Annotated in this window: 96 protein-coding genes (1 of these 96 running past the window's edge); 42 read left to right on the top strand and 54 right to left on the bottom strand. The window is 73.2% G+C overall.

The annotated features are described in order from the left end of the window. From ABD665_RS20590 to rimP, 5 genes are all read right to left on the bottom strand, one after another. On the bottom strand, positions 1-117 hold the 5' end (the start) of the coding sequence (locus ABD665_RS20590) for a hypothetical protein (protein ID WP_204913034.1). 123 nt of this gene lie to the left of the window's left edge; the window shows 117 of its 240 coding nt (coding positions 1-117); it begins with the start codon at positions 115-117; its stop codon lies off the left edge, out of view. A gap of 98 nt (positions 118-215) precedes the next feature. Then, positions 216-3245: a translation initiation factor IF-2 gene (infB, locus tag ABD665_RS20585; protein ID WP_204913035.1), complete on the bottom strand. Its 3030-nt coding sequence runs from the start codon at positions 3243-3245 to the stop codon at positions 216-218. 208 nt (positions 3246-3453) lie between these two features. Further along, complete coding sequence (locus ABD665_RS20580; RefSeq protein WP_204913036.1) at positions 3454-3744, bottom strand: DUF448 domain-containing protein; 291 nt, start codon at positions 3742-3744, stop codon at positions 3454-3456. Further along, the gene (nusA, locus tag ABD665_RS20575) at positions 3737-4720 is read right to left on the bottom strand and encodes a transcription termination factor NusA (RefSeq protein WP_204913037.1); all 984 of its coding nucleotides are present in this window, start codon (positions 4718-4720) and stop codon (positions 3737-3739) included. Before nusA ends, ABD665_RS20580 begins: the two co-directional genes overlap by 8 nt. Continuing rightward, complete coding sequence (gene rimP, locus ABD665_RS20570) at positions 4720-5253, bottom strand: ribosome maturation factor RimP (RefSeq protein ID WP_204913038.1); 534 nt, start codon at positions 5251-5253, stop codon at positions 4720-4722. Before rimP ends, nusA begins: the two co-directional genes overlap by 1 nt. Positions 5254-5413: 160 nt before the next feature. Here rimP and ABD665_RS20565 point away from each other — a divergent pair, with 160 nt between their 5' ends. Next, positions 5414-6448, top strand: coding sequence for a DUF4439 domain-containing protein (locus ABD665_RS20565; RefSeq protein ID WP_204913039.1), 1035 nt, complete (start codon positions 5414-5416; stop codon positions 6446-6448). An 18-nt stretch (positions 6449-6466) separates the two neighbouring features. On the opposite strand, the gene ABD665_RS20560 is transcribed toward ABD665_RS20565, so the two are convergent. Both ABD665_RS20560 and ABD665_RS20555 read right to left on the bottom strand, forming a co-directional pair. After that, positions 6467-7276, bottom strand: coding sequence for a TSUP family transporter (locus ABD665_RS20560; protein WP_204913040.1), 810 nt, complete (start codon positions 7274-7276; stop codon positions 6467-6469). Continuing rightward, positions 7273-7710, bottom strand: coding sequence for a MarR family transcriptional regulator (locus tag ABD665_RS20555; RefSeq protein ID WP_204913041.1), 438 nt, complete (start codon positions 7708-7710; stop codon positions 7273-7275). Before ABD665_RS20555 ends, ABD665_RS20560 begins: the two co-directional genes overlap by 4 nt. Positions 7711-7756: 46 nt before the next feature. Here ABD665_RS20555 and ABD665_RS20550 point away from each other — a divergent pair, with 46 nt between their 5' ends. Beyond that, entirely contained in the window at positions 7757-8866 is a 1110-nt protein-coding gene (locus ABD665_RS20550; RefSeq protein WP_204913042.1) for a hypothetical protein, read from the top strand. 18 nt (positions 8867-8884) lie between these two features. Here ABD665_RS20550 and ABD665_RS20545 read toward each other — a convergent pair whose 3' ends face one another. Further along, complete coding sequence (locus ABD665_RS20545; RefSeq protein ID WP_204914778.1) at positions 8885-10654, bottom strand: proline--tRNA ligase; 1770 nt, start codon at positions 10652-10654, stop codon at positions 8885-8887. Between the two features lie 147 nt (positions 10655-10801). On the opposite strand from ABD665_RS20545, the gene ABD665_RS20540 reads away from it, so the two are divergent. After that, positions 10802-11770: an alpha/beta fold hydrolase gene (locus ABD665_RS20540; protein WP_204913043.1), complete on the top strand. Its 969-nt coding sequence runs from the start codon at positions 10802-10804 to the stop codon at positions 11768-11770. Positions 11771-11780: 10 nt separating this feature from the next. Here ABD665_RS20540 and ABD665_RS20535 read toward each other — a convergent pair whose 3' ends face one another. The 8 genes from ABD665_RS20535 to dxr form a co-directional block, all read right to left on the bottom strand. After that, complete coding sequence (locus ABD665_RS20535; RefSeq protein WP_204913044.1) at positions 11781-13115, bottom strand: glycoside hydrolase family 6 protein; 1335 nt, start codon at positions 13113-13115, stop codon at positions 11781-11783. 427 nt (positions 13116-13542) lie between these two features. Then, positions 13543-14991 (bottom strand): argininosuccinate synthase, encoded by a 1449-nt coding sequence (argG, locus tag ABD665_RS20530; protein WP_204913045.1) that lies wholly within the window; start codon positions 14989-14991, stop codon positions 13543-13545. A gap of 73 nt (positions 14992-15064) precedes the next feature. After that, positions 15065-15913: a GNAT family N-acetyltransferase gene (locus tag ABD665_RS20525; RefSeq protein ID WP_344742963.1), complete on the bottom strand. Its 849-nt coding sequence runs from the start codon at positions 15911-15913 to the stop codon at positions 15065-15067. A 48-nt stretch (positions 15914-15961) separates the two neighbouring features. Continuing rightward, positions 15962-17131 carry a flavodoxin-dependent (E)-4-hydroxy-3-methylbut-2-enyl-diphosphate synthase gene (gene ispG, locus ABD665_RS20520; RefSeq protein ID WP_204913047.1) on the bottom strand — a complete coding sequence of 390 codons (1170 nt, stop codon included), beginning with the start codon at positions 17129-17131 and terminating at the stop codon, positions 15962-15964. A gap of 7 nt (positions 17132-17138) precedes the next feature. Then, positions 17139-18206, bottom strand: coding sequence for a glycosyltransferase (locus ABD665_RS20515; protein WP_204913048.1), 1068 nt, complete (start codon positions 18204-18206; stop codon positions 17139-17141). Between the two features lie 137 nt (positions 18207-18343). After that, positions 18344-19426, bottom strand: coding sequence for a right-handed parallel beta-helix repeat-containing protein (locus tag ABD665_RS20510; RefSeq protein ID WP_204913049.1), 1083 nt, complete (start codon positions 19424-19426; stop codon positions 18344-18346). Between the two features lie 191 nt (positions 19427-19617). Beyond that, positions 19618-20916, bottom strand: coding sequence for a site-2 protease family protein (locus ABD665_RS20505; protein ID WP_204913050.1), 1299 nt, complete (start codon positions 20914-20916; stop codon positions 19618-19620). Further along, complete coding sequence (dxr, locus tag ABD665_RS20500; protein ID WP_204913051.1) at positions 20916-22187, bottom strand: 1-deoxy-D-xylulose-5-phosphate reductoisomerase; 1272 nt, start codon at positions 22185-22187, stop codon at positions 20916-20918. The genes ABD665_RS20505 and dxr overlap by 1 nt, the downstream gene beginning before the upstream one ends. Before the next feature lie 124 nt (positions 22188-22311). Between dxr and ABD665_RS20495 the strand changes: the two genes are divergently transcribed. From ABD665_RS20495 to ABD665_RS20450, 10 genes are all read left to right on the top strand, one after another. Then, positions 22312-22917, top strand: a complete 606-nt coding sequence (locus ABD665_RS20495) for a hypothetical protein (RefSeq protein WP_204913052.1) — start codon at positions 22312-22314, stop codon at positions 22915-22917. Between the two features lie 317 nt (positions 22918-23234). Further along, the gene (locus tag ABD665_RS20490; RefSeq protein ID WP_204913053.1) at positions 23235-29093 is read left to right on the top strand and encodes a DUF4082 domain-containing protein; all 5859 of its coding nucleotides are present in this window, start codon (positions 23235-23237) and stop codon (positions 29091-29093) included. A 52-nt stretch (positions 29094-29145) separates the two neighbouring features. Then, positions 29146-30201, top strand: a complete 1056-nt coding sequence (locus tag ABD665_RS20485; protein WP_204913054.1) for a Gfo/Idh/MocA family oxidoreductase — start codon at positions 29146-29148, stop codon at positions 30199-30201. Then, positions 30198-31232 (top strand): NAD-dependent epimerase/dehydratase family protein, encoded by a 1035-nt coding sequence (locus ABD665_RS20480; RefSeq protein ID WP_344742958.1) that lies wholly within the window; start codon positions 30198-30200, stop codon positions 31230-31232. The genes ABD665_RS20485 and ABD665_RS20480 overlap by 4 nt, the downstream gene beginning before the upstream one ends. Then, positions 31229-32368, top strand: a complete 1140-nt coding sequence (locus ABD665_RS20475) for an aminotransferase class I/II-fold pyridoxal phosphate-dependent enzyme (RefSeq protein ID WP_204913055.1) — start codon at positions 31229-31231, stop codon at positions 32366-32368. Before ABD665_RS20480 ends, ABD665_RS20475 begins: the two co-directional genes overlap by 4 nt. Then, on the top strand, positions 32365-33027 hold the full coding sequence (locus ABD665_RS20470; protein WP_204913056.1) for a NeuD/PglB/VioB family sugar acetyltransferase: 663 nt from the start codon (positions 32365-32367) through the stop codon (positions 33025-33027). Before ABD665_RS20475 ends, ABD665_RS20470 begins: the two co-directional genes overlap by 4 nt. Further along, a complete protein-coding gene (locus ABD665_RS20465; protein ID WP_344742955.1) occupies positions 33024-34133 on the top strand; it encodes a DegT/DnrJ/EryC1/StrS family aminotransferase in 1110 nt (369 codons plus the stop codon). Before ABD665_RS20470 ends, ABD665_RS20465 begins: the two co-directional genes overlap by 4 nt. Further along, positions 34130-35575, top strand: a complete 1446-nt coding sequence (locus tag ABD665_RS20460; RefSeq protein ID WP_204913057.1) for an oligosaccharide flippase family protein — start codon at positions 34130-34132, stop codon at positions 35573-35575. The genes ABD665_RS20465 and ABD665_RS20460 overlap by 4 nt, the downstream gene beginning before the upstream one ends. Further along, a complete protein-coding gene (locus tag ABD665_RS20455; RefSeq protein WP_204913058.1) occupies positions 35572-36816 on the top strand; it encodes a glycosyltransferase family A protein in 1245 nt (414 codons plus the stop codon). The genes ABD665_RS20460 and ABD665_RS20455 overlap by 4 nt, the downstream gene beginning before the upstream one ends. Continuing rightward, positions 36813-38438, top strand: coding sequence for a glycosyltransferase family protein (locus ABD665_RS20450; protein ID WP_204913059.1), 1626 nt, complete (start codon positions 36813-36815; stop codon positions 38436-38438). The genes ABD665_RS20455 and ABD665_RS20450 overlap by 4 nt, the downstream gene beginning before the upstream one ends. Positions 38439-38454: 16 nt before the next feature. Here the strand turns inward: ABD665_RS20450 and ABD665_RS20445 are convergent, their stop codons facing one another. Genes ABD665_RS20445 through ABD665_RS20435 form a run of 3 tightly spaced genes read right to left on the bottom strand, consistent with a single transcriptional unit; the run spans position 38455 to position 41620 of the window. After that, positions 38455-39393, bottom strand: coding sequence for a glycosyltransferase (locus ABD665_RS20445; RefSeq protein ID WP_344742953.1), 939 nt, complete (start codon positions 39391-39393; stop codon positions 38455-38457). Further along, a complete protein-coding gene (locus tag ABD665_RS20440; protein ID WP_204913060.1) occupies positions 39390-40724 on the bottom strand; it encodes an O-antigen ligase family protein in 1335 nt (444 codons plus the stop codon). The genes ABD665_RS20445 and ABD665_RS20440 overlap by 4 nt, the downstream gene beginning before the upstream one ends. A 5-nt stretch (positions 40725-40729) precedes the next feature. Beyond that, positions 40730-41620 carry a hypothetical protein gene (locus tag ABD665_RS20435; RefSeq protein WP_204913061.1) on the bottom strand — a complete coding sequence of 297 codons (891 nt, stop codon included), beginning with the start codon at positions 41618-41620 and terminating at the stop codon, positions 40730-40732. A 328-nt stretch (positions 41621-41948) separates the two neighbouring features. Here ABD665_RS20435 and ABD665_RS20430 point away from each other — a divergent pair, with 328 nt between their 5' ends. After that, positions 41949-42632 carry a hypothetical protein gene (locus tag ABD665_RS20430; protein WP_204913062.1) on the top strand — a complete coding sequence of 228 codons (684 nt, stop codon included), beginning with the start codon at positions 41949-41951 and terminating at the stop codon, positions 42630-42632. A gap of 48 nt (positions 42633-42680) precedes the next feature. On the opposite strand, the gene ABD665_RS20425 is transcribed toward ABD665_RS20430, so the two are convergent. Next, complete coding sequence (locus ABD665_RS20425; RefSeq protein WP_204913063.1) at positions 42681-43352, bottom strand: hypothetical protein; 672 nt, start codon at positions 43350-43352, stop codon at positions 42681-42683. A gap of 185 nt (positions 43353-43537) precedes the next feature. Here ABD665_RS20425 and ABD665_RS20420 point away from each other — a divergent pair, with 185 nt between their 5' ends. Both ABD665_RS20420 and ABD665_RS20415 read left to right on the top strand, forming a co-directional pair. Beyond that, positions 43538-44593, top strand: a complete 1056-nt coding sequence (locus ABD665_RS20420) for a glycosyltransferase (RefSeq protein WP_344742952.1) — start codon at positions 43538-43540, stop codon at positions 44591-44593. Further along, positions 44590-45243, top strand: coding sequence for a polysaccharide deacetylase family protein (locus ABD665_RS20415; RefSeq protein WP_344742951.1), 654 nt, complete (start codon positions 44590-44592; stop codon positions 45241-45243). The genes ABD665_RS20420 and ABD665_RS20415 overlap by 4 nt, the downstream gene beginning before the upstream one ends. Before the next feature lie 58 nt (positions 45244-45301). Here ABD665_RS20415 and ABD665_RS20410 read toward each other — a convergent pair whose 3' ends face one another. Beyond that, on the bottom strand, positions 45302-46774 hold the full coding sequence (locus ABD665_RS20410) for a DUF4082 domain-containing protein (protein WP_204913065.1): 1473 nt from the start codon (positions 46772-46774) through the stop codon (positions 45302-45304). 627 nt (positions 46775-47401) lie between these two features. On the opposite strand from ABD665_RS20410, the gene ABD665_RS20405 reads away from it, so the two are divergent. Beyond that, complete coding sequence (locus tag ABD665_RS20405) at positions 47402-48346, top strand: right-handed parallel beta-helix repeat-containing protein (RefSeq protein ID WP_204913066.1); 945 nt, start codon at positions 47402-47404, stop codon at positions 48344-48346. 103 nt (positions 48347-48449) lie between these two features. Here ABD665_RS20405 and ABD665_RS20400 read toward each other — a convergent pair whose 3' ends face one another. The 9 genes from ABD665_RS20400 to ABD665_RS20360 form a co-directional block, all read right to left on the bottom strand. After that, positions 48450-49583 carry an acyltransferase family protein gene (locus ABD665_RS20400; protein ID WP_204913067.1) on the bottom strand — a complete coding sequence of 378 codons (1134 nt, stop codon included), beginning with the start codon at positions 49581-49583 and terminating at the stop codon, positions 48450-48452. A 12-nt stretch (positions 49584-49595) separates the two neighbouring features. Beyond that, the gene (locus tag ABD665_RS20395) at positions 49596-49868 is read right to left on the bottom strand and encodes a phosphopantetheine-binding protein (protein ID WP_204913068.1); all 273 of its coding nucleotides are present in this window, start codon (positions 49866-49868) and stop codon (positions 49596-49598) included. A gap of 26 nt (positions 49869-49894) precedes the next feature. After that, a complete protein-coding gene (locus ABD665_RS20390) occupies positions 49895-51121 on the bottom strand; it encodes a pyridoxal-dependent decarboxylase, exosortase A system-associated (RefSeq protein ID WP_344742949.1) in 1227 nt (408 codons plus the stop codon). Beyond that, positions 51118-52692, bottom strand: a complete 1575-nt coding sequence (locus ABD665_RS20385) for an acyl-CoA ligase (AMP-forming), exosortase A system-associated (protein WP_204913069.1) — start codon at positions 52690-52692, stop codon at positions 51118-51120. The genes ABD665_RS20390 and ABD665_RS20385 overlap by 4 nt, the downstream gene beginning before the upstream one ends. A gap of 47 nt (positions 52693-52739) precedes the next feature. Then, positions 52740-54323: a glycosyltransferase gene (locus tag ABD665_RS20380; RefSeq protein WP_204913070.1), complete on the bottom strand. Its 1584-nt coding sequence runs from the start codon at positions 54321-54323 to the stop codon at positions 52740-52742. Between the two features lie 100 nt (positions 54324-54423). Then, positions 54424-55461 (bottom strand): TolB-like translocation protein, encoded by a 1038-nt coding sequence (locus ABD665_RS20375; RefSeq protein ID WP_204913071.1) that lies wholly within the window; start codon positions 55459-55461, stop codon positions 54424-54426. Continuing rightward, entirely contained in the window at positions 55458-56795 is a 1338-nt protein-coding gene (locus ABD665_RS20370) for an MFS transporter (protein WP_204913072.1), read from the bottom strand. Before ABD665_RS20370 ends, ABD665_RS20375 begins: the two co-directional genes overlap by 4 nt. Further along, entirely contained in the window at positions 56786-57379 is a 594-nt protein-coding gene (locus ABD665_RS20365) for a DapH/DapD/GlmU-related protein (protein ID WP_204913073.1), read from the bottom strand. Before ABD665_RS20365 ends, ABD665_RS20370 begins: the two co-directional genes overlap by 10 nt. Positions 57380-57555: 176 nt before the next feature. Then, a complete protein-coding gene (locus ABD665_RS20360) occupies positions 57556-57954 on the bottom strand; it encodes a winged helix-turn-helix transcriptional regulator (RefSeq protein WP_204913074.1) in 399 nt (132 codons plus the stop codon). A gap of 99 nt (positions 57955-58053) precedes the next feature. Here ABD665_RS20360 and ABD665_RS20355 point away from each other — a divergent pair, with 99 nt between their 5' ends. Together ABD665_RS20355 and ABD665_RS20350 are read left to right on the top strand one after the other, a co-directional pair. Next, positions 58054-58710: an NAD(P)H-dependent oxidoreductase gene (locus tag ABD665_RS20355; RefSeq protein WP_204913075.1), complete on the top strand. Its 657-nt coding sequence runs from the start codon at positions 58054-58056 to the stop codon at positions 58708-58710. 29 nt (positions 58711-58739) lie between these two features. Further along, on the top strand, positions 58740-60122 hold the full coding sequence (locus ABD665_RS20350) for a serine hydrolase (RefSeq protein WP_204913076.1): 1383 nt from the start codon (positions 58740-58742) through the stop codon (positions 60120-60122). Positions 60123-60131: 9 nt separating this feature from the next. Here the strand turns inward: ABD665_RS20350 and ABD665_RS20345 are convergent, their stop codons facing one another. After that, a complete protein-coding gene (locus tag ABD665_RS20345; protein WP_204913077.1) occupies positions 60132-60614 on the bottom strand; it encodes an AsnC family transcriptional regulator in 483 nt (160 codons plus the stop codon). 105 nt (positions 60615-60719) lie between these two features. Between ABD665_RS20345 and ABD665_RS20340 the strand changes: the two genes are divergently transcribed. Continuing rightward, complete coding sequence (locus tag ABD665_RS20340) at positions 60720-61187, top strand: DUF2000 family protein (protein WP_204913078.1); 468 nt, start codon at positions 60720-60722, stop codon at positions 61185-61187. Between the two features lie 32 nt (positions 61188-61219). Here ABD665_RS20340 and ABD665_RS20335 read toward each other — a convergent pair whose 3' ends face one another. Next, on the bottom strand, positions 61220-62212 hold the full coding sequence (locus ABD665_RS20335) for an aldo/keto reductase (protein WP_204913079.1): 993 nt from the start codon (positions 62210-62212) through the stop codon (positions 61220-61222). 120 nt (positions 62213-62332) lie between these two features. Here ABD665_RS20335 and ABD665_RS20330 point away from each other — a divergent pair, with 120 nt between their 5' ends. The 3 genes from ABD665_RS20330 (at position 62333) to ABD665_RS20320 (ending at position 67784) form a co-directional block, all read left to right on the top strand. Further along, positions 62333-64039 (top strand): S8 family serine peptidase, encoded by a 1707-nt coding sequence (locus ABD665_RS20330; RefSeq protein ID WP_204913080.1) that lies wholly within the window; start codon positions 62333-62335, stop codon positions 64037-64039. Positions 64040-64119: 80 nt separating this feature from the next. Next, a complete protein-coding gene (locus ABD665_RS20325; RefSeq protein WP_204913081.1) occupies positions 64120-66630 on the top strand; it encodes a CHAT domain-containing protein in 2511 nt (836 codons plus the stop codon). A 5-nt stretch (positions 66631-66635) separates the two neighbouring features. Next, positions 66636-67784 carry an LOG family protein gene (locus ABD665_RS20320; protein ID WP_425562194.1) on the top strand — a complete coding sequence of 383 codons (1149 nt, stop codon included), beginning with the start codon at positions 66636-66638 and terminating at the stop codon, positions 67782-67784. A gap of 176 nt (positions 67785-67960) precedes the next feature. Here the strand turns inward: ABD665_RS20320 and ABD665_RS20315 are convergent, their stop codons facing one another. Beyond that, the gene (locus ABD665_RS20315; protein WP_344742940.1) at positions 67961-69004 is read right to left on the bottom strand and encodes a cation diffusion facilitator family transporter; all 1044 of its coding nucleotides are present in this window, start codon (positions 69002-69004) and stop codon (positions 67961-67963) included. A gap of 37 nt (positions 69005-69041) precedes the next feature. After that, complete coding sequence (locus ABD665_RS20310) at positions 69042-69614, bottom strand: TetR family transcriptional regulator (protein WP_204913082.1); 573 nt, start codon at positions 69612-69614, stop codon at positions 69042-69044. A gap of 143 nt (positions 69615-69757) precedes the next feature. On the opposite strand from ABD665_RS20310, the gene ABD665_RS20305 reads away from it, so the two are divergent. Beyond that, positions 69758-70654, top strand: a complete 897-nt coding sequence (locus ABD665_RS20305; RefSeq protein ID WP_204913083.1) for an NAD-dependent epimerase/dehydratase family protein — start codon at positions 69758-69760, stop codon at positions 70652-70654. Between the two features lie 173 nt (positions 70655-70827). On the opposite strand, the gene hemW is transcribed toward ABD665_RS20305, so the two are convergent. Together hemW and ABD665_RS20295 are read right to left on the bottom strand one after the other, a co-directional pair. Then, positions 70828-72057, bottom strand: a complete 1230-nt coding sequence (gene hemW / locus ABD665_RS20300) for a radical SAM family heme chaperone HemW (protein WP_204913084.1) — start codon at positions 72055-72057, stop codon at positions 70828-70830. Positions 72058-72104: 47 nt separating this feature from the next. Continuing rightward, positions 72105-73010, bottom strand: coding sequence for an alcohol dehydrogenase catalytic domain-containing protein (locus ABD665_RS20295; RefSeq protein ID WP_204913085.1), 906 nt, complete (start codon positions 73008-73010; stop codon positions 72105-72107). A 75-nt stretch (positions 73011-73085) separates the two neighbouring features. On the opposite strand from ABD665_RS20295, the gene ABD665_RS20290 reads away from it, so the two are divergent. The 3 genes from ABD665_RS20290 to ABD665_RS20280 are packed head-to-tail and all read left to right on the top strand — an operon-like array spanning position 73086 to position 76226. Beyond that, positions 73086-74381 (top strand): extracellular solute-binding protein, encoded by a 1296-nt coding sequence (locus tag ABD665_RS20290; protein ID WP_204913086.1) that lies wholly within the window; start codon positions 73086-73088, stop codon positions 74379-74381. A 7-nt stretch (positions 74382-74388) separates the two neighbouring features. Further along, on the top strand, positions 74389-75375 hold the full coding sequence (locus tag ABD665_RS20285; protein ID WP_204913087.1) for a carbohydrate ABC transporter permease: 987 nt from the start codon (positions 74389-74391) through the stop codon (positions 75373-75375). Further along, positions 75372-76226, top strand: coding sequence for an ABC transporter permease subunit (locus tag ABD665_RS20280; protein ID WP_204913088.1), 855 nt, complete (start codon positions 75372-75374; stop codon positions 76224-76226). Before ABD665_RS20285 ends, ABD665_RS20280 begins: the two co-directional genes overlap by 4 nt. A gap of 93 nt (positions 76227-76319) precedes the next feature. On the opposite strand, the gene ABD665_RS20275 is transcribed toward ABD665_RS20280, so the two are convergent. Both ABD665_RS20275 and lepA read right to left on the bottom strand, forming a co-directional pair. Next, entirely contained in the window at positions 76320-77075 is a 756-nt protein-coding gene (locus ABD665_RS20275; RefSeq protein WP_204913089.1) for a DUF1345 domain-containing protein, read from the bottom strand. Between the two features lie 13 nt (positions 77076-77088). After that, a complete protein-coding gene (lepA, locus tag ABD665_RS20270; protein WP_204914794.1) occupies positions 77089-78936 on the bottom strand; it encodes a translation elongation factor 4 in 1848 nt (615 codons plus the stop codon). Between the two features lie 229 nt (positions 78937-79165). On the opposite strand from lepA, the gene rpsT reads away from it, so the two are divergent. Further along, positions 79166-79429 (top strand): 30S ribosomal protein S20, encoded by a 264-nt coding sequence (rpsT, locus tag ABD665_RS20265; protein ID WP_204913090.1) that lies wholly within the window; start codon positions 79166-79168, stop codon positions 79427-79429. A 90-nt stretch (positions 79430-79519) separates the two neighbouring features. Here the strand turns inward: rpsT and holA are convergent, their stop codons facing one another. After that, positions 79520-80506 (bottom strand): DNA polymerase III subunit delta, encoded by a 987-nt coding sequence (gene holA / locus ABD665_RS20260; RefSeq protein ID WP_204913091.1) that lies wholly within the window; start codon positions 80504-80506, stop codon positions 79520-79522. Between the two features lie 149 nt (positions 80507-80655). Between holA and ABD665_RS20255 the strand changes: the two genes are divergently transcribed. Together ABD665_RS20255 and ABD665_RS20250 are read left to right on the top strand one after the other, a co-directional pair. After that, positions 80656-81405 carry a hypothetical protein gene (locus ABD665_RS20255; protein WP_204913092.1) on the top strand — a complete coding sequence of 250 codons (750 nt, stop codon included), beginning with the start codon at positions 80656-80658 and terminating at the stop codon, positions 81403-81405. Beyond that, complete coding sequence (locus ABD665_RS20250) at positions 81402-82823, top strand: hypothetical protein (RefSeq protein WP_204913093.1); 1422 nt, start codon at positions 81402-81404, stop codon at positions 82821-82823. Before ABD665_RS20255 ends, ABD665_RS20250 begins: the two co-directional genes overlap by 4 nt. Before the next feature lie 23 nt (positions 82824-82846). Here ABD665_RS20250 and ABD665_RS20245 read toward each other — a convergent pair whose 3' ends face one another. Beyond that, a complete protein-coding gene (locus ABD665_RS20245; RefSeq protein WP_204913094.1) occupies positions 82847-85156 on the bottom strand; it encodes a ComEC/Rec2 family competence protein in 2310 nt (769 codons plus the stop codon). Next, complete coding sequence (locus ABD665_RS20240; protein ID WP_344742931.1) at positions 85153-86094, bottom strand: helix-hairpin-helix domain-containing protein; 942 nt, start codon at positions 86092-86094, stop codon at positions 85153-85155. The genes ABD665_RS20245 and ABD665_RS20240 overlap by 4 nt, the downstream gene beginning before the upstream one ends. Before the next feature lie 208 nt (positions 86095-86302). Between ABD665_RS20240 and ABD665_RS20235 the strand changes: the two genes are divergently transcribed. Together ABD665_RS20235 and ABD665_RS20230 are read left to right on the top strand one after the other, a co-directional pair. Next, on the top strand, positions 86303-87265 hold the full coding sequence (locus ABD665_RS20235) for a GNAT family N-acetyltransferase (RefSeq protein WP_204913095.1): 963 nt from the start codon (positions 86303-86305) through the stop codon (positions 87263-87265). Next, positions 87262-88275 carry an endonuclease/exonuclease/phosphatase family protein gene (locus ABD665_RS20230; RefSeq protein ID WP_204913096.1) on the top strand — a complete coding sequence of 338 codons (1014 nt, stop codon included), beginning with the start codon at positions 87262-87264 and terminating at the stop codon, positions 88273-88275. The genes ABD665_RS20235 and ABD665_RS20230 overlap by 4 nt, the downstream gene beginning before the upstream one ends. A gap of 55 nt (positions 88276-88330) precedes the next feature. On the opposite strand, the gene ABD665_RS20225 is transcribed toward ABD665_RS20230, so the two are convergent. From ABD665_RS20225 to galE, 6 genes are all read right to left on the bottom strand, one after another. Continuing rightward, positions 88331-88489, bottom strand: coding sequence for a hypothetical protein (locus ABD665_RS20225; protein ID WP_204913097.1), 159 nt, complete (start codon positions 88487-88489; stop codon positions 88331-88333). Then, positions 88489-89136, bottom strand: coding sequence for a matrixin family metalloprotease (locus ABD665_RS20220; protein WP_204913098.1), 648 nt, complete (start codon positions 89134-89136; stop codon positions 88489-88491). Before ABD665_RS20220 ends, ABD665_RS20225 begins: the two co-directional genes overlap by 1 nt. Positions 89137-89390: 254 nt before the next feature. Beyond that, positions 89391-91895, bottom strand: coding sequence for a leucine--tRNA ligase (gene leuS, locus ABD665_RS20215; protein ID WP_204913099.1), 2505 nt, complete (start codon positions 91893-91895; stop codon positions 89391-89393). Between the two features lie 134 nt (positions 91896-92029). Further along, positions 92030-92557: a DUF2238 domain-containing protein gene (locus ABD665_RS20210; RefSeq protein WP_204913100.1), complete on the bottom strand. Its 528-nt coding sequence runs from the start codon at positions 92555-92557 to the stop codon at positions 92030-92032. 86 nt (positions 92558-92643) lie between these two features. Beyond that, positions 92644-93006, bottom strand: a complete 363-nt coding sequence (locus ABD665_RS20205; RefSeq protein ID WP_204913101.1) for a PRC-barrel domain-containing protein — start codon at positions 93004-93006, stop codon at positions 92644-92646. 94 nt (positions 93007-93100) lie between these two features. Beyond that, on the bottom strand, positions 93101-94081 hold the full coding sequence (gene galE / locus ABD665_RS20200) for a UDP-glucose 4-epimerase GalE (RefSeq protein ID WP_204913102.1): 981 nt from the start codon (positions 94079-94081) through the stop codon (positions 93101-93103). A gap of 247 nt (positions 94082-94328) precedes the next feature. On the opposite strand from galE, the gene ABD665_RS20195 reads away from it, so the two are divergent. From ABD665_RS20195 to ABD665_RS20185, 3 genes are read left to right on the top strand one after another with little or no spacing between them, the layout of a single operon-like run. Then, positions 94329-95693 carry an ammonium transporter gene (locus tag ABD665_RS20195; protein WP_204913103.1) on the top strand — a complete coding sequence of 455 codons (1365 nt, stop codon included), beginning with the start codon at positions 94329-94331 and terminating at the stop codon, positions 95691-95693. Beyond that, a complete protein-coding gene (locus ABD665_RS20190; RefSeq protein ID WP_204913104.1) occupies positions 95690-96028 on the top strand; it encodes a P-II family nitrogen regulator in 339 nt (112 codons plus the stop codon). Before ABD665_RS20195 ends, ABD665_RS20190 begins: the two co-directional genes overlap by 4 nt. Then, a complete protein-coding gene (locus ABD665_RS20185; protein ID WP_204914812.1) occupies positions 95962-98430 on the top strand; it encodes a [protein-PII] uridylyltransferase in 2469 nt (822 codons plus the stop codon). The genes ABD665_RS20190 and ABD665_RS20185 overlap by 67 nt, the downstream gene beginning before the upstream one ends. Positions 98431-98489: 59 nt before the next feature. Here the strand turns inward: ABD665_RS20185 and ABD665_RS20180 are convergent, their stop codons facing one another. After that, positions 98490-99431, bottom strand: a complete 942-nt coding sequence (locus ABD665_RS20180; RefSeq protein ID WP_204913105.1) for a PfkB family carbohydrate kinase — start codon at positions 99429-99431, stop codon at positions 98490-98492. A 27-nt stretch (positions 99432-99458) separates the two neighbouring features. After that, the gene (locus ABD665_RS20175) at positions 99459-100505 is read right to left on the bottom strand and encodes a DUF4192 family protein (RefSeq protein WP_204913106.1); all 1047 of its coding nucleotides are present in this window, start codon (positions 100503-100505) and stop codon (positions 99459-99461) included. Between the two features lie 208 nt (positions 100506-100713). Here ABD665_RS20175 and ABD665_RS20170 point away from each other — a divergent pair, with 208 nt between their 5' ends. Then, the gene (locus ABD665_RS20170; protein WP_204914821.1) at positions 100714-101274 is read left to right on the top strand and encodes a rhomboid family intramembrane serine protease; all 561 of its coding nucleotides are present in this window, start codon (positions 100714-100716) and stop codon (positions 101272-101274) included. Between the two features lie 43 nt (positions 101275-101317). On the opposite strand, the gene ABD665_RS20165 is transcribed toward ABD665_RS20170, so the two are convergent. Both ABD665_RS20165 and ABD665_RS20160 read right to left on the bottom strand, forming a co-directional pair. Next, positions 101318-101677: an Hpt domain-containing protein gene (locus tag ABD665_RS20165; RefSeq protein ID WP_204913107.1), complete on the bottom strand. Its 360-nt coding sequence runs from the start codon at positions 101675-101677 to the stop codon at positions 101318-101320. Continuing rightward, the gene (locus ABD665_RS20160) at positions 101674-102051 is read right to left on the bottom strand and encodes a response regulator (RefSeq protein ID WP_344742922.1); all 378 of its coding nucleotides are present in this window, start codon (positions 102049-102051) and stop codon (positions 101674-101676) included. The genes ABD665_RS20165 and ABD665_RS20160 overlap by 4 nt, the downstream gene beginning before the upstream one ends. Before the next feature lie 100 nt (positions 102052-102151). Here ABD665_RS20160 and ABD665_RS20155 point away from each other — a divergent pair, with 100 nt between their 5' ends. Together ABD665_RS20155 and ABD665_RS20150 are read left to right on the top strand one after the other, a co-directional pair. Further along, on the top strand, positions 102152-104290 hold the full coding sequence (locus ABD665_RS20155; RefSeq protein ID WP_204913108.1) for an ATP-binding protein: 2139 nt from the start codon (positions 102152-102154) through the stop codon (positions 104288-104290). Positions 104291-104381: 91 nt separating this feature from the next. Continuing rightward, on the top strand, positions 104382-105191 hold the full coding sequence (locus ABD665_RS20150) for a response regulator (RefSeq protein ID WP_204913109.1): 810 nt from the start codon (positions 104382-104384) through the stop codon (positions 105189-105191). A gap of 46 nt (positions 105192-105237) precedes the next feature. Here the strand turns inward: ABD665_RS20150 and ABD665_RS20145 are convergent, their stop codons facing one another. Next, positions 105238-105561 (bottom strand): hypothetical protein, encoded by a 324-nt coding sequence (locus ABD665_RS20145; RefSeq protein ID WP_204913110.1) that lies wholly within the window; start codon positions 105559-105561, stop codon positions 105238-105240. A gap of 686 nt (positions 105562-106247) precedes the next feature. Next, positions 106248-109592: a DEAD/DEAH box helicase gene (locus tag ABD665_RS20140; protein WP_344742918.1), complete on the bottom strand. Its 3345-nt coding sequence runs from the start codon at positions 109590-109592 to the stop codon at positions 106248-106250. A gap of 221 nt (positions 109593-109813) precedes the next feature. Between ABD665_RS20140 and ABD665_RS20135 the strand changes: the two genes are divergently transcribed. Then, a complete protein-coding gene (locus tag ABD665_RS20135) occupies positions 109814-110044 on the top strand; it encodes a hypothetical protein (RefSeq protein ID WP_344742917.1) in 231 nt (76 codons plus the stop codon). Positions 110045-110216: 172 nt separating this feature from the next. Then, positions 110217-111422, top strand: coding sequence for a JmjC domain-containing protein (locus ABD665_RS20130; protein ID WP_204913111.1), 1206 nt, complete (start codon positions 110217-110219; stop codon positions 111420-111422). A 168-nt stretch (positions 111423-111590) separates the two neighbouring features. On the opposite strand, the gene ABD665_RS20125 is transcribed toward ABD665_RS20130, so the two are convergent. Next, complete coding sequence (locus ABD665_RS20125; RefSeq protein WP_204913112.1) at positions 111591-112802, bottom strand: PQQ-dependent sugar dehydrogenase; 1212 nt, start codon at positions 112800-112802, stop codon at positions 111591-111593. 139 nt (positions 112803-112941) lie between these two features. Here ABD665_RS20125 and ABD665_RS20120 point away from each other — a divergent pair, with 139 nt between their 5' ends. Together ABD665_RS20120 and ABD665_RS20115 are read left to right on the top strand one after the other, a co-directional pair. Next, positions 112942-113541 (top strand): hypothetical protein, encoded by a 600-nt coding sequence (locus ABD665_RS20120; protein WP_204913113.1) that lies wholly within the window; start codon positions 112942-112944, stop codon positions 113539-113541. A 1-nt stretch (position 113542) separates the two neighbouring features. Next, complete coding sequence (locus tag ABD665_RS20115; protein WP_204913114.1) at positions 113543-115021, top strand: LamG-like jellyroll fold domain-containing protein; 1479 nt, start codon at positions 113543-113545, stop codon at positions 115019-115021. Positions 115022-115343: the final 322 nt, after the last annotated feature.

The raw sequence follows: 115343 nt of genomic DNA, 5'->3' as shown, positions 1-115343 counted from the left end.
CAGCAGCGCACCCAGGGCCTCCTCGAGCACCGACGAGTCCGTCGCCCCGGGGCGACGCTCGCGCACCGCGGTGAGCAGGTCCCCGTCCACGGTCGTGCTGATACGTGTGCGGCTCATGCCACGATCGTGCCACGCGCGCGCACGTCGAGAAAGCAGAACGGGGAGGATCGCGCACCGTGGTGGTGCGCGATCCTCCCCGTTACTGGGTCAAGCGACTACGAGCGGGCGATCTCGCGCATCTCGAAGGTCTCGATGACGTCGCCGGTCCGGATGTCGGAGTAGTTCGACAGCGTGATGCCGCACTCGAACCCTTCGCGCACCTCGGTGGCGTCGTCCTTCTCACGCCGCAGCGACCCGATGCTCGTCTCGGCGACGACGACGCCCTCGCGGAGCAGCCGGGCCTTGGAGTTGCGCCGGATGCTGCCGCTCGTGACCATGCAACCCGCGATGATGCCGGCCCGCGAGCTGCGGAAGATCTCGCGGATCTCCGCCTGCCCGAGGGTGGCCTCCTCGTAGATCGGCTTGAGGAGACCCTTCAGGGCCGCCTCGATCTCGTCGATCGCGGCGTAGATCACCGAGTAGTACCGGATGTCGACGCCCTCGCGGTCCGCCATCTCCGTCGCCTTGCCCTGGGGCCGGACGTTGAAGCCGACGATGACCGCGTCCGACGCCGCCGCGAGGCTGACGTTGGTCTCGGTGATCGCACCGACACCGCGGTCGATGACCCGCAGGCTGACCTCGTCGCCCACGTCGATCTTGGACAGCGCGTCCTCGAGCGCCTCGACCGAACCGGCACCGTCGCCCTTGAGGATGAGGCGCAGCTCCTGCTCCTCGCCCTTCTCGAGCTGGTCGAACAGCTGGTCCAGGGTCTTGCGCCGGGTGCCGGCCGCCTGGGCCGCCATCCGGAGCCGCGACGCACGCCGCTCGGCGATCTGACGGGCCATGCGGTCGTCGTCGACGACGATGAAGCTGTCGCCGGCGCCGGGCACGGCCGTGAGGCCGAGGACCTGGACCGGGAACGACGGCGGGGCCTCGTCCACGTTGTGCCCGTGGTCGTCGAGCAGCGCCCGGACCCGGCCGTAGCCGGTGCCGGCGACGATCGAGTCGCCGACGTGCAGGGTGCCGCGCTGGACCAGGACGGTCGCGACGGGGCCGCGGCCCTTGTCGAGGTGGGCCTCGATGGCCACACCCTGACCGTCCATGTCCGGGTTGGCGCGCAGGTCGAGGGCCGCGTCCGCGGTCAGGACGACCGCCTCGAGCAGCTCGTCGAGGCCGACGCCGGTGATCGCGGAGACGTCGACGAACATCGTCTCGCCGCCGTACTCCTCGGGCACCAGGCCGTACTCGGTGAGCTGGCCGCGCACCTTGGTCGGGTCCGCGCCCTCACGGTCGATCTTGTTGACCGCGACCACGATCGGGACGTCCGCAGCGAGGGCGTGGTTGAGCGCCTCGATGGTCTGCGGCATCACGCCGTCGTCCGCCGCCACGACGAGCACGGCGATGTCGGTCGACTTCGCACCACGGGCACGCATGGCGGTGAACGCCTCGTGACCCGGGGTGTCGATGAAGGTGATCTTGCGCTCCTGGCCGTCCACCTCGGTGGCGACCTGGTACGCACCGATGGCCTGCGTGATGCCACCGGCCTCGCCGGCGACCACGTTGGTCTTGCGGATGGCGTCGAGGAGCTTCGTCTTGCCGTGGTCGACGTGACCCATGACGGTGACGACCGGCGGACGCGCCGCGAGGTCCTCCTCGCCGCCCTCGTTCTCGCCGAACTCGATGTCGAAGCTCTCGAGGAGCTCGCGGTCCTCGTCCTCGGGAGAGACGATCTCGATCTTGTAGTTGAGCTCGGTCGCCAGGATCGCCAGCGTGTCCTCGGCCACCGTCTGCGTGGCGGTGACCATCTCGCCCAGGTTGAACAGCACCTGGACCAGGTTCGACACGTCGACGTTGATCTTCTCGGACAGGTCCGTCAGCGAGGCGCCGCGGGCGAGCCGCACCGTGGAGCCGTCGCCCTGACGGACGCGGACGCCACCGATCTCCGGCGCCTGCATCTGGTCGAACTCTTGACGACGCTGACGCTTCGACTTACGACCGCGACGGACGGGACCGCCCGCGCGCCCGAAGGCACCCTGCGTGCCACCGCGACCACCGCGACCACCGCGACCCGCGGGGGGACCGCCGGGACCGCCGCCACCGGGACGACCCGGGGCGCCGCCGCCACCGGGGCGACCGCGACCGGCGGGTGCACCGCGACCACGGGCGCCGGGGCCGGCGGGAGCGCCGAGCTGGCCGGAGGCCTGGCGCGGCATCATCGCCGGGTTCGGGCGGGGCATGCCGGGGACGCCCGGACGGGCACCCGGAGCACCGGGCGCACGGCTGGCCGGCGGCCGGGGACCACCCGGACGGGCAGCGTCGGCCGGGGCCGCGGGAGCGCCGGGACGGGGCGGACGGGCCGCGCCCATGCCCTGCGAGGGGGCGAACGGGTTGTTGCCGGGACGCGGCGTACCGGTCCGACGGTCACGAGGAGCAGCGCCACCGGGCGTGCCGGTGCCGGCGCCGGGCGTGCCCGGACGGGCCTGCGGGCGGCTCGGCGTGGGGCCCGAGGGCGTCCCGCCCGGTCGCGGTGCGGAGGTCGAGGGACGCTCGTCCTGCCGGGCCACGGGAGCGGGCGTCGGAGCGGCCGGACGCGGTGCGCCGGGACGTGCCGAGGCCGGGGTCGCGCTGCGCGTGATCGGGCCGGGCATGCCGGGCGACGACGGCGTCGGGGCGTTGCGGGTGGAGGGTGCCGTGCTCGGGGCCGGGGGCGTCCGGGTCGACGGGGCCGAGGACTCGGCGGCCGGGCGCGGCGTCGGGGCGCTGGGCGCCGCCGGCGTACGCGTGGACGGGGCCGACGACTCGGCGGGCGTACGGGGGCCGGGGGCACCCGGGCGCGGGCCGGAGGTCTCCGGGCGCGAGGGGACGGCCGGGCGCGGGGCGCTCGGCGTGGCGGTGGTGGGGCTGGGGGCCGCCGTGGTGCTGGGGGCGGCCGGGACGGCGCTGCGGGCGGCGGGTGCTGCCGGGGCGGGACGCTGCGCGGGCGCCTCGGCGGGCGCGAGCTTCTCGCGGAGGCGACGGATCACCGGCGCCTCGAGGGTGGACGAGGGGGACTTGACGAACTCCCCCATGTCCTTGGCCATCGAAAGGACGGCCTTGCTGTCGACTCCGAGCTCCTTGGCGAGCTCGTAGACACGGGTCTTGGGCACGAATCTCCTACGTAGACGGCCCGCCACCCTTGTTGGCGCGGACCAGTTAGCCGAAAATGCTCATCGAGCAATCTTCATCGCGAGTTCATGAGCAAACGCTCACTTCCTGGTGTCTGCGGACCTCGAACGAGGCCCGGGCGCGGACCGGAGACATCCCGATCACAGGGACCAACTCTAGCCGGTGCGGACGGCTCTGCCCAACGGGGCTTCAGCGTGCGTCCGCCGCGGGTCCGTCGAGGTGCGCGACCAGCGCCGCCCCGGCCGCCGCGGCCTCCACCGGTGCCCGCAGCGTCCGCCCGAAGGCCCGCTTCTTCACGGCCAGCGCGACGCAGGCGACGTCGGGGTGGACGTACGCCCCCCGCCCCGGCGCACGGCGGCGGGGGTCGACGCGGACCGTGGTCCCGTCGGCGACCACGCGCAGCAGCCGGGCCACCTCGTCGCGGCGCCGGCAGCCGACGCAGGTCCGGACGGGCCCGACGGACGTGGGCCCCTCAGGCACCCGTGGGCTGCGGCTCGGTGTCCGGCCGGATGTCGATGCGCCAGCCGGTGAGCCGGGCGGCGAGCCGGGCGTTCTGGCCCTCGCGGCCGATGGCCAGGGAGAGCTGGTAGTCGGGAACGACGACCCGCGCGGAGCGGAGCGCCTCGTCGACGACGGTGACCGAAGTGACCTTGGCCGGCGAGAGCGCCTGCCCGACGAACGTCGCCGAGTCCGGCGACCAGTCGATGATGTCGATCTTCTCGTCGTTCAGCTCGTGCATGATCGCCCGGACCCGCGAACCCATCGGCCCGATGCAGGCGCCCTTGGCGCTGACGTCGGGGTTGTGGCTCGTGACCGCGATCTTGCTGCGGTGCCCGGCCTCGCGGGCCGTGGCCTTGATCTCCACGGTGCCGTCGGCGATCTCGGGCACCTCGAGCGCGAAGAGCCGCTCGACCAGGGCCGGGTGCGTCCGGCTGACCACGACCTGCAGCCCGCGCAGCTCGCGGCGGACCGCGACCACGTAGACCCGCAACCGGGTGCCGTGCGTGTAGCGCTCGCCGGGCACCTGCTCGGCCAGCGGCATGATCGCCTCGGTCTTGCCGAGGTCGACCAGCACGGTGCGCGAGTCGCGCCCCTGCTGGACGACGCCGGTGAGGATGTCGCCCTCGCTGGCCGAGAAGTGGCCGTACTTCTGCTCGTCCTCGGCGTCGCGCAGCCGCTGGAAGATCACCTGGCGCGCCGTGGCGGCCGCGACCCGGCCGAAGCCGTCGGGCGTCCCGTCGTACTCGCCGACGGTCGTGCCCTCCTCGTCGCGCTCGGGGACCATGACCGCGACGTGGCCGTTGCGGCGGTTCAGCTCGACCCGCGCGCCGGCGACCGGGTTGTCGGTCTTCTCGTACGCGGAGAGCAGCGCCTCCTCGATCGCGCCGGCCAGGAGCTCGAAGGGGATGTCCTTCTCGCGCTCCATCAGCCGCAGCACGGAGATGTCGATGTCCATCAGTGGTCGTCCTCGTCCTCGTCGTCCGTGTCGAGCTCGACGTCGTCGTCCTCGTCGTCCTCGTCGTCGTCCTGCCTGCGGTTCAGCTCGACCTGCACGAGGGCCTTGGTCAGGTCGGCGTAGCGGACCTCGCGGGGGCTCCCGTCGACGTCCAGCACGACCGCGTCCTCGCCCGCCTCGGTGATCCGCCCCGTGACCTGTAACCCGCCGACCAGGTCCACCCGGACCAGCCGGGTGACGTTGCGACGCCAGTGCTTCGGCTCGGTCAGGGGGCGGCCGACGCCGCGCGAGGAGACCTCGAGCGTGTAGGCGGCCTGGCCCATGGCGTCGGAGCCGTCCAGGGCGTCCGACACCGCGCGGCTCGCCGAGGCGATGTCGTCGAGCAGGGGTCCGCGGCCCTTGGGTCCGTCGCCGTCGACGACGATGCGCACCACGCGGCGCTTGCCGGCCGGCACCACCTCGAGGGCGTCCAGCTCCAGGCCGAAGCCCGCCAGGACCGGGTTGACCACGGCTTCGACCGCTTCGTCCCTCATGCCGTCGCGCCGCCCCTCATCCGGTTGTGTCCCGCAGTTGTCGTGACGCGGCCGTGTGCGCCGCGTCGTGGTCCCGTCGCCCGCACCCCGTCCGGGGCGCACGTCGTCAGGACCTACCGAGCATAGCGAGGCCACGGAGGTGCTCGGGTACCTTCGGCCCGTGGTCGATGCGACGACGCCCCCGGCGACCCGCTGGGGACGACGAGACGTGCTCGGGCTCGGGCTCGCCGTCCCGGTGCTGGCGGCCTGCTCGGTCTCCCCCGCGGTCGCCCCCCGCCCGGGCACCTCGGGCGCCAGCGCGCCCGCCGTCACCCCGGGTGCCGCCTCGCCCGCCCCGGCTCCCTCCGTCCCCGCCGCGGCCACCGCGGAGCAGGCGCTCTCGGTCCTCGCGGCCGCCGTCCTGACGGGCCCGCGGCGCGGCGACCTGAGCGGCGACCAGCGTCGCCTCCTGACCTTCCTGCGCGACGTGCACGCCGACCACGCGGTCGCCCTGGCCGGCGCGGACCCCACCACGCGGCCGACGACCGCGGCCCCGTCGCCCTCCGCCGCCCCTCCGAACCTCGGGAAGGCCAGCCTCGCCGACGTGTTGAAGCGGCTGGCCCGGCAGGAGGCCGCGCAGGCCGCGGCGCACCGCCGGGCGGCGACCGCGGCGACGGGGCTGGCCGCCCTCGTGTCCGGCTCCCTCGCCGTCGCGGCCGACTCCTACGCCGCGGCGCTCGGCGCCTCCGACACCCCTCCGGTGAGCGCGAAGAAGGCCCGCAGGCCGGCCGCCCTGCTCAGCGACGTCGCCGCCGACCAGGAGCTCGTGGCCCAGCTGCACGCGGTCGTCTTCGGCTACCAGCTCGCGATCGGCAAGCTGAAGTTCACGAGCGGCGCCCGGCGACGGGCGGTCTCCGAGCTGGCCGCGACGCGCCGGCTGCTCGACACCCGGATCGCCTTCCTGCTCGGGCGCAAGGCGGAGGTGCCGGCGGCCGAGCCGGCCTACGCCCCCGCCTCCCCCGTCCGGTCCGCGGGTGACGCGTCCCGGCTGGTGCGGGGCATGCAGGCGCGGCTGGAGCCGTACGTCGGGCTGGTCCTGGCCGCCGCGGGTGATGCGGGGGCACGCAGGGAGGCCCTGACCCTGCTGACCAGCACGAGCCGGACCGCCCGCGCCTGGGGTGCGCCGCTGCAGGCCTGGCCCGGCTGGCCCGACTAGGACGTCCGGCCGGCGGCGTCAGGCGAGCAGCCCGCGGACGATGTCGTACGCGAGCTTGAGGGCCAGCGCGGCCACCACGGCCAGGAAGACCCGCCGCACGAAGCTGTTGCCCCGGGCGATGGCGGTGCGGGCGCCGACGTAGCCGCCGACGAGGTTGGCGGCGCCCATGGACAGCCCCAGCCCCCAGAGCACCGTCCCGTGCACGGCGAACACGCCGAGCGCGGCCAGGTTCGTCACGAGGTTGGCGATCTTGGCCTTGGCGCTCGCCTCGAGGAAGCCGTAGCCGAGCACGCCGACCAGCGCGATGACGAAGAAGGAGCCCGTCCCCGGGCCGAGGAAGCCGTCGTACGCGCCGATGACCACGCCGATCAGCGCCGTCCGGCCGTAGTGCGCGCCGCCGGAGTGGCGCACCGCGCTCACCAGCCCCAGCTGCGGGCGGCGCCACGTGTAGAGGCCCACGCCGATCAGCGCGGCGAGCACGATGGGGGTGAAGGCGTCCGCGGGCAGGAGCTTGGCCAGCTGTGCCCCACCCGCCGACCCGAGCGCCGCGCTCACGGCCAGCGGCAGGATGGTGCGCCAGTCGGGCCGGACCCGGCGGGCGTACGTGATCGAGCTCGTGGCCGTGCCCCACACCGAGGACAGCTTGTTGGTGCCGAGCACCGCGGCGGGCTCCGTGCCCGGCGGCAGGCCGATGAGCAGGGCCGGGAGCTGGACCAGCCCGCCGCCGCCGACCACCGCGTCGACCCAGCCGGCCGCGAAGGCCACGGCGACCAGCAGGACCAGGGTCAGCAGCGGGAGGTCGAGCCCGGACGCGAGAAGAGGGTTCATGCGCCGTCGACCCCGCGCTCGGCGATGGCCAGCAGCACCCGGCGGAACGTCGCGTACTCCGCCGCCCCCACCTCGTCCGCCCAGCCCTCCTCGATGGCGGCGAGCCGGACCTCCAGCGCGCCGCGCAGCTCGCCCCCCTCGTCGGTGAGGACGAGGAGCCGCGCGCGACGGTCGGCGGGGTCCGGCACCTGGTCGACCAGGCCCAGCCGCAGGAGCGTCGCCACGAGCTGGCCCGCGCCCTGCTTCGTCATCCGCAGCCGGCGGGCCAGGTCGACCGCGCGCGAGCCCTCCGGCTCGATCGTGTCGAGGATGCGCAGGTGGGACTGGCGTAGCCCCCGCCACCGGGGGCCCTCCGTCGCGCGCCGGACCCGTTCGAACGCCTCACCGAGGAGCAGGGCGACGTGCGGGCCCTGGACCTTGACGGAGTCAGTCAAGTCTCGTTACCTTTCTGGTCAAGGCACTTTACCAAAGGGGGACGACGTGACCGACGTCGGCGTGACGGACCCCGTGCGGCTCGACGACGCGGCCCTCGCCAGCCTGCTGGGTGCCGACCGGGTCGTGGAGAGGCGCACCGAGGAGGTCGCCTACGACCTCGAGACGATCACGACCCAGGCGCGGTGGTGGGTGTCCGGCCGGGTCGAGCGTGACGGGGTGACCGAGGACTTCCGGGTGGTCGCCAAGGTCCTGCGTTCCGCGGACCGCTCGCCGGTGTGGGCCTTCGTCCCGCCCGAGGGCCACGCCGACCTGCTGGAGATGCTCGACTGGCGCGTGGAGCCCCGGGTCTACGCCTCCGACCTGGCCGCCCACCTGCCCCCGGACCTCGCGATGCCGCGCTGCCTCGGCGTCACCCCGCTGGACGAGGGCTCGGCGGTCGTCTGGCTGGAGGCGGTCACCGGCGTCCTGGCGACCTGGACCGACGACGACCTCGCCCGGTCGGCACGGGCGCTGGGCCGGCTGGCGGGCTCGTCGGCGGTGGCCGCCGTCGCCGACCGGGTCGGGCACCCGTACGGGCCGGTGATGGCCCGGCGCTACTGGCAGGGACGGCTGTCGATGCAGTTCGGCACCGCCTACCGCGACGCGGCGCTCTGGCACCACCCGGTGCTCGCCGCGGAGGTCGACGACGCCGCCCGCCGCCGGCTCCTGGGCCTGCTCGACGCGGCCCCCGGGCTGGTCGCGGAGATCGAGGCGCTGCCGCTGCTCAGCGCCCACGGCGACGCCTGCCCGAACAACCTGCTCCTCACCCCGGCGTCCGTCGTGGCCATCGACTGGGCGTTCTTCGCACGGCTGCCGCTGGGCTTCGACCTCACACAGCTGGTGGTCAGCGAGATCGAGCTGGGCCGCACGCCCGCCGCGACCCTCGCCCGCCGGCAGGCCGTGGCGCTGCCGGCGTACGCCGACGGGCTCGCGGCGGAAGGGCTGACGGTGGACGCCGACGCGCTCCTGCGCGCCCACCGCGTCCTGGCCGCGCTGACCGCCGGGGTCGCGGCCGTGCCCCTCGAGCGGCTGGACGAGGACCCGCGCACCCTCGCCCCCGTCGTGCGCGAGCGCCTCGTCCTGCTCGACGGGCTCCTCACGCCGCTCGGACTCTGAGCCCGGAAGCCCGACCGCTCAGCCGCGGACCGACACCTCGAGGTCCAGGCGCCCGTGGGCGTGCGCGACGACCTCGGCCAGCGCGTCGTCCACACCCACGTCACGGCGCTCGCCGCTACGGCGGTCCCGGACCTCGACCAGGCCGTCGGCGAAGCCGCGACCCACCACGACGATCGTCGGCATGCCGAGGATCTCCGCGTCCGCGAACTTCACGCCCGGGCTGGCCTTGCGGTCGTCCAGGAGGACGGTGACGCCGGCCTCGTCGAGCGAGGTCGCCAGCTCCGTCGCCCAGGCCAGGGCCGCCGCGTCCTTGCCCGCGACGACGACGTGCACCTTGTAGGGCGCGAGCTCGCGCGGCCAGGCCAGGCCCTTCTCGTCGCAGGTGTTGTCGGCGACGGCGGCCACCGCACGGGAGACGCCGAGTCCGTAGGAGCCCATGGTCACCGTGACGAGCTTGCCGTTCTGGTCGAGCACCCGCAGCCCGAGCGCCTCCGCGTAGCGGGTGCCGAGCTGGAAGATGTGGCCCATCTCGATGCCGCGCGCAAGCTCCAGCGGACCGGAACCGTCCGGAGCCGGGTCGCCCTCGCGCAGCTCGGCCGCCTCGAGGTAGCCGTCCGGGGTGAAGTCGCGCCCCGCGACGAGGTCGAAGACGTGCTGACCGTTGACGTTGGCGCCGGTGATCCAGCGCGTGCCCTCGCCCACGCGCGGGTCGACGAGGTAGCGGATGCCGCTGCCCGACTCCTCACCGAGGACCTGCGGGCCGATGTAGCCCTTGACCAGCATCGGGTAGTCGTCGAAGGCGTCGAAGACCTCGACCTCGGCCGGCTCGAGCTGCGCCTGCACGCGCTTGAGGTCGACCTCGCGGTCGCCGGGGAGCCCGAGCACCAGCGGGGCGCTCTTGCCACCCGGCTCGGAGACCATCAGCACGACGTTCTTGAGCGTGTCGGCGCCGGTCCAGGGGCGGTCGTCGCGCGGGAAACGCTCGTTGGCCAGGGCGACCAGGCTCGCGATCGTCGGGGTGTCGGGGGTGTCCTCGACGTGCGCGGCCGGGACGTCGTCGTAGGGCACCGGGTCTGGCGTCGGCGTCCGGACGGCCTCGACGTTCGCCGCGTAGCCGCCCGGCGAGCGGACGAAGGTGTCCTCCCCGGTCTCGGACAGCGCGAGGAACTCCTCGCTCGCCGAGCCGCCCATCGCGCCGGACATGGCGGAGACGATCACGTACTCGAAGCCGAGCCGGTCGAAGATCTTGATGTACGCCGCCCGGTGGAGCGCGTACTGCTCCCGGAACGAGTCGACGTCGATGTCGAAGGTGTAGGAGTCCTTCATGATGAACTCGCGCCCGCGCAGGATCCCCGCGCGGGGACGCGGCTCGTCGCGGTACTTCGTCTGGATCTGGTAGATCGTCAGCGGCAGGTCCTTGTACGAGGAGTACAGGTCCTTCACCGCGAGGGCGAACATCTCCTCGTGCGTCGGCCCGAGCAGGTAGTCGGCGCCCTTGCGGTCCTTGAGCCGGAAGATGTTGGGCCCGTAGTCGGTCCAGCGCCCGGTCGCGTCGTACGGCTCGCGCGGCAGCAGCGCGGGGAACCGGACCTCCTGGCCGCCGATGGCGTCCATCTCCTCGCGGACGATGCGCTCGACGTTCTGCAGGACCTTCAGCCCGAGCGGGAGCCACGAGTAGATCCCGGGGGCCGCGCGCCGGATGTAGCCGGCGCGGACGAGCCACGCGTGGCTCGGCACCTCGGCGTCGGCGGGGTCCTCCCGCAGGGTGCGGACGAACAGCTGGGACATCCTGGCGATCACCGGTTCACCCTAGGCGACGGAGCGCCCACCCCTCGCCCCGGTTTCGGGCCGGCGCCGGGCTGCGGGAGGCCCGGGGCCGGGCGCTACGGTCGGCCCTGAGCCCGGCGCCGGAGCCGGAGGAGGAAGGCGGTCCCCGTGGCCCTGCAGGAGATCACGTTCACCTCGGCGAACGGCCGGGACACCGTCCAGGGCTGGCTCTACGAGCCCGTCGGCACCCCGACCGCGGTCGTCCAGCTCGTGCACGGCCTGGGCGAGCACTCCCGGCGCTACCTCCACCTGGTCTCGACGCTGCTCGACGCCGGGTTCGTCGTCGTGGCCGGCGACCACGCCGGGCACGGCCGGACCGCGACGGGCTCCGGGGTGTGGGCCGACGCCGGGGACGACGCGGCCCGCGTGGTCGTCGACGACGCCCTGCGGCTGCGTACCGAGGCGCTGGGGCGGCTCGGTCAGCGGTCCGCGACGGCCGGGCTGCCCTGGGTGGTCTACGGCCACAGCTGGGGGTCGATGATCGCGCGGGCGATGGTGCCCGAGGTGTCGTCGGACCTGGCCGGGCTGGTGCTCGGCGGGGTCGCCGCGCAGATGCGGGGCATCGAGCGCGTGGTCGACCGGCCGGCGCTCGCCGCGCTCGCGGCCGGGGACCGGGCCGCCGAACCCGCGCCGGACCACCTGGTCGGGCAGCTGTTCGACGGGTTCCTCGAGCGGTTCGGGCCCGACGCCGGTCCCACCGCCTGGGTCGCGCTCGACGCCGACGTCGTGGCCGACCACGGGCGCGACCCCTTCAACAACTTCGGCGCCCCGCTGAGCGCCCGCTTCCTGCAGGGGTTCGTCGACCTCTACGACCAGGTCAACGGCGACGCCTGGTACCCGACCGTCCCGAGCGCGCTCCCCGTGCTCGTGCTGGCCGGCGACCAGGACCCCGTCGCGAACTACGGCGAGGGCGCCTACCACGTCGCCAACCGGCTGGTGGCGTCCGGGCACCCGGACGTCCGGACCCGCGTGTTCCCCGGGGTGCGGCACGAGGTGCACAACGAGCCCACCACCCGGGCGGAGGCGGAGCGCGAGATCACCACGTTCGTGACCCGCGTCTCCGCCTCCGCCGGGTAGGGGCGAGCCCCTACTTCTTCGGGAGCAGCCTCGGCTCGGCGAGCCGCGCGAGCTGCAGCGCCTGCCGACCGAACCAGGCCCCCGCGGCCGGGTCCGTCCGGCCGCCCCACTCCGGGTCGGTGGTGCTGCCCGTGATCCCGCGGTTGCACTGGCCGTCGGACTGCCCCGGCGTCTTGATCCACAGGTAGGCGTCGAGCTGCGGGTAGGCCTTGGCGGGGTGGGCCTTCGGTCGCTCCCCCAGCCCGCGCCCCGGCGGGTTGCACCAGACCTGCGGGTCGCCCGCGTACGTGCCGGCGGCCGGGAGCCAGGGGCCCTGCCCGTTCCGGCTGGTGTCGAGGACGAAATGGGCCTTCGGCATCACCCCGGCCGTCGCCAGCTGCGCGGCGTAGCGCGCGTCGACCTCGGCCGTGCTCGCGGTCGGGTCGGACGCCGTCCGGCTCCAGGACTTCTGCGGGTCGAGCGCGACGGCCGTCCCGCCGGCCGGACCGGCGTTGTTCTGGTCGGCGCAGTCGGTCGGCGTGGTCGTGGCCGCGTCGGGGTGCAGCGCCAGGCAGCTGGAGATCCACGTGCCGTACGCGGAGAGGTTCGGGGTCCACTGGTAGTTCGAGACGTTCAGCGAGAAGCCCTGGTCCTTGTCGACCCCGGCGGCCCGGAGGCGGGCCGTCGCGTCCCCGACGCTCTTCCAGCCGCTGTGGCCCGAGTCGAGGTAGACGAGCGCCTTCTCGTTAGCCTTGCGGATCACCTTGCCGGCGTACGCGATGTCGGCGATCCGGCCCGCGGTGAGCGTGCCGGGCGCGGGGTGCGGGAAGGTCCCGACGTCCTGGCCGGGGTAGGCCCCCGGGCAGTCGGCCGGCAGGTTCGTGAGGCCGTCGGGCTCCACGACCACGACGACCCGCTGGTTCTTCCTCAGACCGCGGGCGAACCCGTCGACCCAGTCCCGGTACGCGGCGTCGGAGCCGGCGCCGCCGGAGGAGTACTGCGAGCAGTCCCGGCCGGGGACGTTGTAGACGACCAGGGTCGGGACGGCCTTCTTGTCCGCGGCGCGGTCGGTGGTCTTCCGCACCGCCTTGCGGACCTGCTTCGGGGTGCCGCTGGTGAACCACACCGCCTGCGGCGTGGTGGTCTCGGCCTTGACCAGCCGAGCCGCGCGGTCGCGGCCGGCGTCGTCCAGCCGGTCGATCTGCTCCTTCGCGCCGTCCGGCGCCGGCGGGACGTAGAAGTAGGTGCGGCCCGGCAGGGGCTTGGCGACGACCGCTTCGGCGGAGGTCGTGGCCAGGGGGGCGGCGGCCAGCAGGGCGGCGCCGGCGAGGGCGGCAGCGCTGCGGCGCAGCACTCGGTTCGTCATCGTGCTCCCGGGGGTGAGGGACAGGGCCGCACCGTGCGGCCCGTCGGCCGACGCCTCCCCTCACGGGTCCGGCAGCGTCGCCGATCGTCGGGTCGACGTTAACCGTGCGGGAACGTTCCCAAACATGCGGGGGCTATGTTGATCGGTCAACTGGACGCGTCACTGAGCAGACCGGGACCGTCGTGCGCGCGGGCAGGACACCGACCCGTCCCGGGCCCTTCGGCGGGCTCAGGGGGCGTTCCTCGGTTGCGCGAGAACGCTCCCGGAGCCTGTCGAAGGGCCTCGAAGAGGTCAGCGCCTCTCGACCCGCCCGCGAGGCCACGACCACCAGCCGTGCCGGAACCCTCGGCGAGCTCGAGGGGCGTTCCCCGGGTTGCCCGAGAACGCACCCCGAGCCTGTCGAAGGACCTCGAGGAGGTCAGTGCCCTCAGTCGGTGCCCGACTCCAGCGCGGCGCGGTCCAGGGTCTCGGGCTCGCCGGTGCTGCCGCTCTCGAGCTCGCGGTTGCTGGCGTACGCGGTGAGGTTGTCCGTGACGTCGCCGAGGTCGAGGTGGAGGGTGATGTCGGAGCGCAGGTGGTCCTCGGCGACGAGCTGGCCGCGGCTCGCGTAGCCCTGGAGGCGGGTGCGCGTGTCGGCGATGTCGAGGTTGCGCATCGTCAGCTGTCCGATCCGGTCCGTCGGGCCGAAGGCGGCGTTCGCGTTCCGCTCCATCGACAGCCGCTCCGGCTGGTAGGACAGGCCCGGGCCCGTCGTGTCGAGGATCGTGTAGTCGTTGCCGCGGCGCAGCCGCAGCGTGACCGTGCCGGTGACCGGGGAGGCGATCCAGCGCTGCAGGCCCTCGCGGATCATCAGCGCCTGCGGGTCGAACCACCGGCCCTCGTAGAGGAACCGCCCGAGCTTGCGGCCCTGGCTGAAGTACGCGTCGAGCGTGTCCTCGTTGTGGATCGCCGACAGCAGCCGCTCGTAGCCGAGGACCAGCAGCGCCATGCCGGGCGCCTCGTACACGCCGCGGCTCTTGGCCTCGATGATGCGGTTCTCGATCTGGTCGGACATGCCGAGCCCGTGGCGGCCGCCGACCGTGTTCGCGGCGATGACGAGGTCGACGTCGGAGGCGAAGGTCTCCCCGTTGATCGCGACCGGCTGGCCGCCCTCGAACGTGAGCGTCACGTCCTCGGTCTCGATCTCCACGGACGGGTCCCAGAACCGCACGCCCATGATCGGGTCGACGATCTCCATCGAGGTGTCGAGCTGCTCGAGCTGCTTGGCCTCGTGGGTGGCGCCCCAGATGTTGGCGTCGGTCGAGTAGGCCTTCTCGGTGGGGTCGCGGTAGGGCAGGTCGTGGGAGATGAGCCACTCCGACATCTCCTTGCGCCCGCCGAGCTCGGTGACGAAGCGCTCGTCCAGCCACGGCTTGTAGATGCGCAGCCCCGGGTTGGCCAGCAGGCCGTAGCGGTAGAACCGCTCGATGTCGTTGCCCTTGAAGGTCGAGCCGTCGCCCCAGATGGACACGCCGTCCTCGTGCATGGCCCGCACCAGGAGGGTTCCGGTGACGGCCCGGCCGAGCGGGGTGGTGTTGAAGTACGTCTGCGCGCCCGAGCGGATGTGGAACGCGCCGCAGGTCATGGCGGCCAGGCCCTCGTTCACCAGGGCCGCGCGGCAGTCGACCAGTCGGGCCTCCTCCGCGCCGTAGACCTTGGCGCGACCGGGGACGCCGACCAGGTCGTCCTCGTCGTACTGGCCGAGGTCGGCGGTGTAGGTGAAGGGGACGGCGCCCGCGTCGCGCATCCACGCCACGGCGCAGGAGGTGTCGAGGCCGCCGGAGAAGGCGATCCCGACCCGTTGACCGACGGGCAGGCTGGTGAGGACCTTGGACATCCCCCCACGCTATCGGCCCGACGCGGTCCGACCGCGAGACGACCACGTCGCCAGGGCCCGGCGACGAGGCGGCCTAGTAGTGGATCGTCGCGAACTCGCCGACCTGGGTGAAGCCGACCCGGTCGTACGTCGCCCGCGCGGCGTGGTTGTAGTCGTTGACGTAGAGCGACACCGTCGGCACGACGGTCCGGGCGAGCGTGACCACGGCGGCCATCGCGGCCGGGGCCAGCCCGCGGCCGCGCAGCGCGGGGTCCAGCCAGACGCCCTGCACCTGGCAGACCGAGCCCGAGACGGAGCCGAGGTCGGCCTTGAAGAGCACCCGCCCGTCGTCGCCGAACATCGCGAACGCGCGCCCGCTGCTGATGAGCTGGCGGACGTAGAACCGGTAGCCGGCCGAGTTGCCGGAGACGGGCGAGACGCCGATCTCCTCGGTGTACATCTTGATCGCGGCGTCGGTGTAGGCGTCCCAGTGCTCCAGGGTCACCCGGCGCACGCGCGGGTCGGGGGCGACCAGCGGCTCGCCGACGATCGTCATGACCGGCTGGTGCGGACGCACGTCGCGGACCTCCGACCAGCTCGGTCCCCAGCGGTCGCCCAGCATCTTCCAGAACCGCGTCGCCGTCTCCGCCGGACCGATGATCGAGGCGCACATCCGCTGCCGCCCGGCGTACTCGGTCCACGCGGCCAGCGCCTCGTCGTCGGCGTTCACCGGGACGAGGTTGGAGCCGGCGTGGCACAGCGCGGCCAGCGCACCGTCGCGCTCGTAGCCCCAGACCTGGCAGCCCAGCGTCGCCGGGTCCAGCCCGGCCGCCCGTACGCGGGCCGCGACGAAGACGTTCTCGACGGGGCGGGCCGAGAGCACCCGCACCGCGTCGGGCACGTCCTCGCGCCCGAGCACCCGCACCGAGCCGCGGTCGCGCACGCCGTTCCCCTCCCGGGTCCGGGTCGAGGTCACCGCGTGCTCACGTCCTCAGACCCGGGCCGGCGCGCTGCCCGCGACCAGGACCTCGGGGCTGCCCGACTCGCTCGGCGGCATCTCGTCCGCCAGGCGCATGGCCTCCTCGATGAGGGTCTCGACGATGTCGGCCTCCGGCACCGTCTTGATCACCTCGCCGCGCACGAAGATCTGGCCCTTGCCGTTGCCCGACGCGACGCCCAGGTCGGCCTCGCGGGCCTCGCCGGGACCGTTCACGACGCAGCCCATGACCGCGACGCGCAGCGGGACCGTCATGCCCTCGAGGCCGGCGGTCACGGCGTCGGCGAGCTTGTAGACGTCGACCTGCGCACGCCCGCAGGACGGGCAGGAGACGATCTCGAGCTTGCGGGGGCGCAGGTTCAGCGACTGCAGGATCTGCAGCCCGACCTTGACCTCCTCGACCGGCGGCGCGGACAGGGAGACGCGGATCGTGTCCCCGATCCCCCGGCTGAGCAGCGAGCCGAAGGCCACGGCCGACTTGATCGTGCCCTGGAACGCGGGACCCGCCTCGGTCACGCCGAGGTGCAGCGGGTAGTCGCAGGACTCGCTCAGCAGCTCGTACGCGCGGACCATGATCACCGGGTCGTTGTGCTTGACGCTGATCTTGAACTCGCGGAAGTCGTGCTCCTCGAAGAGGCTCGCCTCCCACAGCGCCGACTCGACGAGCGCCTCGGGCGTCGCCTTGCCGTACTTGGCCAGCAGCCGCTTGTCGAGCGAACCGGCGTTCACGCCGATCCGGATCGAGGTGCCGTGGTCCTTCGCGGCCCTCGCGATCTCCTTGACCTGGTCGTCGAAGGCGCGGATGTTGCCCGGGTTGACCCGGACGGCCGCGCAGCCCGCCTCGATGGCGGCGAAGACGTACTTCGGCTGGAAGTGGATGTCGGCGATGACCGGGATCTGCGACTTGTGCGCGATCGCGGGCAGCGCGTCGGCGTCGTCCTGGCTGGGCACGGCGACGCGCACGATGTCGCAGCCCGTCGCGGTCAGCTCGGCGATCTGCTGAAGGGTGGCGTTGATGTTCGAGGTCAGGGTCGTGGTCATGGACTGCACGCTGACGGGGGCGTCCCCGCCGACGTCGACCTTGCCGACCTTGATCTTGCGCGTCTTGCGCCGCGGAGCGAGGGTGGGCGGCGGCAGGGCCGGCAGCCCGAGATTGATAGTCATGGCGCTTTCAGCGTAGCCGCGGCACCGCCGGCCGGAGCCGCCGGACGCTGTGGGCGGCCAGCCGGATGCGCTGCCCCCCGTACGGCACCCCGCCCCGGGCGCGGTGCAGGAGCGCGAGCCAGATGCAGACGGCCCGTTCACCGAGCCACAGCGGGGCCCACAGGGCGGCGTCGCGGGGGTAGACTTCGGCGCCCCCGGCCCGGCGCCGGCCGACCTCCGCGAGCCCGACGGACGCCGCCGCGAGCAGGGCGAGACTGCACCGGGCCGAGCGCCGCGTGGCCGGCCGCCGGGCGAGGGCGGCGAGCGCCAGCACGGCGGGAGCGAGGGCCGCCTCGGTCGCCAGCCGGGCCGGCTGGGCCAGGTCGTCGTACGCCTGCCGCACGCGCTGGCCGAGGAAGTGGTCGGTCGTCGGCGGCAGCCGCGGGACGTAGAGGTCGGGCACGACCCGCTCCCGGCCGCCCGCCGCACGCAGCGTGCGCGACAGCTCCAGGTTCTCGAACAGCACGTCCCCGTCGTAGCCGCCGGCCGCCAGGAAGGCGCTGCGGCGCACGCCGTACGTGCCGGGGTAGTCCGCGCCCACCGCCCGGTTCAGCAGCGAGCGGGCGGTGTCCCAGCGCGCGTGCCACGGCAGCTCGACGAAGACGTTCTGGGGCCGCACGAGGGCGACGCCCTCCATCAGCCCGACGAGCCGCTCCAGGCCCGCCCGCTCCCAGCGGACGTCGTCGTCGGCGATGACGACCAGCTCCTCGCGAGCGAGCGCCAGCCCCGTCACCACCCCGGCGACCTTGCCGTTGCGACCCGGCCACGGCTGCGGGACGACGTGGCGGGCGTACGGAGTGAACAGCGTGTGGTGCCGCTCCCAGACGTCGGGCGCGCTGCCGTCCACCACCGTCACGGGCAGCCAGGCCGACAGCCGCTCCAGGTAGGAGGCGAGCTCGACGGCGTCCCGGGGGTCGACGTCACGTCCCCACCTCAGCGGGAGCACGTACTCCAGCGGCAGGGTCTCGCCGCGGCGCGAGGGCGCCGGAGCGTCGGCAGCGACGTCGCTGGCGGTGGCGGTGGGAGCGGCCGGCATGGCCCGCCCCTACCCAGGGCGGAGGCCGCTAGAACAGCCGGATCGGGTCGATCACGTCGAACCGTGGCGACATCGGCCGGTCGGTGCCGTGGCCACGCGCCCGAGGAGCGCGAGGCCACGGCACGACCGGGCTGGGTTCAGGAGACCGCGGTGCCCTTGCCCGGGCCGTCAGCCCAGACGTTGCCAGCGACGGCGTAGGACTGGAGCGTGTCCGTGAGGGGACCGAACGCGCCGCCCTTCGAGAAGTAGCGCGTCGAGAACTGGTTGTTCTTGACGGTCACGCCGGTCGCAGGTCCGTCACCGCCGTTGCCCTCCTCGGAGCCGGCGTACAGGGTCCAGGCGCCACCGGCCAGGAGGTTCCGCTCGATGACGAGGTCGCTGATCGCACCGAAGTCGGCCTTCACGAGGATGCCCGAGGTCGCCGACTTCAGCCCGATGAGGATCGAGTTGTGCTGGATCTTGATGTGCTTGCCCGCGAGGACCTGGATGCCGTCGTTGTGCGAGTCGCTCGTCCCGACGAGGTCGTGGATGTAGGAGTCCTGGATGACGACGTTGCTGCCGACCTTGAAGCCGTCGATCGTCCCGTGCACGTCACAGCGGAGGCAGGTGTAGCCCGCGCCGTTGACCGCGGAGTCTCCGCTGCCGTTGCCCTGGCCGTCGATCTCGACGTCGACGAGCTGAAGACCCGTGCTCCCGTTCTCGGAGAGGACGTTGAAGAAGCAGCCCTTCGACTGGATCAGGCTGTTGCGGATCGTCACGTCGTCGGCCTTCACGACGATGCACGAGGTGATGCGCTTCCCGTCGATCACGGTGCCGGGAGTCGTGATGGTCGCGGGCCCCGAGTACGCCGTGAGGGTGGTCCCGGACGGTACGCCCGTCGACCCCGCCGTCGGCATGTCACCGGAACCGGTCGGCCCCGGAGAGGTCGTGGACGGCGGGCTGGTGGGGGTCGGTGTGGCCGAGGGCTTCGGCTCGCTCGACGGGACGGGCGGGTTCGGCGCGGGCGGGTTGCCGACAGGTGCGAGAGCGGCGACCCGGGCGTCGAGCATGTCGAAGCGGCAGGCTGAGTACTTCAGAAGATCCGCCTGGCTCGGGCTCTTGGTGCTCTTCACGACCTTCCGGCACGTGGTGTCGTTCGGCGTGGCAGCCCCCGCGGCGAGGCTCCCGCCGAGCAGAGCGGCCAGGACGAGGAAGACGAAGATGGTGAGCGATCGACGCACGGCGAGGTTCCTTCGAGTCGGAGAGCCTCTCGGCTCAGATGAGTCCCCCGACCTGTCCCCGCACGTTCATCGCTCGAGCGCGGCCTCCATTACGGCGAGCGCACGAATAGCCTCGCGTCGATGATGCTTCCCTGGGCCCTCTCGGCCCCGATGCGCGTCATCAGGGGCGGAAGGTTCCCGGTCCGGACGACTCAGAAGAGCCGGATCGGGTCGATCACGTCGGCGAGGATCAGCACCGCGCCGGCGACGGCGATGAGCGAGCCGACGACGTACGCGACCGGGAGCATCCGGGCCGTGTCGACGAAGCCCGGGTCCGGGCGGTTGCGCAGGGCGGCGAGGCGGCGGCGCACCGCCTCGTAGATCGCCCCGGCGATGTGGCCGCCGTCGAGCGGCAGCAGCGGCACGAAGTTGAAGAGCGCGACGAAGAGGTTCACGGAGCCGAGCACCGAGAAGAGTGCCGCGGCCTTGTCGGCGCTGCCGATCTGATGGGTCGAGGCGATCTCCCCCGCGGCGCGGCTCGCGCCGAGGATGCTCATCGGGCCGTACAGGTCGCGCGGCTTGCCCGTCACGAGGTTGTACGCCGTGTAGAAGACCTTCGCGGGGAAGTGCACGAGCGCCACCGCGGTCTGCTCGGTCATCGTCCACATGTCCTGCACGACCGCGACCGGTCCGCCGCGCACCCGCTCGACCGTCGGCACGACGCCGAGGAAGCCGGCGGCCACGCGCTTCGAGGGGTCGAGCGCGTCGGGCACGCCCTGGACGACGGTGCTCACGGTCGGCAGCTCGACCCGCTGGCCGTCGCGGACCACGGTCAGCTGCGCGGGGCGGTCGAGGTTGCCGCGGATCAGCGTGGAGACGTCGCCCCACGAGTCGACGGCCCGCCCGTTGAACCCCACGACCCGGTCTCCCGGACGGAGGCCCATCTGGGCGGCCGGAGTCGGCGCCTTGCCGTTGCAGCTCGTGTCCGTCGCGTCGCCGGGGACGATGCAGGGCTGGACCTCGGCCACGGTCAGCTGCGGTCGCGAGACCCCGTACGTCGCCGTCACGCCGAGCAGCAGGCCGAAGGCGAGCAGGATGTTCATGGTCGGCCCGCCGGCCATGATGATCATCTTCTGCCAGGAGCGCTTCTGGTAGAACAACCGGCCCTCGTCGGCCGGGGTGATGTCCTCCCACTCGACCGCGCGCGCCTGGTCGGCCATGGTCTGGAACAGCCCGGTCCGCGTCGAGCGGACCTGGCCCGGGTGCTCCTTCGTCGGGGGGTACATGCCGACGAAGCGGACGTAGCCGCCGAGCGGGATGGCCTTGACGCCGTACTCGGTCTCGCCGCGGCGCGTCGACCAGAGCGTCTTGCCGAAGCCGACGAAGTACTGCGTCGTCTTGACGCCGAAGATCTTGCCCGGCACGAGGTGGCCGATCTCGTGCAGCCCGATCGAGGCCATCACGAGGGCGAAGAAGACGACCGCTCCGACGACGTAGACGAGGATGTCCATCAGACGCGTGCGACCTCTTCCCTGCCGGATCCACCGCCGAGACCCTGCGCCACGAGTTGCGTGGCGCGCGCCCGGGCCCAGGCGTCCGCCGCCAGCACCGTCTCGAGCGTGAGGTCGGCGCCCGCGACCAGCGACGAGCCTACGTCGCCGTCGGTCCGCCCGCCCGGCTTCGCGACGTGCTCCTCCAGCACCCGCCCGACCACGTCGACGATGCCGAGGAACGGCAGCCGGAGCTCGTGGAAGGCGTCGACGCAGACCTCGTTCGCCGCGTTGTAGACCGCGGGCGCGCTGCCGCCGTGCCGGCCCGCCGTACGGGCCAGGTCGACCGCCGGGAACGCCTCGTCGTCGAGCGGCTCGAACGTCCACTCCTGCGCCCGGGTCCAGTCGCAGGCCGCGGCCGCGCCGGGCACCCGGTCGGGCCAGCCCAGCGCCAGCGCGATCGGCAGCCGCATGTCCGGCGGGGAGCACTGCGCGAGCGTCGACCCGTCCACGAACTGCACCATCGAGTGCACGAGCGACTGCGGGTGCACGACGACGTCGATCCGGTCGAGCGGGACGCCGTAGAGCAGGTGCGCCTCGAGCAGCTCCAGTCCCTTGTTGACCAGGGTGGCCGAGTTCGTGGTGATGACGCGGCCCATGTCCCAGGTCGGGTGGGCGAGCGCCTGCGCCGGCGTCACGTCCGCCAGCTGCTCCCGCGTGCGCCCGCGGAACGGTCCCCCGCTCGCCGTCAGCACGAGACGGTCGACCTCGCTGGCCCGGCCGCCGCGCAGGCACTGGGCGATGGCCGAGTGCTCCGAGTCGACCGCGACGATCTGGCCGGGAGCGGCCGCCGCGAGCACGAGCGGTCCTCCGACGACCAGGGACTCCTTGTTCGCCAGCGCGAGGGTGGTGCCGGCCTTCAGCGCCGCGAGCGTGGGCCCCAGCGCCGTCGAGCCCGTGATGCCGTTGAGGACGACGTCGCACGGGTACGCGGCCAGCTCGGTCGCGGCGTCCGGCCCCGCGATGATCCGCGGCAGCCGGGCGTCCCCCGTCGACCACCCGAGGCGCTGCGCCTCCGCGTAGAAGGCCAGCTGGAGGTCCTGCACGGTGGTGGCGCGGGCGACGGCCACCACCTGCGCCCCCGTCTCGAGGGCCTGGCGGGCCAGCAGGGCGACCGACGCTCCGCCGGCCGCGAGCCCGACCACCCGGAACTCCTCCGGCCGGCGGGCCATCACCTCCAGCGCCTGGGTCCCGATCGACCCGGTGCTGCCCAGGACCACGACGTCACGCACGGGTTCAGTGTGGCAGGGGTGCCGAGGTGACGCTCCCGGACGACTTCGTCGAAGTGGCAGCCGGGACTCCAGGGGGTCACTACGTTTTGCATCTCACGCGATCGAAGATCTTCTTGGGGGACCCATGGCTCGACGACACCTCGCTGCGACGGCTGCGCTGGCGGCAGCAGGACTGCTCGCCGGCTGCGCGGGCAGCGGACCGCAGGTCGTCCCGCTGCCCGACATCACGACGGCGCCGCCCGCCGAGCAGGCGCCCTCGACGGCGCCGAGCGACACGCCGAGCGTCCAGACGACGGACGAGCTGGCCAACGGCACCGCCCGACACGTGGTCCGCTCCGGCGGGCTCACCATCGCCGTCGACTACTCGGTGGCCGTGCCGACGCGCTGGACCTCTGACGGCGGGACGCCCGTCCAGGTGGAGGTCAGCGTGCGTGACCGGTCACGCAAGATCTACCTGACGAGGACGACGATGCGCTTCGTCGTGAACGACGGCAGCTCGTCGCTGCCCGGACCGGACCCGATCGTCGACACGACGAACCTGACACCCGGGTACCTCGTGACGACGCCCTACACCTACGTGCAGTCCTTCTCGGTCCCGCCGGTGGACCGCACCGCCCGAGCCATGACGCTGAACGTCAAGCTGGAGCTGGTGTCGCTCGTGGACAAGAAGGCCAAGGACTACAGCAAGCAGACCGTCACCGACTCGCTCAGCACGGTGGTGAGCTCCTGACCTCGATGTCCGGCGCGAGGTCGGGCTGGGTCAATTAGCACCACGTTAAGGCAACAGTCAGGTAATTCTTGTAATCGTCACACCGCTCCCGGGACAGCAAATACGCTCGCGGAGGCCGTGCCCGATGCGCCGGAGGAGTCCGTCCTCTGACGCCCGTCTCGACGAGACGCGTGCGTGGCCTCCTTGCCGGGGGGCAGGGATCACCTTCGCGGGGGGCGAAGGTGGAGCTGGGGGGCAGCATGTCGACGATCGGTCTTCTTCCGCAGACTTCGACCGGGTCGGGAGCCAAGGGCTTCTGGCGATTTCCCGTGCTGGCCGTGACGGCTGTCCTCGCCCTGGTCGCTTCCGTCCTCGTGGTACCCGTGCAGACGGCCCAGGCCGCCTGCACCGGTAACGCGGTCGTGTGCGAGAACCAGCTTCCGGGAGTCGCCGGTGCGGAGTGGAACATCTTCGGCGCCGGCGACGACACGATCCAGGGGTTCGCCACCGCGACGAGCGTCAACGTCGGCTCGGCGATCAGCTTCAAGATCAAGACCGACGCCCCTGCGTACTCCATCAAGATCTACCGGCTCGGCTGGTACCAGGGCTCCGGTGCGCGGGAGATCGCCACCATCGCCCCCTCGGCTCCCCTTCCCCAGGTGCAGCCCCCCTGTGCGACCGACGCGAGCACCGAGCTCACCGACTGCGGCACGTGGGGGGTGTCGGCCTCGTGGAACGTCCCGGCGACCGCCGTCTCCGGCGTCTACATCGCCCGTCTGATCCGCACCGACACCGGCGGCGACTCCCACATCCCGTTCGTGGTCCGCAAGGACGGCAACGCCTCCGCTGCCCTCTTCCAGACTTCGGACTCGACGTGGCAGGCCTACAACACCTACGGCGGGTCCGACTTCTACGAGGGCAAGGCGAACGGCCGGGCGTACAAGGTCAGCTACAACCGGCCCTACCTCACGCGGGGCACGTCGTACGGGCGTGACTTCCTGTTCTCGAACGAGTACCCGATGCTCCGCTTCCTCGAGCAGAACGGTGTCGACGTCTCCTACGTCTCAGGTCTGGACGTCGCCACCGATCCCGCGCTGGTCAAGAAGCACAAGGTGTTCCTCTCGGTCGGCCATGACGAGTACTGGAGCGCCAACCAGCGCAAGAACGTCACCGATGCGCGTGACGCCGGGGTGAACCTCGCCTTCTTCGGCGGTAACGACGTGTACTGGAAGACCCGGCTCGAGCCGTCGCAGGACGGCACGAACACCCCCAACCGCACCATCGTCGACTACAAGAACACCTGGGCCAACGCTGCGATCGACCCCGTCGAGCCGACCGCCACTTGGCGCGACCCCCGGTTCGGCGACCTCGGCTACGGGTTCGGCCCGGAGAACGCCCTGATCGGCACCCAGTTCCAGGCGAACTCCGACGACCTGGCCATGCAGGTGAGCTCTTCCGAGGGCAAGCTGCGGGTCTGGCGTGGCACGTCGCTGGCCACGATGGCCGACGGCGCGAAGGCGACGCTGAGCGACCACACGGTCGGCTACGAGTCGAACGAGGACGTGGACAACGGATACCGCCCAGCTGGGTTGATCGACATGTCCACCACGGTCGGGCCGACGCCCGAGTACCTGCAGGACTTCGGCAACCAGGTAAGCCCCGGGACCACGACGCACCACATCACCCTGTACCGGGCCAGCAGCGGGGCGCTCGTCTTCTCCGCCGGCACGATCCAGTGGTCGTGGGGGCTCGACCCGATGCACGACGGGGCCGACACGCCCGCCGATCCTCGGATGCAGCAGGCGACCATCAACATCCTCACGGACATGGCGGCCCCGGCCACCACGCTCGCCCCCGGGCTGAGCCCCGTCACGGCATCCACCGACACCGTCGCACCCTCCGTGACGGTGACGACACCGACCGCAGGCCAGTCTCTGACGCAGGGATCGCTGCTGACGGTCTCCGGAACCGCCACCGACGCGGGTGGCCGGGTCGCCGGCGTGGAGGTCTCCGTGGACGGCGGCGCCACCTTCCACCCGGCCGACGGCACCACGAGCTGGACCTACTCAGGGATCCTGACCGGCAACGGACCGTCGGCGGTCCAGGTCCGCGCCAGCGACGACTCCGCGCGGACGTCGGCCCCGGTCAGCGTGGCCGTCACCTCCACCTGCCCCTGCACGGTCTTCGGCGTCGCCACACCGAGGACCGTCGACGCGGCCGACGGCACGGCGGTGACGCTCGGCACCAAGTTCACGTCCTCCCGTGACGGGTACATCAGCGGGATCCGCTTCTACAAGGCAGCCGCGAACACGGGCGTGCACACCGGCACGTTGTACTCCTCGTCCGGAACCGCTCTCGCCACCGGCACCTTCAGCAACGAGAGCGCGACGGGCTGGCAGACCCTGCAGTTCGCACGCGCGGTGGCCATCAACGCGGGCACGACCTACGTCGCGGCCTACTACGCACCGAGCGGCCACTACTCGGCCGACTCCTACTACTTCGGCAAGCCGTACAACGCGGGCGTGCTTACCGCAGCGGGCGGGAACGGGGTGACGAACGGCGTCTACGCCGAGCGTTCCGCCTTCCCGAACAACAGCATCCGGCAGACGAACTACTACGTCGACGCCGTGTTCTCACCGGACGACACGATCCCGGCGAGCGTCACGACGCTGAGCCCGAAGGCCGGCGCGAGCTCTGTCGCGACCACCGCCACCGCGGCCGCCACGTTCTCGAAGGCCGTCGACCCGGCCTCGATCTCGATGCAGGTCATGGACTCCTCCCAGAACGTCATCCCGGGCACGGTGAGCTGGGACGCCACGAGCAGGACGGCGACGTTCAACCCGCTGCAGGGCCTGGCGAACAGCACCACCTACACGGTCACGGTCAACGCCGCCACCCTCGCAGCACCGGTCCAGTGGAACTTCACGACGGTCGACCCGGACGCGACACCGAACCAGTGCCCGTGCACGCTCTTCGACGACTCCGACCAGCCCGCCTCGGGACCCGCCGACGACTCCGGGGGCGTCAAGCTCGGCGTCGCCTTCCAGCCGTCGCAGGACGGTCAGGTGACGGGTGTCCGGTTCTGGAAGAGGCCTGAGGACGGGGCTCCGCACACCGTGAACCTCTGGGCGGGCAACAACAAGGTCGCGGAGGCCACCACCGCCGACGAGTCGACCTCGGGCTGGCAGGAGGCGACGTTCGCCTCGCCGCAGAAGGTCACCAAGGGCACGTCCTACGTCGTCTCCTACACCTCGTCGACGGGCAAGTACGGCTACACCTCGAACGGGCTCTCGGACCCGATCACCCGCGGCCCTCTCTCGACGCCGTCCGGCGCCGGGCGCTACACGTACTCGGCGGGCGACGCCCCGACGAACACGTCCAACGCGAACTACTTCGTCGACCCGGTCTTCACCCCGAGCGCGACGGCCCGGCCGTCGGTCACGTCGACCTCGCCCGGCGACGGTGCTCGCTCGGTCCCGGTGGACGACCACCTGCAGGTGCGGTTCAGCACGGCCATCCAGCCAGGGTCGGCGACCATCAAGGTCGTCCGTACATCCGACGGCGAGGCCGTTCCGGGGACGGCAGGAACCGAGTCCCAGGGGACGACCGCGACCTTCGTGCCGTCGGCCAACCTGGCTCCGGGCACGAAGTACACGATGACGGTGAGCGACGCCATCGCCACCGACGGCCCCAAGATGTCGGGCTCGGTCAGCGTGAGCTTCACGACCTCGGGCGCCGCGGCGTGCCCGTGCTCCCTGATGGAGACCACCACGCGACCGGTCCAGTCCGACGGTGGCGACGGCGACCCGGTGACGTTGGGCATGAAGTTCACGCCGACGACCAGCGGTTTCGTCAAGGGTCTGCGCTACTGGCGCGACGCCAGCAACACCGGTACCCACACCGGCACCCTCTACTCCGCCTCCGGGCAGAAGCTCGCCACCCTCACCTTCGACGACTCGGGAACCGGCTGGCAGACGGCGGACTTCAGTGCGAACGTCCCGGTGACGGCGGGCACGACCTACGTGGCGGCCTACTTCGCACCGAAGGGTCACTACGCCGCCGACCTGAACTACTTCGCGAACCCGGTGGTGAACACACCGCTCGCCAGCGTCGACCCGGGCAGCGTGTACGTCTACGGCGACGGCTTCCCCGACCACTCGTACGCCAACTCGAACTACTACGTCGATGTCGTCTTCGACACCAACGACGACGCGCCGCTCCAGGTGTCGTCGACGACCCCGGCCAGCGCGGCCACCGGGGTCGCCACCACGACGGTGGTGTCAGCCAGCTTCAGCCGTGACATCGACCCGGCGTCGCTGCAGCTCACGGTGAGCGATGCGACCGGCAACCTGGTGGGCGGCCAGCTCGCGTACGACGCAGCCTCCAGGACGGGGGAGTTCACCACCGCGGCGCCGTTGGCCGGGGCGACGACCTACACAGCGACGGCCAGCGCGGCCAGCGCGGCCGGGGTGGCCATGTCGGCCCCGAAGACCTGGACCTTCACGACGGCCGACACGCAGGCGCCGACCGTCACGACGGTGAGTCCGGCGGACGCGGCCGCCGGGGTCTCCACGTCGGCCAAGGTGGTCGCCAGCTTCGCGTCGCCGATCGACCCGACCTCCGCCCTCTTCACCGTGGCCGCCTCGGGCACGGGAGCTGTCGTCTCCGGCTCGACCGCCTACGACACGGCAACGAGGACCGCGACCTTCACCCCGGCGAGCGCGCTCGCCGACGACACCGGCTACACGGCCTCGGTGTCGGCCCGCAACACGTCCGGCATCAGCATGCCGGCACCGAAGACCTGGACCTTCTCCACGGCCGACACCCAGCCGCCCAGCGTCTCGACGACGAGCCCCGCCCCGGCCGCGACCGGTGTCAGCCGCACCACGAAGGTCACCGCCACCTTCACGCGGGCAGTCGACGCGACCACGGTGGTGGCGACGCTCAAGAACACGAGCACCTCGGCCGCCGTGGCGGGCACGACGGCGTACGACCCCGCCTCGAAGACCGTCACCTTCACCCCGTCGGCGGCCTTGACCGATCTCACCGGCTACACCGCCTCGGTCACCGCGAAGAACGTGTCGGGCGTCGCCATGGCGGCACCCCAGACCTGGTCCTTCACGACTGCCGACTCGGTGGCTCCCACCGTGTCGGCCGTCAGCCCGGCCTCCGGCGCGAACGGCGTGAACGCTGCCACCAAGGTGACCGCGACCTTCGCCCGGGCGGTCGACCCGACCTCCGTGGCCCTGTCGTTGAGGACGAGCGGCGGCACCGCGGTGGCGGGCACGGTGGCGTACGACGCGACCAGCCGGACGGCCACGTTCACCCCGGGAGCTGCCCTGGGCAGCTTCGGCACCTACACGGCGACGGCATCGGCCAAGAACCCGTCGGGGCTGCCGATGAGCAGCCCGCGGACCTGGTCCTTCACCACGGCAGACACGGACGCCCCGAGCGTGACGACGAAGACGCCCGAGGCCGGTGGGACAGACGTCGCGGCGGGCTCGAACGTCACCGCCACCTTCGCCCGGGCGGTCTCCACGACCGGCCTGACGTTGACGCTCAGGAACGCCGCAGGAACGGTTGCGGGGTCGACCAGCTACAACGCCACCACGCGTACGGTGACCTTCAACCCGACGGCAGACCTCACGAGCTCGACCGCTTACACCGTCTCGGTGAGCGCCAGCAGCACGACCGGGGTCGCGATGGCCTCACCGACGACCTGGTCCTTCACCACGGCGGCCCAGGCCTACAGCCTGTACGCCACCACCCGTACGCCGTCGACGTCGGCGGTCAGCACGACCTCGCCGACGACGGTCGGGGTGCAGTTCCGGTCCTCGCGGGCCGGGTCGGTCACCTCGATCCGCTACTACGCCGCGTCGACGAACACGGGTAGCACGGTCAAGCTCTGGGCGCCGGACGGCACCCAGCTCGCGACGGCCACCACCACGCAGACCGGGACGGGGTGGCGCACCGCCACCTTCACGACCCCGGTCGCCATCACGGCCGGCACGACGTACACGGCCTCCTACTACGCACCCGTCGGCCGGTGGGCGACCACCGGCCTCAGCTACCTGGGCGCGTACACGGCGGGTCCGCTGACGGTGCCGGCGCTCGGCGGCGTCTCGGGCGCGGGCAACGTGCGCCCGACCACGCCGAGCAGCACCAACTACTGGGTCGACGTCGTCGTCTCCGTCTGAACCACGCTCTGAACCACTTCCGCACCATCCACCGAACACCTCTGGGGGAGAGATGTACTCGATAGCCGTCATCGGCGCTGGTTACTGGGGTCCGAACCTCATCCGCAACTTCCGGGCCAACCCGGCCTGGGACCTGGTCGCGGTCTGCGACCTGGACGAGAACCGGGCCCGCAAGGTCGTGGGCGCCCGTTCCACCGTCGAGGTCGAGACCTCGGTCGAGCGGCTGCTCGCCCGTGACGACATCGACGCCGTCGCCATCGCGACGCCCGCCAAGACCCACGCGCCGCTCGCGCTCGCCGCCTTCCAGGCCGGCAAGCACGTCCTCGTCGAGAAGCCGCTCGCCGACAACGCCGAGACGGCGGCCGTGATGGTCAGCGCGGCCGAGGCGGCCGGCAAGGTGCTGATGATCGACCACACCTTCTGCTACACCCCTGCGGTCCAGTACATCCGCGACACGATCTCCTCCGGCGAGCTGGGCGACGTGCTCTACATCGACTCGACGCGCATCAACCTCGGGCTCGTGCAGCCCGACGTCGACGTCTTCTGGGACCTCGCTCCCCACGACCTGTCGATCCTCGACTTCATCCTGCCGGGCGGCCTGGCGCCGACCGACGTCACGGCCCACGGGGCGGACCCGCTCGGCGCCGGCAAGGCCTGCGTCGGCTACCTGAACCTGCCCCTCGCCAACGGGGCGATCGCGCACGTCAACGTCAACTGGCTCTCCCCCACCAAGATCCGCCAGATGGTCATCGGCGGCAGCCGCCGGACCCTCGTGTGGGACGACATGAACCCCGCGCAGCGGATCTCGATCCACGACCGCGGCGTCGACCTGCGCACCCAGGCGGCCGACGCCGTCCAGCGGGAGGCCGTCACCGTCTCCTACCGGATGGGCGACGTCGTCGTCCCGGCGCTCAAGGAGGGCGAGGCCCTGGCCGGCGTCGCCACCGAGTTCGCCGCGGCCATCGAGGCCGGTCGCGCCCCGCAGACGGACGGCCGTTCGGGCCTCCGGGTCCTGTCCGTGCTGGAGGCCGCCAGCGCGAGCCTCGCCAGCGGCGGCCCGGTCCGCACGGTCGAGCAGCACGTCGCGCAGGCGGAGCTCGTCGCGTGAGCGGCCTCGACCTGAAGGGCGCCACGACGCTCGTGACCGGCGGCGCCGGCACCATCGGCTCGACCATCGTCGACCAGCTGCTCGAGGCGGGGGCCGGCGAGGTCCGCATCCTCGACAACCTCGTCCGCGGCCGTCGCGGCAACCTGCGCGGTCCGCTGGAGGACCCGCGGGTCCGGCTCGTCGTCGGCGACCTGCGGGACCGCGACCTGGTGCACGACCTCACGGCCGGCACCGACGTCGTCTTCCACCAGGCGGCGATCCGCATCACGCAGTGCGCCGAGGAGCCCCGGCTCGCGCTCGAGGTCCTGGTCGACGGCACGTTCAACGTGATCGAGGCCGCGGCGCAGGCCAAGGTCGGCAAGCTCGTCGCCGCCTCGTCGGCCTCGGTCTACGGCCTGGCCGAGGAGTTCCCGACCACCGAGCACCAGCACCCGTACGACAACGACACGTTCTACGGCGCGGCGAAGACGTTCAACGAGGGCATGCTCCGCAGCTTCCGGGCCATGTCGGGCCTGGACTACGTGGCGCTGCGCTACTTCAACGTCTACGGGCCCCGGATGGACATCCACGGTCTCTACACCGAGGTGCTCATCCGCTGGATGGAGCGCATCGTGGCCGGGAAGCCGCCGCTGATCTTCGGCAGCGGCGCCCAGACGATGGACTTCGTGTTCACGACGGACATCGCCCGGGCGAACCTGCTGGCGGCGACGAGCCCCGTCGTCGAGGGCGTCTACAACGTCGCCCGCGGCGAGGAGACCTCGCTGCTGCAGCTGGCCGAGCGCCTGCTGTCGGTGATGGGGTCCGACCTCGGCGTGGAGCACGGGCCCGACCGGCCCGTCAACGGCGTCACCCGCCGGCTCGCGAGCACGGAGGCCGCGCGCCGCGACCTCGGCTTCACCGCCGAGATCGGCCTCGACGAGGGGCTCCGCCAGCTCGTCGACTGGTGGCGCAGCGAGAAGGCCCTCGGGTTCGACCCGGGCAAGGACGAGCAGGACGACGAGAAGACCGAGCCGGCAGGAGCCATGGCATGAGCCGCGTCAACGTGATGCTGCCCTACCTGGGCGAGGAGGAGGTCGAGGCGGTCGCCGAGGTCCTCCGCTCCGGCTGGGTGGCCCAGGGTCCGCGGGTCGCCGCGTTCGAGGCCGCGTTCGCCACCGCGATGCAGGCCGAGCACGCCGTCGCCGTCTCCTCGTGCACCACCGGCCTGCACCTGGCCATGGTCGTGGTCGGGGTCGGTGCGGGCGACGAGGTCGTGGTCCCGTCGTTCTCCTTCATCGCCACGACCAACGCCGTGCGCTACGTCGGTGCGACGCCGGTCTTCGCCGACGTCGACGTGACCACGGGCAACCTCACGCCGGAGACGGTCGAGGCCGCGCTCACCGAGCGCACCCGCGCCGTCGTCGTCGTGGACCAGGGCGGCGTCCCGGTCGACCTGGACGCCATCCGGGCCGTCTGCGACCCCCGCGGCGTCGCCGTGGTCGAGGACGCCGCGTGCGGGGCCGGCTCCACCTACCGCGGCCGGCCCGTCGGCGCGGGCGCGGAGATCTCGGCGTGGTCCTTCCACCCGCGCAAGATCCTCACCACCGGTGAGGGCGGGATGGTCACGACGTCGCGCCAGGACTGGGCCGACCGTGTCCGGAAGCTTCGTGAGCACGCGATGAGCGTGTCCGCGGCCGACCGGCACGCGTCGGTCCTCGCCCCGCCCGAGACGTACGACGAGGTCGGCTACAACTTCCGGATGACCGACCTGCAGGCCGCCGTCGGCATCGTGCAGCTCGGCCGTCTGCCCGAGGTCGTGGCCCGCCGGCGCGAGATCGCGGCGTCGTACCAGAAGTTCCTCGGCGAGGTCCCCGGGCTCCGCACGGTCACCGACCCCGCCTGGGGCGAGAGCAACTTCCAGTCCTTCTGGGTCGAGGTCGGCGAGGCCTACCCGATCGACCGCGAGGCCCTGCTGGAGCGGCTGGCGCACGCCGACATCTCCGCCCGGCGCGGCATCATGTCGACCCACCGGCAGCCCCCGTACGTCGGCGTCGCCGCCCCGGGGTCCCTCCCGGTCACCGAGCACCTGACCGACTCGACCCTGATCCTGCCGCTCTTCCACCAGATGGACGAGACCCAGCAGGCGCGGGTGGTCGACGTCCTCACCGAGGCCGGCAACCCGGCGTGAGCGTCCCCCTGGTCCTGGTGGCCGCGAGCGGCCTCGCCCGCGAGGTGCTCGGCGCCCTCGCGGACGAACCCTCCGGCCTCGAGGTCCGGGGGCTCCTCGACGACGCCGCGAACCTGCGGGGGACGAGCGTCGGCGGCGTCCCCGTGCTGGGCAGCACCGACGCCGCGGTCGAGCACCCGGACGCGTCGTTCCTGGTCTGCGCCGGCCGCGGCTCGAGCCGCGCGGCGATCGTCGCCCGCCTGACCGCCCTCGGCGTGACGGAGGACCGCTACGCGACCTTCGTGCACCCCTCCGCGTCGGTCCCGCGGAACTCCCGGATCGGCTGCGGGAGCGTGCTCCTCGCCGGTACCGTCCTCACGACGGACGTGAGCGTCGGGAGGCACGTGGTCGTGATGCCGAACGTCACCCTCACGCACGACGACCTCGTCGCCGACTTCGCCACGATCTGTGCCGGGGTCAGCCTCGGCGGGCACGTGGTCGTGGAGCAGCAGGCCTACCTCGGCATGAACAGCAGCGTCCGTGAGCACACCACGGTCGGCGCGCGGTCCGTGCTGGGGATGGGCGCCGTGCTCCTCTCCGACCTCCCCGCCGACCAGACCTGGACGGGAGTGCCCGCCCGTCCCCGCCGCACCACCACTTCGATCGGGAGCACCTCGTGAACGCCATTCCGCTGGTCGACCTCGCCGCGCAGCAGGCCGAGATCTCCGAGGAGGTGATGGCCGGTCTGAGCGAGGTGTTCGCGACGACGTCCTTCATCGGCGGCAAGCCGGTCGGCGAGTTCGAGCTCGCCTACGCCGAGGCCACGGGCGCCGCGCACTGCGTCGGGGTGGCCAACGGCACGGACGCCGTCGAGCTCGCGCTCCGCGGGGTCGGCGTGACCGCCGGGGGCGAGGTGATCCTGCCCGCCAACACCTTCATCGCGACGGCCGAGGCGGTCTCCCGCATCGGCGCCGTCCCGGTCCTGGTGGACGTGGACGACGAGCACCTGCTCATCGACCCTGACCTCATCGCCGCGGCGATCACCGACAAGACCCAGGCCGTCGTCCCTGTGCACCTCTTCGGCCAGGTCGCGCCGGTCGAGCGCGTGCTCGCGGTCGTCGGGGACGTCCCCGTCGTCGAGGACGCCGCCCAGTCGCAGGGCGCCACCCGCTTCGGCCGGTTCGCGGGCAGCCTGGCCGCGGCGGCCGGCACGAGCTTCTACCCCGGCAAGAACCTGGGGGCCGCGGGCGACGCCGGTGCCGTCACCACGCAGGACGCCGACCTCGCCGCGCGCGTCCGCCTGATCGCCAACCACGGCTCGGCACGCAAGTACGACCACGAGGTCGTGGGCATGAACTCGCGCCTCGACACCGTCCAGGCGGTCGTCCTGAACGCCAAGCTCAAGCGGCTGGCCACCTGGAACACGTGGCGCCGCGAGGCGGCCGACCGCTACTCCGCGCTGCTCGCCGACGTCGAGGGCGTCCGCGTCCCCCGTTCCGCCGAGGGCAACGTGGACGTCTGGCACCTCTACGTCGTGCGCGTCCAGGACCGCGACGCCGTCCTCCGCCGTCTCAACGAGGCCGGCGTCGGGGCGGGCATCCACTACCCGGTGCCGCTGCACCTCACCCGCGCGTACGCCTCTCTCGGCCTGGGCCCGGGGTCGTTCCCGGTGGCCGAGCGGTCGGCGAGCGAGATCCTGTCGCTCCCGCTCTACCCGCACATCACCGAGGCCCAGCAGGTCCAGGTGGTCGAGGCGCTGCGCGCGGCCCTCGACGCCACCCCGTGACCACCACCGCACACACGCCGACCGGTCTGTCGGCGGTAGCCTCGCGCGCCCTCCGGTGGAGCTTCCTCAACACGCTGATGTCGAAGCTCGGGACGATGGCTGTCGGCATCGTCCTGGCCCGGCTCCTCGGACCCGCCGAGTTCGGCACCTTCGCCGTGGCGACCGTGGCGCTGACCGCCGTCCTCAGCTTCAACGAGCTGGGGGTGAGCCTGGCGATCGTGCGCTGGGCGGAGGACCCGAAGCGCATCGCGCCGACGGTGGCGACCCTGTCCATGGTGATGAGCACGCTGATGACCGGGGCGCTCGTGCTGATCGCGCCGTGGTTCTGCTCGGTGATGGGCTCCCCCGCAGCCACACCGGTCGTGCGCGTCATGGCACTCTCGGTGCTGCTCAGCGGGCTCGTGGCGACCCCGGCCGCACTCATGCAGCGCGAGTTCCGGCAGCGGGAGCGCGTGGTCGTCGACCAGATCGGGATCTGGCTCGGCGCCGCCTGCTCCCTCGGGCTCGCTCTCGGGGGTCTCGGTGCCATGAGCCTGGCGGTGGGTCGGGTGGTGGGCGCCGCGGCAACTGCGGGCGCTTTCGCGCGCCTCTGTCCGGAAGGCTTCCGCTTCGGCCTGCGTCGCGACGTGCTTCCCAGCCTGCTGTCGTTCGGCCTTCCGCTCGCGGGGACGAGCATCCTCGTCTTCGCCGTCGGCTACGTCGACCAGCTCGTGGCTGGCAGCAGGCTCGGCGCGACGACCCTCGGGTTCTACGTCCTGGCCTTCAACCTGTCCAGCTGGCCCGTCTTCATCTTCTCGTTGCCGATGCGCGCGGTCGGTCCGGCCATCTTCGCCAGGTTGCGCGGCGACGCGGCTGCCACGCGGGCGGAGTTCAGTCGGCTGCTCGCACTCCTCGCGTCGGCGAGCCTGCCGGTCTGCGCCCTGCTCGCAGGAGCTTCGGACCCGATCATCCGCCTCGTGTACGGAGACGTCTGGCACCCGGCGGCCCTGGCCCTGCAGCTGCTGGGGCTCGGCGCGGCCGCGCGGATCTTCAGCGAGCTCGCCTACGACTACCTCGTGATCAACGGCCGCTCCCGCTCCCTGCTCGCCGTTCAGGGCGTGTGGCTCGCCGTCCTCGTACCCGCGCTGCTGCTCGGCAGCCAGGCGGGACTGCGTGGGGTCGCGGGTGCGCAGCTGTCCGTGATGGCTGTCGTTCTGCCGATCTACGTCGCGCTGCTTCGCCGCAACGGTCTCGAGGTGCGCGACATCCTCGCGCCGGTGGCGGTGCCGCTCGCCGTCGGCGCCGCCGTCCTGGTCGGCACCTGGCTGCTCTCGTCGATCATCGACACGCCGCTGCTCGCCTGCCTGGCCTGCGGCACGCTGTCCCTGGCCGCTACCGCCGGGCTGCTCTGGCGCCGGCGCTCCACCCTTGCCGGACTCGTCGACGTCAGGAGGACCGCATGACGACCTCACCCGATGGCCGCTCTGCGGAGCGGCGTGCGCCCGTCACGCTCGTGTGCGTCTACAACGACGAGCGGGTGCTCGAGGACTGCCTGCTCCGGTCGGTGCGTGAGAACGCCCACGAGGCACCCGACACCGAGGTCATCGCGGTCGACAACCGCAGGGGCGCTTTCGCGAGTGCCGGCGCAGCGCTCAACCACGGAGCACGGCGGGCACGTCATCCCGTGGTCGCCTTCGTCCACCAGGACGTCTACCTGCACTCGCTGGCGAGCCTGGAACGCGTGGCGGGACAGGTGCTCGACGGGCAGGTCGACGTCGCCGGCGCCGCCGGGATCACGAGCACGGGGCGCCTCGCGGGGCGCGTCCGCGACCGCGTCGTCATGGCGGGCGACACCGCGATCGACCCCATCGACGTCGACACCCTGGACGAGGTCCTGTTCCTCGCTTCGCGCGATCTCCTGATCGAGGAGCCGTTGGCGGAGGACCCGGAGCTTGCGTGGCACGCGTACGCGGTCGAGTACAGCCTCCGGCTCCGCCTCCGAGGAGGTCGGGTCGCCGCGGTCGACGTCCCGCTCACGCACAACAGCCTGTCCACGAACCTCGCCAAGCTGGACCTCGCGCACGCGACCGTCGGGGCCCGGTACCCCGAGCAGGTGCCGATCCGGACGACCTGCGGTGTGGTGGGCGGGCCGCCCAAGCGGGTGCTGCCCGGTCCGCTCGACGCCCGTCGCTGGCGGTACCGGTGGGTGAAGGACTCGCTCACGACGGCTTCCTGGCATGGTCTTCGTGGCAGCCGGGAGGTGGTCCTCAGTGACATCCGCGAGAGCGTCGACCAGCTGCTCGCGTTCACGGTGGACGCCCGTCCGGTCGTCATCCTCAACGTCGTCTCCGAGCAGGACCGTCTGACGCCTTGGCCCGTGGGCCAGCACGTCCCGCTCCTGCGCCGGGACCGACCCATCACGGTCGGTCTCGTCGAGCCGGCCGACGTCCTCCGTCAGGTCCGCTCGGCGCCCGAAAAGTCCTTCCTCGTCGCCAACGTCGACCTCGACACCGCTCGGCAGTGGTGCGACGACGCGCCCGGGTCCTCGTTCGTGGGCTACAGCCAGGGCTCAGGTGCCTGGTGCGTGCTCGGTCCGCTCGCCGAGGCAGGGTCGCGCGCTTACGGGGAGGCGCGTGATCGGCCTCTAGACCTGCGGCTGCGACTACCCACGGGTGCGAGAGCAGCCTCCGGCGCACCGGCATGACGACCGAGGTCGTGGACGGCACCGCCCGTCCCCGTACAGGCTCGCGACTCGCGACCAACTTCGCCGAGTTCGAGATGCTGCGAGACCGGGCCGGGTCAGAGCTCGATGCGGGCCGATCCGCCGGGGCGGCGGCCTGGGTGCAGGTTGCGGCCGACCACGCCTGGTTCAATCCCGGCGGCCAGTTCGCCGACGCCGACCTCGAGAACATGCTCGTCCGGCTCGCTACGGTGGTCCCCCTGGCTCGGAGCTCGAGCGCGGAGGGAGCCCGCGGCCGCGTCCTGCACGTCGTCACGCAGGCTTACCAGACAGGCGGGTCGACCCAGTTCGTGGCCTCCTGGGTCGATCAGGACGTGTCCCGCCAGCATCTCGTGTGCCTGACGCGCCAAGGGCCCGTCGTGCTGCCGACCAAGCTCGAGGCCCGCCGCTCGCGCCAGCTCGACATCACCCGGGTCGATCTGACTCGCGGACTGCTGCAACGGGCAGCCGAGGTTCGCGAGCTCGCGCGTCGGAGCGACCTCGTCCTCGTGCATGCCCATCCGCACGACGTGGTCCCGGGACTTGCGTTCTCCGGCGTGCCCGACCTGCCCCCGGTCGTCTACGTCAACCACGCCGACCACGTCTTCTGGTTGGGGACGCAGATGACCTCCCTCCTCCTGAACATGCGTGACAGCGGAGCAGACCTCGCCGTGCGCCGACGGGGCGTCACGTCCGAGCGGTGCACGACGCTGGCCCGGCCGTTGAACCCCCGTGGCCGCGAGGTGAGCAGGGAGGACGCGAAGCGCCGCCTCGGCCTCAGACCCGAGCAGGTGGTGATCCTCACCGCTGCCGACGGCTCGAAGTACCGTCCGGTGTCCGGCCCGAGCCTCCTGCAGCTCGTGCTACCGACGATCGCCTCGCACCCGAAGGCCGTGTTCCTCGCAGCGGGGCCGAGCCCCCAAGGCGAATGGGCCGAGGCTTCTGACGCCACCGACGGTCGCGTCCGTGCCCTCGGGCTCCTGGACGACCCGTTCCTGGTGCAGCAAGCGGCCGACATCTATCTCGACTCGTTCCCCTTCAGCTCCCTGACGTCGCTCCTCGAGGTCGGCAGCCTTCAGACACCCGTCGTCACGTACGCGGGCCATCCCGAGGGGTGCGAGGTCTTCGGAGCTGATACCCCGGAGGTCGACGCGCACATCCACCGTCCGTCGTCACCGCACGAGCTCTCGACGACGCTCTGCGAGCTGCTCGACGACGCATCTCTCCGCGAGACGTCCGGGGACGCCGTCCGGTCCAGCATCGCGGCCTCCCACACCGGCAGCGGCTGGAAGGCGGGTGTCGAACGCCTGGTCGACGACGCCAGCCGCTCGTCGGCCCCGGCGCGCCCGCAGCCTGTCGAACGACGCGAGGAAGCCGTGGACCGCCTCGTCCTCGCCGTCATGGAGCAGACGAGCTGGAGCCGAGGGCGTGACGGCTCGGTGCGCTCGACGCTGCCGCTCTTCCCCACATCAGCGCGGCTCCCGCTCGCGGCCGGCCTCCTGCGTACCGGGGCCGACCTCGGGCTGAAGGATCTCCTGCCCGACCATCTCGTGCCTGCCGTCTCCCGACTGGCGGCCGCGGTCCGGTCTCGGACCGCAGCGCGCTGACCCGGGCGCCGGACCCTCAACGAGCGACGACGCCTCCGCGAAGCCGACGGACGTCGAGCAGACCACGCACCGCCGCCCGGTTCTTGCTGCGACCCAGCATGGCCCGGCTGATCTCCCGGCCCAGCGTCACCGCCCAGAAGAGCGTGGTCGACGCGCGGCCGTGCGTGCGCCGGAAGAGCCTCACCCGGTTCGTCACCTGGAGGCTCCACAACCAGTCGACCGACACCGAGGATCCACCCTCGAGGTGCACGGCCTTGGCCGTCGGCACGAAGAGGACGCCGAGACCCGCGTCGCGGGCCCGCAAGTTGTACTCGGTCTCCTCGCAGTAGAGGAAGAACGACTCGTCCCAAGGTCCACACACGTCCCAGCAACGGCGGCTGATCAGCTGCGTCGACCCCTCCGCCCAGTCCACCCGCTGCTCCTTCTCGTACGCGCGTGGGTCGGTCACGACCTCACCGAGGCGCCCGATCCGGCCTGCTACCCGGGCGCTGAGGACGGCCTCCCACAACGCGTGGCCCACGGTCGGCTCACGCCGGATGGACTCGATGAGCCGCCCGTCGGCGTCCGTCAGTCGTGGTACGACGATGCCGGCCCCTGTCGCCCGCAGGCGCTGCAGCAGCGTGGGCACGCAACCCGGCAGCAGCCGCACGTCGGAGTTCAGCACGAGCACGGCGGTGTGCGGGCCGGCAGCTGCGACCCCAGCGTTGATGCCCGCCGCGTACCCGCCGTTGCGTCCGGTGCGCACCACGGTGGCGTCAGGAGCCAACGACTCGAGAAGCTCGGCGCCACCGTCGGTCGAGGCGTTGTCGACGGCGATCAGCTCGTGGTCGACCCCGCCGAGCCCGACCGGCAGCGAAGTCACGAACTCGGAGAGGTGCTCGGCGCTGTTGTAGAGGACCACGACGACCGCGACCTTCTCGCGGACAGCCGACCCCTGCTCGATCCCGCTGCTCACGAGGTCGTGGCTCTGGGGTCGAGCGGAGAGACCGGGGCCAACCGCCTCAGCGCACCCGCGATGCCCAGCACGAGGAAGAAGCACCCCGCCGACTGCGGGAAGCCGAAGCTGTCGAAGAACGCCAGCCCGGCGGCCCCGCTGGCGATCGCGGCCAGGACACCCTGGGCCAGCCGCCGGTCCAGCTCGTCGGGCAGCGACACCGAGGCCCGCTGCGCCGCCCGGGCCGCGACGAGGATCAGCACGACGAACCCGCCCAGCCCGAGGATGCCTCCCTCCACGAGCAGACCGAGGTAGGCGTTGTCGAAGATCCAGTACTTCGGGAGGAAGGTCCCGAAGCCTCGGCCCAGCCACGGGCTCTGGCTGAAGAAGAACCAGGCAAGGTCGTAGCTCCCGGTCCGCGAGGTGATGCTCGGGTCGTTGCCGGCGAGCGTGAAGAGCTTGGTCGTCGCTCCGAGAGACCCAGGGACCACCACGTAGACCGCCGCCGTGGCGACCACCGCCGCGACGACGGCTTTGATCCGGAGGGCGGCGGGCCAGCACACGGCCAGCACGAGGAGCGACAGACCGGCGCAGACCAGCGCCGAGCGGGAGCTCGAGATGAACACGTCGAGGGCGATGACGGCGAGCAACGCACGGTAGAGCCACCGACGACGCGGGGACCACAGCGCGTGCACAACCGCGAGGGGAAATCCCATCGACAGGACGACCCCGTACTCGATGGGGTGCGTGGAGGTCCCGTTCGGCCTCGGCAGTCCGTTGCGCTCGGTCAGCCCCGTGTGCGGGACCGACGTGAGCCCGGGGACGGACAGACGGTCGATGAGAAGTTCTTGGGTCAGGAACTGCACGAGCCCGAGGACGGCGACGAGGCCCACCGCGATGACCAGGCGGGAGGTGAAGATCCGCAGCCGCCCCAGGTCGCGGATCCCGTCGCTGGTGACCAGCAGCACGCCGCAGAAGCCGGCCAGCTTCAGCATCCCGAAATCTCCTGGGCTCACCTCGTCCGCGGGCAGAGGTCCAGACATCGAGTGGGCGTAGACGGCAAGCATCAGGACCAACCACATCAGGGTGGCCCGGCGCAGCTCGCGACCGCGTCGAGGTCGCCGGGACAGCTGGTGCACCTGGAACCACAGCCAGAGGAGGAACAGCCCCACCGCGACCACGGTGGAAGGCGAACCCGCGCTGCCCAGGGGGGACATCACCATGACCGAGGGGACGGCCAGCAGCAGCACGAGGTAGACGGTCAGCGCCGACACACCGTCGAGGCGGGCGAGCGGTCGCGGGCGCGACGGCGCGGGCCTTGCTGCCCGGAAGCCGGCGAGGGTCTGCGTCACCGGGCTCAGTCCCAGCGCGGGGCGGAGCGGTCTGCGCCGACGCCCGTCAGCTCCTGCTCGGCCGACTGACCCCAGTCGGGCACCGACGTCTGCTTCCCCGGCCGCGAGCGCTTCCGGGACGGCTTCTCCCCGCCCGGTCGCCCACGGTCCCCCGCTCCCTGTCCGTCGTCGACACCGTCGCTGGGCGGGTCCGCGTGCTCGTCCTCCGGCGCTTCGTCGAGCTCCTCGTCCGTGTCGAGATCCGGAAGGGCCGCTCGTCGGCGAGGCAGGAACAGCCCGTCGACCATGCCGGTCACCAGGAGCCCCAGCGCGAACGTGCCGCCGCCGACCAGCACCGCGGCCCGGATCTGATCCTTGTGGACGACGTCGGGAATGGTGTCGGCGACGACGGGTGCGGACGTGATGGCGGCGTTCGCACGGAGGTTGAGATCGCTCTGCAGCTGCTGAAGCGTCGTCGGCACGCGGTTCATGACGGTGTTCAGGGTCGTGATCGCGTCCTGGCGCGAGGCCGCGTCGACGGTCACGAGGATCACCGGAGCGTTGCTCTCGTCATCCTTCGCGACCTCGAAGCTGATGCTCGGGTGCGCGCTGCACAGGTTGCGTCTCATCGACTCGTAGCCCGGGTCGCCCGAGGTCTCGCACAGCTCGATGTAGGTCGACTTCGCGCTCATCGACCGGATGACGATGTCACGCGCCTCCGTGAGGCCCGTCAGCTGGAGATAGGGGTTCCCGGCCGAGGAGGTCGTTCCCGGGCGCTGCTCCAGCGACGCGCCCGGAGGCACCAGCAGCACGGCGCCCTCCGCCCGGTAGGTCGTGCCGACGAGGGTGACGGTGAGCAGCGTGCCGGCGACCGCGAGCACGAGCGTGGCCACGACGAGGTACCACCGGCGTCGCACCGCCAGCAGGATGTCTTGGACCCTCAACCTCGCGCCTTCCCCCTGGGGCCGCCCGCCGGCCCCTTCGCACAGCGGATGACGCCCGCGCGCCCACCGCCGTTCGGCATCGATGCTTCGATGCCCGGCCGTCGTCGTGGTCTGCTGGATCGTCCCCCGCACAACAGCGCCTCTTCAGGCGCACGATGCAGATCCTAGATCGATCGGACCTCGCCCGCTGAGTTCGTGGGAACTTCCCCAGGGTGGCCTGAGCGAGGTCCCGCACTCGGTCGAACCCGAGCGGGCCGGGCCAGGCCGTGGGAGAATCGTCCGAGGAAGGGGGGCTCCGGGGATGCCGCTGACCGCGTACCTGCGCGTCTGCCTGCGACGGTGGTACGTCGTGCTGGTGGGCTTGGCGCTGACGCTCGCGACGACGTACGCGGTCCTCGAGCGTGAGGGCGTGTACTACAGCGAGGTCCAGGTCGTCCTTGTGGGTCCTCCGCAGATCTCCTACCCCAACACCGTCGCCGTCCAGCCCTTCTCGCTGGCGCCGATGGCGAGCCTGCTGGTCAGCGACTGGAACGGCACCCGCAGACCGTTGTTGACCTCGGCTTCGGACACCACCCTGTACGGGGAGGGCGTGAGGGACGGGACGCAGGTCCGGCTGCCGAACCAGGGCTCGCAGTTCAAGCCGTCGTTCGACGCCCCGTATGTCGACGTCCAGGTCGTGGGTCCGTCAGAGGCCGAGGTGACCGCAGAGGCCAAGCGCGTGGTCGACCAGCTGCGGTTCATGCTCCAACGGCGTCAGGAGTTCGCCGGCGTGCCGACCTCGTCGCAGATCACCACGCTGCTCGCCCCCGAGGACGTGAGTGCGACCCACGTCGCCGCCAGGAGCACGCGGGCCGGCGCCGTGACGTTCGCGCTGGGACTGGTGGGCACGGCGCTGCTGGCTGCCGGGGCCGAACGGCTGCTCTCCCGGTCGCGCGAGCGGCGCGCCCGGCCTGCCGAGATGCTCCAGGCCTCGCCCTCTGCCTGACCCCGGTGGGCACGGAGACAGCAGCGGAGCCGACCTGCGCCGGACAGCTCACCAGGCGACGCAGGTGAGCTCGCTGTAGAGGTCGTCGATGTCGACGGCGTCGAGCTCGTCGCTCTTGAACATCTTCGGCCGGGGTTGAGCGAGCGTTCGGCTCAGCGGTGCAGAGACGACGGCCACCCGCTCCTCCACCAGGGTGAAGACGGCACGGTGCCTCAGGAGAAGGTGGCTCGTCACGGCACTCAGCCCCGCCGAGAAGAGGTCGCGGTTGCTGACGTGCAGGATCGTCGCGAAGAGCGGCAGTCCCCGCCTGCGGTCCTTGCGGAAGATGACGTAGCAGGACTCGTCACCACGGGTGATCACCAGGTGCCGCGCGGCGGCCGCGGACCGATGATCGTCGTAGAGATTCGCCTCGTCCCCGACGAGGAGGGCGGCGATCGCAGCCGGCCGCGTGACCAGCCGGTAGCGGAGGTGAGGTCGCGGGACGTTGACCAGGAGGGTGGTGCTGGTCGGCAGCGGCCGGAACCCGAGACGGCGGTCGAGCTCGACCACGCTCCCGCTGGGAGACAGGTCGGTGAAGTGGTAGCCGGGTTGTTTGAGGATCGACCGGACCAGACGGACCGCGTGCGGCCGAACCGCCTCGTCCACGCAGAGCGCAGCGACGTTGCAGAACTCGCGACGCTCACCCCGGACGACTCGCGAGGAGTAGATCGCGGCGTTCACGCCCACCACCTCGCCACCATCGCCCAACAGCATGAATCCGTGGTTGGGGGAGTCGATTTTCCAGGGTGGGGTCAAGGCCTCGGCCCAGGCGGAAGGCGACAGGCGGTCGTTGAGGCTGCGGTGCAGGTAGACCCCGACCCGGTCGAGGTCATGGGGCTCGATCGGCCGGACCCTGAGACCGGGCTGTGCGGGCACGGCAACAGGTTACGGCTCCCGGAGCCCGTCGGACCAAAGTCGCACGCACATCCACCACGACCGCTATCTTCGTGCCCGTTCCGGCGGCCTGGTTCTCCTGCGGTGCTGCGGCGTGGTCGGGGCGAGAACGGGGGACGGACATGGTGAGCGTGGTGATCGCCGCTCACGACGAGGCGGCCGTGATCGAGCGTTGCCTCTCGGCCCTGTGGGCGCAGGAAGGTGTGGCCGACCTCCAGGTCGTCGTCGTCGCCAACGGCTGCCACGACGACACCGCCGCCGTCGCCGGACGGGCGGGGGCGACCGTGATCGACCTGCCCGAGCCTGGCAAGTCGGCCGCCCTCGTCGTGGGTGATGCCGCCGCCAGGGGCTTCCCGCGGATCTACCTGGATGCCGACATCGTGCTGCCACCGAACGCCCTCGCCGCGGCCGAGCAGGTCTTCGCCGACGATCCCGGCGTCCTGGCCGCCGCCCCGCGCCGCCACGTCGTGACTGCGGGCAGCAGCACGCTCGTGCGGGCGTACATGGCCGTCAGCAGCCGGTTGCCTGCCTACCGCAACAGCCTCTTCGGGCGCGGCATGATCGTGCTGAGCGAGAACGGGCGAAGGCGCTTCGACCGGTTCCCGGGTGTGGTCGCCGACGACCTCTTCCTCGACTCGCTCTACTCCTTCGAGGAGAAGCGGCCGATCGACTCCGTCGACGTCGGTATCGTCGCTCCGGCGACCACGTCAGCCCTGTTGCGGAGGCTCGTGCGCGTCCGGCGCGGCAACGCCGATCTGCGTGGCTCCAGCCGCTCGCCAAGACCCGGCCCCGACACCGTCGGGACCACGAGCCAGGTGCGCGGCTCCGATCGACTGGCCTGGTTGACCGAGGTGGTCGCACCTGAGCCTCGGCTCGTGCCGGCCGGCATCGTCTACGTGTGCCTGACCACGCTCGCTGCCGTGCTCGCCCGGCTCGGCGCACGAAGGGCAGTCCGGTGGGGGCAGGACACGACCGCTCGGCACACGAGCGACGCCACCTCGACCTCGGGACCCGGGACGTCCTCGTGATCAACATCTGCTTCCACGGGATCGGGACGCCTCAGCGGGAGCTCGAGCCCGGCGAGGCGGGCTACTGGATCTCCGAGGACCTCTTCGACACTGTGCTCGAGGAGGTGTCGGGCCGCGACGACGTGCGCCTCAGCTTCGACGACAGCAACGTCTCGGACGTGGAGATCGGGCTCGAGGGCCTGCTGCGGCACGACCTCTCGGCCACCTTCTTCGTCATCGCGGGTCGCCTCGACCAGCCGGGAAGCCTCTCCGCCGAGCAGGTCCGTCAGCTCCGGTCGCAGGGGATGACGATCGGTAGCCACGGGATGGACCACGTGCCGTGGCGATCCTTGTCCGAAGCAGCGCAGCGCCGCGAGCTCGTGGACGCCCGGACGATCTTGTCCGAGGTCGTCGGGGAGCCGGTGGACGAGGCGGCGCTACCCCTGGGACGTTACGAACGCCGCACCCTCGGACGCCTCCGCGAGCTGGGCTACGCCCACGTCCACACGAGCGACCGCCTGCCCTCCAAGTCGTCGGCCTGGCTCCAGCACCGCTTCAGCCTGCGGTCGGACGACACCGCCGACAGCGTCCGGAACGATCTCTTGACGCCCGGTCCGTGGGCGCGGCGCCTTCTGGGTCGGGCGAAGAGCGGCGTCAAGCAGCTGAGATGAGACACCGGCAGCACCGGACCTCGTGGCCGGTGCTGCCGGTGCTGGCAGGGCTCGCGCGTCAGCGAACCGTCTGACCCGCGTTCGGGCCGTCGTACCAGGTGTTGCCGGAGACCACGACCGGCGAGTCAGCCGACGTCAGGGGTCCGAAAGCCCCAGACTTGGCGAAGATCGCGGTGGTGAACCGGTTGTTGGTGATGGCGATGTTCGAGACCTTCCCCGCCACCGAGGGGCTGTCGTAGCCGCCGTAGACGGTGTACGCGCCCCCACCCAGCAGGTTGCCGTCGATCTGCACGTTCCGGATCTGGTCCGCCGCGTTGGTCGACAGGATGATCGCCGACGTGGCACTCCCCCCGATGACGATCCTGTTGTGCAGGATCTTCAGGCTCGTGGTGCCCAGCGTCTGGATCCCGTCGTTGTGCGAGTCCCGGCTCTGCGCGAGGTCGTGGATGAAGGAGTCGCGCACGACCACGCCCGACTGCGCCTTGAGACCATCGACCGTGCCGTGGATGTCGCACCGGAGGCAGGTGTAGCCGCCGCCGTTGATGGCGGAGTCACCGCCCGTGTTGCCCTGACCGTCGATCTCGACGTCGGTGAGCGTGAGCCCGGTGTTGCCCTCGTCAGACAGGACGTTGAAGAAGCACTGGCCGGACTGCAGCAGGGAGTTCTTGATCGTCACGTCGTCGGCCTTGATCACCAGGCAGCTCGTGATCTTCTTCCCGTCGATGACCGTCCCGTCGCGGGTGATCGTCGAGGGGCCCGTGTAGGCGCTCAGCGAAACTCCCGTGGGAACACCGGTGCTGCCTGCGTCGGGGAACCCGTTCGAAGGCGCCGGCGCCGGGGCGGGGGTCGTGGTCGGCTGCGTGGTCGGCTGCGTCGGGGCGGGCTGCGGAGCCGTTGCCGGCTGCCCCGCCTGGAACGTCACGTCGACGAAGTAGTTGGACCTGCCGTAGGTCGACGCCGGGAACTCGAGCCCACGGCCGTAGTTGTAGGTGCCGGCGAGCCCGACCATGTCGGGCCCGTCGTCCGGCCAGCCCCAGCCACTGGTCAGGGCGTAGTGCCCGTCCGGCAGGAAGGTGGCCGCGGTGTAGGTGCTGCCCGCACGCACGGCCACAGGGGTGTCGAAGGTGACCGACTGCCACCCTCCAGACGTCTCCGCGTCGAAGCTGGCCTGCCGGAGCAGCTGGCCGGTCGAGGAGTAGAGCGCGCCGACGTGCCGGCCGGTGTTGCCCGAGCCCTTGTAGAAGCGGACCCCGGTCACGGCGCCCGAGGCCTTGGGGGTGAACTTCACGCCGACCGTCAGCGAGGCGTCGTCGTCGAAGGAGCTGATGGCCGGCGTCGCCGTGCCCAGCACGGTGGTCTTTGCCTGCGCGGGCTGGCTGGTCCAGGGCGACAGCGCCACCATCGAACCGAGCAGAAGGGCGAGAGCCGCGAAGGCCAGCGCACGGAACCCGGCCTGACGGGACCTCGAGACCGTTGGTCGGCGGTCGGCCGACAGGTCGGCCGTGCGCCACGAGGGCGTGGGAATGATCATTGTGTTCATTTCTGTCGAGACCGGGTTGGTGACGGTCGTGGGGGGATCGACGTTGGGAACATGCCGATGTACATCCACGAGCCACGAGGATGCGGCGCGAGGACGAATTCATTTTGTGATTCAGAATTAATAGATCCCGGGAACTGCGCCGACTATAACAGTCTCATAACGGACTGTCACATCGCTCTCAGACTAATGATCAACGTCAATTTCTCCGGAGTTCGGAGAAGCGCAATCGGCGTTATTGCGAACGGCGCAGCAACACATCCCAATGGCGCATCTGGCCTAGTCACAGGCGCAGAGGAACAACGCGCAGGAGGCCGCGTGGACACGTGCCGGAACCGCGGCCAGATTGACGGCGACAGCAGATGAACCATCTGCTTCCTCCCCGAATAGCGCCTGTTCAGCCGATGGGAACGTGTTCGACGTCACTCCACCCACGAGCCGTCCTGGGCGGTCGGACGACGGCGGGAAGGAGGAGCCGGTCGGTTCAGAACGAGGACCCCGAGGAGGCGACCGAGGGAACGGGAGCCGTGTTGTGCGTCGTCGACCCCCCGAGAGGGCCCTGACCTTAAGATGAGGAAGCGGCACGGAGGCGTTCGCGTGGGCGGGCCGAGGGGAGCTGGGATGGCGCGAGTGGCTCGTCGAAAGCTGATCAGGCTCGTCGCCGCGCTGGTCGCGCTCCTGGTGGTGGGCATCGTCGTGGTGCTGGTCGCCACCAGGGACGAGGCCGGTCCTGGTGCCGGTCCGTCGACCGGGCCGGTTCCCGCTCCGCAACCGCCGTCCGTGCCGAGAGACGCACCAGGGACGACGCCGCCTGACGCCTCGAGCACCGGCGTCCCGGAAGGGACCTCGCTCAGCGACTACACCGGCCCCTACACCATCTCCACGGCCGGTACCGTCATCGACGCCAAGAGGATCACCGGCTGCCTGGTGATCAAGGCCGACGACGTCACGATCAAGAACTCGTTGATCTCCTCCGGAGGCTGCTTCTTCAACGTCCTCTCCGACCAGGGCAACACCGGGCTGACGCTCACCGACGTCGAGATCGACGGTCAGGGCAACACGGGCGGCGACTCCGCCGTCAACGGCGGCGGCTACACCTGCCTCCGGTGCAACGTCCACGGAACGGTTGACGGCTTCAAGGCCGGGTCGGGAGTGGTCATCCGTGACACGTTCATCCACGATCTCGCCGAGAGCGCGGACTCCCACAACGACGGGATCCAGACGCTCGGCACCACGGACCTGAAGATCCTGCACAACACGATCGTGGTCGTGGGACGAGCAACGTCGGCGATCATCCTCTCGACCAACGCGGCGGACCAGATCCGGAACGTGCAGATCGACGGCAACCTGCTCGGTGGAGGCGCCTACACCGTCTACGGGGGCTACGACTCCACGACGGACGACAAGTCCAAGGTCTCCGACATCGTCATCACCGACAACCAGTTCACCACGAGCATCTTTCCCAAGGGCGGCGCTTACGGACCCCTGACGTCGACCGCTCCTCCGGTGCGCGTGAGTGGGAACACCTGGTACGACGGGCCAGAGAAGGGCAAGGCGGTCTCCTGACCACCTTCACGAATCTTCTTCCGCCCCGCGCGCCTCGAGGATCGGTCAGTGGATCCGCGGGCCACCCGCGCCCGTAGGTCGACCTAGAGGGCAGCAGGCGTGCTCAGCTGCGCCGGGCGCGGTCCTTGAGGCGAAGGAAGGGTTGCTCGACGAACCGGTAGGAGAGCGGCACGATGACGGCGGTCACCGCGATGCCGAGCAGTCGAGGAGGCCAGGTGCCGAGGCCCAACGTGCTGTCGACGACGACGAAGACCGGGAAGTGCCACAGGTAGGCGCCGTAGGAGACCTTGCCGATGACCACCAACGGCCGGACCGCCAGCAGCCTCGCGGTCAGGTTCGGCCCGGCGACGGCAGCGAGGATCAGCAGGACGGTCAGGGCGACGACCAACGGCCACTGCACGAGCATCTCGACCCAGGGGTTCGATGGGTCGTGGCTGCTGACCAGCACCAGTGCGACGAGCGCCACGAGCGCGACGGGGCCCGTCGCCCCTCTCCCGACCTTGAGCACCGGCTCATCAGCAAGGCGGCGCCGTTGGAGGACGACAGCCAGCAGGCACCCGGCCAACAGCTCGACGGCGCGCGACGTGGTGGCGTTCCACGCCAGCTCGACCGACGCCCCGAGCAGGTAGCAGGCCACGATGGTGAGGTAGGACGCCAGTCCCAGAGCGACGACGACGCGGGCCACACGGACCAGATCGCCCCGCGCCCGGACCAGCACCGTGACCAGGACCAGAGGCCAGAGCAGGTAGAACTGCTCTTCGATGGACAGGGACCAGGTGTGGGCGAGCAGGCCGGTGCCGACACCCGCCGCCGCGGCCCAGTTCGACACGTAGAAGAACGAGGTGGCTGCGCCCTTGAGCGTTCCCCCCGAGTTGTGCACGAGATCGGTCACCACGCACACCACGAGGACCGTGAGGTACGCCGGAAGCAGCCGAAGAGCACGACGACGGTAGAAGTCGAGGAAGCTCACGCGACCTCGGTCAGCCGAGCGGAGCAGGATCCCGGTGATCAGGAAGCCGCTCAGGACGAAGAACACGTCGACGCCGAGGTCGCCGTTCGAGAAACCCGGGATCCGTGCGTGGAAGAGGACCACCAGGAGCAGCGCTACCGCCCTCAGACCGTCGAGCGCGGGGACGTGAACCGGAGCCGAGACCGGCACCCCGTTCGCCGGCGCCTGCTCAGCGTTCGGCGGACGGGTGCGGAACGTGACTCCGCGCAGCACGGACGGAAGGGCCATGGTGGTCGAACCTCAGCCGCGCTTGCCGTCGACGAAGGTGGCGAGGGAGCCGAGGGTCTCGAAGATCTCCCCGCCGAACTCCTCGTCCTCGACGACGATGCCGAAGCGGTCCTCGAGGGCGGACACGAGCTCGAGCACGGCGAGCGAGTCGAGCTCGGGCATCGCGCCGAAGAGCTCGGTGCTGGCGTCGAGCGTGGACGCACGGTCCTGGATGCCGAGGGTCTCGACGAGGGTCTCGGCGACCTCGGGGAGGGAGCCGGTGGCGGGGCCTGTGGCGGCGGTCATGAAGGAGCCTTTCGGAGGACGGGGAGCTAGACCAGCACCTCGGCCGGAGCCGGGTGCCCGAGGAACTGGGTGGGACTGGCGGTGAGGCCGTAGGCCCCCGCCTGGAACAGCACGACGAGGTCGCCGACCTCGGTGCGGGGCAGCTCGACGTCGGAGCCGAGCAGGTCGAGCGGCGTGCACAGGCAACCGACGACCGACACGGTCTCGACCGCCTCCTCCTCGGCCCGGCTGCCGACGACGAGCGGGTAGTTGCGCCGGATCACCTGACCGAGGTTGCCGGACGCCGCGAGCTGGTGGTGCATGCCACCGTCCACGACGAGGTACGTCTTGCCGCGGGAGACCTTGCGGTCGACGACCTCGGTCACGTAGACGCCGCACTCGCCGACGATGTAGCGACCGAGCTCGATCACCGTGCGCGCCTCCGGGAGGTGCGCCGCGATCGGGCCGTCGACGAGTGCGGCCAGGTTGTCCGCGACCACCCCCAGGTCGAGCGGGGTGTCGGCGGCGAAGTACGGGATCCCGAAGCCGCCGCCGAGGTTGAGGTAGCGGACCGGTGTCGGCAGCAGGTCGGCGAGGCCGACGACGAGGTCGACGGTGCGCCGCTGGGCCTCGGCGATGATCTCCGCGCGCAGGTTCTGGGAGCCGGCGAACACGTGGAACCCCAGCACGTCGACGTCGGCGCCCACGAGCTCGGCGACGAGGTCGGGCACCTGCTCGGCGTCCGTCCCGAACTGCTGCGGTCCCCCGCCCATCCGCATGCCCGAGCCCTTGACGGCGAAGTCCGGGTTGACGCGCAGCGCCACCCGCGGGCGCACACCCAGCTCGTTGCCGGCGGCGAGGACGCGGCGCGCCTCGGTCACCGACTCCAGCTCCACCACGATGCCGGCGGCCACCGCGCGACGCAGCTCGGCGGCCGTCTTGCCCGGGCCGGCGAAGCTGATCCGGTCGGCGGGCATCCCGGTGTCCAGCGCGACCGCCATCTCCCCCGCCGACGCGACGTCGATCGAGTCCACGAGGCCGGCGAGGTGCTGCACCACGGCGGGCATCGGGTTGGCCTTCATCGCGTACGTGAGGTCGAGCGCGTCGGGCAGGACGGACCGGAGCATGGCGACACGCTCGGTCAGCAGCCGGCGGTCGTAGGCGAAGAACGGCGTCGAGCCGACGCGGGCGGCGAGCAGGCTGAGCGGCGTCCCGCCCACGGCGAGCTCGCCCTTGACGGTGCCGAAGTCGGCCACGAGGTCCGCGGCGCTCACGCGAGCAGCTCCTCACGCACGAGGGGACGGTCGTACTTGCCGTTGGGCGAGCGCGGCATGCTCGCCCGTACGACGACCTTCGACGGGACCATGTAGAGCGGAAGCTCCTTGCGCAGCGCCGCCACGAGGGCCTTCGGCTCCAGCTCGGTGCCGTCGGCCGGCGTGACCACCAGCGCGATCGCGTCGCCGAGCCGCTCGTCGGGCACGCCGAGCGCCACCGCGTCGGCGACCAGCCCGGTCCCGTACGCCGCCTCCTCGACCTCGGTCGGGCTGACCCGGTAGCCGGAGGTCTTGATCATCTCGTCGCTGCGCCCGACGAAGTAGAGGAACCCCTCGTCGTCGGCGACGACCGTGTCGCCGGAGTAGACGGCGAGCTCGGGTGCGCGCCAGGCGGGACGACCCCCGGGGACCGGCTTGAACCGCTCCGCCGTCTTGGCCTCGTCCTCCCAGTAGCCGAGCGCGACCAGGGCTCCCCGGTGCACCAGCTCGCCGGGCTCGCCCGGGTCGCAGAGGCTCCCGTCCGGGCGCACGACGAGGATCTCCGCGTCCGGGATCGCCTTGCCGATCGAGTCCGGACGGCGGTCGACCTCCGCGGGATCGAGGTAGGTCGACCGGAAGGACTCGGTGAGGCCGTACATGAGGTAGGGCAGGGCGTCCGGGAACAGCGCCCGCAGCCGGTCGAGGGTGGTCCGCGGCATCCGGCCGCCGGTGTTCGCGAAGTAGCGCAGCGTGCTCGCGGCCCCCTCGGGCCAGGTCGTGCCGATGATCTGCAGCCACAGCGGCGGCACGGCCGTCAGGCCGGTGACCCCGTGACGCGCGACGAGCTTCGGGATGTCCGTCGCCACGAGGTGGTTGTGCAGCACGACGTGGGCCCCGACGGCGAAGGCGGTGGTGACCTGGCTGAAGCCCGCGTCGAAGCTCAGCGGCAGCGCCGAGAGGATGACGTCGTCGGCCGTGTTGCGGAGGTAGGAGCTGACGCTCTCCGCCCCGACCACGAGGTTGCGGTGGCTGAGCACCACGCCCTTCGGACGGCCCGTGCTGCCGGACGTGTAGAAGATCGCGGCCACGTCCAGGTCGAGCGGGCGCGGCCCGGTCGGCCCCACGCCCGGCACGAGCAGCTTCTCCCAGCGGGTCAGGGTCACGCCCGCCCCGACGGCCGGCAGCTCCCGCTCCGGGTCCCCGACGACGACCACGTGCTCCAGCGCCGGCAGGGCCGGCAGCTCCGAGGCGACCGCAGCCAGCCGGTCGGCGCTCGTGACGAGCACGCGCACGTCGCAGTTGCCGAGGATGTAGGAGACCTGGGCGGCCTTGAGCACCGGGTTGACGGGAACGAAGACCGCGCCCGCGGCGGAGGTCGCGAAGAACGCGGCCACCGTCTCGATGCGCTTGTCGAGGAACACCGCGACCCGCTCGCCGCGCCGCAGGCCGAGCGCGGCCAGACCGCCGGCAGCGGCCTCGCAGGTCCGCCACAGCTCGCCGTAGCTGACCGTCGCGTCCTTGAAGCTCAGCGCCGGGGCGGCCGGGCGCGCGCCGGCCGCCTCCTCGAGGAGGTGGTGCAGGTTCGTCCTCATGGTGCGTCTTCCTTGGTCTCGGCGGTCGGCTCGGCTCGGACGAGCCCTCAGTTGACCAGGTTGAACGAGTCGCGGAGCTCGAGGTTGCCGGAACCCTGCACCCGGGCGGGTGCACCGACGTCGACCGGGTCGACCTCGTCCACGTGCACGGATTCGATCACGTTCCGGCCGAGCATGAAGGCCGTCAGCTCGATGTCGTCGAGGTTCACGAACCGGCGGCCCCGGTGGTCGCACTCCGGGTCGGTCAGCGAGTCGGGGATCGTGTCGACGCCGGCGAGGTGCGCGGTGAAGGCGTCCTCCTCCGTCCAGCCGGTCAGCCGGGCGAAGACGGAGCGGTAGCTGATGGCCTGCTGCTTCCAGTCCAGCTCCTCCGTCACCCGGCGACGGGCGGCCCGGCCCATCTCGCAGCGCAGGTCGTCGTCGTCGAGCAGCCGCTCGACCTGGTCGGCGAAGGCCTTCGTGTCGCCGGACGGGACGTAGAGCACGGTGTCGCCGCCCGAGACGCGGGTCTCGACGAGGTCGAACGCCACCGACGGGAGGGCGTACGCCATGTACTCCATCGTCTTGTTCATCGTGGAGACGTCGTTCAGCGGCGACTTGAGGTCCGGGCACAGCCCGACCGACGCCTGGCTCAGCTCGTCGGCGATCGTGTCGAGGTTCGCGCGGCCGGTGAAGGTCACGCAGTCCTCGAGCCCGAGCTCCGTGGTCATCGCCTGCAGGTCCTCGTAGCAGTCGCCGAACCCCATCAGGACGGCGCGCACGTCGGTGCGGCCGCGGGTGTGCACGAGGTCGTGCATGACGACGAGCACCTGCTCGACGCCGTCCTGCGGACCCATGATCCCGAGGTAGGCCAGCACCTTGCGCGGGTCGGCCCCGGCGTCGGTGTCCTCCGGGTGCACGGGGCGCATGCGCTCCGTCTCCGGCCCGCTGCGGACGACGACGACGTCCTCCCCCGCCCGCTGCCCGCGACCCATGGCGATGGCGCGGTAGGACTCGTTCGTCGAGATGACCATGTCCGCCGTGCGGTAGGTCATCTGCTCCAGCCAGCGCAGCGCGTAGTACTGGAAGCGCCCGCCGAACGTCGTCGGCTTGCCGAAGCGGGACTCGAACAGCTCCGGGTTGAGGTCGTGCTGGTCGAAGACGAAGCTCACGCCCGCACGCCGCCACAGGCGGGCGAGCAGCCAGTACGTGTCCGGCGGGTTGCAGGCCTGCATGACGTCGAACGGCTTGTTCGCCCAGACCCGCCGCGAGAGCAGCGCGGTCCGCAGCCACGAGTAGCCGAACTCGTACACGTAGCTGGCGAACCCGGTGGTCTTGGGCGCCGGACGGTACTTGTGGATGGTGATGCCGTCGATGACCTGGTAGCTGGGGTCGCCGGGGCCCTTCGGGCAGATCACGGTGACCTCGTAGCCGGCCTTGGACAGGGTGCGGCACTCGAGCCAGACCCGCCGGTCGAGTGGCACGGGGAGGTTCTGCACGATCATCAGCAGGTGCGGGCGGCGGCCGTCGAGGCGCGGCTGCTCGACCGGCTGGCGACGGGCACCGAACCGTCCGAGGAGGCCGCGGCTCTCGGCGCCGAGCGTGGGGCGGCGGGCGGACCCGCGTCGCGGGGTCAGCTTGAACAGGGACATGTCAGCTCTCGGTCCGGGTCGGAGGCAGCTGGCTCGAGCAAGTCGTCATCGGTGACTACTCCTTGGTGAGGTGGCCGTGCAGGACATGGGGGTCTGAGGGTCATGAGCGCGTCGCCGAGGAGGCGGCGGTCACGACCGCGGGCGAGGAGGCGAAGGGGACGAGCACCGAAGGCGTGCCGGAACCGTCGGACGGCACCTGCCAGACGTCGGACGTGGTGGCCTCGGTGCCGCTGCGGGGCAGGGCGTAGAGGAGGGAGGAGTCGTCGCGCCACTCGACCTGGTCGTCGACGTTGCGGGTCTCGGCGAGCAGCGTCTCGGCCCCGGTCGTGAGGTCGAGCGACGCGAGGCGCCAGACGCCCGGCGTGGGGTTGCCCAGCCGCTTCTTGTACGCGACGTGGCGCCCGTCGGGCGACAGCGAGGGGCACTCGGCGTCGGTGCGCAGCGCGCGCATCGTGCGGTCCTTGATGCTCCCCCGGACCAGCCAGGTGGTCTCGCCGGAGGCGGCGGTCGCGTAGAACGTGTCGTCGTCCGCGCCGAAGGTGACGCCCCAGAAGTTCCGGTTCGCGGCGACGAGGCGCTGGCCGTCGGGCAGGTAGGTCGTCCAGGTCTCGAGGTTGGGCAGCGCCCGGCCGGCGACGCGGATGACGGTCGCCGTCGAGAACGAGGACGCGGCGTACGAGTGGCCGCTGATGAAGGTCGTGGTCGAGACGAGCCGGCCGTCGACCGACATCCGGGCCCGGCTCGGCAGGCCGGCGAGCGGCGCCGACGAGGTCGGCGCCAGGTCGGCGCCGAGGGACGACACCGCGTAGGTCGGCGCGATGCCGCCGGAGGCGGTCACGCAGACGCCGGCGTCCCTGGTGGCGTACACGCGCTCGCAGCTCACGGTGCCGAGCGCCCGTGCGCCGCCCGGGTCGCCGAGCGTGACCGCGGCGAGCTTGCCGTAGTCGCTGCCGAGGGCGGCGTTGCGGAAGACGAGGTGCGGGCCGGCGAGGACCGTGGCCATCGGCACGGTGGCGACGGTCGGCGCGGCGGCCGCGCTCACGTCCCCGGCGTGGCGGACCTGCAGGACGTAGACGACGACGAGCGCGAAGCAGACGGCGACGATGCCGCCGAGGGCGACGAGCCGGACGCGGGTCATGCGGCACCCGCCGGGGCCGGGGCGACCGGGGTCGCCCGGAGCAGGCGGGCGGCGACCGGGATGGCGACGGCGAGCGCGAGGCCGACGGCCAGCAGCGCCACGGAACGCCCGGTGAGCTGCCAGAGCACCCCGAAGCAGACCGACGAGGCGAAGCGGCTCAGCCCGACGGCGGTCTGCACCGCGGCGATGCCGGTGGCCCGGCTCCCCTCGGGCACGGCCTGGCTGGCGAGCGCGCTGACCACGCCGTCGGTGGCGGCGTAGAAGCAGCCGAGCAGGACCAGGACGGCGACGACCCCGGCGACGTGGCCGCCGGTGGTGGCGGCGACGGCGTACGCGGCCACGAGCAGGACGTGCCCGCCCAGCAGCACGCGGGTCCGCCCGACCCGGTCCGCCAACCGTCCGACCGGGATGGCGAGCGACATGTAGGCGGCGTTGGTGCCGACCATGAGGAGCGGGAACCAGGAGAGGCCGATGCCCCCGGCGTCCGCGAGCACGAGGTAGAGGAAGCCGTCGCCCACGGTCAGCAGGCCGAGCAGGCCGGCGGCGAGCATCAGCGAGCGCACGCGGCGGTCGCTCAGGTCGCGCCAGCGCAGCCGACGGGCCGGCGTGGCCGGGTCGACGACGGCGCGGGCCCGGTGCGGCACGGCGAGCAGCAGGAAGGCGAGCCCGACCACCGCGGCCGCGATGCTCAGCACGAAGACGGCGCGGTAGCCCGCGAGGCCGGCCGGGACGACCGCCAGGACACCGAAGGCCAGCAGCGGGCCGGCCATCGCGCCCGCGGTGTCGAGCGCCCGGTGCACGCCGAAGTTGCGCCCGAGCCGCTCCGGGGTGCTGGCGCCGGCGATCATCGCGTCGCGGGGACCCGTGCGCAGGCCCTTGCCGACCCGGTCCAGCGCGACGACGCCGGTCAGGGCGGCGACGCCGGTGACCGGGAGCAGCAGCACGCGGGAGACGGCCGAGATGCCGTAGCCGAGCCCGGCGACGAGCTTGGGCCGGCCGGTGCGGTCGGACCACCAGCCGCCGAGCACCCGCACGAGCGAGGCGGCGCCCTGGTAGATCCCGTCCACGAACCCGTACGCCACCGGCCCGAGGCCCAGCACGGCGGTGAGGTAGAGCGGCAGCACGGCCGTGACGGCCTCGGAGGAGATGTCGGTGAACAGGCTCGTCAGGCCGAGGGCCAGGACGACGCCCGGGACCCGACCGCCGGCGCGGCGACGGCGGTCGGGCGTCTCGGACGCCGCGAGGGCGTTCGTGTCGGCGCGGGCGGTCTCGTCCGTGCCGGTGGTCTGGTCGGTCGGCGCGGCCGCCGGGCTGTTGCGCAGGCTCACGTACACGGGACCACCACGCTCTCGTGGAGGCCGTCGGCGTCGAGCGTGTACGCCCGTCCGCAGGAGCAGACCAGGCTGTCGTCGAGGCGGCGCCCGCAGCGGCAGGCCCAGCCGATCTGGCGGGCGGGGTTGCCGACGACGAAGCCGTGGGGGGACACGTCGCGGGTGACGACCGCGCCGGCGCCGACGAAGGCGTTGGCGCCGATCGTGACGCCGCAGACCACCGTGACGCGGGCGCCGAGCGTGGCGCCCTCCTCGACCCAGGTGGGGTCGAGCTCGCCGGGTCCCTTGCGGACGTGGGCGCGGGGCGTGAAGTCGTTGGTGAAGGTGACGCCCGGGCCGAGGAACACGTCGTCGGCCACGGTGACGCCGGCGAAGACCATGACCTGGTTCTTGACCGTGACGCGGTCGCCCAGCACCGCGCCGCCCTCGACGTACGCACCGTCGCAGACGTTGCAGTCGGTCCCGACGCGCGCTCCCTCGAGCACGTGGGCGAAGGCCCAGACGCGTGTGCCCGCACCGACGTCGGTCGACTCGCACAGCCCCTGCGGGTGCACGAAGACGTCAGGCAGCAGCCCTTGAGCGCGCATGACCCATCCCCCCCGAGTGCGACGAGCGCGTGCTCGGAAGAGTTGGGCGATCGTGCCCCTTGGCAGCCCCCCCGAGCCACGCTCAGTCTGGGGGTCCGGCGACCCGCGGGTCAGACGAACTGAGAAAGAAACTCAGAATCGCTGAGAAGGTAAATCCTTGACGCGCGGGCGCTCCGTCAGGTGAGCGGCAGGTGCTCGTGGGCCCAGAGCTTGAGCTCGTCCATCGCCGGCAGCAGCGCCCGCCCGGCCTCGGTCAGGGCGTACGTCACGGCGACCGGCGGACCGCTGTCGACCAGCCGCGTCACGATCCCGGCGGCGGCCAGGCCGGAGAGCCGCTCGGACAGGACCGAGTCGCTGATGCCGGTCACCCCCCGGCCGAGCTGGGAGAACGAGGCCGGTCCGTTCGAGAGCGCGCCGATGATGATGCCGTTCCAGCGCTTGCCGAGGATCGCGAACACCTGGGACAGGCCCGCGTCGCAGCGCACGATGCCGGGCTCGACCTGCTCGCACGTCAGCCCGTCCTCGTGCCCACCCGCCGGGTCCTGCACGTCCGCCCGGTCCACGGTCTCCGTCATCGCTCTCACGCTCCTTGCGTCCGAGTCTACCCGTGCTAGCATCGGGCTACCTGCTAGGAAATTCCTAGTTGCTAAGTTCGAAGTAGTGGAGCACGCACCATGACTCTCTTCCGACTCGACGCCAGCTTCCGTGTGGAGGGCTCGCACAGCCGCGCGATCGGCGACATCGTCGAGCAGGCCTGGACCGAGGCCAACCCGGGTGAGGACGTCGTCCGCCGTCACATCGGCACCGACGTCATCCCCGCCACGGCTTGGGGGGACGCGGTCACCGCCGCCTTCGTGCCGGAGGACCAGCGCACCCAGGCCCAGCGCGACGCGGGCGCCCTCGCCGCCACGCTGGTCGACGAGCTCGTCGAGGCCGACGCCCTGCTGTTCGCCGTCCCGCTGTTCAACTACGGCGTCTCGCAGCACTTCAAGTCCTGGGTCGACCTCGTCATCACCGACCCGCGGATGGCCCCGGGCACCACGACGCTCGCCGGCAAGCCGGCCGAGCTCGTCGTCGTGCGCGGCGGCAACTACCAGGCCGGCACCCCCCGCGAGGGCTGGGACCACGCCACCCCGTGGATGCGCCGCATCCTCGCCGACCTGTGGGGCCTCGACCTCACGGTCACCGAGGCGGAGTTCACCCTCGTGGGCGTGAACCCGGCGATGGACCAGTTCAAGGAGCTCGCCGCCGAGCTGCGGACCGAGGCCGAGGAGCTCGCCCGCCGGCACGGGGCCGAGCTCGGCCGCCGGCGCAGCCAGGTCGCGGCCTGACGCAGCCCGGGGCCTCCTAGGGTCGAGGGGTGAGCACCTCTCCCCTCGACCTTCCCCAGGCCACGCCGAGCGAGGTGGGCGTGGACGCCGCCGGCGTCCTGGCCTTCCTCGACGCCGTGCAGACCGCCGGCGACCAGGAGCTGCACAGCGTCGCGCTGCTGCGCCACGGCCGGGTCTTCGCCCGGGGGTGGTGGGAGCCGTACGGCCCCGACGACGCGACGCTGATGTACTCGCTCAGCAAGAGCTTCACCTCCACCGCGCTCGGCTTCGCAGTGGCCGAGGGCCTCGTGACCCTCGACGACAAGGTCGTGGACCGGCTCCGGCCGGACGGCGAGGTCGGGCCCCGCACGGCGGCCATGACCCTGCGGGACCTCGCGGCCATGGCCAGCGGGCACCACGCGGACACGCTCGACGACCCGCGGGTGCGCGACGCCGCAGACCCGGCGCTCGGCTTCCTGTCGATCGAGCCGGAGTCCGACCCGGGCACGGTCTTCGCCTACAACAACCCCGCGACCTACACGCTCGGAGCGGTGCTGCAGAGCGTCACCGGCACGACGCTCACCGCGTACCTCCGGCCCCGGCTGTTCGAGCCGCTCGGCATCACGCCCGGCTGGTGGGACCAGCGCCCTGCGGGCCGCGACATCGCCTTCACCGGCCTGCACCTGACCACGGAGGCGCTGGTGCGCTTCGGCCAGCTCTACCTGGACGGCGGCGTCTACGCCGGGCGTCAGGTCCTCCCGGAGGGGTGGACGGCCACGGCGCTCGCCCTGCACACGCCGAACCCCGCCGAGCCCAACCCCGACTGGAGCCAGGGCTACAGCTTCCAGTTCTGGCGCGGCCGCCACGGCACGGTCCGCGGCGACGGCGCGTACGGGCAGTTCGTCGTGCTGCTGCCCGAGCAGGACGCCGTCCTCGTGGCCACGGGCGGGACGGAGAACATGCAGGGCGTGCTCGACGCGGCCTGGGCGCACCTGCTGCCGGCCTTCGACGCACCCACGTCGACCGAGGCCGACGCCGCGCTGGCCGAGCGGCTCGAGCACCTCGAGATCGCGACCGACCGTCCGGACCCGCTGGCGGACCGGGCCGCCGACGAGCTCCGGGTCGTGGACGTGCGCGAGGCGGACGGCGGCTGGACGCTCACCCTCGAGGAGGCCGGGCGGACCTACACGGTCGCGGTCGGCCGGCAGGGCTGGCCGCGCACGGACCTCGCGGTCGCCGACGGCTGGGGCGTCCTGGTCGCGGCGCACGGGACCGACGCCGGCGACGGGGCGGCGCTCGACGTGGTCCTCGTCGAGTCGCCGCACCGGCTGCGCGTGCTCACGGGCCCGGCGGGCTCGAGCGTCACCTGGCACACCACCCCGCTCTGGCGTCCGACGATCGCCAGCCTGGCCACCCCGCGCCCACGGGCTTGAGCGGCAGGGTCAGCCCCGCCCGACCCGGCCGCGGGCGGGCGGCAGCACGTTGCTGCGCAGGTGCTCGTAGACGACCGAGGTGCGCACGTCGCTGACCTCCGGACGGGTCGTCAGCCGGTCGACGACGAAGGCGTACAGGCTGTCGGTGTCCGGCACGGCGAGGTGCAGCAGGAAGTCCTCCGTGCCGCTGGTGACGAACACGCCCAGGGTGTCGGGCAGCGCGACGGCCCAGCTCCGGAACCGTTCGATGTTCGTCCGCGTGGGCGGGCGGACCCGGATCGCCACGAGGGCCTGGACCGGCCGGCCGATCGCGGTGAGGTCGACCTCGAGCCGCGCCCCGGTGATCACCCCGCGGTCGCGCAGCGCCCGGGTGCGGTCGAGCGCGGTGGTCGGAGCGACCCCCACCGCGGCTGCGACGTCGCGGTTCGTCCGCCGTGCGTCGACCTGCAGCGCGGCCAGGATCGCCGTGTCGAGTACGTCGAAGTCCGCCATGGGTGGACCTTAGCCGGACGTCGTACGGCGCAGGTGGACGAAGACCCGTCGGCAGGAGAGGTTGTCGGCGTTGTCCCCGCACCTTCGACGGCCAGGAGTCCCGACATGACCGAACGCATCGGCTTCACCCCGGACGAGGTCCGGACCGACGCCCCGACCCGGGCCGCCCGGCTGAAGTGGGTCGTGGTCGTGGACGCCTCGCTCCCGCCCGGGCGCGCGGTGAACGCGGCCGTCTGCGTGGCGGCCGCCACGGCGACCGCCGTCGACGGCCTGCTCGGTCCCGACGCGGTCGACGCCGACGGTTCCGTCCACCCCGGGCTGCCGTGGGCCGGCTGCTCCGTGCTCGCCGCCACGACCGAGCAGCTGGCGGGCATCCGGGCCCGGGCCGTCGAGAAGCCCGACGTGCACGTCGCCGACATGCCGGCGTACGGCCAGCTCACCCGCGTCTACGACGGCTACCTGGAGCAGGTCGCCGAGCACCGCACGGCCGACCTGGACCTGCTCGCCGTCAGCCTGGTCGGCCCCCGGAACCGGGTCGACAAGGTCGTCGGCCGCCTGCCGCTGCTGGCCTGAGACCGGCAGCGGCAGGGTTCAGCCGACGCGGCTCACCAGCGGTCGGCGACCAGCGGGGCGATCTCGGTGTCGTAGAGGTCCTTCACCGCGGCCATGAAGTCGTCGCCGAGCGGCGGCAGCTCGCCGGCGGCGGCGTTCGCCCGGGCCTGCTCCGGGTTGCGCGCCCCCGGGATCACGGTGGTGACGCCCGGCTGCTGCACGACCCACGCGAGCGCGGCCTGCGCCGGCGTGGCCTCGAAGGGCAGCCCGGAGACCAGCCGCGAGAACGCCTGGGCCGCGCGCACGCCGGTCGCGTAGTCGACGCCGGAGAAGGTCTCGCCGACGTCGAAGGCCTCGCCGTGGCGGTTGTAGCTGCGGTGGTCGTTCTCGGCGAAGGTCGTCTGCTCGTCGTAGCGCCCGCTCAGCAGGCCGCTGGCCAGCGGCACACGGGCGATGATCCCGACGCCGGCCGCCTCGGCCGCGGGCAGCACGAACTCCAGCGGCTTGCGCCGGAACACGTTGAGGATGATCTGCACCGAGGCGGTCCCCCGCCGGCTGATCGCCGTGAGCGCCTCGTCGGCGGTCTCCACGCTGACCCCGTACGCGGCGATCGCCTGCTCGTCGACGAGGGTGTCGAGCGCGTCGTAGACGGCGTCCTGGGAGTAGACGGCCGTGGGCGGGCAGTGCAGCTGGACGAGGTCCAGCCGGTCCACCTCGAGGGTGCGCCGCGACCGGTCGACCCAGCCGCGGAAGTTCTCCAGGACGTAGTTCTCGGGGACCTGGTCGACCCGGCGACCCATCTTGGTCGCCACGACGAGCTCGAGGTCCTCGTGCTCGCCGAGGTAGCTGCCGATCAGGCGCTCGCTGCGCCCGTCGCCGTAGACGTCGGCGGTGTCGAAGAAGGACACCCCGGCCTCGACCGCGCCGTCGAGGACGGCCATCGCGTCCCGCTCGTCGACCTCGCCCCAGTCGGCGCCCAGCTGCCAGGTCCCCAGCCCGACGACGGAGACGGGACGTTCGGTCTTGCCCAGCACTCGTTCTTCCATCCGCCCGACGCTACCCGGACGGGTCCGGGTCGTTCCTCCACCCCTGGGGAGGTATCAACCATCGCCCTTTCGCCTCCGGACCGGTAGAAAGGTCCTGTCTCCTCGTCCGAAGGCCCGCCCATGCCGTACGACCCCGCCGACACCCAGCCCCCGGCCGCGCACCCGCCCCTCGCACCCACGCCGCGCCGTCACGGCCCCCGGCGGGACCACCTGGACCCGCGCGGCGCGAGGTTCCTCGACCCGGGCCGGGCGGACCGCTTCGCTGGCGAGACCCTGCAGCCCACGGCGTACGCCGGCGACCAGCTGCTGGTCCGCCCCGGCCGTGACGGCCGCATCGACGACGAGGTCCACGCCGCGCTCGCGCGGGCCGCGCAGCCCGAGCACGCGCTCGAGGTGGAGGAGGTCGACGCCGACCTCGCCGGGCTGGCGGCACGGGCCGGCCTGCTGGACTCCGACGAGCACCCGCTGGTGCTCCGGGTGCACCTGCGCCGCCGGTCCGACGACGACGAGCCGCGCGGGGCGGTCGACGCGTGGCCGGTGCTCCAGCGGTTCCGCCGCCTGATGCGCGGCAGGCCGGGCGCCGGGTCGGTCTCCCTGATGCACCTCCTGACCACCGGGGGCCTGGATCCCGCCCCGTACGTGCCCTGGGGGATCACGCCCAAGCCGCACGTGGCCTTCGGGGTCGGGGGCAACCCGCACGTGGCGTTCGGCGCCACCCCCTTCCCGCACGTCGCCTTCTCCGCGGGCGGGGACTCGGCGTCCCCGCTGCCGCACGTGGCCTTCTCCCAGGCGACGGCCGAGTACGCCCAGCCCGGGTCGGGCGGCCGCATGCCCGTGACCTGGATGGGCCCACCCCCGGCGCGCCGTGCCGAGGCCGACCTCGAGGGCGCGCGGCGCCCCGTCGTGGCCGTGCTCGACACCGGGACCGGCACCCACCCCTGGCTCGACGCGGTCGTCGAGCGGGACCCGCGGTGCGGCGGCCTGCCGATCGGGCTCACCGAACCCTCCACCGACGTCGAGCGGCTCGGGGTCCTGAGCGGGGCGCTGACGGGCTCGCTCGACGTCGAGGCCGGTCACGGGACGTTCATCGCCGGGCTCGTGCACCAGCGCTGCCCGGACGCCCGGATCCTGTCGGTCCGCGTCGTGCAGCCCGACGGGGTGATCAACGAGTACGACCTCCTGACCGCGCTGAACATGCTGTGGGTGCGCCAGGCGCTGGCGCGCCGGGAGGGACGGACCGCGGACCTCGTGGACGTGGTCTCGCTGTCCCTCGGCTACTACCACGAGCAGCCGACCGACGCCGACTTCGACCCGGTCATGCGGACCTCGCTGCGGGCGCTCGCCCGGCTCGGGGTCGCGGTGGTGACGTCGGCGGGCAACGACGCGACCTCCCGCCCGGCCTACCCGGCGGCGTTCGCGCCGTGGTCGCCGCTGCCGGACGAGGTGCCCGACGAGATCCCGCTGGTCGCCGTCGGCGCCACGAACCCGGACGGCACGGTCGCCCTGTTCTCGAACGCCGGCGCGTGGGTCCGGACCTGGCGGCCCGGGGCCGCCCTGGTGAGCACGGTGCCGACCTCCTTCGACGGCGGCAGCAGCCCGAGCGTCCAGCTGGTCGTCGACGGTGAGGTGCGGGCGACCATCGACCCCGACGACTTCCGCTCCGGGTTCGCCACCTGGAGCGGCACCTCCTTCGCGGCCCCGCTGCTGGCCGGCGACGTCGCCCAGTGCCTCAACGCCTCCCGCCGGCTACGGCGGGACGCCGACGACCAGGAGGACCCGCTGGAGGTCTGCTGGAGCGCCCTGCGGCTCGCCGCCCCGCAGGCCTGAGCGGCGGAGACCCCCTGACCACGCACCCCCGCGGGCCCGGACGGCTGCTCGTCCGGGTCGAGACGCTCCACGCACGCGCCGTGGGGTCGGCGAACCGCGGCCGCTACGACGTCAGCCGCCGCCAGGCCACGTCCGGGCTCCGCCTCCTCCGGCTCGGCGAGCCCGCGGGCGGGGCGGACCCGGCGGGCGCCCGGCTGGAGGTCCGGCTGCTCACCCTGCTCGGGGCGATGGAGCAGGAGATCCTGGGCCAGGGCGCCGGCCTGCGGCACCTGGAGGCGGCCACGGACCGCGCCGTCGCCCTGGGCGCGGACGACCTGACCTTCGCCGTACGGCAGGCCCGGGCGCTGCGGGCCCTGCGGATGGGGGCGCGCGACGAGGCCCTGGAGCAGTTCGCCCTGGCCGACCCGCTCGCCGGCCGGGCCGCGGACCTCGACGTCTGCCGGATGCTGGTCAACCGGGGCGTCGTCCGGCTCGAGCGGCTCGACCTCGAGGGTGCGCGCGAGGACTTCGCCGGGTGCCTGGTGCGCGCCGGCGACGACCCGGACCTGCGCAAGTTCGCGGCGATGGCACGGCACAACCTCGGGTACACCGCGTTCCTCGCCGGCGACCTGCCCGCCGCGCTCCGCCTGATGCACGAGGCGCTGCTGGGCAGCGAGGAGACGACCCTCGCGACGTCGCTCCTCGACCTGGCCCGGGTGCTGACCGAGGCGGGGCTGATCGACGAGGCGGACGCGGCGCTGCGGCGCGGGGCGGAGGCCGCCCGCCGGGGCCGGGCCTGGGCCTGGCTCGCCGAGACCGAGCTCTCGGGCGCGCAGCTCGCGCTGCTCGACGGGCGCTTCGACCTCGCGCGCCGCCTCGCCGGCGCGGCGCGGGTCCGTTTCCTGCGGCGCGGTAACGAGGCGTGGCGACGCCGGGCCGAGCTGGTCCTCCTCGCGGGCGACCTCGCGGCGGGCCGGCCGCCGCGGCTGCTCGCGGGCCCCGCCCTGCGCCTGGCCGACGAGTTCGCCGCCGAGCGCCTGACCCCCTACGCCACGACGGCACGCCTGATCGCCGCCGAGGCCCTGCTGCTCGCGGGGCGGCCGGACGAGGCCGCGGCGGCGTACGCCGAGCTCGCGCCGCCCCACCGGACCGACCTGGTCGAGGTGCGGCTGCAGCGGCGGACCGTCGCCGCCCGGCTCGCCCGCGGACGGGGCGACCACGTCACGGCCGCGCGCGAGGTCCGTCGCGGGCTCGACGACCTCGCGCGCTACCAGGCGCGCTTCGGCAGCGTCGACCTGCAGACCGCCAGCGCGCTGCACGGTCGCCGGCTGGCCGCGCTGGACCTCGACCTCGCGCTCACCTCGGGACGTCCGGCCGCCGTGGTCGCCGCGCTGGAGCGCGGACGCGAACGCTCGCGCCGGCTCGTGCCCGTCACCCCGCCCACGGGCACCTCGGCGCCCCTGCTCGTGGAGCTGCGCCAGCTGACGGTCACGCTGCACGAGATCGGCGCCGACCCGGCCCGCCGCGGCGAGGCGCAGGGGCTCCGGGAGCGCGTCGCGCAGCTGCAGGGCGAGCTCCGCGGCCTCTCCTGGCAGGTCGGCGGGATCGGGTGGGCGACGGCGATCACTCCGATGGCCGACGTGCGCGAACGACTGACCGCCCGAGGGCGGCGGATGCTCCTGCTGGGCCGGCAGGGCGACGACCTCGTCGCCGTGGGCCTCGGCCGCTCGCGCCCGCGGCTGCTGCGCCTCGCCGGTGCCGCGGCCCGGGCGGCTGCGCTCACCCGTACGGTCCGCGCCGACCTCGACGTCGTCGCCCGGTCCCGGGTGCCCGAGCGGCTCCGGGCCGGCGCGCTCGCGTCGGCGACGCACAAGCTCGCGGCGCTCGACGCGCTGCTGCTCGCCCCGCTCGGCCTCGGCGACGAGCCGCTGGTCGTCGTGCCGACCGCTGACCTGAGCACGCTGCCGTGGGGTTGCCTGCCGTCGCTGCGCGGCCGTCCGGTCGAGGTCGCGCCCACAGCGGGGGCCTGGTTCCGCCGGGCCGCCGACGCCGGACCGCTCCCCGCCCGCGTCCTGGCCCTCGCCGGGCCGGAGGTGCCCGCTGCCGTCGCGGAGGTCGACGAGGTCGCCCGGACCTGGCCGGGCACGCGCGTCCTCACCGGGGACGAGGCGACAGGGCGGGCGTTCGCGGAGCACGGGCCGGCGGCGACGATCGCCCACCTGGCCGCCCACGGCCACCACGTCGCGCAGAACCCGCTCTTCTCCTCCCTCGACCTCGCCGACGGTCCCCTGCTCGCGTACGAGCTGCGGGCCGGCCAGGTCCCGGGCCACGTCGTGCTGTCGGCGTGCGAGCTGGGCCAGGCGACCGTGCGGCCGGGCGACGAGTCGCTCGGGCTGACCAGCGTGCTGCTGCAGCTCGGCGCCCGCTGCGTCGTCTCCGGCGTCGCCGAGGTGGCCGACGACCTCGCCGCCGAGGTGATGGTGAGCTACCACCGACGGCTCGCCGCCGGGGCCGACAGCGCGACTGCCCTCGCCGACGCGGCCGCGGCCGTCGACCGCCCGGTGCCGTTCGTCTGCTTCGGCGCGGCGGTGCGGTTCAGTCCTGCGGGCTGAGCAGGATGGCCGGCGTGAGCAGCCGGAGCGTGGAGATCGACAGCCTGGCGGACTTCGACACCCGGCTCGCGGACGACGGGGCCCGGCTCGCGGGCCGCCGCCGGCTGACCGGGTGGTTCGTCTCCTCGGTGGACCTGCGGGACCGTACCGACGCGCTGCTCGCCGCCGACCCGCGCGGGGCCGTGTTCCTGGGGTGCCTCTTCGCCGGGTCGCCCGTCGACGTCGCCGAGCGGCTGCGCTCCGGCGGCGCGCTGCTCTTCCCCGAGCTGCCCGACCTGCCCTTCGACCCGTACCGGCCGCGGCTCTACTCCCCCGAGGAGCTCTACGGCGTCGTCGACGGGCAGCGGCCGCCGTACGCCCTCAGCCCGGACTCGACGACCTACGCCTGGAGCCGCGCGCCGCACGGCCGGTCCCTCACGGCGGACCTCGCCGCCACCCTGCACGACCACAGCATCGGCGGGGCGCTCGACGACGCCACCGAGGGGCTCGACCCCACCCGCGTGGTCGGCGTGATGGGCGGCCACGCGGTCCGCCGGTCGGACCCCGCGTACGCGGCCACGGCCCGCCTGGGCGCAGGGCTGACCCGGGCCGGGCGCACGGTGCTGACGGGCGGCGGACCGGGCGCGATGGAGGCGGCGAACCTCGGGGCCTACCTCAGCGGGTGGGACGACGCCCTGCCCGAGGCGCTCGCGCAGCTCGCCGGCGCGCCGGGCTGGGCCGACGGGGTCGACGCCTGGGCCGACGCGGCCCTCGCCGTCCGGGCCCGCTGGTCCGGCGACCAGGCGGGCCGGAGCATCAGCATCCCGACCTGGTTCTACGGCCACGAGCCCACGAACGTCTTCGGCACGGCCATCGCCAAGTACTTCGCCAACGCGCTGCGCGAGGACACGCTGCTGCACCGCTGCCGCGGCGGGATCGTCTTCGCCCCGGGTTCCGCGGGCACGGTGCAGGAGATCTTCCAGGCCGCGAACGACCGCTTCTACGCCGTCCCGGGCTCGGCCAAGGCACCGCTCGTGCTGCTCGGGAGCGAGCACTGGCAGAGCACGCTGCCGGCCTGGCCGCTGCTGGAGGCGCTTTCCCGCGACTCCCCGATGGCCGGGGCGGTCCACGTCGTCGACGACCCCGAGGAGGCCCTCGCGCTGGTCACCGGCTGAGTCCGCACAGGCTTCCTGATCGGCACCACCTCGTGCCGTCGGCACACCGTTCTCGCACCGGCACACCCTGCAGGGTGTGCCGTCGGGAGCACGGTGTGCCGGTGCGAGCAGGGTGTGCCTACGAGAGCAGGGTGTGCCGAGGGGATCGGCGACGACCGGCAGACGTCCGGATCGCCTCAGCGGGTGATCGACGCCTCCTCGGGCGTGCTGAGCGTGATCACGGCCTCCTCGATGACGTCCTCGGCCTCCAGCTCGCGCTCGACCTCACGCAGCCGGTGCGCGACCGTCGTCTCCTTCGCCTCACCGACGATGTCGACCGCGGCGACGAGGTAGTAGCGCGACGGCCCGACGAACTCGAGGTGCAGGTAGGTGACCCGCTCGACCTCGGGCTGGTCGAGCAGGAAGCCCAGGACCAGCGCGCGGGCGTCGTCCGGCACGGCCTCACCGACCAGGAACCGGCGATTCCGGTCGATGAGGATGACCGCCACGACGCCGAGCAGGACGCCGACGCCGATGGAGCCGATCGCGTCGGGGATCGGCGAACCGGTCACCTCGTGCAGCACGATGCCGGTCGCCGCGATGAGGATGCCGACCAGCGCCGCCGAGTCCTCGAAGAACACCGCGCGGAGCGTCGTGTTCGACGTGTTCAGCACGAACTTCAGCGTCCCCCGCCCGTACGCCCGGGCGTCCTTGCGCGACTGCCGGAACGCCTGCAGGAAGCTCGTGCCCTCGAGGACGAACGAGATGGCGAGCACGATGTAGGCGACGAGGAAGTCCGAGCCGGGCTCGGGGTTGCGCAGCTCGCTGATGCCGTGGCTGATCGAGACGACGGCCCCGGCCGTGAACAGCCCGAACGCTGCGAACATCGACCAGACGAACGCCTCGCGGCCGTAGCCCAGCGGGTGTCGTTCGTCGCGGCCGCGCGCCGAACGCTTCTGCGCGATGAGCAGGAAGATCTCGTTCCCGGTGTCCGCCCACGAGTGCGCGGCCTCGGCCACCATCGACGCCGAGCCGGTCATGATCGCCGCGACGGACTTCGCGATGGCGATCAGCAGGTTCGCGGCGAAGGCGAGGATGACGGTGAAGAGGCTCTCGCCGCCCCCCTTGCCCTCGTCGTCCGGGCGCGACGACGCCGGGGTGAGCGCGACCAGGTCCTCGGAGGTCCCGGGGTCGGTCTGCGTCAGTCCGGCGGTGACGGAGGGATGCTCGGCGGCAGGCACGGAGGTGACGGTAGTCCCCGGGACCGCGCCGCTCCGGTCAGCGCACGCTGGGCGAGAGCGCCTGCAGGTCGCGCAGCACGTCGGCCTCGATCGCGCCCAGCGGACGTTCCTCGTGCTCGCCGACCCAGAGGCGGAAGGCGACGCCGAAGACGGTGACCCCGGTGTGGGCCGCGAGCGTCGCCTGCGGCTCGGGGACGCCACGGTCGCGCAGCGCCGCGGCCATGCCCTCCGTGAGCCTGGCCAGCTTGAGCAGCTCACGCTCGTGCAGCCCCGGGTTGGCGTCGATGATCGACTGCCGCAGCCGCGAGTGGGGCCGGCGCTCGTCGGGGAAGAAGACCGCCGCGGCGTCGAGCGCGAAGGACACGGCCTCCATCGCGGACGCCTCGGGCGGTGCGGCCGCGACGTTCGCGACGAAGAGCTGCTGGAAGTGGTCCTGCCCGGCGAACAGCACCTCGCGCTTGTCGGCGAAGTAGCGGAAGAAGGTCCGCTCGGTCAGCCCGACGGACTGGGCGACGTCGGCGGCCGTCGTCTGCTCGAAGCCCCGGCTCGCGTAGAGCTCCAGCGCGGCGGCCGCGAGCCGTTCCTGAGCGCCGGGCTCCCAACGGACCATGTCCGCAGTCTAGTGATGACAGCGACCGACGTCAGAGTGATGACAGTCGCTGAACGTGCGCGTACGCTGACGACAGTCACCGACATCAGTGACTGACATCATCGGGTGGCGCCCCTTCGGCCCGCCCACGAAGGAGCACAGAGATGCGTGTATTCGTCACCGGCGCGTCCGGCTGGATCGGTTCGGCCAGCGTCGACGAGCTGCTCGGCGCGGGCCACGAGGTCGTCGGCCTCGCCCGGTCCGACGCGGCCGCGGCCCGCCTGGAAGCCAAGGGAGCGACCGTCCTGCGCGGCGACCTCGACGACCTCGACAGCCTGCGCAAGGGCTCGGACGGTGCCGACGCCGTGGTCCACCTGGCCAACAAGCACGACTGGTCCGACCAGGCCGCCACGAACCGCGCCGAGCGCACCGCGGTGCAGACCATCGGCGACGTGCTCGCCGCCTCGGACCGCCCGTTCCTCGTGGCCGCGGGCGTCGCCGGCCTCACCCCCGGACGCCCCGTCACCGAGCGCGACCGCTCCCCGTTCGTGGGCCCGGACGCCCCGCGTGGTGGTGCGGAGAACCTGGCCCTCGACTACGTCGAGAAGGGCGTCCGCTCGATCAGCCTGCGCTTCGCCCCGACCGTCCACGGCGACGGCGACCACGGCTTCGTCGCCATCCTGGTGGCCGCGGCCCGCGCGCAGGGCCGCTCCGGCTACGTCGGCGACGGCACCACCGGCTGGTCCGCCGTGCACCGCTCCGACGCCGCCCGCCTCGTCCGCCTCGGCCTCGAGCAGGCGCCCGCGGGCACCCTGCTGCACGTCGTGGCCGAGAGCAGCTTGCCCAGCCGCGCGATCGCCGAGGCGATCGGGCACGGGCTCGACCTTCCCGTCGTCGACGTCGCCCCCGAGGACGCGGTGGAGCACTTCGGCTTCCTCGGCGCCTTCTTCGGCATGGACCTCTCGGCCTCCAGCACCCTCACGCGTGAGCTCCTGGGCTGGACCCCGACCGGCCCGACCCTGCTCGAGGACCTCGAGAGCGGGGTCTACTTCCGCAGCTGAGCGCCGACGCCCCCTGAGCCTGTCGAAGGGCCGGAACGCCCCCTGAGCCTGCAAGGGCCTCGAAGAGGTCGGCTCTCCCGTTTCACCAAGGCAGAACGCCAACCCCTGCGGGGCCCTTCGACAGGCTCAGGGGGCGTTCTTCGCGCCCTTCGACAGGCTCAGGGCGTTCTCCGTCAGTCGAGCAGGTCGCGGACCACGCCGTCGGCGAGGAGGCGGCCGGCGGACGTGAGGACGACGCGGCCCTCGGGCCCGGCGTGCTCCGGCGCTATCAGGCCCCGCACGGCCAGGTCGGGCAGGCGTCGCCGCTCGGTGGCGGTGAGCACGTCGACGGGCAGGCCCTCGGCGAGGCGGACCTCGAGCAGCACGCGCTCGACCCGGCGCTGCTCGGGGTCCAGCAGCTCGCGGCCCGCCGCCGGCGACCGGCCCGCGGCGAGCCGGGCGGCGTACGGGGCGGGGTGCTTGACGTTCCACCAGCGCAGGCCGGCGACGTGGCTGTGGGCGCCGGGGCCGATGCCCCACCAGTCGTCGCCGCGCCAGTAGCCGAGGTTGTGGCGGCAGCGGGCGGCGTCGTCGCGGGACCAGTTGCTGACCTCGTACGCCCCCAGGCCGGCCTCGACGAACCGCGCGTCCGCGGCCACGTAGTCGTCGGCCAGGGTGTCGTCGTCGGGCATCGGCAGCTCACCGCGGCGGACCCGGGCGGCGAGGCGGGTGCCCTCCTCGACGATGAGGGCGTACGCGCTGACGTGGTCGGGCCCGGCCGCGAGGGCCGCCTCGACGCTGGTCGCCCAGTCCGGGGCGGACTCCCCCGGCGTGCCGTAGATCAGGTCCAGGCTCACGTGGTCGAAGCCGGCGGCCCACGCGTCGGCGACGGCCTGCTGCGCCCGGCCGGGCGTGTGCGCGCGGTCGAGCGTGGCGAGGACGTGCGGGACGGCGGACTGCATGCCGAAGGAGACGCGGGTGAAGCCCGCCTCGCGCAGCGTCGCCAGCCCCGCCGCGTCGATCGAGTCCGGGTTGGACTCGGTCGTGACCTCCGCGTCGGGCGCGAGGCCGAAGCGGTCGTCGACGGCCGCGAGGAACCGGGCCAGGTCCGCGGGCGGGAGCAGCGTCGGCGTCCCGCCCCCGACGAAGACGGTGGAGACGCTCGGCACGTCGGCGCCGAGCGTGGCGACGGCGAGGTCCAGCTCGGTGATCGCGCGGTCGACGTAGCCGAGCCGGCTCGCACCGGGGTCGGGCCCGAGCTCGGTCGCGGTGTAGGTGTTGAAGTCGCAGTATCCGCAGCGGGTCGTGCAGAACGGCACGTGGAGATAGATCCCGAAGGGTCGCCGGCCCACCTGGGCCACGACCTCGTCCGGCAGCCGGCCGTCGTCGGGAGCGGGATCCCCCTCGGGCAACGCGGACGGCACCGGGCGAGGTTAGTCGCCCGGCCCCAGCCCGTGACCCCGGACGCGGCTCAGGGCAGCAGCACGAGCTTGCCCCGCACGTGGCCGGACAGGCTGGTCGCGTAGGCCTCCGCCGCCCGGTCGAGCGGGAAGGTCTGGACCTTGATCACGATCCTGCTCTCCCGCAGCAGCTCCGCACCCTCGCCGAGCGCCTCGACCGGGCGCGACTCCCCTGGGCCGCCGCCCGTCACCAGCGCGCCCTCGGCGGCCAGGTCGAAGTTGGCGATGGAGATGACCTTGTCGTGGCTGGGCGCGAGCGCGAACAGCTCGGCCGCGGCCGTCCTGCCCGCCACGTCGGCGACGGCGTCGACCCCGCCCGGGGCCGCCGCCCGCACCGCCTCGACCAGGCCGTCGCCGTAGGTCACCGGCACCGCACCGATCTCGCGGAGGTAGCCCTGGTTGTCGGCGCCGGCGGAGGCGACGACGGTGATGCCGCGCGCGACCGCGGTCTGGACGAGGACCGCGCCCACGCCGCCCGCACCGCCCGCGACGAAGAGGGTCTGTCCGGGCTCCACCCCGACGAGGCGCAGGACGCGCTCGCTGACCTCCAGCGCGCTCGGCGCCGCCGCCGCGACGCTCCAGTCGAGCGAGGCGGGCTTCGGCGCCCACGCCGTGAGGACGGCGAGCTCCGCCTGGGTGCCGGTGCCGAGGCCGAAGACGTCGTCGCCGACGGACACCCCGGTCACGCCCTCGCCCACCTCGTCGACCACGCCGGCGGCGTCGAAGCCCGGGACGACGGGCGCCTCGGGCGTCTCGCTGCCTCCCATGAACCCGCCGAGCAGCTTCCAGTCGATCGGGTTCACGCCGGCCGCGGCGACCCGGACGCGCACCTGCCCGGGCCCGGCGTGGGGCTCCGGGACGGCCGCCACGTGCAGGACCTCGGGGCCGCCGTGCTCGGTGTAGGTGAGGGCTCGCATGGCGTTCTCCGTCTCGTCGTCCGGCCCGGGCGGTGCCCCGCTCCGGTGTCTGCGCTCACAACTAGAGTCCCGCGCATGGGTATTCCCCCCGCACTGCCCCGTCGCCGCTTCCTGTCCGGGCTGGGCGCCTCGGCCCTCGCCGTCGGCCTGGCCGGGTGCGGCAGCAACACCGGACGCGCGCCCGAGGCCTCGGCCCCCGCGAGCGGCTCCACGGGCCCGAGGCCGGCGCTGTCGCAGTGGTACCACGAGTACGGCGAGGACGGCGTCGAGGCGGCGGTCAAGCGCTACGCGGCGGCGTACGAGCAGGCCAGCGTCACCGTCCGGTGGAACCCGGGTGACTACGACAAGCTCGCATCGGCCTCGCTACTCACCGCGGACGTGCCCGACGTCTTCGAGTACGGCAACGGCCCGACGCTCGACATGATCCGGGCCGGCCAGGTCGTCGACCTGACCGACACCCTCGGCGACGCGGCGAGCCAGTTCTCCAAGCCCGTGCTCGACGCGATGACCTGGGAGGGCAAGGTCTACGCGATCCCGCAGACCGTCGACATGCAGATGCTCTTCTACCGCAAGTCCGTGCTGGAGAAGGCGGGCGCCGCCCCGCCGACGACCCTGGCCGAGCTCACCGCGGCGGCCAAGGCGGTCACGACCAAGGACATGGGCGGCTTCTTCGCCGGCAACGACGGTGGCGTGGGCACGCTGGCCCAGATGCTGGTGTGGTCCTCCGGCCACGAGCAGCTGAACGCCGACAGCACCGGCATCGGCTTCGACGACGCCGAGGGCTGGGCGGCCTTCGCCGCCTACCGCGACCTCGCCACGTCCGGCGGGCTCGTGCGCAGCGCGTCGGCCGACTGGTTCGACGCCGGGCCGCTGACCAACGGCGAGACGGCGATGCAGTGGACCGGGCTGTGGACGCTGCCCGACGTCCAGAAGGCCCTCGGCGACGACTTCGGCGTGCTGCCGTTCCCGTCGGTCGGCGCGAGCGGCCGGCCCGCCGTGCCCTTCGGCTCGTACGGCTCGATCGTCGCCGCCAAGGGCAAGGACCCGGAGGCGGCCAAGGCCTTCGTGCGCTGGCTCTGGGTCGACCAGGAGGCCGACCAGGTCGACTTCTCCAACTCCTACGGCGTGCACATCCCGGCCAAGCCGGCCCTGGTCCCGCAGGCGACCAAGATCGCCACGGGGGCGGGGGCCGAGGCCGCCAGGTTCGTGGACGAGCTCGGGCACGCGCCGAGCAAGCTCTGGACGCCCGCGACCTCGAACGCCCTGAGCGCGGCCCTCACCCGGGTGATCACCAAGAACGCCGACCCGAAGACCGAGATCGGCCAGGTCGCGGCGACGGCCAGGACCGAGATCGCCCGCGCACGGGGGTGAGCCCGGCGTGAGCACCGCAGCGCCGGTCCGCGACGGTACGGACGACACGAGCGGCACCGGCGGGCCCGTCGCCCCGGTCGTCCCGCGGACCCGGCCCGGGGCCCGGCGGCGTTCCGACCTCGCCTGGTTCTGGGTCTTCTGCGGCCCGTTCGTCGCGGGCCTCGTGGTCTTCGTCTACGTGCCGGTGCTGTGGAGCGTCTACCTGTCCTTCTTCGACGCCCGGAACACGGTCACGCCGACGACGTTCGTGGGGCTCGGCAACTACGCCTACCTCCTGACGAACCGCTCGTTCCTGGTCAGCATTGGCACGTTCGTGGTGTTCGCGGTGCTGATCGTCCCGACGACCTTCGCCCTCGCGCTCGCCCTGGCGCTGCTGGTGGCCCGGGCTCGGTACGCGCAGGCCTTCTTTCGGTCGGCCTTCTTCCTGCCCACCGCCTGCTCGTACGTCGTCGCCGCCCTGGTCTGGCGGCTGTCGATCTTCAACGGCGCCCGCTTCGGGCTGGTGAACTCCGCCCTCCGCGCCGTCGGCCTCGACCCCGTCGCCTGGCTCAGCGGCGAGCACTACCTCTACTGGGTCGTGCTTGTCACGCTCCGGCTGTGGCTGCAGGCCGGCTTCTACATGGTGCTGTTCCTCGCGGGCCTGCAGCGGATCCCGACCGACACGTACGAGGCCGCCGCGCTGGACGGGGCGACCGGCTGGCGCACGGTCCGCTGGATCACGCTCCCGCAGCTGCGGGCCACCTCGGTGGCCGTGCTGCTGCTGCTGACCATCGGCGCCTTCCAGGCGTTCGACGAGTTCTACAACACCCTCGTCTCGGTCGGGAGCTACCCGCCGTACGCCCGTCCCCCGCTGGTCTACCTCTACCTGGTCTCGCTCGGGCAGGGCACGCAGGACCTCGGGGTCGGCAGCGCGGGCACGGTGATCCTGACGATCGTGGTCGCGCTGCTCGGGCTCGGTCAGCTCCGGCTGCTGCGGGAACGTCGCGAGCCGTGAGCCGCCCGACGACCGGACCGCGGGGCGTACGCCGGCGGGGCCCCGAGGTCGCGACGCACGGGCTGCTCGCCGTGCTGGCGCTCGTGTTCCTGCTGCCGTTCTACGTCGTCGTGCGCAACGCCCTGGCCTCGCCGTCCGAGCTGGTGTCGGCGTCCTGGGTGTGGTGGCCGGCCCACCCGTCGCTGGAGAACCTGCGGCGGCTGTTCGCGGACGAGAACGTGCAGTTCGCCCGGAGCCTCGCCAACTCCGCGGTCGTCTCGGTCCTGCAGACCGTCCTCACCGTCGCGATCTCGGCGATGGCCGGCTACGGCCTGGCCCGGATCCCGTCGCGGGCGAGCCGCCTCGTGCTCGGCATGACGGTGCTGACGCTGATGGTCCCGACCACGGTCACGTTCGTGCCGACCTTCGTCATGGTCTCCAGCCTCGGCTGGATCTCCAGCCTGCGGGGGCTCGTCGTGCCGGTGCTGTTCTCGGCGTTCGCGACGTTCCTGTTCCGCCAGTTCTTCTCCGGCTTCCCGGTCGAGCTCGAGGAGGCCGCGGCCATCGACGGCGCGGGCCGCTGGCGGACGTTCACGAGGATCGTCCTGCCCAACGCCTGGGGCATCTGCGCCGCCGTCGGCACGATCACGTTCCTCAACGCCTGGAACGCGTTCCTCTGGCCGCTGCTCATCGGCCAGGACCCCGCCTACCGGACGGTCCAGGTCGCGCTCAGCGCGTACACGTCCTCGCAGCGGGTGGACACGGCCCAGGTCTTCATGGGCTCCGCCGTCGCGATCCTGCCGGTGCTGATCGTGTTCGTCGTCCTCCAGCGCCAGCTCGTGCAGGGCGTGGAACGTTCCGGCATCGACTAGAAAGCAGCACCCTCTCCCCCGGAAGTGGTCGCTCCGGAGCTGTTCCCGGCCCGGTCCGGGCCTCGGACCGACCACTTTCGGAGCAAAGCAGGGTCAGCCGACCAGGCCGATCACCAGGTTGATCACGGTGGCCGTGATGGCGGTGGCGAAGAAGTAGGACAGCAGGGAGTGGCCGAGCACGAGCCGGCGGATCGCCGGGCTCTTCACGGCGGTGTCGGAGACCTGGAAGGTCATGCCCAGGTTGAACGCGAAGTAGGTGAAGTCGGCGTACATGGGCCAGTAGCCGTCGACGTTGAAGTCGATGCCGCCGGCGACGGTGACCTCCTCGCCCGTGAGGGGCTCGTGCAGCACCAGGGGGGGCACGCCCTCGTCGGGCCGGCCGTAGAAGAGCCGTGCGTAGTGCGGCGCGTAGAGCGTGTGCAGCAGGAACCACGAGAGCAGCACGCTGCCGACCGCGAAGGCGGCGTCCACGTCGTTGCCCTGGCTGCGCCCCTGGTCGAGCACGAGCAGCGCGACGACCGCGCCCAGGTTGCCGACGATCACCATCGTGATGCCGACGTCGCGGACGAGGATGTTCGGGTCCTCGCGGCCCGCGTGGGCGTACGTCCCCTGCCCCTTGAAGCGGCGGACGGCGAGGTAGGTCCAGACGACGTACGCGGCGGCGACGGCCATCAGGCCGCTGAGCACCCCGTAGCGGAGAGCCGTCGTGAGCGCCACGACGACGCCCACGACCAGCCCGACGCCGACGGACACGACGAAGCGGAACGTGCCCCGGCTGGACGGGCGCGCGAGCAGCGCCGCGACCCGGGCGCGCCGGGCCTCGACCTCGGCGCCGCCCGACGACGTCACCGCCGGCCCCGGGTCACTTCTTGGCCGGCTCCGTGGTGGAGAGCGCGGCGACGAACGCCTCCTGGGGGACCTCGACGCGGCCGACCATCTTCATCCGCTTCTTGCCCTCCTTCTGCTTCTCCAGCAGCTTGCGCTTGCGGGTGATGTCGCCGCCGTAGCACTTGGCGAGGACGTCCTTACGGATGGCGCTGATCGTCTCGCGCGCGATCACCCGGGCGCCGATGGCGGCCTGGATCGGCACCTCGAACTGCTGGCGCGGGATGAGCTCCTTGAGCTTGCCGGCCATCATCAGCCCGTACGAGTACGCCTTGTCCTTGTGCACGATGGCGGAGAAGGCGTCGACCGGCTCGCCCTGCAGCAGCACGTCGACCTTGACCAGGTCGGACTCCTGCTCGCCGTTCGGCTCGTAGTCGAGGCTCGCGTAGCCCTTGGTCCGCGACTTCAGCGCGTCGAAGAAGTCGAAGATGATCTCGGCCAGCGGCAGGGTGTAGCGGATCTCGACCCGGTCGGCCGAGAGGTACTCCATGCCGTGCTGCACGCCGCGACGGGCCTGGCAGAGCTCGAGGATCGTGCCGATGTAGTCGACCGGGGTGAGGATCGCCGCCTTGACCACGGGCTCGTAGACCTCGGCGATCTTGCCGCCCGTCGGGTACTCCGACGGGTTGGTCACGGTGACCTCGGAACCGTCCTCCATGACCACGCGGTAGACCACGCTCGGGGCGGTGGAGATGAGGTCCAGGTTGAACTCGCGCTCCAGCCGCTCGCGGACGATCTCCATGTGGAGCAGGCCGAGGAAGCCGATCCGGAAGCCGAACCCGAGCGCGCCGGAGGTCTCCGGCTCGTAGACCAGCGCGGCGTCGTTGAGCTGCAACTTGTCGAGGGCCTCGCGGAGCTCGGGGTAGTCGGCGCCGTCGATCGGGTAGAGCCCGGCGTAGACCATCGGGTTCGGCGTCTTGTAGCCGCCGAGGTCCTGGGTCGCCGGCCGCGCCAGCGTCGTGACCGTGTCACCGACGCGCGACTGGCGGACGTCCTTGACCCCGGTGATGAGGTAGCCCACCTCGCCCACGCCGAGCGACCGCGACTTCACCGGGTCGGGCGAGATGACGCCGACCTCGAGGGCCTCGTGGGTGGAGCGGGTCGACATCATCTGCACCTGCTCGCGGTGCTGGAGCTCGCCGTCGACGACGCGGACGTACGTCACGACGCCGCGGTAGGTGTCGTAGACGGAGTCGAAGATCAGCGCCCGCGCCGGGGCCGTCGGGTCGCCCACGGGGTGCGGGACCTGCGCGACGATCGCGTCGAGCAGGGCGTCGACGCCCATGCCCGTCTTGGCCGACACCCGCAGGACGTCGCCCGGGTCGCACCCGATGATCCCGGCCAGCTCCGCGGCGTACTTGTCCGGCTGCGCGCTCGGCAGGTCGATCTTGTTGAGCACCGGGATGATGTGGAGGTCGGCCTCGAGGGCCAGGTAGAGGTTCGCCAGCGTCTGCGCCTCGATGCCCTGCGCGGCGTCGACGAGCAGCACGGCCCCCTCGCAGGCGGCAAGCGACCGGGAGACCTCGTACGTGAAGTCGACGTGCCCAGGGGTGTCGATCATGTTCAGGATGTAGGTGGGGTCCGTGTCGGACCCGTGCGAGTCGCGCCAGGGCAGCCGGACCGCCTGGGACTTGATGGTGATGCCGCGCTCGCGCTCGATGTCCATCCGGTCGAGGTACTGCGCGCGGGCCGAGCGCGCGTCCACCACGCCCGTCAGCCCGAGCATCCGGTCCGCCAGCGTCGACTTGCCGTGGTCGATGTGGGCGATGATGCAGAAGTTCCGGATGAGCGCGGGATCGGTGCGGCCGGGAGTCGGGGCAGGGATCACAACGAGCCATCATTCCATGCGGCCCCAGCACCTCCCGCCCGCGAAAGCCGGTGGGGAGCGGGGTGGCGGCCCGGTGACCGGCGCCGGGTAGGAGGCCCGGACCCGGGGGCCGACGCCGCCGAGTTGAGGGGTGGTGCCGGGCGCTGGTAGTCTGACAGATCGTGCCTGGGAACAGGCGCCCCAGTTCCTGTTCATTCTCGCCAGCCTCGCAAGGATCAAATACCCCGTGGCCAACATCAAGTCCCAGATCAAGCGCATCAAGACGAACGAGAAGTCGCGTCAGCGCAACAAGGCCGTCAAGTCGGCGCTGCGTACCCAGGTGCGCAAGTTCCGCGAGGCCGCGGAGTCCGGCGACGCCGAGAAGGCGACTCTCGCCGCTCGCGCCGCGGGCCGTGCGCTCGACAAGGCGGCGTCGCGCGGCGTGATCCACGCCAACCAGGCGGCGAACCGCAAGTCGGCCATCGCCAGCAAGGCCGCCAGCATCGTCTGAGCACCACCCGCACGTCTCTCGACGTCCCGGTCACCGCACGGTGGCCGGGACGTCGTGCGTTCCACGGCGGGAGCGACGCTGCGGTCAGGCTCAGGAGCGGCGGGCCGCCGCCACGGCGAGGACGGCCCGTTCCAGGGAGAAGGACGCGTCCTCCGCGGCGCCCTTGACGTCGGCGTCGGCGACGGCGACGGCCTTGAGCGCGGTGGCCAGACCACGGGCGTCCCAGCCCCGGGCCTGGGACCTCATCGACTTGAGCTTCCAGGGCGGCACGCCCACCTCGCGGGCGAGGTCGACGTCGCGCTGGCCCGGGGCCGCCCCGACCAGCTTGCCGAGGCCGCGGACGCCGGAGGCGAGCGCGCTCGTCACCAGCACGGGGGCGACGCCGGTCGTGAGGGCCCAGCGCAGCTGCTCCATCGCCGCGCCCGTACGCCCGGAGAGGACGGCGTCGGCCACAGCGAAGCTCGTCACGTCGGCCCGCCCGCCGAAGTAGCGGCGCACGTCCTCGGTCTCGACGTGGCCCTCGGTGTCGGACACCAGCTGGGCCGCCCCGGCCGCGAGCGCCCGCAGGTCGTTGCCGACCGCGTCGACGAGCGCCTGCGCGGCGCCGGCCTCGACCGTGCCGCCCGCGCGCCGGACCTCCGCCGCCACGAACTGCGGTAGCTCCCAGGTCTTCACCGGCGGGCAGTCGACCACGGTGACGTCGAGCGCCTTGAGCTTGTCGAGGACGGCCTTGCCCTTCTGCCCGCCGCCGTGCACGAGCACGAGGGCGACGTCGGGCAGCCGGCTCCCGGCGACCTCGAGCAGGGCGGGTGCGACCTCGGGCGGCAGGTTGGCCAGGTCGGTGACGACGACGGCCTTGCGGGTGGCGAAGAGCGAGGACCCGCTCAGCTCGGTCAGCCGGCCCGCGTCGAGGACCACGGCCTCCGTCCGGCTGATCTCGACCTCGGGCGACTCCTTGGTCGCGCGGGACAGCAGGTCCGCCACGGCCCGGTCGGCGAGCAGCCCCTCCGGGCCGCTGACGAGGGTCGTCCGCCCGAACGGGGACGGGACGGAACGCGTCCTGGTCGCTGCGGCCACGGCGTCAGCATGCCAGGCCCCTCCGACACCACCCGGGCCTCGCCGCCTGTCGGCTCCACGGTCCTCCCGCCGGTGCGTCCCGGGCCCCGGGCGCGCTCGGGTCGATAACCTGCGTCCAGGTCGGGTCCGTCTCGGCGAGGGGGTTCGTCGTGGTCGCGCCGGTGGTCGAGGCCCTGCTGCTGCACGTGATGCGGCGCCGGGCCGCCGTCGCCGCGAAGCCGGTCCCCCGCCCCACCCGGCTGGTCAGCCGCAGCCGCACCGTGAGCAGCGTCGGCTACGTCGCCGAGCGCACGTCCGTGCTGCTGCTGCCGCCCGGCGGCGACCTGCAGGTGCTCCCCGCCGGCAGCCTGGTCCTGCCCGCCCTCCTCGGGCGGCACGGGTCCACGTACGTGGTCGTCAGCCACGACCCGGTCGACGTCTGGCTGCGCGTGGGACCCTTCGAGACCCTCGACGACCGGCAGGTGCACCAGGTCGAGCTGCGCCTGCGCGTGACGCTCGGGTCCTCCCCCTCCGGCCTGCGCGAGCTCACCGACGGCGCCCTGCCGGACGTCGCCGACCCGGAGGACGGGAGCGAGGACGGAGGCTCCGCCGCCGGGGCGGTCCCGCACCGACCCGGGCGGCTCGACGGCGTGGGCGAGGCCGTCCTCGACCGGCTCGCAAGCGCGGTCTCGGACCGCACCACGGAGGCCGTCCGACGTCGGACGCTGGCCGAGCTGACCGGGCTCAGCCTCGCCGTGGTGCTGGACGGGGCGCTGCCGCCGACGTTCCTGGGCGGGCTGGTCGAGCGCACGGAGCTGGAGGTGCTCGACGTGGACTGGCCCACGGAGGGCCGCGGCCTGCCCGTGCTCGTGCCCCCGGCACCGGGTGCTGCCCCCGACCCGGGACCCGTGCCGCGATGACGCTCGCCCACGGCTACGTCGCCACCCACGAGGTGGAGCCCGAGCTCGGCTCCCCCTGGCCCGGGCGCGAGCTCGGGCTGCTGCGGCGGACCGTCCGGCACGCCGCCACCCTCCCGCTCGCGCTGCTGCTGGCCGTGCAGTGGCTGTTCATGGTCGCCGGCGGGCTGCCCGAGACCAGCGTGCTGCCCGCCCGCACCTGGTGGCTGGCCCAGCTGGGCGGGCTCTCCCTGCTGCGCCACCCCGTCGAGATCGGCCTGCTGCTGGTCTGCAGCGCCGCCTCGAGCGTGCTGGTCCGCCGCGGCCAGCGGCTCGGACGGGCCTGGCTCGTCCTGCCCGCCGCCGTCGGCACCCTGGTCGCCCTGGTCGTCCTGGTCGAGGAGGCCGCGGGCGGGCTCACCGCCGGCGCCCTGGCCGTCATCGTCCTGCTCGTCTGGCTCGCCTCGACCCTGTGGGCGGCCACCCACGCCGTGCTCGCCGGACTCGCCCCCCGTGCGCCGGTGACGCCCCGCACCGGCGCGCTGCTCGTCGCCGCCTGGGTCGTGCTGCTGCCCGGACCGCTGGCCCTCGGCCGGTGGCTGCTCGCCCCCGGCCTCCGGGCCGAGGCCGCCGTCCTCGCCGGCAACTCCGTCGCCCTCCGCTTCAGCGCGCTGCTCACCTCGGCCTCGGTCCGGCTCTACCTCTTCGGGGCCCTGCTGGGCCTCGCCGCCTGGCTCGGCCACCAGTGCTGGCCCCGGCCGGGCGGCCGGCGGTCCTGGCGCTGGTACGCCGCCCTCGCCGTGGCCCTGGTCGCCCTGCTCGAGCTGTGGTGGACGGCCCAGAGCGCGGCCGACCGCCGGGTCACCGAGCTGCGCTACGGCAGCCCGGCGGCGGAGCTGCACTTCACCTGCGCGACCTGGGTCTACCCGCCCGGCCCCGACACCCCCGCGGACACCCCGACCCAGACCATCGCGGTCAGCGGGTCCGGCTGCACGAAGGTCACCGCGTACGCCGGCTTCCGCCAGACCGGCACCTCCCCCGCCGGGGTCTCCGTCTCCCCCGTCGCCCTGCGCGGGCCCGTCGTCGGCGCACCCGAGGATCCCGACGACGGCGGGCTCCTGACCCGCCCCGCGACGGGTCCGGCCGGGGAGCCCCGCCCGCTCGTCGGCGCCCGCTACGGCGACGTCGTGGTGCTCGCCGGGTCGAACCGTTACGACCGGACCGCCGACCAGGTCGTGGCGGTGTCGCTGAAGGGCGGTCCGGCGCTGTGGCGCTTCGTCTGCGCCGAGAAGCGCGAGGTCCGCGCCCGCTTCGCCGGCGGGCAGCGCGATCCCGCCTCGACCGCGACCGTCGCGGGCGACCCCGGCGACGTCGTCGTCCTGACCTGCGGCAGCCGTCGGCTGCGCCTCGACCCGGTCACCGGGCTCACCGCACCCCGCTGACCCCGCCCGCCTCTCGGCGGGCATCACCGCTCGGTCGCCACGGTCAGCCGACCGCTGCGCTCCTCGATCGCCACGCCGCCGTGCTCGTTGGTCGCCAGCACCTGCATGCCGAGCGCGCGCAGGCGCGCCACCGTCCCGGGCGCCGGGTGGCCGTAGTCGTTGTCCACCCCGGCGCTGGCCACCGCCAGCCGGGCGTGCGTCGCGGCGAGGAACGCCTGGTCCTGCCGCGACGACCCGTGGTGGGGCACCTTCAGGACGTCGGCGTGCAGGTCGGCACCCGCCGCCACGATCGCCTCCTGCCCGGCCGGCTCGACGTCGCCGGTCAGCAGCACCCGCAACCCCGACACCGTCACCATGAGCACCAGGCTGGCGTCGTTCTCCCGGCCCGACTCGTCCTCGCCCGCCACCTCCGCCGCCGGCCCGGCCCGCGGCCCCAGCACCTCCCACCCCACCGCACCCACCGACCCCGTCGCCCCCACCGCCGGCGTCAGGACCGGGACGCCCTGGGCCGCCGCCGCGGCCCGCACCCGCTCGACGCCCGACGTCGGGTACGGCAGCGGGCAGACCCAGACCTGCCCGACCGGCCGCGCCCCCAGCACCGCGCCGAGCCCGCCGACGTGGTCGTCGTGGAAGTGCGTCAGCACCAGCAGCGGCACCCGGCGCACCCCGAGCTCGGCCAGGCACCGCCGCATCGGCCCCTCCTCCGGCCCGGTGTCGACCACCACCGCGTCGTGCGGCCCCGCCCGCAGCACCAGCCCGTCGCCCTGCCCGACGTCGCACGCGACCACCACCCAGCCCGACGGCGGCCAGCCGGGACGGCGCGGCGCCCCGACCAGCGCCAGGACCATGGCGACCGCCAGGGCGAGGGTGAGCCAGCGCCGGACGAGGACGAGGGGCAGCAGGAACGCCGCCGCCAGGCACGCTCCACCGAGCCAGACCAGGGCGAACGGCGTCGCGGGCCACGGTCGCGACGAACCCGGCAGCGCGGCCCCGGCGTGCGCGACCCACAGGATCGGCTGGGCCGACCACGCCGCACCGAACCCGAGCAGCGCGGCGAGGTGCCCGCTGAGCAGCGAGGCGGCCGCCGCCGCGAACCCGAGCACGGTGGCCGGCCCGACGAACGGTCCCGCGACGGCGTTGGTCAGCAGCCCGGACACGCTCACCCGGCCGGAGATCGCCGCGACGACCGGCAGGGTCGCCAGGTGCGCGGCGAGCGGCACGGCGACCGACTCTGCGACGACCCGCGGGAGCCACCGCTGCAGCAGCAGCGTCCACGGCCGCGCCCACCAGACGATCCCGCCGCTCGCGAGCACCGACAGGACGAACCCCACGGAGCGGGCCAGGAAGGGGTCGAGCAGCAGCAGCCCGGTCGCCGCGACCGACAGGTGCCGCATCCCGGCCTGCCGCCCGCCCGCCCCGAGCGCCGCGAGCGCCACCAGCCCCATCGCGGCCGCCCGCAGCACGCTCGGCTCCGTGCGGCACAGCGCCACGAACACCACGACCGTGGCCAGGCCGACGACCCGCAGCGCCCGGCCGCGGACGCCGACCCAGCGCGCGAGCACGAGGCAGAAGGCCAGCAGCAGGGTCAGGTTGGCCCCCGAGACGGCCGTGAGGTGCGACAGGCCGGTGGTCCGGAAGTCCTCGACCACCTCGGGGGTCAGCGCCGACGTGTCGCCGAGGACGAGCGCCGGCACGAGCGCGCGGGGCTCCGGACGACGGTGCGCCACGGACGCGCGCAGCCCGGCCCGGACCCGTTCGACCAGCCGGAGCGACGCCGACGGGGGCCGGACCAGCGTTCCGGCCGTCCGTACGCGCACGACCGCCGCGAAGGCGTCGCCGCCGCCGGCCGCCTCGAGCCGCCCGTCGACCCGCACCCGGCTGCCCACGGGCCAGTGGCTCCACACCCCGACCGCGTCCCCGGTCACCACCAGCAGCACCGGCGTCCGGGTACGCCAGGCCCGGCCGCGCCCGTCGACCTCGACGGCGAGGGCGTCGAGGCTCGCGTACGCCGGCCGCACGCCCGAGGCCGGGTGGACGCGGGCGTCGCCCCGGACCTCGACGACGAGCTCCGCCACGGCCCGCTCGCCCGCCAGCGTCGCGACGGGCCCGGCCGCCAGCGCCTCCGCCCGCAGGCCGCCGGAGGTCGCCGCCACGAGCAGGACGCAGGCGACGGCGACCAGCACCGCGGAGCCCCGGCGCCAGGCCAGCAGCGCGGCGCCGAGGGCCACGAGCACCGCCGCGCCCCAGCTGGGCCCCGCGCCCGCCGTCCCGAGCCACGCCCCGGCCCAGGCGGCGAGCGCCACCCCGACCATCCGGAGGTCGCGCGACCTCACACGCGTACATGGGGCGCGAGCCGGGCGTACGTCTTGGGCCCGATCCCGTCGACCTCCTGCAGCTCGTCGGCCGCGCTGAACCGTCCGTGCTGCTCGCGCCAGTCCACGATCTTCTGCGCCGTCACCGGCCCGACCCCGGGCAGCGTGTCCAGCTGGTCGACGCTCGCCCGGTTGAGGTCGACGACCGCACCCGACCCCGCCGTGGACGCCGACCCCCCGGTCGAACCACCCCCCGAACCCCCGCCACCGGCTGCCGCGCCCACCGCGCGCACCTCCCCCAGCGGGTGCCTGCGGGTGCCGACGACGACCTGCACGCCGTCCTCGAGGGGCTGCGCGAGGTTGAGCTGGGCGGGGTCGGCGTCGTCCCGCAGGCCGCCGGCGGCCTTGATCGCGTCCTGCACCCGGGCGCCGGCGGGCAGCCGGACGAGCCCGGGGTGCCGCACCGCGCCCAGCACGTGCACGACGAGGCCACTGGCCGAGGGGTCCGCCGAGGCGGACGCCCCACCGGCCGCTCCCCCGGGAGCCGTGCCGGACGAGGGCTGACCGGGCACCGGCTGCGCGGGTGCCGTCGGCACGCCCGGCCCGGCGCTCGACTGCACCGTCGGTGCGGCGACGGCCTCGGGACGGCTACGGACCCACGACCAGCCGCCCCAGACGAGCCCCACGAGCAGGACGGCGGCCACGACGCCGAGGTGCCACCGGGTGAACCGCCGCGGCACCTCGAGGTCGTCCAGACCCACGGCGGGCGGCTCGGCCTCGCGAACCCCCGGCCACGCCGCCCCGCGCCCGCCCCGGACCACGCCGTCCTCCTCGTCCTCGCCGGGCAGCAGCCGGGCCGCCCGCCGGGGCCGGTCGGTGGTGCCGCCGAGCAGCCGGGCCAGCCGGTCCCGCGCGAGCGCGGTGAGCTCGGGGTCGGGCGGAGCAGGTCGACGGGCCACACCCTCCTTGTACGGACGCCCCGGCGGACGTGCCGCCGGAGAGCCGCCCTGGGGACGGGCGGGACGCGCAGGAACCCACCCTGGGGACGAACGGCACACGTCCGCCGGAGGACCCTCCGGTGTCCGGGACGCGTACGGACGACCCGCCGGCACCCGCCCACGACGTAGAGTCCGCCCCGACGGCGGGTGGCGAGGGAGAGTCGGACCGGTGACGGATGGGTCGAGGCGCGTCTGGCGCGCGGCGCCCGCCACCCTTGTCGTGGTCGTGGTGTTCACGGTGCTGGCCGCCGCGGCGGTCGGCGGGCTGGCCTACCTCGTGCACCAGCGCGACGGCTCGGTGTGGGTGCCGGCCGCGCTCGCGGCCCTCGCGCTGATCGCCCTGGGCTACGCCTGGCGCTTCGGCCTCCACCCGCGCCTGGTCGCCGACGACGACGGGGTGCACGTGCGCAACCCGTTCTCCCGGCGCTCCTTCGCCTGGTCCGAGATCACGCTGATCGCGCCGGGCGAGAACGGGCTGGTCGTCGCCTCCGACGACGAGACCGCCGAGGCGTGGTGCATCCAGAAGTCGAACTTCGCGCTGCGGCGCGGCCGCTTCACCCGGGCCGACGCCGTCGCGCACGAGCTCATCGACCTGCTCGAGCTGCGCGACCCGCCCCTCGAGGACACCGGGACGGGCCTGCGGATCCGCCGCGCCCGGCCCGACGAGGCCCGCCTCCTGACCCGCATCGAGCGGGCGGCGAGCGAGGAGAACCTCGAGCACCTCTTCCCGCCGGAGGAGTTCCCCTACCCCGTGGGCGAGGTGACCGCCCGCTGGCGCCGGGTGCTGCACGACCCGGCCTCGCGCGTGTTCGTGCTCGACAAGGACGACGACGCGCTCGGTCTCGTGGCCTTCTCCTCGGCCGGGGAGGTGCTGCACCTCGCCGTCGTGCCGCACCGCGTGCGGCTCGGCTACGGCTCGGCACTTCTGGAGTTCGCCGTTCGTCACCTGCGTGAGAGCGGCGAGCCCGAGGCCGGCCTCTGGGTGCTCACGGGCAACGCCGGGGCGCGGGCCTTCTACCGCCGGCACGGCTGGACCGAGACCGGGCAGCGGCGCGACTGCCGCTACCCGCCGCACCCCGAGGAGCTCCGGATGGTCAAGCAGGTCCGCAGCAGGCCGCGCCGCGCCGCGTGAGCGCCTCGACCAGCGCCCGGACGGCCTGGGACAGCACCCCGTCGCGGCGCCGGCGGCCCCCGGTCGTCGTCGTGGTGGCCCTGGTCCTGCTCGTGCCCTCGGTCGCGGCGACGCTGCTGCGCGTGCTCGCCCCCAGCGACGACACCGGCGCGATGCTCGCGTCCTTCGTCCCGTACGGCCTCGTCACCTACGCACTGGCGCTCGTCCTGCTGCTGCTCGGCCTCCTGGTGGCCCGGCGCCGCCGCCCCCTGGTGGTGCTGACCGTCGTCGTCGCCCTCCTGACGGGGCTGCACCTGAGCTGGCTCGCGCCGTTCTTCGTGCCCGACCACCGACCGGTCGTCGGCCCGTCCTTCACGGTCCTGGCGCAGAACGTCTACCTCGGCCAGGCGGACACCGGGCGCCTCAGCCAGGTCGCCCAGGGCGCCGACGTCGTGGTGCTGAGCGAGACGACGCGGCTGTTCCTGCGGAACCTCCAGACCCCGGCCTGGGACGAGCGCTACCCGTACGCGGTCGGCGACCTCTCGGGGCCGCCCAGCGACACGACGATCTTCTCCCGCTTCCCGCTCACCGACGCCCAGCTGCTGGCCCGGTCGGTCTCGACGCAGTGGATCATGACCGTCGAGGTGCCGGGGCGGGAGCCGGTGCGCCTGCTGGGCGTCCACCCGTGCAACCCCTACTGCGGCGGCGGGGCCTTCGCCCGCGACCACGCGGTGCTCGAGGCGGCCGTGCTGGCGAACCTCTCCCGGCCGCTGGTCGTGGCCGGCGACCTCAACGCCATCGACGACCACGCTCCCCTGCAGCGGCTGCGCGCCGACGGGATGCGCAGCGCCGCCGACCTGGTGGGCGCCGGCTGGGTGCCGACCTACCCCGCGAACCGGGCGTTCCCGCCGCTGCTGCCGATCGACCACGTCCTCGTCGACGACCGGCTCACCGCCACCTCGCTGCGGTCGGTCCGGATGCCCGGCAGCGACCACCTCGGACTGCTCGCCACGCTCGCCGGCACCGACTGAGCCGGGCGCTCCCCCGTACGGTCCCCGGGCCCACCCGGTGAGCGGCCCGCGACCCTCAGCGACGCCGCCGGGGTCCCGCGCAGGTGCAGACCCGCAGGCCGCGACCGACGAGGTAGTCGCAGGTGACGGCGTGGCTGGTCGACTTGCGGGGGTCGAGCAGCGGGCGCGGCACGCGCGGGCGGGAGGCGGCCGCGAACATCGACAGGTCGCTCATCAGTACCGCTCCTTCAGGGCGCGCAGGTCGCCGGCGTCCGGCGTGGTCCGGCCGTGGGCGACCGCGTTCATGATGCTGGACTTGCGCTTGACGTGCGGCAGGCCGACGCCGTGGCCGAGCTCGTGCTCGGCGATGTTCAGGCGGTCGGCGGCCGAGGCGTGCTTGGCCCAGCGGTCGTTGTAGACCACGGTGGCCGAGGTCAGCTTGTTCGTGCTCTTGGCGAAGGTCCACTTCGTGTTGCCGGCCAGGGTGCCGCCACCGAGGTCCGCGGAGCTCACGGTGATGCACTGCACGGCCGGCTGGGCGGCCGACGTCCGCACCGGGCACGACGCGACGAGGACCAGCTTGAGGTGCGTCCCCTTGCTCAGGCGCTCGGTCGCGGCCTTCACCGGCCAGCGGTTCGAAGCGGTGCTCTGGACGTAGACCGTGTCCTGCGCCCAGCCGAGGTCGTTCCCGACGTTCTCGGTGCTCGTCCCCGTGCTCGTCGCGCTGGGGGTCGTGGACGCGGGGGTCGTGGCCCCCGCCGGCAGGCTGTGGCCGAGGAGCAGCACGAGCAGGGCCGACGCGAGCAGCGCCAGGGCCAGGCGTGCGACGGGGTGGAGGCGGTTCCGGTCGGTGGTGGCGAGGTGCGCGGGGGTGACGCTCATCGGGTTCTCCTGGGGGTCGGAGAGCCCGGACGGGCTCTCCCCAGAAGATTGACCTTTCAACCATCAGAGGAGGTTGGGGTCTGCTCCACACCTTGGCAACGTTGTCACAGTTCTCGCCAGTGCCACTTGGGAGGATATTTGGTTGACGCTTCAATCCCTCAGGACCGCCTCAAGGGCGGCGCAACCTCAGGGCCGGGGCTGTCCCGACCCTAAGGTTCGCGGGAGGACGCGCGCCGCCGCGCTCCTCCCGCGCTCTAGCGACCGGGGACGATGCTGACGAGCTTGGGTGCGCGCACGATGACCTTGGCCACCTCGCGCCCGGCCAGGGCCCGCAGCACGCCCTCGTCGGCGAGCGCCGCCTCGCGCAGCTCGTCCTCGGTGACGTCGGGCGCCACCTCGATCCGCCCACGCACCTTGCCCTGCACCTGGAACACGCACGTCACGGTCTCCGCGACGAGCAGCGCCGGGTCGACCTGCGGCCAGGCGGCGTGCGCGACCGACGGCTCGCGGCCGAGGCGCTCCCACATCTCCTCGGCGACGTACGGCGCGACCACGCCGAGCGCGACGGTGACGACCTCGGCGGCCTCGCGGACCGCCGGGTCCCCCGCGCCGGGGCCGGAGTCGACAGCCCGCCGGGCCGCGTTGACCAGCTCCATGACGCGGGCCACGGCCACGTTGAACCGCTGGGACTCCAGCGCCGCCGTCACGTCGGCCAGCAGGCGGTGCGTCTCGCGCCGCAGCGCCCGGTCCCCGGTCGCCGGGTCGGTGCCCACGGCGCTCGTCACGTCGGCGGCCAGGCGGTAGGCCCGCTGCAGGAACTTCAGCGAACCCGCCGGCGACACGTCGGCCCAGTCGATGTCCTCCTCCGGCGGCCCGGCGAAGACGACGGTGAGGCGGATGGCGTCCACCCCGAAGGCGTCGATCTGCGCGCCGAGGTCGACGCCGTTGCCCAGCGACTTGCTCATCGCGCGGCCCTGGTTGATGACCTGGCCCTGGTTGAGCAGCTTGCGCATCGGCTCGACGAAGTCGACCAGCCCCATGTCGAACAGCACCTTGGTGAAGAAGCGCATGTAGAGCAGGTGCAGGATCGCGTGCTCGACGCCGCCGACGTACTGCGCGACCGGCATCCAGCGGCGCACGTCGTCCGGGTCGAACGGCGCGGTCGTGTCGCCGGGGCTGCAGTATCGGAAGAAGTACCACGACGAGTCCACGAACGTGTCCATCGTGTCGGTGTCCCGCTTGGCCGGGCCGCCGCACTGCGGGCAGGCCACGTTCACCCAGTCGGTGGCGCTGGCCAGGGGCGACGTGCCCTTGGGCGCCAGCGCGGCACCCGTCAGGTGCGGCAGCTCGACGGGCAGCTGGTCGTCGGGCACGGCGACCTCGCCGCAGCCCGGGCAGTGGATGATCGGGATCGGCGCGCCCCAGTAGCGCTGCCGGCTCAGCAGCCAGTCGCGCAGCCGGAAGGTCACCGCCGACTCGCCGACGCCGTCGTCCTGCAGCTGCTCGACGATCCGGGCGATGCCCGCGGTCTTGTCCGTCAGCCCGTCCAGGGGGCCCGAGGCCACGTACGCGCCGTCACCCGAGGTCGCGACCCCGGTCTCGGCGGGGTCGGGCTGCCCGGTGTCGACGACGACGCGGACGTCCAGGCCGTGCGCCCGGGCGAAGTCGAGGTCGCGCTGGTCGTGCGCGGGCACGGCCATCACGGCGCCGGTGCCGTACTCGGCCAGCACGTAGTCCGCGGCGAAGACGGGGATCTGCTCGCCGTCGACCGGGTTGGTCGCGTGCACGCCCAGGAACACGCCGGTCTTGGGCCGGTCGGTCGACTGCCGCTCGATCTCGGTGATCCGCTTGGTCTGCTCGAGGTAGGCCTCGAAGGCGGGGCGGTGCTCGTCGGTGACGATCTCGGCGGCCAGCGGCGCCTCGGGCGCGACGACGAAGAAGGTGGCGCCGTACAGGGTGTCGGGCCGGGTCGTGAACACCCGGACCGGCTCGGTGCGGCCCTCGACGGCGAAGTCGACGTACGCCCCCTCGGAGCGGCCGATCCAGTTGCGCTGCATGGCCAGCACGCGGTCGGGCCAGCCGCCCTCCAGCTCGGACATGTCGTCCAGCAGGCGCTGCGCGTACTCGGTCACCCGGAAGTACCACTGGGTCAGCTGGCGCTTGGTCACCGTCGTGCCGCAGCGCTCGCAGGTGCCCTGGACGACCTGCTCGTTGGCCAGCACGGTCTGGTCCTTGGGGCACCAGTTCACGAAGCTCGCCTTGCGGTAGGCCAGCCCCCGCTCCCGGAACCGCAGGAACAGCCACTGCGTCCACCGGTAGTACTCGGGGTCGGACGTGTGCAGCCGCCGCGTCCAGTCCAGGCTCAGGCCGTAGCGCCGGAACGACGTCGCCTGGGTGTCGATGTTCGCGTACGTCCACTCGGCCGGGTGGGTGCCCCGCTGGATGGCCGCGTTCTCGGCGGGCAGCCCGAAGGAGTCCCAGCCGATCGGGTGCAGGACGTCGTAGCCCTTCAGCCGCAGGTAGCGCGAGGCGATGTCGCCCATCACGAACGCCTCGGCGTGGCCCATGTGCAGGTCGCCGGAGGGATACGGGAACATGTCGAGGACGTACGCGCGCTCGGCGGAGTCGTCGTCGCGCGGCACGAACGTCCGGTGCGTCTCCCAGTACTCCTGCCAGCGCAGCTGGGCGGCGGCCGCGTCGTAGCGGTCGGGCGCGTCCTCGGGCTCGGCGGCGGCAGCAGCAGCCTCGACGGCGGTCATCGGTGTCTCCTCGTCCTCATCTCCGGGCATGGAAAAGCCCCCGTGCCGGCAGGCACCAGGGGCAGCCGCGCAGCGATCGCCGCGCGGCTAGATAAGCAGAGAGATCCCGGACACGGGGTTGAGTCTAATCCCCCTCAGGGGTGGGCCGGCGGACGTGACCGGCGCCCGAGCGCGACCAGGACCCCGGCGAGCAGCGAGCCGCTCGTACCCAGCGTCAGGTCGCCCAGGGTGTCGGGGTAGACGTAGGCGTAGGTGGGCAGGTCGCGCAGGAAGGCCTCGTACTCCCCCAGCTCCCAGACCAGCGCCGCGGTAGCGCCGAACCCGAGGGCGACCATGACCACGACGCCCGCGCCGATGCGTCGTCCGGGGTGCCAGGCGAGCAGCACCCCCGCGGTCAGCAGCAGCCAGTGGGCGAAGTGGCTGACGTCGTCCCACCAGGTGACGGTGTCGAAGAAGTTCAGCCGGTTGCCGGTCAGGTCCGACAGCCACGGCAGCGTCACGAGCAGGTCGGCCGCCCAGGGGAAGCCGCGCGCCTGGCGCCGGCGCCCGCGCAGCCACCACCAGACGGGCACGGCCAGCGCGCCGAGCGGGTAGACGACGAGGCGGAGCCCCGCACCCTTGGCCTTGAGGTTGGACAGGTCCGGGTACGCCAGCGCGACCACGAGCAGGACGACCAGCGCGAGCTTGGCCGCGACGTCGAGGGCGACCAGGACCCGGGCGCCCGTCGACGGGCCCGCGACGGGGGTGGTCAGCGGCGGCCGAGGCGGCGCTCGCCGCTGGCGCCGCGCTCGTAGCCGAGGCCGTAGTGCGCGTAGAGCTGGGGCTCCAGCTCGGAGGTGAGCTCGCCGTCGGTCTCGATGGCGGGCGCGTCCTTGGCCGTCTTCTTGTCGGTCGTCACGCGGACCTGCTTGGGGCTCACCGTCGCGCCGGTCAGCGGGACGAAGACGAGCTTGGCGGGGACGCCGCGCTTGACGCTGGCGAAGGCCGGCTGGTCGGTGGAGGTGTCGAAGTAGACGCCCTCGAGCGAGCCGATCTTCGAACCCGTCGGGTCGACCACGTTCAGACCCTGCCAGTCCCGGATGTCGCCGACCTCGACCACGTTGACGCTCACTGTTCCTCCTCGCACCGACGGCCCCGTGGCCGCCGCCGCCGAGCCTAGTCTTCGGACCCCCCGTCCACCGGGAGCACGCCCGAGCGGTCGGGCGTCAGCCGGCGTGCGCCTGCTGCGCCTCCCAGGCGCTGGCGATCATGTCGCGCAGCGAGTGCCGCATCTTCCAGCCCAGGTCGCGGGCGGCCAGCTCGCCGGACGCGACGATCCGGGCGGGGTCGCCGGGGCGCCGCGGCGCGACGTCGGGCGTGAAGTCCACTCCGGTGACCTCGGCGGCCACGTCCATGATCTGGCGCACCGAGACGCCGTCGCCGCTGCCCAGGTTGTAGACGGGCTCGAGCGGGGTCCCCGCCTCGAGCGCGTGCGCCGCCACGACGTGGCTGTGCGCGAGGTCGGCGACGTGCACGTAGTCGCGCACGCAGGTGCCGTCGGGGGTGGCGTAGTCGTCGCCGTTGATCCGCGGGGTCTCGCCGCGGGCCAGCATGCCGAGGACCAGCGGGAACAGGTTGTGCGGGCTGGTGTCGTAGAGGTCGGGCGTCGCCGAGCCCACCACGTTGAAGTAGCGCAGCGACGTGTGCGCGAGCTCCGAGCCCGCGAGCTCCGCGGCCCGGGCCTGGTCGGCGATCAGCCACTCGCCGATCAGCTTGCTCTCGCCGTACGGGGACTCCGGGCGGGTCGGGGTCTGCTCGGTGACGAGGTCGACGTCGGGCGTGCCGTAGGTGGCGGCGGAGCTGGAGAAGACCAGGCGGCGCACGTCGGCCGCGGCCATCTGCTCCAGCAGGGTCGCGGTACCGGTGACGTTCTGCTGGTAGGTCAGCAGCGGCCTGCTCACCGAGACCCCCGCGTACTTGAAGCCCGCCAGGTGCACCACGCCGGTCACGTCGTGCTCGACCAGCGTGTGGCGGACGAGGTCGCCGTCGAGCAGCGTCCCCCGCACGAACGGCACCTCGGCCGGCACGAACGAGGGGTGCCCGCTGGTCAGCGAGTCGATCACGACGACCGGCTCCCCCGCCTCGCGGAACGCCCGTACGACGTGGGCCCCGATGTAGCCCGCTCCTCCGGTGACCAGCCAGGTCATGCCTGCGTCCTTCCTCCGGGCCGACCCTGTCGACCGATCGTCCTCGCCTGCGCGACGCAGGCAACTTCCTCACACGCGAAACCTGCGCGTCACCCACGCGTGAGAACTGTCATGCCGCCGTAACCAGCCGCACGTCTGGCGCAACACGAGTCCAGCAGAGTGCTGCCCATCCTCGCGCGCCACCTCGGCCCCGGTGCGGGCAGGTCCCCCGGGCAGCTCGTCTCGTCCACCTGAAGGAAGAAGCAGCATGACTCCACTCGACGTGAACTCAGGCGACACCGCCTGGATCCTCACCTCCGCCGCGCTCGTGCTCTTGATGACGCCCGGCCTCGCCCTGTTCTACGGCGGCATGGTGCGGGCCAAGACCGTGCTCAACATGATGATGATGAGCTTCGGGGCGCTGGCCTCGATCTCCGTCGTCTGGGTGCTGTGGGGCTACTCCATGGCGTTCGGCGACGACGTCGGCGCCGGCCTCCTGGGCAACCCGTTCCAGTACTTCGGCCTCGCCGGGCTGATGGAGGACACCGGGGCGAGCCTGCCGACGATGGCCTTCGTCGGGTTCCAGGCCGTGTTCGCGATCATCACCGTCGCCCTGATCTCGGGCGCGATCGCCGACCGCGCCAAGTGGGGCACCTGGATGATCTTCACGGTCGTCTGGGCGACCATCGTCTACTTCCCGGTCGCGCACTGGGTCTTCGACTTCTCGGTGACCGGTGACGACGGCGTGACCACGCACGTCGGCGGCTGGATCGCCAACAACCTCAAGGCGATCGACTTCGCCGGTGGCACCGCGGTGCACATCAACGCCGGTGTCGCCGGCCTCGCGCTGGCGATCGTCCTCGGCCGCCGCGCCGGCTGGAAGCGCGACCCGATGCGTCCGCACAACCTGACGCTGGTCATGCTCGGCGCCGGGCTGCTGTGGTTCGGGTGGTTCGGGTTCAACGCCGGCTCGGCGCTGACCGCGGGCAACTCCGCCTCGGTCGTCTGGGTCAACACGATGGTCGCCACCGGCGCCGCCGCCCTCGCCTGGCTCATCACCGAGCGCATCCGCGACGGCCACGCCACCTCCCTGGGCGCCGCCTCCGGCGTCGTCGCGGGCCTGGTCGCCATCACCCCGTCCTGCTCCTCGGTGAGCCCGGTCGGCGCGATCCTGCTCGGCGCCATCGCCGGTGCGCTGTGCGCCCTGGCGGTCGGCCTCAAGTACAAGCTCAACGTCGACGACTCGCTCGACGTGGTCGGCGTGCACCTCGTCGGCGGCCTCTGGGGCACCATCGCCGTGGGCTTCTTCGCCACGGCGGCCGCCCCGGCGGGCGTGGACGGCCTGTTCTACGGTGGCGGCTTCGACCAGCTCTGGCGCCAGGTCGTCGGCGCGCTGGCCGTGCTGGTCTACAGCTTCGTGCTGACCCTGGTCATCGGCTTCGTCCTGCAGAAGACGGTCGGCTTCCGGGTCCCGCAGGACCAGGAGCTCGAGGGGGTCGACAGCGTCGAGCACGCCGAGACCGCGTACGACCTGGGCAACCTGGCCGGCACGCTCCGTTCCACCGGTGCGCTCGGTGCCGCCGTCGCCCACCGCAACGATTCCGACAACGCAGAGAAGGGGGTCAACGCGTGAAGCTCGTGACCGCGATCATCAAGCCGCACATGCTGGACGAGGTGAAGAGCGCGCTGGAGTCGTTCGGCGTGGAGGGCATGACCGTCAGCGAGGCCAGCGGCTTCGGCCGCCAGCGCGGCCACACCGAGGTCTACCGGGGCGCGGAGTACACCGTCGACCTGGTGCCGAAGGTCCGCCTGGAGGTCCTCGTGTCCGACGACGACGCGTCCGACATCATCGACGTCCTCGTCAAGAGCGCCCGCACCGGCCGCATCGGTGACGGCAAGGTCTGGTCCGTCCCCGTCGACGACGTCGTGCGGGTCCGGACCGGGGAGCGCGGGGCGGAAGCCCTCTGACCCCGGTCGAGGCGGGCGACCTCGCCCGCCGGCTCGGCGCCCGGCTCACCACGGCTCGGCTCGACGTCGCGGTCCGGTCCTCCTGGGAACCCCAGGCAGGGCCGGACCGTCGGCGTTCCCTGACCGCCACCGTCGAGGCGGGCCTGGTCGAGCTGTGGGAGGAGGCCGGACCGCCGCCCGCCGGTGCGGCCCTCGCCTGCGTGGGCAGCCTGGCCCGGCGCGAGCTCGGGCCCCGGTCCGACCTGGACCTCGTGCTCCTGCACGACGGCCGCCAGCCGGCCGGCAGCCTCGACGGGCTCAGCGAACGCCTCTGGTACCCGCTGTGGGACGCGCGGGTCAAGATGGACCACTCCGTACGGACGCCCGCCGAGTGCACCGCCGTCGCTGCGCGCGAGGTCAGCGCCGGCGTCGGGCTGCTCGACCTCCGGGTGCTCGCCGGAGACGCCGCCCTGGTCAGCGGCACGCGGACCGCGCTGCTCACGGCCTGGCGCACGAACGCCCGCCGCCGCCTCCCCGAGCTCCTCGACTCCCTCGACGAGCGGCTCGCCACCGCGGGCGACGCCGCGTACCTGCTCGAGCCCGACCTCAAGGAGGCCCGGGGCGGCCTGCGCGACATGACGATGCTGCGCGCCCTCGCCGCCACCTGGCTGACCGACCGGCCGCACGCCGGGGTCGAGGCGCCGTACGAGCGCCTGCTCGACGTGCGCGACGCGCTGCACGTGACCTCCGGCCGCGCCCTGGACCGGCTCCTCGCCGCCGAGGTGGACGAGGTGGCCCGGCTGCTGGGGTTCGGGGAGCCGGACGACCTGCGCCGCGAGGTCAGCCTCGGCGCCCGCCGCATCGCGCACGCCGTGGACCTGACCGTGCGCGCGGCCCGCCAGTCGGTCCCCCAGCGCCGCGTCCTCAGCTTCGCCCGCCGGGAGCGCCGCCCGGAGTACCGGACCGCCGACCACGGCCTCATCGTGTCCGGCAGCCAGGGCGCGGCCGAGGTCGGGCTGGCCCGCGTCGAGACCGCCGAGAACCCGTTGGCCGGGCTGTGGGTCGGGGCGCTCGCCGCGCGCGAGGGCCTGACCATCTCCCCCGTGACCGCGGAGAACCTCGGCGCCCGGGTGAGCCCGCTGCCCGACCCGTGGCCGGAGGCCGCCCGCGACGCCTTCGTCACGATGCTGGCGTCGGGGCCGAACCTGCTGCCCGTGTGGGAGGCGCTCGACCTCGCCGGCTGCATCACCTGCTGGCTGCCCGAGTGGACCCCCGTGCGCGCACGGCCGCAGCACAACCCGGTGCACCGGCACACGGTCGACCGGCACTCCGTGCAGACGGTCGTGGAGGCCCACCGCCACCTGACCCAGGTCGACCGCCCGGACCTGCTGCTGCTGGCGGCGCTGCTGCACGACATCGGCAAGCTGCCCGGCGCCGGGGCGCAGCACCCGGCCGTCGGTGCACCGATCGCCCGGGCGGCCGTGGACCGGATCGGGCTGACGAGCGAGGACGCCGACCTCGTCGCGCTGCTGGTCCGCGAGCACCTGACCCTCGCCGAGCTGGCCACCCGCCGCGACCACGCCGACCCCAAGACCCAGGACGCGCTGGTGGCCGCCGTCGACGGACGCAGCGACGTGCTCGCCCTGCTGCGCTCCCTGACCGAGGCCGACGCCCGCGCCGCCGGCCCGGCCGCCTGGTCGCCGTGGCGGGCCTCGCTCATCGGCTCCCTCGCCGACCAGGTGGAGGGGATGCTCGTGGACGGCGGCCCCGACGACCACACGGTCGACCTGTCCCGCCTGGTCGACCTCGGGCTGGCCCGGTCGGTCGCCCTGGACGGACGGGCCCGGGTGCGGGTCGAGCCCCGCGCGGGCGGCGCCGAGCTGCTGATCGCCGCGCCGGACCGGCTCGGGCTGTTCAGCGACACGGCGGGGCTGCTGGCCTCCGCCGGCGTCCAGGTGCGGGCCGCCGTGCTCCACACCGTCGACGGCGTGGCCGTCAACACCTGGCGGGTCGACAAGGAACGCGTCTCCGACGTCCCCGACGCCGCCTTCCTGACCCAGCAGCTCGAACGCCTGGCCGGCGGCGACCGGGCCGCGCTCGAGCCCGTACGCCGCCGCGAGTCACGCGCCCGGCCCGAGCCCGCGCAGGTGCACGTGGAGGCGGTCGGGGGCGCCAGCGAGTCGGCCAGCGTGCTCGAGGTCCGTACGGGCGACCGGTCCGGGCTGCTCTGGGCGCTCGGGGCCTCGCTCAGCAGCGTCGGCCTGTCGATCCGCTCGGCGCACGTCTCCACGCTCGCCGGCCAGGCCATCGACACCTTCTACGTCACCGAGCCGGACGGCGCGCGTCCGGACGCGCGGCGCGACGCCGAGGCCCTGGCCGCGCTGGACGCCGCCGCGCGGGCCGAGGACGTCCCGGCGGCCTGACCGCCGGGCCCACCCGCTCCGAGCCGCTCGGAGCCGCCCGGAGCGGCCCGGCCGGCCCGTCAGGCGCGGGCGACGAGCGCGTCGACCTCGGCCGCCGTCGGCGGCTGCGCGCCCTGGCGCCCGCAGACGATCGCCGCGGCGGCGGCCCCGCGAAGCAGGCTCTCCTCGAGGTCGAGGCCCTGCTCGACCCTGGCCTCGAGGAACCCGGCCATGAACGTGTCCCCGGCCCCCACGGTGTCCACCACGTCGACGGTGAACCCGGGCACCTTCGTCACCGCGCCGCCCGGCTCGACGGCGACCGCCCCGTCCGCGCCGAGCGTGACGACCGCCAGCCCGAGCCCGTAGCGCTCGACCCAGCCCGTCACGATCTCGAGCGGGTCGGAGCCGCCGGCCGCCCGGGACAGGAACTCGATGTCGACGTCGCTGGCCTTGAGGATGCCGTCACGACGTCCCACGACCTCGAGCCACGGCTCGACCCGGGCCCAGTAGACGGCCGGGTCCTTGATCACCGTCGGACGGACGTTGATGTCGTACGAGACCCCGCTGCGGACCGTCTCCATCCAGTCCAGCAGGACCTCGTTGCCCGGGCTGACGACGCAGGAGAGGGACGCGATGTGGAGCCAGTCGTCGTCGCCCAGGGAGGGCAGCTCGTCGGGCTGCCAGCCGAAGTTGGCGGTGTCGTCGAAGTGGAACGTGTAGGTCGCCACGCCCTGCTCGTCGAGGCTGACCACCGCGAGCGAGGTGGCCTGCGACGACTCCGTCGACAGCGCGAGGCCGACGTCGGCCGCCTCGATGTGCGCACGCAGCTGGCCGCCGAAGGCGTCGTCGGACAGCCGTCCCAGGTACTGCACGTCCGCGCCGAGGGTGCCGAGCGCGACGGCCGAGTTCATCGGGCCACCCGCGGACAGCGCCTCCCACGCGGACCGGAACGACGTCGGCGTGTCCGACGCCGACCTGACCAGGTCGATCAGGGTCTCTCCGCACACCACGAACCGCGTCATGGCAGGCAATGTAGTGGACCCGGCTCCTCACCCCTGGAGCCCCAGGTCGCGTCTCAGCCCGTCGGCCAGGGCGTCCCACCAGGCCGGCGGCAGGGCCCGGCGGCTCACGTCGGTCAGCAGCCGTCCCATGGGGTAGGTGGGGTCCAGCTCGCCCAGCCGCTCGCAGCACGCGTTCAGCAGCGTCCCGTTGCCGCCCGCCCACGCCGACACCCCGACCAGGCAGAGCGGCGCGGCCGCGAGCTCGGGCGGCGTACGGGCGAGCACCTCCTGCCACAGCGCCAGGTGGCGCCGGGCGTCCTCCCGGGTGACCAGCGCGCAGGCGACGTCGCGCACCAGCGTGTCGCGCACCAGCAGCGCGAGCTCTAGGCAGGCGTCGTCGCCCGGGCCCGCCGCACGCGCGCCGTCCGCCGCGTCCAGCCGCGGCAGCGCCGCCACCACCGCGCGGCCCAGCGCGTCCTGCCGGTCCGTGCGGGTCCTCCGGTCAAGGCCGGCCGCGATCCGCCGGACCCTGCGACGCAGGTCCGGCCAGTCCTCCTCCGCCGGCCCGGCCACGGTCGCCACGACCGCCGCCCGGTCCGGCCGGGCGACCAGGCCGGCCCACACGGCCTCCGCGCTCAACGGGTGCTCCCCCGGCTCGTAGGGGCTGCCCTCGGACGGGCAGCAGCCGCTCGTGCAGGCCAGCGACCACCAGCGCCGCCCGTCGACCAGCAGCACGTCGACGAGCTCGACGCCGGCGTCGAGCGCGGACCGGTCCAGCCGGTCGACCTCCTCCTGCAGCGCGGCCCGACCGCGCACGGCGTCGGCGCAGTAGGCGACCAGCACCACGCCCGACGGCGCGTGCTGCTCGACCAGGTCGGCGACGCCGGCCTCCGCGTGGTCGCCGAGGTCGTAGCGGGCGGTCAGCAGCACCCGCCCGGCCTGCAGCAGCAGCGCGACCAGCGACTCCTCGGGGTGGAAGCCGAGCAGGAACGGCACGGCCGCGAGCAGGTCGGCCGGCCGGCGGGCCGTCAGCCGGACGGGGGCGCCGGGGCCGGGGTCGGACGGAGGGACGGGCGGCAGGTACGAGGTGGTCACGTCGGCACTGTGATGACGGGGAGCCGTTCGTGCCGGTCCGGCGGAACGACCTGTGGACGACGGGCGGGTCGGGTCCGACGCTGTGGACGGGCGGCACGGGCCAGGCGGGGCGGCGCTTGCGGGGCCCGGGCACCCTGGAGGCAACGACCTTCGACGGAGGAGCCCCATGAGGAGCCAGCCGGTCCGCCCCCTGCACGCCGTGGTGGTGATGGCCGTGCTGCTCGCCGGCCTCTGGGTCCTCGAGGGCCTCGACCAGCTCAGCGGGAACGCGCTCGACTCGTACGGCATCCACGCCCGCGAGGTCGACGGGCTGCCCGAGATCTTCACCGCCCCGCTGCTGCACGCGGGCTGGGAGCACCTGGCCGGCAACTCGGTCCCGTTCTTCGCCTTCGGCCTGCTCGTGCTGCTCGGCGGCGTCGCGCGCTGGGCCGTTTCGACGCTGGTCAGCGTGGTGTCGTCGGGGCTGACCGCCTGGCTGCTGACGCCGGCGGGGACCATCGTGCTGGGCGCGAGCGGGCTGATCTTCGGGTGGCTGACCTACCTGCTCGTGCGCGGTCTGTGGTCGCGGCGCCCCGGCCAGGTGGTCCTGGCCCTTGTCATCCTCTTCCTCTACGGCGGCCTGCTCTGGGGCGTGCTGCCGGGCGCCGCGGGGATCAGCTGGCAGGCCCACCTCGGCGGTGCCGTCGGCGGGGTGGTGGCCGCCTGGCTCCTGCACCGCGACGACGCGACCCGTCGCCGGGCCGAGCAGCTCCCCGCTTTCTACCGCTGACCCGGAGCCCGTCGACCCCGAGCCCCGGGTCGGACCCGGGCCCTCAGCCCTCGAACTCCAGGCGGAGCCGCTCCAGGGTGGCGCGCACCGGGCCCGTGCCCGCACCGGCGCCAGAGGGCCAGGTGGCGAAGTAGTCCTCGATGGAGACCGCCTCGACGGAGGCCGCGGGGAAGCCGAACGTCCCCGCCGAGCCGACGACCTGGTGGGCCAGGTTCTCCGCCTCGCCGCGGCCCGCCTCGTCCAACGTGCCGGCGTCGGAGGCGTCGAGCAGCTCGAGCAGGCGCACCACCCGGGCGAGGTTCACGGTCTGCGCCTGCCGTCCCAGGCTGGACAGCAGGCGCTTCTCGGCCACCGTGTCCGGCCCGTCGACCGGGATGTCGCCCTCCTCGTACGGCGCGCTCACTCCTGCCACCCGAGCAGCTCGCTGACCTGGGCCGCGAGCCGCATCGCGTCGAACGGCTTCGCGATCACCCCCGCCAGCCCGCTGTCGGTCCAGCCCAGGGTGTTGTTCTTCGCGGTCAGGAAGATCACGGGGATGTCGTGGGTGGCCGCGTCGCGGCGGAGCGCGGTCAGCGTCGTCGGCCCGTCCTGCCCCGGCATCATCACGTCCAGCATGATCGCGTCGGGGTGCTCGACCCGCGCCAGCTCGTGGGCCTCGACCCCGGAGGCGGCGGTGCTCACCGACCAGCCGGCCACGAGCTCGAGCGACGCCTTGGCCACCTCGCGCAGCAGCTCGTCGTCGTCGACGACCAGCACGCGCCGCACCTGCCCCGTCACGCGGACATCGTAGGGGGCCGCTCGTCCGTGATGACCGGGACCGCCCACCGACCCCGTCGCAGGAGCCTCCGGGAACGGCGCCGGATGCTATTTTTACGGCATGGAGGGGCTGCTGGACCCCCGGCGCAGGGCGGTTCGTCGGCTCCGGCTCATGGCCCTGCTCGTCGCCGTCGTGCTGGCCGTGCTGGTCGTGGTCCTCGTCAGCGACCTGCCGCACCGCGTCCGGCAGACCGTCACCCTCACCACCCTGGCCGGCAGCGGCGTGGTCGCCGCGTTCGGCTTCCGTCGCCGGATCCTCTCCAGCACCGGTCGACGCCGCCGCTCCTACCTGCTGTTCGCGGGCGCGTGCCTGCTCGCCACCACCTCCAACCTGCTGCAGCTCGTGCTGCCCCGCGCCAGCGCGCCCGGGCAGGTGATGCCCGGTGACGTGGTCCTGACCCTGGCCCTCGCGGTCGGCGTGGCGGGCATGGTGCAGTTCCCGAGCAGCCCGCGGCGCACGACCGACCTGGGCCGGATGGTCCTCGACGGGATCGTCATCGGCGGGTCGATCCTGCTGGTCGCCGACGTGACCCTCTTTCCGGACCTGCTCGTCGACAACCCGGGCGGCTGGCCGCTGCTGGTCGTGCCGGTCACCGACGTCGTCCTCGCGACCCTCGCCACGCTGCTCTACGTCCGCTCGCGCCGCGACCACCTCATGCTGGGCCTGCTCGCGGGCAGCTTCTACTGCTTCGCGGCCTCCGACTTCGGCTTCGCCTTCGTCGCCGCCTCCGGACGGCAGTTCACCTACGGCTCCGTGGTCGACGCCGGCTGGCTGACGGGCTACCTGCTGCTGGTGCTCGCGATCTGGGCGCCCTCGGTGGGCGCGACCGAGCCGGACGCCGGACTGACCGAGAAATCGCCCGTGCTGGGCACCGCGGTCATGTTCACGCTGTTCCTGGTGGCGCTCGGCATCACCCTCGCCACGTTCAGCCGGGACGGCGTCAGCCCCCCGGCCGTCGCGCTGCTGATGCTCGTGGTGCTCGCGGTCCTCGCCCGGCAGAGCCTGCTCGGGCTCGACAACGACCGGCTGCGCCGCCGGCTCGAGGAGCGCGTGGCCGAGCGCACCCGCTCGCTGCACCGGATCACCGCCCGGACGGACCTGATGGTCGAGTCGGTCGGCGAGGGCATCTACGGCGTCGACCCCGACGGCCTCGTCACGTTCGTCAACCCGGCGGCCGCCCAGGCGCTCGGCTACGCGGCCGCCGATCTCACCGGGTGCGACGCCCACGCCACCTTCCACGCGCGCGGCCCGGACGGGCGGCAGCTCCCCAAGGACCACTGCTACATCACCGAGGCCGTCCGCGAGGGCCTGGTCAGCACGGCCGAGGACGACAGCTACGTCCGCTCCGACGGCCGCCTGCTCCCGGTCGAGGTCACCACGACCCCGCTGACCGAGGAGGACACGGTGGTGGGCGCGGTCGTGATCTTCCGCGACGTCACCCAGCGGCGCGAGGTCGAGCGGCTGAAGTCCGAGTTCGTCTCCATGGTCAGCCACGAGCTGCGCACGCCGCTGACGGCCATCCAGGGCTCCCTCGGGCTGATCTCCGGCGGCGCGCTCGGCCCGCTGCCGGCGCCCGCGGCCCGGATGCTGGAGATCGCCTCGATCAGCGCGCACCGCCTGAACCGTCTCGTCGACGACATCCTCGACATCGAGCGCATCGAGTCCGGGGTCCTCGTGCTCCAGCCCGGGTGGCAGGACGCCCGCGCCGTCGTGGACGGGGCCGTCGAGCAGATGCAGGTGCTCGCCGTCGAGGCCGGGGTCGACATGCGGGTGGGCCGCGTGGAGGGTGCGGTGCACGCCGACCCGGACCGGGCGCTGCAGACCCTGATCAACCTCATCGGGAACGCGCTCAAGTTCTCCTACCCGGGCGGCCTCGTCGAGATCTCGGCCCTGCCCGTGGACGACGTCGTCGAGTTCACCGTGACCGACGAGGGCCGGGGCATCCCCGGCGACCGGCTCGAGCGGATCTTCAACCGCTTCGAGCAGGTGGACTCCAGCGACGCCCGCGAGAAGGGCGGCTTCGGCCTGGGGCTCGCCATCAGCCGGAGCCTGGTCGAACGTTCCGGGGGCCGCATCTGGGCCAGCAACAACCCCGAGAGAGGCGCCACCCTGCACTTCACGCTGCCGCGTGCGGCGGACGAACCGCTGCCCGCACCTACCCCGACCACCGTCCCGGTGCCCGCACCGGCCGGAGCCTGAGGACGTCGACCATGATTCTCGGTGATCTTGTGGTGCCCGCGAGCGCCCGCCGTGCACCCGGAACGGCAACGGTGTCGGTACGGTGACCACCATGGCAGCAGAGCCGGAACGCATCGCCGTCGTGATCGAGGACGACGCCGACATCCGGAACCTCCTGGCGGCCATCCTCGACCAGGCCGGCTTCACCTGCTACACCTGCGAGTCGGGCCAGGAGGGCATCGCCGCGGTCCGGACCCACGACCCGATCCTGACGACGCTGGACATCAGCCTGCCGGGCATCGACGGCTTCGAGGTCGCGCGCCAGATCCGCGCCTTCAGCTCGACGTACATCATCATGCTGTCGGCCCGCGACGAGGAGATCGACACCTTGATGGGCCTCGACGCCGGGGCCGACGACTACCTGACCAAGCCCTTCCGGCCGCGGGAGCTGCGCGCCCGGATCGAGGCCATGCTGCGGCGCTACGTGACCCCCGTGCAGGCGGCGGCCGCGGCGGCCACCCCGGCGCCGGCACCGAGCCCGGCGGCACCGACGACCGCCGCACCCCCGCCCGAGCCCGAGAAGGACGAGACCGGGGGCTGGCTGAGCCACAACGGCCTGCGGATCAACTCGGACATGTGGCTCGTCGACCTCGACGGGGCGCCGCTGGAGCTCACGCGCAGCGAGTTCGACCTGCTGCTGGCGATCATGTCCGGCAACCGCCGGGTCATCTCCAAGGACACGCTGGCGCTGGAGCTCCGGGGCGACTACGCCAGCAGCGGCTACGTCAGCGACTCCGACCGGCGGGCGGTGGAGGTCCACATGGCCAACCTGCGGCGCAAGCTCAACGACCCGGTCGCCTCGCCGCGCTACATCGAGACCGTGCGCGGCGTCGGCTACCGCCTGGCGGACTCGCGCCGCTGACGCCCGTGGGTGCACGCTCCCGTCGGCCTGGCCGGCGGGCGGCGGTTCAGTCCGGCTGGACGGGCTCGGCGGCGGCGGCGGTCGCGGCGAGCGACTCCCGCGTGCGCTCGGCCTCCATCGTGACGTCGGCGAGCAGCGTGGGCACCGTGTCCCGCTCCCCGCGCTCGACGGCCTCGCGCAACCGGCCCGCGACCAGCGCCAGCCCGTCCGCGCCCACCATCACGCTGGTGGACTCGAGGCTGAGCAGGGCGACGTGCGCGGTCATGAAGTTCCGCTGCTCGAGGTGGTTCCGGATCGAGGAGAGCCGGTGGTCCAGAAGCTCGAGGTAGTCGTGGACGAACCGCGCCATCATGGCGTCGTGCTCGGCCATCGGTCCTCCTGGTACGCCGGCGCGGGCCGGTCCCGTCGGTGCTCGACCTCCCGGGACCGGCCCACGGCCGGCTCCGTCCGATGCAGCGCAGGACGTCTGCGACGCGAGCCCGGCGTCCCCCCACCGGACTCGTCCGCCGCCACCGGTTCTCCCCCTCGTCGAACCGGTCGGCCGCGGCCCCTGCGTTCCCCCGAACGCCCCTGCATCCCCCTTCACGTCGCAACCCCTCGCGACGCTTCCTTCTTCGAGCGCGATCGACCGCGGACGGCGTCGTACGTCACCGTCCACCCCCGTGCCGGTCGTTCCCCGAGCGACCCCGGACGTGGTCCGTCCGTGGTCGTGACTGCTCCCCTGGACCACGGGCGCGTCTGACGACGACACCCGGGGTCCCGGACACGGCCGGTCCCTCCCCCGAGGTGACGACCTGGGCCCCGCCGGGCCCGCGTGGTCCGGGCGCCGTGGCGACCGGTGTCGGCGGGGGCTGGTGAAGTCCTGTCCCCTCCGGTCGTTCTCACGACCGGATGACGACCATCCTTCCGCTGCTGTCTCAGCGCTTCGGACGGCTCCGGCTAAGCGTTCCTCAGCATTGCCTCAAGGAGAGGCTTTCCTCAGGTGATTTCTTCACGCCGCCCCAGCACCCGGGTGATAATCCGCCACCCGTTCCAAAGGGCCCTCGCCCGACGGGGTCAGGCGGCCAGGAGGTCCCGGATGTCGTCCGCGCCCAGCTCGGCGCCGCCCAGCCCCTCGGCGTCGAAGACCGACCCGAAGAGCTCGGCCTTGCGCGCCTTGAGCGCCATCACCTTCTCCTCGATCGTGTCCTTGGCGACCATCCGGTAGACCATCACCTTGCGCGTCTGACCGATCCGGTGCGCCCGGTCGACGGCCTGCGCCTCGGTCGCCGGGTTCCACCAGGGGTCCAGCACGAAGCAGTAGTCGGCCTCGGTGAGGTTGAGCCCGAACCCGCCCGCCTTGAGGCTGATCAGGAACACCGGGGCGTCGCCCTGACGGAACCGCTCCACGACCTCGTCGCGGCGCGTCGTCGACCCGTCCAGGTAGGCGTGCGCGATCCCGGCCTGCTCCAGCCGCTCCCGGATCCGCCCGAGAAAGCTCGTGAACTGGCTGAACACCAGCGCCCGGTGCCCCTCGGCGACCAGCTCGGTCAGGTCGTCGAGCAGGGCCTCGACCTTGGCCGCCGGGATGTCGGCGTGCGCCTCGTCGACGAGCGCGGGATCGAGGCAGAGGCGGCGCAGCAGCGTGAGCGAACGCAGCACCGTGAAGCGGTTGCGGTCGAGGTCGTCGAGCAGCCCGAGCACCTTCTGCCGCTCGCGCTGCAGGTGGGTCTGGTAGACGCGCATGTGCCGCGGCGTGAGCTCGACCTCGAGGATCTGCTCCTGCTTGGGCGGCAGGTCCGCGGCCACGGCCTCCTTGGTCCGGCGCAGGACGAAGGGGCGCACCCGCCGCTGCAGCTGCCGCAGGCGGTCGGCGTCGTGGTCGCGCTCGATCGCGCGCCGGTAGAACTGGGAGAAGCGCTGCGGCGAGGGGAAGAGCCCGGGCGCCGTCACCGACAGCAGCGACCAGAGGTCCATCAGGCTGTTCTCGAGCGGGGTGCCCGTGATGGCCAGCGCGAACGGGGCGTCCACCCGGCGGGCCGCCTGGTAGGTCTTCGCCCGGTGGTTCTTCACGAACTGCGCCTCGTCCAGCACCAGCCCCGACCAGGCCCGGGCCGCGATCGCGTCGGCCTCCAGGCGCAGCAGGGCGTACGACGTCACGACGAGGTCGGCCCCGTCGGCGAGCCCCGCGAGGTCGGTCCGCCGGCGGGAGCGCGGGTCGAGCGTCACGACGCGCAGCGACGGCACGAACCGTGCGGCCTCGCGCACCCAGCCGGGGACCACGCTGGTGGGCGCCACCACGAGGAACGGCGGCGCGTCCGGCTGCTCCAGCCGGGCCTGGGCGACCAGGGCCAGCGTCTGGACCGTCTTGCCCAGGCCCATGTCGTCGGCCAGGATCCCGCCGAGCCCGTTCGACCAGAGGGTGTGCAGCCAGGCGTAGCCCTCCCGCTGGTACGGCCGCAGCTCGGCCTGCAGCGTCGGTGGCAGGTCCGGGGCCGCCGCGGGCTCGCTCCGCACCAGGCCGCGCACGGCCCGCGACCACCGGGCCGCCTGCGAGGCGACGACGCCCAGGTCGACGAGGTCCTCCCAGAGCGAGACCTGGAAGCGGTTGATGGTCAGCTCACCGGGGTCGCGGTCGTCGAGCGTCCGGGACTCCTCGATGAGGTCGCGCAACCGGTCGAGCCCCGGTCGGCGCAGGCTGAACCAGACCCCGCTCTCCAGCACCAGATGCTCCTCGCCCTGGCTGAGGGCGACGAAGAGCTGGTCGAACGGCACCCGCTCGCCCTCGACCGACACCTCCACGTGCAGGTCGAACCAGTCGGCCGTGTCGGCGCGCTCGGTCGCGCTCACCGCGATCGCGGGCTCGGCGACGGACTCGCGGTAGCCGGGCAGGTCGCCGGCCAGGTCCAGCTCGACCCCGGCGGCCTCGAGCGCGGGGAGCGTCCGCTCCGCGAACAGCGCGGCGTCCAGCCCGTCGAGCAGGGCATGGGCGGCCGGCGTGGCGGGATCCGAGCCCGGCTCCCGCAGCACCGGCGCCTTCGCGTACGGCACGGGCAGGTCGACGAGCAGGGCGCGCTCGGCGGTGGTGTCGCGCAGCCGTCCCGCGGTCGGGTCGTCGAGGTCGTACGCCGTGTCCGTCCCCTCGGCGACGTAGCGGAACGACCAGTCGAGGCGCAGCCGGTGCTCGTCGCGCGGCGTCACGGTCAGCCGCAGCCGCGGTGGCACGTCGACGGGCAGCGCGACGCTGCCGTCGCGGGAGCCCACGGTGGCGTGCCGGCGCAGCGCGGGCACGTACGTGTCGAGGAAGCGGTCCTCGTCGGACCGAGGCACCAGGAGCGGTCGGGCCCCGACCACCAGCGAGCGCAGCTCGCGGGGCAGCAGCCGGTCGAGCCGGGCCACGGTGAGCCGCTGGTCGGCGCCCAGGGTGAACACGCCGTGCGCGGGCTCGCCCAGGACCCCCACCGACGTCAGCTCGACGCCGGACTCCCCCACCCGGACGCGCGGGCCGACGAGCAGGCCGACCTGCTCGACCCGGCGGACGTCCAGCGACACCTCGGCGACGGGGAGGACCTCCAGACCGCGCAGCGGGTCCTCGACGACGACCTCGAGACCGGCGTCGCCGACCTGGTCGAGCAGGGACCAGAAGGCGCTGCTGACCGTCTGCAGCGAGAGCCACGGCGTGCGCGGGAGCGCGTTGCGGGCCCCGGCACCGGCCGCGGCCCGGAACTGCAGCAGCAGCTCGCGGTGCGGGGCGACGTACGAGCGGGCGACGAAGTCGAGGTCCTCCCACGAGATGCCGGACCGCACCCAGCCGCCGCCCCGGCCGCGGCGCACGGGCCGGGCGCGCAGGTCGAGCCGGCCGGCGTAGCCGCGATGGGCGGGGATGCGCTCCACCCCGAGCTCCAGGCCCAGCGGGGCGACCTCCACGGCCGCGGTCGGCGGCGGCGCGGCGACCAAGGGACCGAGCACGCGCTCCCACTCCGGCCGCTCGACGCGCGGCCCGGGACCCTGCTCGTGGCGCGCGACGACGAGGACGGCGGCCGCGTGCTTGCAGTCCATCGAGACCGGGCAGGTGCACCGGCTGCGGTGCACCGTCGTCGACCCCGAGGGCGACGAGGCGAGGAAGACGGTGACCTCGTAGTCGTCGCGGTGGGTGCCACGGACCCGCCCCGAGACCGTGCGCGCCGCGTCGTCGACCTCGACGTGGCTCACGTGCCCCGACCGCACGGCCACCATCGCCCGGGCGAAGGCCTCCGGTCCGACGAGCGCGTTGATCGAGGCATCGCTCAGCGCGGCGGCCACCGGGGTCGTCGCCGGAGGCGCAGCGCTCGTCGTGGCGCCACGGCCGCCGGGCTCGGCGGGGCTCGCCAGCAGGCCCGAGAGCGCGGCCTCCGCCGCCTCGAACGCCTCGTCCCCCCGCATGCCCGCGATGCTAACCGCGGGCTCCGACAGTTCCGTCGTGCTCGCGACCCGCCCCCGCGACCGACGACGTCTGCCTGCACCCGATGCCCGCGACGAGCGCTGCTGCGACCCCTCCCCGACCGTCGTCGGAGCGGGATGGTTCCATGGGCGCAGGGCGCCGCGAGGCGCGTCACCGCGGCCTGCGGCGCGCTGCAGGACCGCACGAGAACGACGGAGGACTCATGAGCGACAGCAGTCTCGAAGGGCCGGCCGACGGCGGCGCCGAGGGCACCCCGGGCGTGCAGGACGGCGGCGCCGACGGCGGGGCCGAGGGTCCCGCTGACGGTGGTGCCGAGGGCACGCCCGGCGTCCAGGACGGCGGCGCCGACGGCGGGGCCGAGGGTCCCGCCGACGGTGGTGCCGACGGCACGCCCGGCGTCTCGGACGGCGGCGCCGACGGCGGCGCTTCCTAGCACCTGAGCGGGCGGTGCCCGGCCTCGCGGCCGGGTGCCGCCCGTATCGCTTTCCCGAGGTGGCTCGTCCCCGGACGAGGCGGCCCGTACGCCCGCAGCACCCGAGCACCACCACCCACAGCAGCACTGCAGCATCTCGCCAGCACCGCCCACGAGACCCCGCGAGGACCCCGTGCCCGACCGTCCCACCCCGGCCCTCGACCGCCTGGTCGCGACCGACCCGGCCACGTTCACCGAGCAGCACTGGGGCCGGCAGGCCTTGCTGAGCCGCGCGGCCGACCTGCCGCAGCCGTTCACGGACCTGCTGGACGAGCCCGCGGTCGACGAGCTGGTGTCCGAGCGCGGCCTGCGGACGCCGTTCCTGCGGGTGGCGAAGAGCGGCCAGACCCTCGGGGACCGGGCGTTCACCGCGCCGGGCGGCGTGGGCGCCGGGATCGCCGACCAGCTGAGCGACAGCAAGCTCGTCGCCCTCTTCGGCGACGGGGCCACGATCGTCCTCCAGGCGCTGCACCGCGTCTGGCCGCCGATCATCGACTTCGTCGGCGCGCTCGCCGACGAGCTGGGTCACCCGGTCCAGGCGAACGCGTACGTCACCCCGCCCCAGAACCAGGGCTTCGACGACCACTACGACGTCCACGACGTCTTCGTCCTGCAGGTGGCAGGCACCAAGCGCTGGCGCATCCACGCCCCGGTCTGGGAGTCGCCGCTGCGCGACCAGCCCTGGACGGACCGCCGCGCGGCCGTGCAGCGGGCCGCCGCCGAGCCGCCGCTGATCGAGGCCGTGCTCGAGCCGGGCGACTGCCTCTACCTCCCGCGCGGCTTCCTGCACGCGGCCACGGCGCTCGGCGGCGTGAGCACCCACCTGACCCTCGGCGTCCACACCTGGACGCGCTACACCCTCGCCGAGCAGCTCACCGCGCAGGCGCTGCGCTCGCTCGTCGGCGACGCCGACCTGCGGGGCTCGCTGGCCCTCGGGCTCGACCCGACCCGGCCGGAGACCCTCGGCCCCGACGTGGAACGGGTCCGCACCGCCCTGCTCGACGCCGTCCGGACCGCCGACGCCGACACCCTCGTGGCCGCCCTGCGGCGGGCGGACCGCGACTCGCGCCGACCGGCGCCCGTCGGCCCGCTGCACCAGCTGGGCACCGCGTCGACGCTCGAGCCGACGACCGTCCTGCGCCTCCGTGAGCACCTCGCCGCCACCCTCGACCATGCCGACGGCCGCAGCGTCCTGCGCAGCCGGGCCGGCGAGCTCGTCCTGGACGAGGCCGACGTCGCGCCCGTGAAGGCGCTGCTCGACGACGGCCAGGCGGCGGTCACGGACCTGGGCGACGCCCTCGCCCGACGCCTCGTCCTCGGCGCCGTCGTCGTCGCCTGACCCGACCCCCGACCCGGCCTGCCCCTGCCCGCGTCCCCGCGTTACCCCGCGTCCCCGCGTCCCCCCTTCCCTGACCACTGGTCACTTCGGCGCACCCAGCGCCGCACCGAGCGCTCCGAAGTGACCACTGGTCACGGCAGTGGGGCCCCGAGCGGAGCGAGGACGGTGTCAGAGCGTGACGCGGAGGATCTTGTCGTCGTCCTTGCCCGGCGTACGGCGGCCGTCGGTGTTGCTCGTGGTCATCCACAGGGACCCGTCGGGGGCGACGGCGACGTTGCGGATCCGGCCGTGGTCGTCGGCGAAGTGCGCCTTCGGCTTGCCCGCGTCCGTCCCGTCGAGCGCGACGGAGAACAGGCACCGGCCCTGCAGCGCCCCGACGAACGCGGTCGAGCGGGTGATGGCCAGGCCGGCCGGCGAGCAGCTGCTGGTCGGTGACCAGGTGGCCCGCGGTCCCGCGTAGTCGTCGCCGCTGCTGCGCCCTTCGACGCGCGGCCAGCCGTAGTTGCGGCCCTTGACGATCCGGTTCAGCTCGTCGGCCCGCTTGTCGCCGAACTCCGTCGCCCACAGCCGCCCGTCGGCGTCGAACGCCAGCCCCTCGACGTTGCGGTGGCCGTAGCTCCAGGTGCGGTTGCCGTACGGGTTGCCCGACGCCGCCCGCCCGTCGGTGCGGATCCGCAGGATCTTGCCGGCCAGCGACCCCTTCTGCTGGGCGAGCGCGGAGTCCTCCGCGTCGCCCACGCTGACGAAGAGGGTGCCGTCGGGCGCGAACAGCAGCCGTCCCCCGTGGTGGTGCACGCTCGTCGGGATCCCGGTCAGCAGCGGCTTCGGCCGGCCGACCTTCCCGCCGCGGACGCTGAGCCGCACGACGCGGTTGTCCGACGCCGACGTCAGGTAGGCGAAGACGGTGTCCTCGTCCCCGGGCGCCAGCGCGACGCCGAGCAGGCCGCCCTCGCCGATGCCCGTCGCGGGGGCGACCCCACGGACCTCGCCGAGCCGCGTCACCTTCCCCTTCGGCGTCACGCGCAGCAGCCGCGCCCGGTCCCGCTCGGAGACCAGCGCGTCGCCGTTGGCGAAGAACGCGAGCCCCCAGGGGACGTCGAGGTCGTCGGCGACCGTCCCGGCGACGTCGGGGTCCGGGGGCCCGCTCGGAGCGGCCCGCTCGGTCGGCGTGGGGCTGGGGGTCGCGCGGGGTGCGGGGCTCGGCGTGGGACTCCCGTCGGCGCTCGGCGTGCCGGTCGGGGGCGGGACCGCGACGCTGCTCGGCGCCGGGGAGACGCCGGAGCCCGACGACCCGCTCCCGCACCCGACCAGCCCGCCGGCGGCGACGCCGGCGACCCCGAGCAGGAGGTGTCGACGGTCGAGGTCGGCGGGCGGACGCATCACCCGAGTGTGCCGCGCGCCCGCCGCAGCCGCACAGGACGGCCCGTCGGGCACCACCCGCCCCACGGCCGCTCGGTTATCCTCGGGGCGAGCCGCGGGGGCGGCGTCCTGTCCGCAGCAGAGCTCTTGGAGTCCGAGCGTGAAGCCCCCGTCGCGTCGAGCCGTCCGCCGCAGCCGTTGGCTGGTCTGGCCGCTGGCGGCGTCCCTCGCCCTCGCGGTCGTCGGCCAGGCCTCCTACTCCGCGTTCAGTGCCAAGGTCAGCAACGCGAGCAACAGCCTCGCGGCCGGGACCGTCGTGCTGGGCGACGACGACGCCGGGTCCGCCCTGTTCTCCGCGACCGGCCTGCGGCCCGGGTCCTCCGGCTCCCGCTGCATCGCCGTCACCTCGACCGGCTCGCTCGCGTCCGCGGTCAAGCTCTACGCGACCGACGCCGCCACCACCAAGGGCCTCGCGACCTACGTGACCTGGACGGTCACGCAGGGCACCGGCGGCACCTACAGCACCTGCTCGGGGTTCACGGCGCTGTCCTCCGGGTCGTCGGTCTACTCCGGGACGCTGGCCGGGTTCACGGGCGCGGCCACGACGTACGGCACGGGGCTCGGCAGCTGGGCACCGACCGGCAACGGCTCGGAGACCCGGACCTTCCAGTTCGCGTACACCGTCAGCTCCAGCACCCCCGACACCGCCCAGGGCGGGACCGCGACCTTCGGTCTCACCTGGGAGGCGCAGAACAGCTGAGATGACCGCGGACGTGACGGCCGACGCCCACGCCGCCGGGCCCGAGCCCCGCCGGTGGACCTGGGGGCGTCTCGCCGCCGTGACCCTGGCCCGGGCGCTCCTGGTCGGGCTGCTCGGGCTCGCCGCGTGGGGAGCCCTGCCGGCCGCCGCCGGGTGGCACCCCACCACCGTCAGCAGCGGGTCGATGCTGCCGCGGCTGCACGTCGGTGACGTCGCCGTGTCGCGGCCGGTCGGCGCGCACGTGCCGCCGCTGGGCAGCGTGCTGCTGTTCCCCGACCCGGACCACCCGGGACACCTGCGCCTGCACCGCTTCGTCCGGGTCGACGACGCCGGGCTCCTCGTCACCCGGGGCGACGCCAACGGCGGGGACGACTCCTCGCCCGTCCCGCTCGGCACGGTGATCGGGATCGGGACCCTGCGCGTGCCGTGGGTCGCCCTGCCGATCGTCTGGGTGCGCCAGGGCCAGTGGCTGCCCCTGGCGCTCGTCGTGGCCGGCCTCGCCCTGCTCCTCGCGGTGGCCGCGAGCGGGCGCGACCGCACCTTCGACGAGGACGACCCTGAGGACCCCGACGGGCCCGAACCCGAGCGGCCGGGACCCGACGGGGCGGCCGGGGCCGCGCAGTCGAGGCCGGAGGTCCTCGCGGGCCGTGCCGCCCGGCGCCGGGCCGGTGCCGCGGTCGTCGCCGCCCTGGTGCTCGCCGCCCTCGTCGCCGACCCCGCCGGGGCGGGCTTCAGCAGCAGGACCACGACCACGGCCTCGCTGGCCACCAGCCCCGCGGCCACCTGCGCGAGCACGGTGGCGGGCCTCGGCCCCTACTTCTACTACCGCATGGACGAGACGTCCTCCACGGCGACCGCTGCCGCCGACAGCTCCGGCAACGCGCGCACCGGCGTCTACAGCGCGCTCGGCCGCACGGCCACGACGGACCGGCCGTGCGTCAACGACACCGGGGGCGCGATGACCTTCGACGGGTCGCGGGGCTCCCTCGGCTCGCCCGGCCTGCCGAACGGCATGCCGACGGTGCTCAGCCTGACGGTCTGGTTCCGGACCACCACGGCGACCGGCGGCAAGCTGATCGGGTTCGGCAGCAACCAGACCGGCTCCTCCGGCACCTACGACCGGCACGTCTACATGGCCAACACCGGTCGGGTCTACTTCGGCGTCTACGCCAACGCCGTGAAGACGGTCTCGTCGACCAGGGCGTACAACGACGGCGCCTGGCACCTGGCGGTGGCGACGCTCTCCAGTGCCGGCCTCCGGCTCTACGTGGACGGCGCGCTCGTCGGGTCCGACACCACCACGACCACGGCCGAGCCGGGGTCCTCGTCGTACATGCGGGTCGCCTACGACAACCTCAGCAACTGGGACGCCACCCCGACCAGCTTCTTCTTCTCCGGGACGCTGGACGACGCGGCCTACTTCACCTCCGCGCTGACCGCCACCCAGGTGCAGACGCTGTACGCGGCGGCCGGCCGCTGACCCTCCTCAGAGCCTTCCAGAGCATTTCTTGAGGCGTTAAAGATTGAGGGTTCAATCTTGCGGCAGTCTTGAGACAACGGTGTCAGCGGCTTGAGGGGGTCTGGAGGAGGCGGCGGCAATGTTCTTCTCACCAGCCCAGAGAGGCCGGGGAGCAAGCGGGGGCTGGCTCGAAGGACCAACCAGAGCCACGCACAAGGAGCCCCCCGATGACCGTCACCGCCGCCGCCCGCACCGCCCGCCCGTCGCGCAAGGTCGCCACCATCGTCTCGCTGGTCGCCGTCCCCGTCGCCCTCGCCGCCTCCGGCCTCGTCGTCGCGCAGTC

The organism is Microlunatus spumicola (assembly GCF_039536445.1).
GTDB lineage: Bacteria > Actinomycetota > Actinomycetes > Propionibacteriales > Propionibacteriaceae > Microlunatus > Microlunatus spumicola.
This window is presented reverse-complemented; position numbering and strand designations above follow the sequence as displayed.

What these genes read in the sequence shown, in the direction of transcription:
- nusA (WP_204913037.1), bottom strand. Translation starts at nt 4,720, where the DNA reads ATGGACATCGACATCTCCGTGCTGCGGCTGATGGAGCGCGAGAAGGAC.
- rimP (WP_204913038.1), bottom strand. Translation starts at nt 5,253, where the DNA reads ATGAGGGACGAAGCGGTCGAAGCCGTGGTCAACCCGGTCCTGGCGGGC.
- ABD665_RS20560 (WP_204913040.1), bottom strand. Translation starts at nt 7,276, where the DNA reads ATGAACCCTCTTCTCGCGTCCGGGCTCGACCTCCCGCTGCTGACCCTG.
- ABD665_RS20545 (WP_204914778.1), bottom strand. Translation starts at nt 10,654, where the DNA reads ATGTCCCAGCTGTTCGTCCGCACCCTGCGGGAGGACCCCGCCGACGCC.
- ABD665_RS20535 (WP_204913044.1), bottom strand. Translation starts at nt 13,115, where the DNA reads ATGACGAACCGAGTGCTGCGCCGCAGCGCTGCCGCCCTCGCCGGCGCC.
- argG (WP_204913045.1), bottom strand. Translation starts at nt 14,991, where the DNA reads ATGTCCAAGGTCCTCACCAGCCTGCCCGTCGGTCAACGGGTCGGGATC.
- ispG (WP_204913047.1), bottom strand. Translation starts at nt 17,131, where the DNA reads ATGACTATCAATCTCGGGCTGCCGGCCCTGCCGCCGCCCACCCTCGCT.
- ABD665_RS20515 (WP_204913048.1), bottom strand. Translation starts at nt 18,206, where the DNA reads ATGCCGGCCGCTCCCACCGCCACCGCCAGCGACGTCGCTGCCGACGCT.
- ABD665_RS20505 (WP_204913050.1), bottom strand. Translation starts at nt 20,916, where the DNA reads ATGGACATCCTCGTCTACGTCGTCGGAGCGGTCGTCTTCTTCGCCCTC.
- ABD665_RS20495 (WP_204913052.1), top strand. Translation starts at nt 22,312, where the DNA reads ATGGCTCGACGACACCTCGCTGCGACGGCTGCGCTGGCGGCAGCAGGA.
- ABD665_RS20485 (WP_204913054.1), top strand. Translation starts at nt 29,146, where the DNA reads ATGTACTCGATAGCCGTCATCGGCGCTGGTTACTGGGGTCCGAACCTC.
- ABD665_RS20475 (WP_204913055.1), top strand. Translation starts at nt 31,229, where the DNA reads ATGAGCCGCGTCAACGTGATGCTGCCCTACCTGGGCGAGGAGGAGGTC.
- ABD665_RS20455 (WP_204913058.1), top strand. Translation starts at nt 35,572, where the DNA reads ATGACGACCTCACCCGATGGCCGCTCTGCGGAGCGGCGTGCGCCCGTC.
- ABD665_RS20450 (WP_204913059.1), top strand. Translation starts at nt 36,813, where the DNA reads ATGACGACCGAGGTCGTGGACGGCACCGCCCGTCCCCGTACAGGCTCG.
- ABD665_RS20430 (WP_204913062.1), top strand. Translation starts at nt 41,949, where the DNA reads ATGCCGCTGACCGCGTACCTGCGCGTCTGCCTGCGACGGTGGTACGTC.
- ABD665_RS20410 (WP_204913065.1), bottom strand. Translation starts at nt 46,774, where the DNA reads ATGATCATTCCCACGCCCTCGTGGCGCACGGCCGACCTGTCGGCCGAC.
- ABD665_RS20405 (WP_204913066.1), top strand. Translation starts at nt 47,402, where the DNA reads ATGGCGCGAGTGGCTCGTCGAAAGCTGATCAGGCTCGTCGCCGCGCTG.
- ABD665_RS20400 (WP_204913067.1), bottom strand. Translation starts at nt 49,583, where the DNA reads ATGGCCCTTCCGTCCGTGCTGCGCGGAGTCACGTTCCGCACCCGTCCG.
- ABD665_RS20395 (WP_204913068.1), bottom strand. Translation starts at nt 49,868, where the DNA reads ATGACCGCCGCCACAGGCCCCGCCACCGGCTCCCTCCCCGAGGTCGCC.
- ABD665_RS20385 (WP_204913069.1), bottom strand. Translation starts at nt 52,692, where the DNA reads ATGAGGACGAACCTGCACCACCTCCTCGAGGAGGCGGCCGGCGCGCGC.
- ABD665_RS20380 (WP_204913070.1), bottom strand. Translation starts at nt 54,323, where the DNA reads ATGTCCCTGTTCAAGCTGACCCCGCGACGCGGGTCCGCCCGCCGCCCC.
- ABD665_RS20375 (WP_204913071.1), bottom strand. Translation starts at nt 55,461, where the DNA reads ATGACCCGCGTCCGGCTCGTCGCCCTCGGCGGCATCGTCGCCGTCTGC.
- ABD665_RS20365 (WP_204913073.1), bottom strand. Translation starts at nt 57,379, where the DNA reads ATGCGCGCTCAAGGGCTGCTGCCTGACGTCTTCGTGCACCCGCAGGGG.
- ABD665_RS20360 (WP_204913074.1), bottom strand. Translation starts at nt 57,954, where the DNA reads ATGACGGAGACCGTGGACCGGGCGGACGTGCAGGACCCGGCGGGTGGG.
- ABD665_RS20355 (WP_204913075.1), top strand. Translation starts at nt 58,054, where the DNA reads ATGACTCTCTTCCGACTCGACGCCAGCTTCCGTGTGGAGGGCTCGCAC.
- ABD665_RS20345 (WP_204913077.1), bottom strand. Translation starts at nt 60,614, where the DNA reads ATGGCGGACTTCGACGTACTCGACACGGCGATCCTGGCCGCGCTGCAG.
- ABD665_RS20340 (WP_204913078.1), top strand. Translation starts at nt 60,720, where the DNA reads ATGACCGAACGCATCGGCTTCACCCCGGACGAGGTCCGGACCGACGCC.
- ABD665_RS20335 (WP_204913079.1), bottom strand. Translation starts at nt 62,212, where the DNA reads ATGGAAGAACGAGTGCTGGGCAAGACCGAACGTCCCGTCTCCGTCGTC.
- ABD665_RS20330 (WP_204913080.1), top strand. Translation starts at nt 62,333, where the DNA reads ATGCCGTACGACCCCGCCGACACCCAGCCCCCGGCCGCGCACCCGCCC.
- ABD665_RS20320 (WP_425562194.1), top strand. Translation starts at nt 66,636, where the DNA reads ATGGCCGGCGTGAGCAGCCGGAGCGTGGAGATCGACAGCCTGGCGGAC.
- ABD665_RS20310 (WP_204913082.1), bottom strand. Translation starts at nt 69,614, where the DNA reads ATGGTCCGTTGGGAGCCCGGCGCTCAGGAACGGCTCGCGGCCGCCGCG.
- ABD665_RS20305 (WP_204913083.1), top strand. Translation starts at nt 69,758, where the DNA reads ATGCGTGTATTCGTCACCGGCGCGTCCGGCTGGATCGGTTCGGCCAGC.
- ABD665_RS20295 (WP_204913085.1), bottom strand. Translation starts at nt 73,010, where the DNA reads ATGCGAGCCCTCACCTACACCGAGCACGGCGGCCCCGAGGTCCTGCAC.
- ABD665_RS20290 (WP_204913086.1), top strand. Translation starts at nt 73,086, where the DNA reads ATGGGTATTCCCCCCGCACTGCCCCGTCGCCGCTTCCTGTCCGGGCTG.
- ABD665_RS20250 (WP_204913093.1), top strand. Translation starts at nt 81,402, where the DNA reads ATGACGCTCGCCCACGGCTACGTCGCCACCCACGAGGTGGAGCCCGAG.
- ABD665_RS20225 (WP_204913097.1), bottom strand. Translation starts at nt 88,489, where the DNA reads ATGAGCGACCTGTCGATGTTCGCGGCCGCCTCCCGCCCGCGCGTGCCG.
- ABD665_RS20220 (WP_204913098.1), bottom strand. Translation starts at nt 89,136, where the DNA reads ATGAGCGTCACCCCCGCGCACCTCGCCACCACCGACCGGAACCGCCTC.
- leuS (WP_204913099.1), bottom strand. Translation starts at nt 91,895, where the DNA reads ATGACCGCCGTCGAGGCTGCTGCTGCCGCCGCCGAGCCCGAGGACGCG.
- galE (WP_204913102.1), bottom strand. Translation starts at nt 94,081, where the DNA reads ATGACCTGGCTGGTCACCGGAGGAGCGGGCTACATCGGGGCCCACGTC.
- ABD665_RS20195 (WP_204913103.1), top strand. Translation starts at nt 94,329, where the DNA reads ATGACTCCACTCGACGTGAACTCAGGCGACACCGCCTGGATCCTCACC.
- ABD665_RS20180 (WP_204913105.1), bottom strand. Translation starts at nt 99,431, where the DNA reads ATGACGCGGTTCGTGGTGTGCGGAGAGACCCTGATCGACCTGGTCAGG.
- ABD665_RS20170 (WP_204914821.1), top strand. Translation starts at nt 100,714, where the DNA reads ATGGCCGTGCTGCTCGCCGGCCTCTGGGTCCTCGAGGGCCTCGACCAG.
- ABD665_RS20155 (WP_204913108.1), top strand. Translation starts at nt 102,152, where the DNA reads ATGGAGGGGCTGCTGGACCCCCGGCGCAGGGCGGTTCGTCGGCTCCGG.
- ABD665_RS20150 (WP_204913109.1), top strand. Translation starts at nt 104,382, where the DNA reads ATGGCAGCAGAGCCGGAACGCATCGCCGTCGTGATCGAGGACGACGCC.
- ABD665_RS20145 (WP_204913110.1), bottom strand. Translation starts at nt 105,561, where the DNA reads ATGGCCGAGCACGACGCCATGATGGCGCGGTTCGTCCACGACTACCTC.
- ABD665_RS20140 (WP_344742918.1), bottom strand. Translation starts at nt 109,592, where the DNA reads ATGCGGGGGGACGAGGCGTTCGAGGCGGCGGAGGCCGCGCTCTCGGGC.
- ABD665_RS20135 (WP_344742917.1), top strand. Translation starts at nt 109,814, where the DNA reads ATGAGCGACAGCAGTCTCGAAGGGCCGGCCGACGGCGGCGCCGAGGGC.
- ABD665_RS20125 (WP_204913112.1), bottom strand. Translation starts at nt 112,802, where the DNA reads ATGCGTCCGCCCGCCGACCTCGACCGTCGACACCTCCTGCTCGGGGTC.
- ABD665_RS20115 (WP_204913114.1), top strand. Translation starts at nt 113,543, where the DNA reads ATGACCGCGGACGTGACGGCCGACGCCCACGCCGCCGGGCCCGAGCCC.